This is a genomic window from Klebsiella sp. 4_1_44FAA (assembly GCF_000238715.1).
Taxonomy (GTDB): Bacteria; Pseudomonadota; Gammaproteobacteria; order Enterobacterales; family Enterobacteriaceae; genus Klebsiella; species Klebsiella pneumoniae.
Genome location: NZ_JH414800.1, coordinates 350922 through 463553, shown reverse-complemented (window position 1 = coordinate 463553; position 112632 = coordinate 350922). Strand labels below are relative to the sequence as shown.

Sequence of the window (112632 nt, the reverse complement as noted above, 5' to 3'; positions counted from 1 at the left end):
CGCCAAAGGCGAACAGGCCGAAGCGCAGCATCCACGCCACAATACTGATAAGCATCACGTTCTTAATGCCGTAGCGGCTAAGGAAGAATGGGATGGTCAGGATAAACAGCGTTTCGGAAATCTGCGAAATCGACATCAGCACTGACGCGTGCTCGACGATAAAGCTGCCGGCAAACAGCGGATCTTTATCGAAGCTGTGCAGGAAGGTGTTACCGAACATGTTAGTGATTTGCAGCTCGGCGCCGAGCATCATCGAGAAGATAAAGAAGATAGCCATACGCTTGTTTTTAAACAGCGCAAAAGCGTTCAGGCCGAGCATCTCCGTCCAGCTTTGATTGCGCTGGGCGTTGGCGACCGGAATATGCGGCAGCGTCAGGGTGAACAGAGTCAGCAGGACCGACAGCGTCGCGCCAATGTACAGCTGCATATGGCTCAGTTCAAAGCCGGAGAAGCTCACGCCCCACATGGCGAGGATAAAGCCGATGGTGCCCCAGATACGAATTGGCGGGAAATCGGTGACAATATCCAGCCCCGCCGACTGCAGGCGGTAGTAGGAGATGGTATTGATCAAGCCAAGCGTCGGCATATAGGCCAGCGAGTTAAGCAGGATCACGAGGAACATCTCGCCCGGCGTGGTGACCTGCGCCGCGAGGTACAGCGTTAACGCGCCGACCAGGTGGCAGATGGCGTATACCCATTTGGCGCTGATCCACTTATCGGCGACGATGCCGAGCAGCGTCGGCATCAACACCGCGGCGATACCGAGCGAGCTATACACTGCGCCGATTGCCGCGCCGTCAAACTTCAGCGTGACAAACATGTACGAGCCAAGCGTGGTGAGCCAGCTCCCCCAAAGGCAGAACTGCAGGAACGACAGTATTTTGAGCTGCAGCTTAAGATTCATGTAGTTATCCTCACGAATGTGGGCTTGTTATGTTTTTAAAATAACATTAATCCCGTTATTTTGATGCGATTCTATCATTCACTAGCTTAATGCTTCTGTTAACTGCCGCAGAAAACCGAAAGATATTACAGAGTATGGCGGAGAATAAGCGCGGCCTCAGCGCGGGGCTGAGGCCGGAGTCGGGAGGAGGGCTATTTACGGCGGTAGCTTTTCTGCGCCGTATTAACTTTGTACAGATAACGGCGCGATTCCGCCGACGGATGGCGGGTGGTCAGCGTCTGGTAGACGTCCCCTGGCGCCATGCTGTTGATAATATTGGCCGCCTGCACTTTATCGCTGGAGAAGACCCGCAGTACGCTGCCGGCGCCGCCGTTATAGGCAGTGATCACCGCGTAGCGACGCGAGGTGGGGTTATCGATGCCGGCGAGGTAAACATTGTTCAGCATCGCCAGGTAGGCGGTACCGGTGTCGATGTTATTCGCCGGGTCAAACAGATAGCTGCGGCTTGGCAGGCCGGATTTACCCTGGGAGCGGAAGACGTCTCTGCCGGCGCTGTGCTGGACCACCTGCATCAGCCCCATGGCGTCGGCATGGCTGACCGCATAGGGGTTAAAGGAGGATTCGGTCTGCATAATCGCGAGGATCAGCGACTCATCAACCCCATACTTACGCGAGGCCTGACGCACCATGCCGAGGTATTTATGCGCACGTTTGTCGAGGTGGTTCGGCACCAGGTTAATGGTGATGCTGTAGACCACGCGCAGGCCGTTGTTGCGGCTCTTCAGACGGGTTTGCAGCAGATAGTCGGCAAAGCGCGCGGCGCGCCACTCCCAGCGAATCGACGCCCCGGTGTTATCCACCACCTGGCCATAGAGGAACGGCTCTTTGGAGATCTGGATGTCATCGACATCGGAATAGAGGTCAATGGAGTTGGGGTCATCGCCCATCAACAGGGTTTTGACGATAGCCTGTCGCAGTCGTCCGCGAGGGTCGGTGCCGGCAATGGTCTCGACGGTGATCGTCCCTTCATCGAAGTTGATGTGGCTGCGGGTTTGATACTGGTCGGTGTACTTGACGTAGTCCTTTGGCCCGGCGAGCAGGACTTCGTTGTACCCCCAAATGTTCTCGATGTTGTGGGCGAACTGGCCCATCAAAATATCGAATCCGTTCGTGTCCTTGACCCAGGCCTCGTTGTATTCGGCGCCTTTTTTATTGGAGCTGGAACACGAAACGAGCAACGGCGCAATCAGCGCGAGCGCTAAGTATTTTTTCATCATTCCGGGCGTGCGTGTTGTGTTTGTTTTTTTAAAGGCCGCAGGGCCCTTACTGTTTTTCCGGCGGCGTGTAGCCTTCGATGTGCACGTCTTTCCCTTCAAACAGGAACTGCACCATCTCCTGCTCAAGCAGTTTGCGGTGCTCCGGGTTCATCATGCTGAGCTTTTTCTCGTTGATCAGCATGGTCTGCTTGTGCTGCCACTGCGCCCAGGCTTCTTTGGAGATTTCGTTGTAAATACGCTTTCCGAGCTCGCCCGGATACAGCTGGAAATCCTGGCCGTCCGCTTCACGCTGCAGGAAGGTACAAAAAATGGTTCTGCTCATAATTAATCCTCTTTGATAGCCGAAAAATTTATACCGGCGCTCCGGCTTTTAGCTGTTGCAACAAGCGCTCCACGGGGGCCGCCAGACCGACCGACGGCGGCTGCGCTAAGTTATACCAGAGTGCGTTGCCTTCATCCATGCATGCGCCAGATGAGTGCACTGTAAGCCACATCGGCACAATATCCAGGTGGAAATGGCTGAAAGTGTGGCGAAAAGCGGTTAATTGCGTCAGATTATCGGCCTTAATCTGGCGCTGCGCCAGCCACTCGCGTAGCTCCGCTTCGTCTGCAAACTGCGGAAAACAGAACAACCCGCCCCACAGACCCACCGGCGGACGCTGGGAAAGAAACACCTCGTCGCCGTGCTGCATCAGCAGGAAGTAGCCGGTGCGTTCCGGGAGGGTCTGCTTCGGTTTTTTGCCCGGATATTCCGCCCATGAATGGTTCGCGTAGGCCACGCAGCCATTGCTCAGCGGACACAGCTCGCACTTCGGCTTCGAGCGGGTACAAACCATTGCCCCGAGATCCATCATCGCCTGGTTGAAGCGCTCGACGCCCTCTGCCGGGGTGACCTCTTCGCTGATGTCCCATAGCCGTTTTTCCACCTCTTTTTTCCCCGGCCAGCCGCTGACAGCATAGCAGCGGGCGAGCACGCGCTTCACGTTGCCGTCGAGAATCGGATAATGCTGACCGAGCGAAAGGGATAAAATCGCCCCCGCCGTTGAGCGCCCGACGCCGGGCAGCGCCGCCACTTCGTCAAAGGTCCGGGGGAATTCCCCGCCGTGCAGTGTGGCGACTTGCTGTGCGGCTTTATGTAAGTTGCGCGCCCGCGCGTAGTAGCCCAGACCGGTCCACAGATGCAGCACCTCATCCAGCGGCGCGTTGGCTAAATCAACCACCGTGGGGAAACGCGCCATAAAGCGTTCAAAATAGGGGATTACCGTGGTCACCTGGGTTTGTTGCAACATCACTTCGGAGAGCCATACTTTGTAGGGCGTCTTGGCGATTTGCCAGGGCAGGGTTTTACGCCCGTATTTGTCGTACCAGTCCAGAACCTGGGCTGAAAATTGCGTGGCGAGAAAAGTCAAAGCTACGGCTCCGGGATCGCGATTACAGGGGGGCAGATTGCAGCATAAGGGCGAGTGGCTGTAAACCCTTGCATCCGCCGGGTAACTTTGGATAATGCCCGTTTTCCGAACACATTCACAAGCAGACCAAACTTTTATGAAAAACGACGTCATCTCTCCGGAATTCGATGAAAACGGTCGCCCGCTGCGCCGTATTCGTAGCTTCGTCCGTCGCCAGGGCCGCCTGACGAAAGGGCAGCAGCATGCGCTGGATAACATTTGGCCGGTGATGGGCGTTGAATTCAACGATGCGCCGCTCGATTTCGCCGCCCTGTTTGGCCGTGACGCGCCGGTCACCTTAGAAATTGGCTTCGGGATGGGCGCCTCGCTGGTGGCGATGGCGAAAGCCAAACCGGAACAGAATTTCCTCGGCATTGAAGTACACTCCCCGGGCGTTGGCGCTTGTCTGGCTTCTGCGGAAGAAGAAGGCGTACAAAACCTGCGCGTAATGTGTCACGATGCAGTGGAAGTGCTACATACCATGATCCCGGATAACTCGCTGAATATGGTGCAACTGTTTTTCCCTGATCCGTGGCATAAAGCGCGTCATAATAAACGTCGTATCGTGCAGCCGCCTTTCGCTGAGCTGGTGAAAAGCAAGCTGAAGCTCGGCGGCGTCTTCCATATGGCGACCGACTGGGAAGCTTATGCCGTGCATATGCTGGAAGTCATGTCCTCGCTGGAAGGCTATCGTAACCAGTCGGCAAGCAACGATTACGTACCGCGCCCGGAATCGCGCCCGGTAACCAAATTTGAACAGCGTGGCCATCGTCTCGGCCACGGCGTATGGGACTTAATGTTCGAGAGGGTGAAATAATGGCCAAGAATCGTAGCCGTCGTCTGCGTAAAAAAATGCATATCGATGAGTTTCAGGAGTTAGGCTTCTCCGTCGCCTGGCGTTTCCCGGAAGGGACCAGCGAAGAGCAGATCGACCAGACGGTCAACGATCTGATCGAAGAGGTGATAGAGCCGAACAAGCTGGCCTTCGACGGCAGCGGTTATCTCTCCTGGGAAGGGCTCATCTGCATGCAGGAGATTGGTAAGTGCACTGAAGAGCATCAGGCTATCGTACGCAAATGGCTGGAAGCGCGTAAGTTAGAGGATGTGCGCACCAGCGAACTTTTTGACGTCTGGTGGGACTAAGTTTGACAAGGGTCGGCAATTGCCGGCCCGTTTTGTCTTAAGGGAGTTTTATGATGCGTAAAACGCTGCTGGCGGTGGCGCTCTCCATCACCGCTTTGTCTGCCCATGCGGACTACCAGTGTAGCGTCACGCCGCGTGACGATGTGATCCTCAGCCCGCAGCAGGTGCAGGTGAAAGGGGAAAACGGCGATCTGGTGATAAAGCCGGACGGCAATCTGACCTTTAACGGCAAGGCCTATGCGCTCAGCGCCGCCCAGCGCGAACAGGCGCAGGATTATCAGGCCAGCCTGCGCAGCAGCCTGCCGTGGATTGACGAAGGCGCGCGTTCGCGAGTCGAAAAAAGCCGCAAGGCGCTGGATAAAATCATTACCGAACAGGTTGGCGCCAACAGCAGCATGCACGGTCGCCTGACCAAACTGGACGCGCAGCTGAAAGAACAGATGAACCGCATTATCGAACGTCGCAGCGATGGCCTGACTTTCCACTATAAAGCTATCGACCAGGTACGCGCCGATGGCCAGCAGCTGGTGAATCAGGCGATGGGCGGCATTCTGCAGGACAGCATTAACGAGATGGGGGCGAAAGCGGTGCTCAAAGGCGGCGGTAATCCGCTACAGGGCATTCTCGGCAGCCTCGGCGGCCTGCAAACGGCGATTCAGGAGGAATGGAAAAACCAGGAGGCCGATTTCCAGCAGTTTGGTAAGGACGTCTGCAGCCGGGTGGTATCGCTGGAGGACAGCCGCAAAGCGCTGGTTGGCTCGCTGAAATAATGCCATGGCGGTCCGCTTCCCGGCAGGACCGCCGCTGCGTTTACTCGTTCAGAAACAACTCAAGCAGGGAATTCAGGAACAGCTTACCGTGCTCGGTAATCTGCCAGTTCTGCTCGTCTTCCTGCAGGTAGCCCTGGGCTATCGCCGCGTCCAGCTGCGGGCGGATCGCCGCTTCCTCAAGTCCGGTATAGCGGCTAAATTCAGCGCGCGGCGCGGCCTCCAGCAGGCGAAAACGGTTCATAAAGAACTCAAACGGTTTATCCGCTTCTTCCACATCATGCTGGCGCTCCAGGTAACGGCCTTCCATATACCCGCGCGGGTGGCGTGTTTTGGCGGTCCGCAGAATGCGTCCGTCAGGGAAGGTGATCTTGCCGTGCGCGCCGCAGCCGATGCCGAGGTAGTCGCCAAAGCGCCAGTAGTTGAGATTATGCTGACACTGGAAGCCTGGCTTAGCATAGGCGGACGTCTCGTACTGCTGATAGCCGGCGGCGCTCAGCAGCTGATGCCCCTGCTCGAAAATATCCCATAGCGCGTCGTCATCCGGCAGCACCGGCGGCCGGGAGCCGAACAAGGTGTTCGGCTCAATGGTCAGCTGGTACCACGACAGGTGCGGCGGGTTGAGGGCAATCGCCTGACGCAGATCGTCCAGCGCCTCCTCCAGCGACTGGTCCGGCAGACCGTGCATCAGGTCGAGGTTGAAGCTGCGCAAGCCGAGGCCGCTGGCGAGACGTGCTGCGCGCTTGGCCTCCTCCGGGCCGTGGATCCGCCCCAGGCGCTGCAGCTTCGGTTCGCTAAAGCTTTGTACGCCGATGGAGATGCGGTTCACCCCGGCGCGCTGATAATCAACGAAGCGATCGGCCTCCACGGTACCCGGGTTGGCTTCCATGGTGATTTCCGCCCCGGCGGCCAGCGGCAGGCAGGCGCGGACGCCATCGAGCAGGGTTTGCATGGCCGGGCCGGACAGCAGGCTCGGCGTTCCGCCGCCGATAAAAATAGTGCCTATTTCCCGTCCCTGGGCATATTGCGCATCAGCCTGCAGATCGTTCAGCAGATGCTGGACGTAGTCATCATGCGGCACCTCGCCTTTCAGCGCATGCGAATTAAAATCACAGTACGGGCATTTCTGCACGCACCAGGGAATATGGATATAGAGACTCAGCGGCGGCAAATTAGCCATTACGTAATGCTTCCAGTAACAGTTTCAGCGCCTGCCCGCGATGGGAAATGGCGCTCTTTTCTTCACGGCTCAGTTCGGCCGCGGTTTTCCCTTCTGACGGGACGAAGAAGATCGGGTCGTAACCGAAGCCGCCATGACCGGCGGCTTGTCGGGTGATTACCCCAGGCCAGCTGCCGTGGCACACCAGCGGCGTGGGATCCTCGGCATGGCGCAGATAGACCAGCACGCAGTGGAACTGGGCCTGACGCTGGTCGTCCGGCACGTCCTTTAACGCGTCGAGCAGCTTCTCAAGATTCTGCTGGTCGCTGGCATCGACGCCGGAATAGCGTGCGGAGTAAATACCCGGCGCGCCGCCAAGAGCATCGACGGCCAGACCGGAATCGTCGGCGATGGCCGGCAGGCCGGTGATCTGCGCCGCGTGGCGCGCTTTCAGAATCGCGTTTTCAATGAAGGTCAGGCCGGTCTCTTCCGCAGAGTCCACGCCCAGCTCGGTCTGAGCGACGATATCGAGACCAAAATCTTCCAGCAGCGAGGCCAGTTCGCGCACTTTGCCGGCATTGCCGGTAGCGAGGACGACTTTTTGCATGATGAATCCTGTTTATTCAGTTAGCGCCGCGACCGCAGTCGGGATCTGTTGTGGGGCGATGATTTTAACTTGCTTATGGCGGCCCAGCTCGCCTTTTTCAATCAGTACCTGGCTTTTGGCGACGCGGAACTGTTTGGCGAGAAATTTCACCAGGTGGGCATTGGCCTGGCCATCAACGGGTGGGGCGGTAATGGCGACTTTAAGCTCGTCGCCATGTACGCCCACGATGCTATCGCGGCTGGCCTTAGGCTGAATGTACAGCCTCAGCACCAGCCCGTCAGCGCAGGTTTCAACGGCACTCATAGCGCCATCCACAGCCCCGGCAGCAGTACATTACCGGTGGCCTGCAGCACTTCGGCGATGCCCATATTGATTACGTACAACAGCAATACCAGCACCATCGGCGAGAAATCGATACCGCCCATCGACGGCAGCAGGTTGCGGATAGGGCGCAGCAGCGGGTCCGCCAGCTGCATCAGCACATACTCCACCGGGCTACGGCCCTGACTGACCCAGCTCATGATCGCCATCAACAGCAGTACCCAGAAGATCAACGAGCCGATGGTTTTCAGCAGAATAAGCAGAGCGGAGATCCAGATGATCGGCTGGAAGGTGATCACCATAAACAGCACGATCGCTTTGATGACGCAGAGAATAAATGCCACCAGCAGCGAGGCGCTGTCAATCGGCCCCATTGCCGGGATAATCCGGCGCAGCGGTCCGACAATCGGCTGCGTGGCTTTCACCACAAACTGCGAAAACGGGTTGTAAAAGTCGCAGCGCGCCCACTGCATCCAGACGCGTAACAACACGACCATCGTGTAAAGCTCAATGACCGTTGAAAGCAGGAAAGTCAACGTCTTCATGGCGTTCCTCAGATTCCTTATTATTTGCTGTAGTCGCGCGCACCAAAAATGGCAGTACCGATGCGCACCATCGTGCTTCCCGCCGCGATTGCGGCTTCCATATCGTCCGACATTCCCAGAGACAACGTATCGACCGTGGGGTACCGCGTTTTTAATCGCGCAAATGCTACCGCCATTTGCCGGGCGACGGCAAACTGCCTTACATATTCTGACTCAGGCGCGGGAATGGCCATCAGGCCGCGCAGTTCCAGATGAGGTAACTCAGCGATCTCCGCCGCTAAGCCGTCGAGCGCTTCCAGCGGGATGCCGGATTTGCTCTGCTCATCGCTGATGTTAATTTGAATCAGCACCTTCAGCGGCGGCAAATGCGCCGGGCGTTGCTCGTTCAGGCGGGTGGCGATTTTCAGCCGATCGACGGTGTGGCACCAGTCAAAATGCTCTGCCACCAACCGGCTTTTGTTGGACTGCAGGGGGCCAATAAAGTGCCACTGCAGCCCGCTGACGCCAGCCTGCTGGAAATGGTTAATCTTCTCCACGCCCTCCTGGACGTAGTTTTCACCAAATGCCCGCTGGCCTGCCGCAATGGCTTCTTCGATCGCGCTCGCAGGTTTCGTTTTACTCACTGCAAGCAATGTCACTTCTTCTGGCGCACGCCCGCATCGGGCGGCAGCACCGGAGATTTTGTCCCGGACCTGTGCCAGGTTATGCGCAATATCGTTCATATTCCGAGGATGAGTTATGAAGCTGGAAGAAATCGTAGCCCTTAGTGTAAAGCATAATGTCTCCGATCTACACCTGTGCAATTCCGCCGCACCACGCTGGCGGCGGCAGGGCAGGCTGCAGCCCGCGCCCTTTCCCGCGCCGGATATTGCGAATTTACTCAACGACTGGCTCGATGCCGCACAGTTACTGCACTGGCAGGAACACGGCCAGATTGACTTTGCGCTGACCCTGGCCTGCGGTGCGCGGCTGCGCGCCAGCGCCTTCGCCCATACGCGTGGGATATCGCTGGTGCTGCGCCTCCTTCCTGAACAGTGCCCGCGTCTGGACACGCTCGGCGCCCCGCCTGCGCTGAGCGAACTGCTGGCGGAAGAGAGTGGTTTGCTGTTGGTCACCGGAGCGACGGGCAGCGGCAAGTCGACCACCCTGGCGGCAATGGTGGGGCACCTCAATCAGCATCTTGATGGCCATATTCTGACGCTTGAAGATCCGGTGGAATTTATTCATCACAGCGAGCGTTGTCTGATCCAGCAGCGGGAAGTTGGCCGTCACTGTCCTTCGTTCGCCGCGGCGCTCCGCGTGGCGCTGCGCCAGGATCCGGATGTGATCCTGCTCGGGGAGCTACGCGATAGCGAAACCATTCGCCTGGCGTTAACCGCGGCGGAGACCGGGCACCTGGTAATGGCGACATTACATACCCGCGGCGCGGCGCCGGCGGTGGAGAGATTAATCGATGTCTTTCCGGCGGAGGAGAAAGATCAGGTTCGTAGCCAGCTTGCCGGAAGCCTGTGCGCGGTGCTGGCGCAAAAATTGTTACCTGCACGTCAGGGCGGGAGAGTTGCGCTATACGAGCTTCTGGTCAACACGCCAGCGGTGGCGAATTTGATCCGTGAAGGAAAAGTACATCAATTGCCTGGTGTGATGCAGACCGGGATGCAGGCCGGAATGTTGACCTTTACCCAGAGTTTTCAGCAACGTGTCGCTGCAGGCGCGCTATAAGATGAGAAAGAGATTGATATGACAGGTTAAATGATATGTTAGATGAATGTTTATTTGTTGTTTATTAATATTATTTGGTAATACAAATAACTTTTGATTATAAATTCAAATAACACATTCAGATTAGATATGTCGACAGTGAATACGCATTTCCAGGAAAAAAGTTTGATTATCTTTTGACAGCTTTGAGTCATTCGATTTATGCTGTTTGTGGGAATAGGATGATTCTCATGGAATAGCGTTTCAGTTTGTAAATTACCTTGGTGATTTATAAATTCACGACTGTTTGTATCTTTTTTTATTCATTTAACCACCATGGCGGTGGGTAACAGCTAAGGAGAGTTTTAAGTGATTAATTTAAATGGAAATTCATCATCTTCTCGTCAGGTAACCTTTATTACCCACCCGTCTATTCAAAGCAAAGCCTTTGCCAGCTATCTGAGCGAAACCCTGATGGCACCGGTGGTTTTACAAAATATTAATAAACCGCTGGCGCAGCGTTTGGCAAAAGATTCTGTAATATTATTTGATATTGCAGTGTCAAATAAGAAATTAAACGGGGTGTGGCGGGATATTATTCGCCTGCAGGCAGATAATCCTCGTTTGTTGATTATTAATAGCGCACAAAAGTATGAGCTATACGAAATGGCGCAGTGGCCGGCTTTATATGGCGTGTTCCGTCATGACGATGATGAATCGCGCTTAATTGAGGGCATTAAGGCCGTGCTGAACGGCGAGCAGACGGCTGAATTGAGCGTGATGCACCCGGCGATGTACGCTGCGGACCATGCATCGACTCCAGTAGAGAACTCGCCGCTGACCGAGCGGGAATGCGAGATCCTCAACGAACTGCGCTGCGGCGCGACGAACCTGGATATCGCCCGCGCGCTGTTTATCAGCGAGAACACGGTGCGGACGCACCTGTACAATGTGTTTCGTAAACTGAGCGTGAAAAATCGCACCCAGGCGGTGAGCTGGGCTAACGAACATCTGCGCCACTAAGCGGGTAAACGTGCGCCGTCAGCGGTCCGCCGGCGGCGCAGGAGGGCAGAGTTTAAAAGCTCTGCTCGAAGTAGCTTTCCAGTATGACTACGGCAGAGGCCGAATCGACGCTGCCTTTATTCAGCGCCCGGTAGCCGCCGTGTTCAAACAGGCCCGCGCGGGCCTCAACCGTACTCAGTCGTTCATCGTGGAGAAGGATCGCGACGCCAAAACGGCCATGAATTTTATTGGCGAAATTACGCGCGCGCGCCGTCAGCGGTTGCTCGGTGCCGTCCATATTGAGCGGCAGGCCGACGATTACCGCCTCAGGCTGCCACTCTTTAAGCAGTTTTTCGATGACGTTCCAGTCCGGTTTACCGTCCTGCGCCTTCAGCGCCGGTAATGGTCGTGCGGTCGCGGTGATGCGTTGTCCCACCGCCACGCCGATGCTTTTGGTGCCAAAGTCAAAGCCGAGAAAGGTTCCGCTCATCACGCATGCCCCGCGACGCCTGGCATCGTCACAATGTCGATACCAATCAGTTTAGCCGCCTCGCGCCAGCGATCGGCGATCGGCGTACGGAAAAGAATATTCTGATCCGCCGGGGCGGTGAGCCAGGCATTGTCTAAAATCTCCTGCTCCAGCTGCCCTTTCTCCCACGAAGAGTAGCCCAACGCAACCAGCACGTTGCCCGGCTGCCGATCGGTTCCTAAGGTTTCAAGAACATCCCGCGAGGTGGTAATCACCGTGTTATCCGAGATGCGAATGCTCGAGGAAAAGTCAGAGGGCGGGGTATGCAAAATGAAGCCGCGGTCTTCCGCCAGCGGGCCTCCCAGCATCACCGGTTTATCCAGACGGATCTCTGGATTGCGCGGCTCCGGGACAATTTTGAGCTTCTCAAGGATCCCTTCCACCTGCAGATTTTCCAGCGGCTTATTGATAATAATGCCCATGGCACCCTCGTCGTTGTACTCGCAGATATAGACTACCGAGCGGCGGAAAATGGGGTCCTGAAGCGCGGGCATGGCAATCAGAAAGTGATGCTGTAAATTCATTGTCAGAGGTTCGTTCCTGGTTCAAAAAAGCAACACCCAGTATGCGGGCAAAGTAGAATGGTGTCGATGCACTTTATCTGGCTGGCGCCCGAGTGGCGTCAGGCTGGCAACGTTTCACGAGCGCGGTAATCCGCGCTCGCTGCGCCAAAAGCGGACGTTGGTCCGCCGTCGTGCTTATTTATCGATACGTCTTTCGATAGCGTCCATCAGCATACCGGTGATCGAAATATCCGGGAAGGCGGCTTCGATTTCGCGTACGCAGGTGGGGCTGGTGACGTTAATTTCCGTCAGACGGTCGCCGATGATATCCAGGCCGACGAAGATAAGGCCTTTGGCCTTCAGCGTCGGGCCGACGCGGCGGGCGATTTCCCAGTCGCTTTCGGTCAACGGGCGGGCTTCGCCGCGGCCGCCGGCGGCCAGATTGCCGCGGGTCTCGCCACCCTGCGGAATTCGCGCCAGGCAGTAAGGCACGGGCTCTCCATCCACTACCAACACGCGCTTGTCGCCATCTTTAATGGCCGGCAGATAGTTCTGCGCCATGCAGTAGCGGCTGCCCAGTTCGGTCAGCGTCTCGGCAATCACCCCAAGGTTTGGATCGCCGGCTTTAACACGGAAAATAGAGGCGCCGCCCATGCCGTCGAGCGGTTTCATGATGATATCGCCGTGCTTTTCCCAGAAGGCTTTCAGCTGGGCTTTATTGCGGGTGACCAACGTTTCCGGAGTCAGTTCAGAGAACCAGGCGGTGAACAGCTTCTCGTTACAGTCGCGCAGACTCTGCGGCTTGTTGACGATAAGCGTGCCTTTCTCTTCCGCCCGCTCCAGGATGTAGGTGGCATAAATAAATTCGGTATCAAACGGCGGATCCTTACGCATCAGGATGACGTCAAGGTCCGCCAGCGGCAGATCCTGCTCGCCGGTGAAGTCATACCATTTATCGTAGTTCTGTTCGACGCTCAGCGTGCGCGTCCGGGCGCGGGCTTCGCCGTTGATCAAATAAAGGTCGTTCATCTCCATATAATGGAGTTCATAGCCGCGACGCTGCGCCTCCAGCAACATAGCGAAGCTGGTGTCTTTCTTGATGTTGATGGTTGCGATGGGATCCATCACGATGCCGAGCTTGATCATGGTTCTTCTCCGTTAACGCCTCAACCTAAGTCGCCAAAACGCACCTGTAGGGCGGTGATGGCGGTGAGCGCAGTAGTCTCTGTACGCAGAACGCGCGGTCCCAACAGGATATCAGTAAACTGGTATTGCGCGGTCATCGCTATCTCTTCAGCCGACAGCCCGCCTTCCGGGCCAATCAGCAGACGGACGCGTTCAACCGGCAGCGGCAGCGTGTTAATGCTGGCGCTGGCGCGCGGGTGCAAGTTGAGCTTCAGCCCGCTGTCCTGCTCGGCGCACCACGCCTCCAGCTGCATCGCCGGACGTATTTCCGGTATCACGTTACGACCGCTCTGTTCGCAGGCGGCAATAGCGATTTTCTGCCACTGCTGGATCTTTTTCTGCAAACGTTCGGCATCCAGTTTAACGCCGCAGCGCTCGGAAAACAGTGGCGTTATGAGGCTTACCCCGAGTTCGATCGATTTCTGGATGGTGAATTCCATTTTTTCGCCGCGGGACATCACCTGGCCTAAATGGATATGCAGCGGCGATTCCCGATCGTCTGGTTCGCCACTGAGCACCTCAACCGTAACGTATTTCTTACCGGCCTCGGTGATGACCGCGTCAAACACCTGGTTACTGCCGTCAAAAAGCTGTAGGTGCTGACCGGTGGTCATGCGCAGGACGCGGCCGACGTGGTTGGCCGCGTCATCGCTCAGCGCGAACTGGCTGCCGACAATGAGGCGTTCTGGATGATGGATGCGAGGAATGCGCATGCTTGATATTCCGTTCGTTGCGCAGATGCCAGCTTCCCGCCATCGGGCGGGAAGCACAGGGCTGCAAATTAACAATTGCCGCTAGTGTAGGTTAGCTCTTTTGCGCCTGGCAAGCCTGCTGGACATACGGATTATGGTTGCCCTGCACTTTCGCGATGCGCTCATCACGTTCACATTCCCAGGCGGTGACCGGGTACTGTTTATTCCAGGCGGTAAACAGCTGAGTTTGCTGGCGGGAAAGATTCAGCTGATAGCGGTCGCGCATATAGAAGTAGGTGCGGGCGATGGCGCCGCGAGCGCGGGCAGGGGGCTCGGCAATTTTATCTTTAAAATCGACCTTCATGGTGCACTGGCCGTACTGGCCTTCACCGCCGTTCCACTGGCTGTACATAAAGTTGCCGCGATCGCCATTCACTTCTCCCACCGCCGGCTGCAGGTTGTGCATATCGCTTTCCATCTTGCGGTATTCCGGATCTTTGGCGCAGTTTTTACGTCCACCCTCCTGCCAGCACTGACGCTGATGGCCGAACTGCCATGCCGGCACTACGTGCTCCCATTCAACCCGGCTGGCGCGGTTCTCATTTTTACGCACTTTATAGCCGCAGGATTCCAAATCGATAACGCCTTTTTTCCCCTGCCAGTCGATTTTACAGCCGCAATAAAAATCGCCCGGAACGTCGGCATTCACTTTGACGCCAGCGGCTTTGGCCTGGGAAAAACTATTAATACCAGCGGCCGCAAGCGGACCACTGACTGCCGCGCTCAATACCGCTACGGCTAAAACATGCATACGGGACATCGTTAACTCCGTGTCAAAACGAGCCCGCAACGTAGCGAATGAGGGTGCCGGATGCAATCAGTCAGATCAGAAAGTTTCTAATTAATTCCGATGGTTATTTTTCAGCCACCAGCAGATCGCCGCAGCGAACGCAGCGGTAGGTGGCCTCGCCGCGAACCACCCGGTTATGGCGACGGACGGTGAGCTGGTGCTGCTGACAGCGACAGCGATAGGGGAAGGTGTTCTGGCGGACCGAAGCGAGTTCAAAGCGGTGGGTGCGACGCGCGGGAACGCCAAGGACGCTCTCCATCATCCATTTCCACTCTTTCCCGTGCGGCGCGACGCGGCCGAAATGCTGCCAGACCAGCAGGTGCGCCAGCTCATGCGGCACCACTTCATCGATAAACTCCCGCTGATTTTCCAGCAGCAGCACCGGGTTTAAACGAATTTCGTTTTTCTCCAGCCAGGCGGTGCCGGCGGAAGTACCACGCTGCTGGTAGACCAGCGTCGGTTCCGCATAGCGGCGTTCCAGCTTGCGATTCGCATTGGCGAGATGCTCCCGCAGGCTGCGCATGACGGCCTGCTGAATAGCGATGGGAATACGGGGCGTTTTCATAGCGCCAGAGGATAGTGCGGCGGAGGGGGGAGAGCAAGAGGAAGCTTCCTCCCGGGATGGGAGGAAGCTCAGGAAGGTTAATCGCGGGCACCGATCTCGCGCAGTGGACGACCCTGCATCAGGTTACGTTCAATATGTTCCAGCGAGACGTTTTTGGTTTCCGGGATCAGCCACAGCGTCAGCAGGATAAACAGCACGTTCAGACCGCCGTACACCCAGAAGGTATTGGCGCTGCCCAGCGAGTTGAGCATGGTCAGGAAGGTGGCGCCGACAATCATGTTGGCAATCCAGTTGGTCGCTGTGGAGCAGGTGATACCGAAGTCGCGGCCTTTCAGCGGCTGGATTTCGGAGCACAGTACCCAAATCAGCGGGCCGGCGCTCATGGCGAAACCGACGATGAACATCAGCAGCATCAGGACGGCGATGTACTGGGCGGTAGAGGAGTGAATGCCGATGTGCATCATGGTACCCAGGACGCCCATACCCGCGGCCATCACGATAAAGCCAAGGATCAGCGTCGGTTTACGGCCCCAGCGGTCGACCAGACCGATGGCGATAAAGGTGGCCAGCACGTTAGTCAGACCGACGATCACTGTCCCCCACATTTGCTCAGTGGTGTTGGCATAACCCGCCAGCTCAAAGATCTTCGGCGCGTAGTACATGATGACGTTCATCCCGGTGAACTGTTGCATCACCTGCAGCAGGATGCCGAGGAACACCGCGCGGCGGAAGTTGCTGTTGTCTTTAAACAGCGACCAGCCGGACTGTTTTACCTTCAGGCTTTCACGGATTTCATCGAGCTCGCGTTTCGCTTCGGCGCTGGTATCGCGCAGGCGCAGCAGCACGCGTTCCGCATCGACAAAGCGACGTTTGGCGGCGAACCAGCGCGGGCTGTCCGGCAGGAAGATAACACCGATCAGCAGCAATACCGCCGGAATGATGATAACCCCGAGCATCCAGCGCCATGCGCCGCTGTAGCTGAAAGCGGTGTCAGAGAGATAGGCGCCAAGGATCCCGATGGTGATCATCAGCTGGTACATGGAAATCATACTGCCGCGAATTTTTTCTGGGGCGATTTCCGACAGATACAGCGGAGCCGTATATGAGGCGACGCCCACCGCCAGGCCGAGCAGCACACGGGAAACCAGCAGGATCTCGACGTTTGGCGCGGCGGCAGAGAACAGCGAACCGGCGACGAAGAGGATGGCGCCGATCATCAGGCTCTTTTTCCGGCCCAGTTTGAAAGAGAGCCAGCCGCTGCCGACCGCGCCGACGGCAGCCCCGAACATCATGGAGCTGACCACTCACTCCTGGGTGTGGGCGGAAATCTGGAACTCATTGGCAATAAAGGGTAAGGCACCCGCAATAACACCGATATCAAGGCCGAACAGCAGGCCAGCCAGCGCGGCGAGGAAACAGACGAAGAACGTCATAGTCTTGTTCGAACGCCCTTGTTTTTTGTTGTCAGGCATAACGCCCTCCAGTTGAGTTATTGATTCTGTCGATGGTTAGGGTAGGACACTCGTCGGTAAAAAAACGTGACTATAATCACGGCTGTGTAATCGTTTCCACAAAGGTAAAGAAACGTAATTCATTAAATGCTTTTTAAATCAGCAATATAAACAAGGATAGACGACATTTTGAAAAACGGTAATCAGAGTTGACCGAAACAATATGTAACATTGTGAAAAATGGGTACAGGAGATAGCGTCTTTGGGCAGAAGGTGACAGTCTTTACTATGTAATCGCTTTCATTTTGTGGCGGCCGCGCGTTGAAATGGGGCGCAGAAAGGGGGTGAGGCGTAAATAAAAAGGCCAGCGCGAGGCTGGCCTTGAAGAGAGGAAGCGCGGAGATTATTTCAGACCGGCCGCTTCCCGCAGGAGCGCCGCTTTATCGGTTTTTTCCCATGGGAAATGTTCGCGACCAAAGTGACCGTAGGCTGCGGTTTCTTTGTAGATCGGGTGCAGCAGATCCAGCATCTGAATCAGACCGTATGGACGCAGGTCGAAGAACTCGCGCACCAGCAGGGTCAGCTGTTCAGAAGGCACTTTCTCGGTGCCAAAGGTTTCCACCATGATGGACGTCGGTTCTGCAACGCCGATAGCGTAGGAAACCTGAATTTCGCAACGATCGGCCAGGCCTGCGGCAACGATGTTCTTCGCCACATAGCGCGCCGCGTAGGCTGCGGAACGGTCAACTTTAGACGGATCTTTACCGGAGAACGCGCCGCCGCCGTGGCGAGCCATGCCGCCGTAGGTATCAACGATGATCTTACGACCGGTCAGACCGCAGTCGCCCATCGGGCCGCCAATAACGAAACGGCCGGTCGGGTTGATGAAGAATTTGGTGGACGCGTTGAGCCATTCGGTCGGCAGAATCGGCTTGATGATCTCTTCCATCACTGCTTCCTGCAGGGATTTCTGATCGATATCTTCCGCGTGCTGAGTCGACAGAACGACCGCGTCGATGCCGACGATTTTGCCGTCGTCATACTGGAAGGTCACCTGGCTTTTCGCATCCGGGCGCAGCCACGGCAGGGTGCCGTTTTTACGCACTTCAGCCTGACGCTGCACCAGACGGTGAGCGTAAGTCACCGGCGCCGGCATCAGCACGTCGGTTTCGTTAGTGGCGTAGCCAAACATCAGCCCCTGGTCGCCGGCGCCCTGTTCCAGCGGATCGGCACGGTCAACGCCCTGGTTAATGTCCGGAGACTGTTTGCCAATGGCGCTCAGTACGGCGCACGAGTTGGCGTCAAAGCCCATATCGGAATGCACGTAGCCAATTTCGCGGACGGTGTTGCGGGTGATCTCTTCGATATCAACCCATGCGCTGGTGGTGATTTCGCCGCCTACCAGCACCATGCCGGTTTTGACATAGGTTTCACATGCGACACGCGCTTTCGGATCCTGCTCGAGGATCGCATCCAGCACGGCATCGGAGATTTGGTCAGCAATTTTGTCAGGATGCCCTTCTGATACGGACTCAGACGTAAAAAGGTGTTTTGCCATATTTTATTTCACCTGTGGACGATTCGGATAGCTCATACTGTTGTGTAATGTGGCTTTGGTGGATAATCAGCGCAAAGCCGCGCAGGTAGCGACACGAGCAGTCTGAGTGTTAATCAGTATAGACGGATTAACTTCTGGACGGCCATTTTAGGTCAAATCTTGAGCCCATTTCCAGCCTTTTTTGATGGCGGTCGCATTTATGGGAAAACCCGCCTGGCAAAATTTCCTGACAACCGCGCAAACAGGCACATTTTTATTTTGCTTTTTACCCCGCTTCTCGGTATAAAACGCCGCGCGCGGCTCATTAAAAAAGCGCACGGGGCATGGCCCTGTGGTGCCACTTCCAGCCGGGTTAAGCAGTCTGTATTTACAGAATCTCGCAGCGGCGTAGCGCCTGTTGCCCGGTATGTATAGCTTTGGCTTGTCGCCGACCCTGTCGCAGGGCGGTGTGGAGGTGATACCAGATAATGAACCAATGTTTTTCGTTTGATTCGTCGCGTCGTTCTGTCGCGCGTCAGCACTCCGCAACCTGCATCTCTCTCATGCAAACCAGCCGATGTTCACCCCATCTCGGCGCTTCTCAGGATTCCAGGGCCGGTCGGCCGTCAGAAAACTGAACAAGGGCGCTCTTGCCTGGCAAGAGTTTTCTCGTGGTTTCTCCGGACTGTCATACTCTGTTCGGCTACGTGTTTTACGATGATATGAATAAGAAACCGGTCGCGCAGTCGCAAAACCAGCAGATAGTGCTGGGCTTTAGGACTGTTCATGGGTTGTTATCGCATCTTTGGACTGCGATAGTAGTTAACTGTCTTACACTTATTATTAAAAATTGAGGTTCGCTATGTCTGACGACATGTCTATGGTTTCGCCTTCGTCAGCAGGCGAACACGGTGTACTACGTTCCATGCAGGAGGTAGCGATGAGCTCCCAGGAAGCCAGCAAGATGCTGCGTACTTATAATATTGCCTGGTGGGGCAATAACTATTATGACGTCAACGAACTGGGCCACATCAGCGTTTGCCCGGATCCGGACGTCCCGGAAGCGCGCGTTGACCTCGCGGAATTAGTCAAAGCGCGTGAAGCGCAAGGGCAGCGCTTGCCGGCGCTGTTCTGCTTCCCGCAGATCCTGCAGCACCGCCTGCGCTCGATCAACGCCGCCTTCAAACGCGCGCGTGAATCGTATGGCTATAACGGCGATTACTTCCTCGTCTACCCGATCAAGGTTAACCAGCACCGTCGCGTGATTGAATCGCTGATCCATTCCGGCGAGCCGCTGGGCCTGGAAGCCGGTTCGAAAGCGGAACTGATGGCCGTGCTGGCGCACGCCGGGATGACCCGCAGCGTCATCGTCTGTAATGGTTATAAAGACCGCGAATATATCCGTCTGGCGCTGGTGGGCGAGAAGATGGGCCACAAGGTCTATCTGGTCATTGAGAAGATGTCCGAGATCGCTATCGTACTGGAAGAGGCCGAGCGCCTGAACGTGGTGCCGCGCCTTGGCGTACGTGCGCGTCTGGCCTCGCAGGGCTCCGGTAAATGGCAGTCCTCCGGCGGCGAGAAGTCCAAGTTCGGCCTCGCAGCGACCCAGGTGCTGCAACTGGTCGAAATTCTGCGCGAGGCAGGCCATCTTGAGAGCCTGCAACTGCTGCACTTCCACCTCGGTTCGCAGATGGCTAACATTCGCGATATCGCCACCGGCGTGCGTGAATCGGCGCGTTTCTACGTCGAACTACATAAGCTGGGCGTCAATATTCAGTGCTTCGACGTCGGCGGCGGCCTGGGCGTGGACTATGAAGGCACCCGCTCGCAGTCCGATTGCTCGGTGAACTACGGTCTGAACGAATACGCCAACAATATCATCTGGGCGATCGGCGATGCCTGCGAAGAGAATGGCCTGCCGCACCCGACGGTGATCACCGAGTCCGGCCGCGCGGTGACCGCGCACCATACCGTGCTGGTTTCCAACATCATCGGCGTTGAGCGTAACGAATACACCGAGGCGACCCCGCCGGCGGAAGACGCTGCGCGTCCGCTGCAGAGCATGTGGGAAACCTGGCTGGAGATGCACGAGACCGGCAACCGCCGCTCGCTGCGCGAATGGCTGCACGACAGCCAGATGGACCTGCACGATATCCACATCGGCTACTCCTCAGGCACCTTCAACCTGCAGGAGCGCGCGTGGGCGGAACAGCTGTATCTGAACATGTGCCATGAGGTGCAGAAGCAACTCGATCCGAGCAACCGCGCCCATCGTCCCATCATCGATGAGCTGCAGGAGCGAATGGCGGATAAAATCTACGTCAACTTCTCGTTGTTCCAGTCGATGCCGGATGCCTGGGGGATCGATCAGCTGTTCCCGGTGATGCCGCTGGAAGGGCTGAACAAGTCGCCGGAGCGCCGCGCGGTGCTGCTGGACATCACCTGCGATTCCGATGGCGCCATCGATCACTACGTGGACGGCGACGGGATCGCCACCACCATGCCGATGCCGGAATACGACCCGGAGAACCCGCCGATGCTGGGCTTCTTCATGGTTGGCGCCTATCAGGAGATCCTCGGCAACATGCATAACCTGTTCGGCGATACCGAGGCGGTGGACGTGTTCGTCTTCCCTGACGGCAGCGTTGAGGTTGAGCTGTCCGACGAGGGCGATACCGTGGCGGATATGCTGCAGTATGTGCAGCTGGATCCGAATACGCTGCTGACCCAGTTCCGCGATCAGGTGAAAAATACCGGTCTGGACGACGCGCTGCAGCAGCAGTTCCTCGAGGAGTTCGAGGCGGGACTGTACGGCTATACTTATCTGGAAGACGAGTAGCTGCTGATGCCCGGTGGCGCTGCGCTGACCGGGCCTGCGTATGTCGGCCGGATAAGGCGAAGCCGTCATCCGGCAGCATGCGATACTCACTTGAACCCGTATGCATTACCGGCGATAATTCACGCCAATAAGCGATTTATCTATCAAACCCTTCCTCGTCGGGCCTAACGACGCGGAGGGGTTTTTTTATACTTATTTTTTACGTTCCACGACTGTCAAAAGAGGTCATATCCATGAGCACTTTAGGTCATCAATACGATAACTCCCTGGTATCCAATGCCTTTGGCTTTCTGCGTTTGCCAATGAACTTTATGCCGTATGAAAGCGATGCGGACTGGGTCATCACCGGCGTGCCGTTCGATATGGCGACCTCCGGGCGCGCGGGCGGCCGTCATGGCCCGGCGGCGATCCGTCAGGTTTCCACTAACCTTGCCTGGGAGCACAACCGTTTCCCGTGGAACTTCGATATGCGCGAGCGCCTGAACGTGGTGGACTGTGGGGATCTGGTGTACGCCTTCGGCGACGCGCGCGAAATGAGCGAGAAGCTGCAGGCTCACGCCGAGAAGCTGCTGGCGGCCGGCAAACGTATGCTCTCCTTTGGCGGCGACCACTTCGTCACCCTGCCGCTGCTGCGCGCCCATGCCAAGCACTTTGGTAAAATGGCGCTGGTGCACTTCGATGCTCACACCGATACCTACGCCAACGGCTGCGAGTTCGACCACGGCACCATGTTCTATACCGCGCCGAACGAAGGGCTTATCGATCCGAACCACTCCGTACAGATCGGGATCCGCACCGAGTTCGACAAAGACAATGGCTTTACGGTGCTCGACGCCGGCCAGGTTAACGACCGCAGCGTTGATGACGTGATTGCCCAGGTGAAGCAGATCGTCGGCGACATGCCGGTGTACCTGACCTTTGATATCGACTGTCTGGATCCGGCGTTTGCGCCAGGCACCGGTACCCCGGTTATCGGTGGGCTGACCTCCGACCGCGCGATCAAGCTGGTGCGCGGCCTGAAGGATCTGAACATCGTCGGGATGGACGTGGTGGAAGTCGCCCCGGCCTACGATCAGTCCGAAATTACCGCTCTGGCGGCGGCGACCCTGGCGCTGGAGATGCTGTACATCCAGGCGGCGAAGAAGGGCGAATAAATCTGTTCCCGTCATACTTCAAGTTGCATAGGCGTGGGCAATAAATCGGCCCATCCCTGGGCCTCGTCCTTACGGGGCCAGCGCAAGCGCTGTTCAAAACGACTAGCCGTTTTGTCCTGCAACTTATTTAGGGTATAGACGCGTTTACTGCTGCTGCGCGACGCATACGCAGCAGCAGTGCGCCGCCGGCGCACAGCGTAATCAGCTGCGATGTCACCAGTACGGAAAAACCTGAACTTACCGATCCCACTGATTTCATCACCACTCCCATCAGCAGCGGAATAAACGCCGCGCAGATGTTGCCAATGCCGTTAATGATCCCATAAGCGCTGCCTACCGCTTCGCGCGGGGCGTGATGCTGAACCACCGCAGGGATCGCCGCCCCCTGTAATCCCCAGAACACGTTCGCCGCCAGCATAAACAGCGCCAGCATCGCCGGCTGCTGGCTGAGCATCAGCGCCAGCACAGAACCGGCGGTGAGTAGGCCGCCGATAATAAACAGCAGCGGCGCCTGCTCCGGGCGCATTTTGTCGAGGAGCACGCCGCCAAGAAACTTTGAGCCGAGGCTTAACAGAAAGGGGACAGCCGCCAGCAGGCCGGTAGTCTGTAGCGAGAAGTGGTGCTCGTCGCGCAGCCAGGCGGGCAACCAGGCGCTACTCCCCCACAGATAGCTGAGCGTGGCGATTTCTACCAGCAGGATCCAGCCTAGCAGCGGTGTACGCCAGGCGAGGGCGAAAGTCTGCCTGAAACCCGGCTTCGCGTGCTGTGAGGTTACTTGTGGCGCGGGGAGAAACCGCCAGATTAATCCGCCGCCGAGCAGCAGGTTAAGCAGCGCCAGCGCGTAGAAGGAGCCGATCCAGCCAACGTGCACCATCAGCCAGGTGACCAGCGGGAAGCCTACCGCCAGCCCCAACGATACGCCAAGGGCGGTCAGCGCATTCGGCTTGCCTATTTCATCAGCGGCGAAGTTGTCGTTGATAAAGCGCGTTTTCAGAGAGAACAGCGGCCCCTCCGCCACGCCAAGAACGATGCGCGCGATCAACATTCCCAGCAGTGAGCCGAGTAGCGGGGAAATGGCGCACACCAGCGCCCATATAGCAATGCTGCTTAAGAGTCCCTGACGATAATGCCATCTACTTTCTATAACTGGGGTTAATAATAATGCCGAAAAACCATAACCCAGAAGAAAGCATGTCATTAGCATACCTTGTAACATTCTGTTTTCATTTAACTGAAAACGGGCAGCGAATTCCGGGTTAAGGATCATCACCGAGATATTTACCCGATCGACGTAGGAAATAATTATTAACAAAAGTAATGCTATTACCCCTTGCCATCTTGCCGCCATTCATTGTCTCCACGCTTAATTTAATGATTGCCAGTTATTATTTTTTAACGCCAGAAATAGTTACATGAGTAAAATGGTTCACCTATGAAACTCATTGTTTTTAAATGATTAAATAAATAGCTGTTTCATGGGTGAAACACCATGGTTTCCGCTGTTGCCCATTTTTAATGATCGATTTGAAAAGAAGTCAATAGTCGTATGTGAATTTTAAATCGGCATTTTTATTTATAATGGATCACCGCTTTAAATATCATCATTTCATCTGAATGCAGTTTTTCGTGATCAATTGCACACTTAGCTAATTTAAAAGCCATTCATTAACAAATTCGTCACATTAATGCTTGACGAAACATTCACCGCTTTTATATTGACCGTATTAAATAAGAAACAGAGTTTCATATATGAAACAAAAGCCTGGAGGATTGCGATGAGCTGGATAGGCGTATGTGACGCGGAGCAAGTACAGGAAGATTTCCCATATAGCGGCAATATCGACGGTAAGGAAATCGGTATTTATCTGATTGATGGCGAATATTACGCGCTGGAAGACGTTTGCCCTCATGCCTATGCGCTACTGAGCCAGGGCTTTGTCGAAGATGGCAAGGTGGAATGCCCGCTGCATGAGGCGGTATTCGACGTGAAAACCGGCCAGTGCCTGCATGGCCCCGGCGGCCGCAACCTTAATCGTTACCCGGTGCGGGTATACGACAATCAGATCCAGATTACCTTTATCGAGGAGAACGTGGCATGAGCGAATCCCTGGACTTCAACCCGGCGCTACCGGAAAGCCGCCAGTTTACGCCACCGGCGGAAGGCGGAAACGGCAATATCCACAAGCCTGGCGACTATCACAATCTGATTTGGCAAACCCGCAGCCGGGTGCCGGAAAACTGGGAACTGCAGCTTATCGCCACCCTGGAAACGTTGTTCGAGCAGGGCGCGGAAAATCTCGGTGAACTGGTGAGCGGCCTCAATGGCGTCAGGATGCATGACCAACAGGGCGAACCGTGGAGCGAAAGCAGCTTCCAGGCATTTTTACAGGTTAACGGCTACTGAGGACACAGCGATGACGACAACGGTACAAAACTATCTTGATAAAGGACTGCGCGGCCTGTGGTATCCGGTGCTGGCGAGCTGGGAAGTGCAGTCTGCGCCGGTAGGCATTACCCGTCTCGGCGAGCAGATCGTGGTCTGGCGGAATAAAGATGGCCAGGTGCAGGCCCTGGAAGACCGCTGCCCGCATCGCGGCGCACGCCTGTCAATGGGCTGGAACTTAGGCGATCGTATCGCCTGCTGGTATCACGGCGTGGAAGTCGCCGGCAACGGCGAAGTCAAAGACGTCCCGGCGGTGGATCGCTGCCCGCTGGTCGGCCAGCAGTGCGTGCGCAGCTACAGCGTGCACGAAGCGCACGGGGCAATCTTCCTGTGGTTTGGCGTCACCGCCGATCAGCAGCCTGATGAATTGAGCTTCCCTGAGGAACTAGCCGATAGCGAAAAATACAGTAACTTCCTGTGCACCGCGGCGTGGAAATGCAACTACCAGTACGCGCTGGAAAACGTGATGGACCCGATGCACGGTACCTATCTGCACTCATCATCGCACTCGATGGCAGAAGGCGATCGCAAAGCCGATATGGTCCTGCAGCCGACGAAAACCGGCTTTATCTTCGAGAAAAAAGGGCAGAGCGGCGTTAACTTTGACTGGGTTGAACTGGGCAACAGCGGCGCCTACTGGATGCGTCTGTCTATTCCGTACAAAAAGCGTTTCGGGCCGGGCGGCCACTTCTGGATCGTCGGCATGGTGGTTCCGGAAGATAACGATAACTGTCGCGTCTTCTTCTGGCGCATCCGCGGCGTTCAGGGCTGGCAGCGCGATCTGTGGCGCTTTATGTACCGCAACCGTCTGGAAAAGCTGCACTGGGAAGTACTGGAGCAGGATCGCGTGGTGCTGGAAAGCCTGGCGCCGAACGCCCGCGATCATGAATACCTTTATCAACATGACGTCGGTCTGTCCCGCCTGCGCCGCATGATGCAGAAAGCGGCGAAAGAGCAGTTAGCGCTCCGCGAAGCGCAGCAGGGTGCCGCCTGATGAACGGCCTGCTAAACGGTAAACGTATTGTCGTCACCGGTGCGGCGCGCGGTCTCGGGTACCACTTTGCCGAAGCCTGCGCCGCTCAGGGCGCGACGGTGGTGATGTGCGACATCCTGCAGGGAGAGCTGGCGGAAAGCGCTCATCGCCTGCGGCAGAAGGGCTATCAGGTCGAATCTCACGCCATCGATCTTGCCAGTCAAGCATCGATCGAGCAGGTCTTCAGCGCCATCGGCGCGCAGGGGTCTATCGATGGCTTAGTCAATAACGCAGCGATGGCCACCGGCGTCGGCGGAAAAAATATGATCGATTACGATCCGGATCTGTGGGATCGGGTAATGACGGTCAACGTTAAAGGCACCTGGTTGGTGACCCGCGCGGCGGTACCGCTGCTGCGCGAAGGGGCGGCGATCGTCAACGTCGCTTCGGATACCGCGCTGTGGGGCGCGCCGCGGCTGATGGCCTATGTCGCCAGTAAGGGCGCGGTGATTGCGATGACCCGCTCCATGGCCCGCGAGCTGGGTGAAAAGCGGATCCGTATCAACGCCATCGCGCCGGGACTGACCCGCGTTGAGGCCACGGAATACGTTCCAGCCGAGCGTCATCAGCTGTATGAGAACGGCCGCGCGCTCAGCGGCGCGCAGCAGCCGGAAGATGTCACCGGCAGCGTGGTCTGGCTGCTGAGCGATCTTTCGCGCTTTATCACCGGCCAGCTGATCCCGGTCAACGGCGGTTTTGTCTTTAACTAATAAGTGAGGCGGTATGGCGAACGATCAGGAAGTGAAGTATCTGGTGCCCGGTCTTGAGCGCGGTTTACAACTGCTGCTGGCGTTTGGCGAACAGCATCGCGATCTGACCTTTGCCGAGCTGCATCGGCTGGTGGATATGCCGAAAGCGACCGCCTATCGCGTGGTGCAGACGCTGGAATATATGGGCTTTCTTGAGCGCAACGCCCGCACCAATACCTTTTCGCTGGGCATGAACGTACTGCGTCTGGGCTTTGAATATATCGCCTCACTGGATGTCGCTCAGGTGGGTCAGCCGGTCATCGAGCAACTACGCGATATCAGCCAGTGCAGCAGCCATCTGGCGATCCGCGACGGCCGCGACATCATCTACATCGCCCGCGTCAGCGCCGCCGGTTCGCGTATCAATCAGGTCAGCGTCGGAACGCGGCTACCGGTGCACTGCACCTCGCTTGGCCGCATGCTGCTGACCGATGTTTCCCGCAGCGAGTTTGAACAATTGTTCCCGGATGAACGGCTGCCGGGCAATGCGCCGGGCCAGCTGTACGACCGCGAAGCGCTGTGGCAGATGGTGCAGCAGGATAAAGCCCGCGGCTACGTGATTGGCGAATCGTTCTACCGCCACGGCATCTCATCGATTGTCTATCCGGTCTTTAACCGCAGCGGCCGGGTGGCGGCGGTCGTCAGCATTCTGGTGCCGTCGGACGAGATCCCGCAAAGCGATCGCGAACGGTTGCAGAACGACGTCAGTATGGCGGCGGACAAAATTTCCGGCTTCCTCGGATATTTGTCACAGGCAAGTTAAATCAACAAATTAACAGCAGGCGCTTGATTGCGTCGGGCATGTTTTACGCCCAAATTCGGGCGACTGAACGGTAAAGAGGCGACGAATAATGAGTATTACCGGAATTGAAAAGCTGGAATTTGGCGTAGACGACCTGAACCACAGCGCTAAATTCATGCGCGATTTTGGCCTGACCGGCGACGCCAGCGGCCGCGCGTTTACCACCCTCAGCGGCGCGCGGGTCGAACTTAACCCGACCGATGCCGCCGACCTGCCGCCAGCCTTTGAGGCGGGCAACACTCTGCGTCGCATGACCTGGGGCGTGGCGGATCGGGCGGCGCTGGATGCGCTGCGCCCGAAGCTGGAACGCCAGCCCGCTTTCCGTGAAATCGACGGTGCGCTGGAATGCCGCGATCCCAACGGTATGACGCTGCGGGTGCAGGTTAGCCAGCAAACGGCGGTTGAACTGAACGTTGAACCGATCAACCAGTGGGGCGATGTGCGTCGCATCGACACTCCGAGCCCGGTATACGACCGCGCGCAGCCCATTAACGTCGGCCACGTCGTATTCTTTGTTGAAGAGCTGGCGGCGGTGGAAAGTTTCTATCGCGAAGTGCTGGGCTTTCAGGTGTCAGACCGCTATATCAATCGCGCGGTGTTCCTGCGCTGCGGCGTGCGCGGCGGACACCATAACCTCTTCTTATTGCAGTTGCCCAACCGCAAACGCGGGCTAAACCACGTCGCGTTTACCGTGCGGGATATTCATGAAGTGATCGGCGGCGGCATTGCGATGAACAAAAACGCGTGGAGCACGTTTATCGGCCCCGGCCGCCATCCGGTCTCCTCGGCCTACTTCTGGTATGTCAACAGCCCGACCGGCGGCGCTTTTGAGTACTACACCAACGATGACTATCTGACGGAAAACTGGCAGCCGCGCGAGCTGGAGCATTCACTCGTGTCCTTTACCGAATGGGCGGTGGAAGGCGGTATCGATCACGATACCCGTCGCCAGCAGAAAAAACCGGAGGCGGTATGACGGCGCGGATAGTCATTATCGGCGGCGGCCAGGCTGGCGGCTGGGCGGCGAAAACGCTGCGTGATGAAGGGTTTAGCGGCGAGATTTGCGTGGTTGCCGAAGAGCAATGGGATTTTTACGAGCGCCCGCCGCTGTCGAAAGCGGCATTGCTGGAGGCCGAACCGGCGCTGCCGCGGTTATTCAGCGCCGAGGTGCAGCAGGCACTGGATCTGCGCTGGTACCGCCCGCTGCGCGCGAAATCGATCGACCGGCAAAATAAAACCCTGGCGCTGAGCAACGGCGAAACGCTGGCGTACGACCTACTGCTGATCGCCACCGGCGGCCGCGCGCGGCTGCCGTCCGAGGCCTGGGGGCAGCATCCTCAGGTATATACCCTGCGCCACTGGCAGGACGCGCAGCGTCTGAAGCAGCGGTTGGCATCGGCAACGCGGCTGGCGATCGTCGGCGGCGGCTGGATTGGCCTCGAAATCGCCGCCTCGGCGCGCAAAAGCGGCGTAGCCGTGACCCTTTATGAACAGCAGCCGGCGCTGTGCATGCGCTCGGTCAGTATGGAGGTCTCGCAGGCGCTGGATGAGTTGCATCGCGGGCAGGGCGTTGATATTCGCCGCGGCTGCGGCGCGCTGGAGCTGGAAGATGATAACGGCTTGCCGACGCTGCACTGCGACGGCCAGCGGGAAACCTTCGATGCGGTAGTGGTGGGGATCGGCGTCGATCTGAATCTCGAACTGGCGCGCGATGCCGGGCTCACTGTCGATCGCGGGATTGTCGTTAATGCCCAAGGGCGCAGTAACGATCCGGCGATTTTCGCCGCTGGCGATGTCGCCCAGCACCATCAGTACGGTCTGTGCATTCAGTCGTGGGCCTTTGCGCAAAATCAGGCCATCGCGACAGCGAAAGCGATGCTCGATCCACAGGCCAGCGGCTACGACGAGGCGCCGTGGCTGTGGTCAGATCAATACGATCGCAATATCCAGATCCTCGGGATCCCGCAAGCGGGCAGCCGGACCATTGTGCGTGACGAGCCGCAGGGCGCGATCTACTTCTCCCTGAATGCCGATGGACGCTTAACTCAGCTGGTGGCCTTCAATAATGCACGTATCGTGAAGCTGGCGAAGCGCTGGATGGCGGCGGGAAGGGATCTCTCTAACGTCCCGCTCGCTGACCCGACTTTCTCGCTGATGTCATTGCGATAAGAAACGCGAACCCTTAAGGGGGAGAAATGACCACATTAGAGACCAACGCCGCGCCTGCAGAGGCGAGCGGTGAGGGCGTCCGCACGCCTGAAAAAGCAGTTCGTTGGGCCATTCCGCTGTCGCTGCTGGCCTGCGTGCTGCTGGCTTTTTTCGACAAAATCAGTATCGCCGCGCTGTTTTCCGATAGTCACTTCCAACAGGCGATGGGCATCGATTTCGACACCACCCGGTTGGGCATTCTGATGAGTGCCTTTTTGCTGAGTTACGGCTTCTCGTCAGTGTTATTAAGCGGCCTTGGCGACCGGATTGCGCCGCTGCGTCTGCTGACTGGAATGATGGTGGTGTGGTGCATCCTGATGGTGATCATGGGCTTCACCCACAACTACGCGCTGATGGTGACGCTGCGCATCCTGTTGGGCATTGCTGAAGGGCCGCTGTTTCCGTTGGCGTTCGCCGTGGTGCGCCACACCTTCCCGCAGCGGCTACAGGCCCGCGCCACCATGCTGTGGCTGCTCGGCACGCCGGTTGGCGCGGCGCTGGGTTTCCCGCTGTCAATTTGGCTACTCAATACCTTCGGCTGGCAGAGCACATTTTTCGTGATGGCGATGCTGACGATACCGGTGCTGATTTTTGTACGCATCGGGCTGCGCGGCGTACAACTGGAGGCGAGAGCGAGCAGCGATAAAACCTCGCAGGAAGCGCGCCGCAGCGCGCGTCGCGAGCTCTTTGTGAGTCCGCATTTTTGGATGATCTGCATCTTCAACATCGCCTTTCTCGCCTATCTGTGGGGGATCAACGGCTGGCTGCCGGGCTACCTGATTAAAGGCAAAGGCATTCATCTGGAACACGCCGGCTGGCTGTCGTCGATGCCATTTATCGCCATGTTGCTAGGCGAAATTATCGGCGCCTGGCTGTCCGACCGCGTCGATAGGCGCGCCGCCGCCTGCTTTATTTCCCTGGCAGGCGCGGGTATTGGCCTGGCGGCAGTGATGCATTTCACCACGCCGCTGCCGGTAATCGCGGCGATGAGCTTTAGCACCTTTATGTGGGGCACCGGCGCGCCAAACATTTTCGCGCTGCTGGCTAAAGCGACCCATCCACGGGTCAGCGCCACGGCGGGTGGAATTTTCAACGGGCTGGGAAACTTTGCCGGGGCGCTATCGCCGGCGGTGATGGGCGCGCTTATCGCCTTCACCCATAGCATGGATTCCGGGCTGATTTTTCTGGCGGTGATGGCGGCGGTGGGCTGCGCCCTGTTACTGCCGCTGCTGAGACGCTACTGAGGATAAAACGATGACTGATTCAACCGTAACTGCAAAACAAAGTTTGAAACCTGACCATTTGACGATGGAAGAGTGGGTGGAGTCGCGTATCGCGCGCTTTGAAGGCCGCAAATATGACTGGAATGCGCTGAAATTCCAGGCCGATTTCGACCCGAAATATCGCCGCGCGCAGATGCGTTACATCGGCACCGGCGCCACCGGCGTCGCCAGTGATACCAACACCGTTCCGGCCGAGCACTTCACCTTTTCCACCATGGTGTTGCCGTCCAAATGTGAAGGCCCGCTGCACCTGCATGATGACGTAGAAGAGGTGTTCTTCATGCTCAAAGGGCAGATCACCCTGATGATTCAGGACGGCGACAACTATACCGAAACCGTGCTGCGCGAACGCGATCTGATCTCGGTGCCGCCTGGAATTTACCGCGGTTTGTTTAACCACGGCGAAGAAGAGGCGCTGATGTGCGTGATGCTCGGCACCCATAAGCCGCATATTCCGACCTACCCGGAAGATCATCCGCTGGCAAAAGTAAAACGTAACTAAGGGGCGATGATGACGGGGTTTCGTGAACAAGGAAGCGGTATTCCGCTGACGCTGCTGCACGGCATCAGTTCCGGCGCGGCCTCCTGGCATAAACAGATGGCGCTACCCGGCTACCGCGTGCTGGCCTGGGATATGCCCGGTTATGGCGAAAGCCCGATGCTGGCGGCGGCGCCGGCGAATGCCGGCGATTACGCCGACGCGCTGGCGCGAATGCTGGACCGCGCTGGAGTAGAGCAAACCATACTGGTCGGCCATTCGCTGGGCGCGCTGGTGGCGGCCGCCTTCGCCGCGAAATACCCGCAGAGGGTGCTTTACCTGGTGCTCGCCGACGTCGCGCAGGGCTACGGCCAGGCGGAAGCCGCACAGCGGGAAAAAGTCTGGCAGGGGCGTCAACAGCAGATAGCGCTGGGCGGCGAGGCGATGGCCCAGGGGCGAGCGGCAAAACTGCTGCGCCCTGGCGCGCGCGAAGCCGATGTGGCGACGGTGGCGGCGGGGATGCGCAGGCTACGCCGCGACGGTTATCTCGCCGCGGCCTGGATGCTGGCCCATGACGACATTCACCGTTGGCTCGCCGACTATCGCGGTCGTCTCTCCGTGTGGTGTGGCGAGCAGGATGCCATTACCCAACCGGAGTTAGTGCAGGGAGTGGCGCTGCGTTACGGCGCCCCTTACATCGCCATCCCTCAGGCTGGACATGCCAGCTATCTCGATAACGAAATCTTTTTTAATCAACAGCTTTTACGCATAGGGGAAGAGGTGCGCGATGAATGCACAAATTGAAGGACGCGTCGCGGTAGTCACCGGCGGTTCGTCAGGAATCGGCTTTGAAACGCTGCGCCTGCTGCTGGGCGAAGGGGCGAAAGTCGCCTTTTGCGGCCGCAACCCGGATCGGCTGGCTAGCGCCCATGCGGCGTTGCAAAACGAATATCCAGAAGGTGAGGTGTTCTCCTGGCGCTGTGACGTACTGAACGAAGCGGAAGTTGAGGCGTTCGCCGCCGCGGTCGCCGCGCGTTTCGGCGGCGTCGATATGCTGATTAATAACGCCGGCCAGGGCTATGTCGCCCACTTCGCCGATACGCCACGTGAGGCCTGGCTGCACGAAGCCGAACTGAAACTGTTCGGCGTGATTAACCCGGTAAAGGCCTTTCACTCCCTGCTAGAGGCGTCGGATATCGCCTCGATTACCTGTGTGAACTCGCTGCTGGCGTTACAGCCGGAAGAGCACATGATCGCCACCTCTGCCGCCCGCGCCGCGCTGCTCAATATGACGCTGACTCTGTCGAAAGAGCTGGTGGATAAAGGTATTCGTGTGAATTCCATTCTGCTGGGGATGGTGGAGTCCGGGCAGTGGCAGCGCCGTTTTGAGAGCCGAAGCGATAAGAGCCAGAGTTGGCAGCAGTGGACCGCCGATATCGCCCGTAAGCGGGGGATCCCGATGGCGCGTCTCGGTAAGCCGCAGGAGCCAGCGCAAGCGCTGCTATTCCTCGCTTCGCCGCTGGCCTCCTTTACCACCGGCGCGGCGCTGGACGTTTCCGGCGGTTTCTGTCGCCATCTGTAAGGAAAGATGATGAAAAAGGTCATGTTAATTGGCTATGGCGCGATGGCCCAGGCGGTGATTGAACGCCTGCCGCCGCAGGTGAGGGTGGAGTGGATCGTGGCGCGCGAATCGCATCACGCAGCGATCTGCCTGCAGTTTGGTCAAGCGGTGACGCCGCTTACCGATCCGCTGCAATGCGGTGGGACGCCGGATCTGGTGCTGGAATGCGCCAGTCAGCAGGCGGTCGCGCAATACGGCGAAGCGGTACTGGCGCGCGGCTGGCATCTGGCGGTGATCTCGACCGGTGCGTTGGCGGACAGCGAACTGGAACAGCGTTTACGTCAGGCGGGCGGCAAGTTGACGCTGCTGGCTGGCGCAGTAGCCGGGATTGACGGCCTGGCGGCGGCCAAAGAGGGGGGGCTTGAACGAGTGACCTATCAGTCGCGTAAAAGCCCGGCCAGCTGGCGCGGCAGCTATGCCGAACAGCTTATCGACCTCAGCGCGGTCAATGAAGCGCAAATTTTCTTCGAAGGCAGCGCCCGCGAGGCGGCGCGGCTATTCCCGGCAAATGCCAACGTGGCGGCAACCATCGCGCTGGGCGGTATTGGCCTTGACGCGACCCGAGTACAGCTGATGGTCGATCCGGCGACGCAACGCAACACCCATACGCTACACGCCGAAGGATTGTTCGGCGAGTTTCACCTGGAGCTGAGCGGCCTGCCGCTCGCCAGCAATCCGAAAACATCGACCCTCGCGGCACTGAGCGCGGTACGCGCCTGCCGTGAACTGGCATAACGCAGAGAGGCTGAGATGGACGAATTAGACATTTTTATCGGCGGTCAGTGGCGTCGCGGCGGCGGCAATTTGATGCACAGCCAGTTTCCGGCGGATGGCGCTATTAACGCGGCGCTGCATGCGGCAAGCCTCGATGATTTACAGGAGGCGATCGACTGTGCCGACCGCGCCTGGCGGGAGCCAACGTGGCGGGCGATGCTGCCGCATCAGCGGGCGAAGATCCTGCATAAAGTCGCCGATCTGATTGAAGCACAGCTTGATGAGCTCACCCAAAAGCAGAGCCGCGATAACGGTAAACCGCTGGCGGAAGCGCGAGGGCTGGTGATGAGCGCGGCGGGGACGGCGCGCTATTTTGCCGCCGCCTGCGAGTTACTGGAAGGCGAGCTGCCGACGCCGCGGCAGGCGGATCTATTGACTCTGAGCCGCTATGAGCCGTTGGGCGTGGTGGCGGCGATCACCCCATGGAACTCGCCGATCGCCAGCGAAATGCAGAAGGTGGCCCCGGCGATCGCCGCCGGAAATGCGGTGATCCTCAAACCGGCGGAAGCCACGCCGCTCATGGCGCTGGAGCTGGCGAAGATCTTTGAGCAGGCCGGTTTACCCGCCGGACTGCTGAGCGTGCTGCCGGGTAAAGGATCGATTATCGGCGATGCGCTGGCCCGCCATCCTAAGGTGCGCAAAATTTCCTTTACCGGCGGCACCACCACCGGACGTCACCTGGCGCACGTGGCGGCGGAAAAGCTGATCCCGGCGTCGCTGGAGCTGGGCGGCAAATCACCGACCATCGTGCTGGAAGATGCCGATATCGAACAGGCGGCGCGGGGCATCTGCTACGGCATTTTCAGCTCCGGCGGCCAGGCCTGTATTGCCGGCTCGCGGCTGTTTGTTCATGACAAAGTGTATCCGCAATTAATGGCCCGCCTGCTGGAGTTAACCCAAGGGCTGCGGGTTGGCCATCCGTTCAGCGCTGGCACCCACGTCGGGCCGCTGATCAACGATAAACACCGGCAGAGCGTGCTGGAGTACGTCGAGCTGGCGAAACGCGAAGGCGGCAGCGTGCTATGCGGCGGCGAGATCCCGGCGGATCCGGCGCTGGCGGCAGGCAGCTATTTCCTGCCGACCATCATTGAAGGGCTGAACAATCAGGCCCGCGTTTGCCAGGAAGAGATCTTCGGACCGGTTCTGGTGGCGATGCGTTTTCACGATGAAGCGGCGCTGATCCGCGAGGCCAATGATTCGGTCTTCGGACTGGCGGCGGGGATCTGGACGCGTGATACCGGCCGCGCGCTGCGTCTGAGCGAACAACTGGAAGCCGGTACGGTGTGGATCAACACCTACAAAGTTTTCTCCATTTCGACCCCGTTTGGGGGCTTTAAAGAGAGCGGTCTGGGCCGCGAAAAAGGGATCCAGGGGCTGAAAGCCTGGATGCAACAAAAGAGCATTTATCTGGCGACGGGTAATAGCGTCAACCACTGGTGCGACTGAGAAAGGGTGAGCAATGAGCGAAATGATAACCGTCGGCGATGCCATCGCCAGAACGCTGGAGCAGTATCACGTTGAAGCCATTTATGGCGTCATTTCTATCCATAACCTGCCGATCGCCGATGCCGTCGGCCAGCGGGAAAAAATCCGCTTTGTTCCGGCGCGCGGTGAAGCGGGCTCGGTGACCATGGCTGACGCCCACGGCCGTTTTTCAGGGCTCGGCGTGGCGCTGACCAGTACCGGCGCGGGTGCGGGTAATGCGGTCGGCGCGCTGGTTGAGGCGATGAACGCCGGTACGCCGCTGCTGCACCTGACCGGACAGGTCGAAAAAGCCTGGCTGGACGCCGACACCGGTTTCATTCATGAAACCCGCGATCAGTTGACCTTCCTGAAAGCCAGTTCGAAGCGCGCTTACCGCATTAGCAACGCCAACCAGGCGGTGGCTATCCTGCATAAGGCGATTCAGGAGGCGCAGACGCCGCCGTGCGGCCCGGTCTCGGTGGAGATCCCAATCGACATTCAGAGCGCCAAAATTCCGCTTTCACTGCTGACCGCGCCGCTGAAACGCGCTCCGGCGGTTGAGCCGGAAGCGTCGCTGGTCGATGCGCTGTGGGCGCAGCTTAAGCAGGCGAAGCAGCCGCTGCTGTGGCTTGGCGGCGGCGCGTTAGAGAGCGGCGAGGCGGTGAAGACGCTGGCGGATGCCGGGGTGACGGTGATTTCCAGTACCCACGGCCGCGGCATTCTGGCGGACAGCCATCGCGCCAGCCTGCGCGCGTTTCATACTTCTCCCTCGGTTGAAGCGCTGATTTCACAATGTGATTTCACACTTGTTGCCGGTTCCCGGCTGCGCAGCAACGAAACGCGCTCGTGGACGCTGGAACTGCCCACGCCGCGGGTGCAGATTGATATTGACCCGGCGGCGGCCAGCCGTAACTACTTGATGGACAATACCCTGGTGGTGGATTGCCGGGCGCTATTAGCGGCGCTGGCAGAGCGGGTGCAGGGCCGGATATGGGGCGATGCGCGTTGGGATAGCCAACTTAAAGAGGCGGTAGAGGCGGCGGAGCAGGGGCTGCGCGACCAGTGCGGCGATTACGCTAAATTGAATGACGCGATTGCGCAGGCGCTGCCCGATGACGGCATCCTGGTGCGCGATATTACCGTTTCTGGCAGCCTGTGGGGCAGCCGTCTGTTCCGCGCTCACGGCCCGCTGATGAATATCCATTCTCTGGCCGGCGCCATCGGTATGGGGCTACCGATGGCGGTGGGTACCGCGATTGCCAATCCGCAACGTAAAGTGGTCGGCCTGGTCGGCGACGGCGGCCTGAGCCTCAACCTTGGCGAACTGGCGACACTTGCGCAGGAGAAGGCCAATGTGACGCTGTTGATTATGAATGACGGCGGCTACGGCGTAATGCGCGGTATTCAGGATAAGTATTTTGGCGGCCGCCAGTATTACAACGAGCTGCACACGCCAGACTTTTCCCTGTTGGCGCAGGCGATGGGTCTGCAGGCGTGGAGCGTGGATCGGGCTGAGGATTTCCAGGCGGTGATGACCGAAGCGCTGGCGATGCCGGGGCCATCGGTGGTGGAAGTGAAGATGGGCCAGATTGGCGCGCTGCGCTTTGCCGGCCCGCCGCAGAAGACGCTGTATTAATGATAACCCAGTGACCCCAACCCTCTCCCTTCCGGGGAGAGGGTACCGCACGGCACAGGGGGTTAATCAAGGCGCCGGACGGTTGCTCCTGCGCGCCGGGAGAGGGCCGGCTCACTGGAGAGGGTTCATTATATGGTTAAAACACGTTAAACGGATATTCGACGTAGAACCGCACTTCATTCCCGCTGACGTTATAGTCGCTGGCGTTGCTGGAAACGCGCAGCACCGAATAGCGGAGTCTCAATTTCAAATCTTTCGCCATGCCGTTTTGCACCTGGTACTGCACCTGGTTGAACCATTCGTGTTCTTTACCGTTGCTGGTCTCGGCGGTTTTAATGTTATCCCCGCGAACGTAGGCGGTGGTCCAGCTCAGGCCCGGTACGCCCAGTCCGGCAAAATCCAGGCCATAGGAGGCCTGCCAGGAACGTTCATCCTCGCCGTTAAAATCTGACCAGTAGGAGTTAGCCAGCCAGATGGTGTTGCCGCCATCGCCGACGCCGCCCTGGTTCTGGTAGCCGCCATAATGGTAGCCGGTGCTGCCGCTGCTTTGCTGGTAAGCGACCTTAAAGGTGTGAATATCCCAGATATAGCTGGCGGCAAGGCTCCAGATGCTGTTGCTGCGCCCGGTGCCATTGGCGTCGGCATATTCTTGATTTAAGCGCGAGTTATAGCCGTTGAAGTCAACAATCAGCTGCTGGTCGGCGGCGAACGGCTGCTTGTAGTTCAGGCCGAGATACTGCTTATTCAGCACGTCTTCGACGTGCGAAGCGTAAAGCGCGCCGCTGAGCTGGTCGTTGAATTGATAGCTGGCGCCGCCAAAGGTCAGGCTTTTCAGGCCGCTGTTGTGGCTGTCGTCGCTTTTGCGCTGCTGATCGGTGAGATAACCGGCGTTAATTTCCAGACCGTCGATTTCTCTTGAGGTCAGCATGGTACCGGTATAGCTCTCGTACAGCAGTCGCGAGTCATCGGCGTAGACGATAGGCAGCATCGGGCGCTGGCTACCGTAGCTGAGGACGGTATTCGAGAAGCGCATTTTAGCGGTAGCGCCAAATTTTGCTAAATCGGACTTCGCGCGGCCATCATCATCCTGGGCGAAAAAGTCGATACCGCCCGCGCCGCTGCGGCCGCGGCCGCCGTCGAGGCGCACGGCGTACTGCGCAATGCCGTCAACGCCGAAGCCGACCGGCCCTTGAGTAAAGCCGGACTCGAAGGTCGCGATGATACCCTGACCCCATTCGGCTTTATCCGGCAAACCATCGCGATAATCGCGTTTGATATAAGCGTTACGTAAAAAGAGATCCAGGTGGCTGTCTTCAATAAAGCCCTGACTGGTAGATTGTTGGCTGGCGAAAGCCGGCGCGGCGGCAATAATGCCAAGTGCGATTAATGGTAATTCTTTTTTCACTGAGGGCACTTCTCTGTCTGTCGATATATTCAAGGGAATCACTGCTGACCAGATATTCTCCTGAAATAATGTCGAAAGCAATCATTGTGTGAGCAGTTATTGCAGCCGGAAACAGGTTGTATGGCGCATGAGCCGTGCGCCAGGCAGTAAGGGGTGGACTATTTATTATTCGGGTAAAGACGATTCTGGAAGCCAGATAGTGTGCGGCCTTTTTAATTTACCAAATAATATATTTCTGAATCGCCGGGCATAAAATAATTGGCTGTGATGCGCTGTGATAATAATTAACGGTTTGTGCGCTTAAATTATCAATTAATGCGGCTAAATATTTTTACGGATATATAAAAAAGGGAGGCAATAATGCCTCCCGCTGATGATTATTTAATCCCGTCGGCCTTCATGCGATCGCGAATATGCTGCGCGCGGGCTTCCGATGCCGGGTGATCGTCAAACATAGAGCTCTGACGGCCGGCTTCCAGCTTGGCCAGTTTCTCGAAGCTGGTGGCCAGTCCCGACGGATTGATACCGCGCTTACGCAGCAGGTCGTAAGAGTAGTCATCCGCTTCCGATTCCTGACGCTGGGAGAACTGCGAGTTCACCAGTTTTTCGCCCAGATCGCCCAACTGAGACTGCGACAGGCTACCGACGATACCGCCCGCGGAGGCCGCCGCCGCACGCACGGCGTTGGTACCCAGGGCGACCTGCATGCCTTTCTTCACGTGGCCCAGCGCGACGTGGCCCATTTCGTGGCCGATCACCGCCTCGACTTCATTATCGTTCATCAGATCCATCAGCCCGCTGTAGACGCGGATGCAGCCGTTGGCCATGGCGAAGGCGTTGACATCCTTGGTCTCATAGACCTTGTAGTTCACGGGCTGACCATTGATGTTATCGCCCAGCGCAGCCGCGATTTTGTTCAGCCGCTGGCTGTATTCACTGTTGGCCGGGGCGATTTTCGCTTTGGCGTCCATCTCTTTACAGGCCTGGTCGCTTAAGGTTTTCACCTGCGCGTCGCTGAGAGAGTATGCCTGGAAGGCTTCGGCGCCTGAGCTGAGCAGACCGTTGGAGTCCATGTTCTGACATCCGGTGAGGGTTGCTGCGATCCCAAGAGCAAGTACGGTTGAGCGAATTTTCATTTTTATCTTCCACAATCTTATGGTTGTTTATCCGAAAATACGGCGACGGCAGGGAACCGTATTCTGCGTAAATTATAAAGAGTATCGCAGGATGCGGGCGAGCGGATTCCGGCGTAGCACAACCTGTTCCAGAGATTTCTTAAAGGGCAAAAGGATGCTCCATGTACATGACTTGTCGCTTGGGTTACATTGTTCACACTTTTTTCCGGCGTAGCCCAAAACGCGCTCTCGTCAAGTCGTTAAGGGCATGGCCTTCAACAGTCCGAACTGGAGTCAAAATGTCCTCACGTAAAGAGCTTGCTAACGCTATTCGTGCGCTGAGCATGGACGCTGTACAGAAAGCCAAATCCGGCCACCCGGGGGCCCCGATGGGTATGGCTGACATTGCCGAAGTGCTGTGGCGTGATTTCCTGAACCATAACCCGAACAATCCGGCCTGGGCTGACCGTGACCGTTTTGTGTTGTCAAATGGCCATGGTTCGATGCTGATTTACAGCCTGCTGCACCTCACTGGCTACGATCTGCCGATTGAAGAGCTGAAAAACTTCCGCCAGCTGCACTCCAAAACTCCGGGTCACCCGGAAGTCGGCTACACCGCAGGCGTGGAAACCACCACCGGTCCGCTGGGCCAGGGTATCGCTAACGCGGTCGGGATGGCTATCGCCGAGAAAACCCTGGCGGCGCAGTTCAACCGTCCGGGACACGATATCGTCGACCACTACACCTACGCCTTCATGGGCGACGGCTGTATGATGGAAGGCATTTCTCACGAAGTGTGCTCCCTGGCCGGTACCCTGAAACTGGGTAAACTGGTGGCGTTCTATGATGACAACGGCATCTCCATCGACGGCCACGTTGAAGGCTGGTTCACCGACGATACCGCCAAACGCTTTGAAGCCTACGGCTGGCACGTGGTGCGCGGCGTGGACGGTCACGACGCTGACGCCATCAAACGCGCGGTAGAAGAAGCACGGGCGGTCACCGACAAACCGTCCCTGCTGATGTGCAAAACCATCATCGGTTTCGGTTCGCCGAACAAAGCCGGTACCCACGACTCCCACGGCGCGCCGCTGGGCGACGCCGAAATCGCCCTGACCCGCGAAGCGCTGGGCTGGAAACACGCGCCGTTTGACATCCCGTCTGACATCTATGCCCAGTGGGATGCCAAAGAAGCCGGCCAGGCGAAAGAAGCCGCATGGAACGAGAAGTTTGCGGCTTACGCCAAAGCCTTCCCGCAGGAAGCAGCCGAATTCACCCGCCGTATGAAAGGCGAGATGCCGTCTGACTTCGACGCGAAAGCTAACGAGTTCATCGCGAAGCTGCAGGCCAACCCGGCGAAAATCGCCAGCCGTAAAGCCTCGCAGAACGCCATCGAAGCCTTCGGCCCGCTGCTGCCGGAATTCCTCGGCGGCTCCGCAGATCTCGCGCCGTCCAACCTGACCCTGTGGTCTGGCTCTAAGCCGATCAACGAAGACGCTGCCGGGAACTACATCCACTACGGCGTGCGCGAGTTCGGTATGACCGCTATCGCCAACGGTATCGCGCTGCACGGCGGCTTCCTGCCGTACACCTCCACCTTCCTGATGTTCGTGGAATACGCGCGTAACGCGGTACGTATGGCCGCGCTGATGAAACAGCGTCAGGTGATGGTCTACACCCACGACTCGATCGGTCTGGGCGAAGACGGCCCGACTCACCAGCCGGTAGAGCAGGTGGCTTCCCTGCGCGTGACCCCGAACATGTCCACCTGGCGTCCGTGTGACCAGGTTGAATCCGCGATTGCGTGGAAATATGGCGTGGAGCGTCAGGACGGCCCGACCGCGCTGATCCTCTCCCGTCAGAACCTGGCGCAGCAGGAGCGTACCGCAGAGCAGCTGGCGAACGTGGCCCGCGGCGGTTATGTGCTGAAAGATTGCGCAGGCCAGCCGGAGCTGATCTTCATCGCCACCGGTTCAGAAATGGAGCTGGCGGTTGCCGCATGGGACAAACTGACTGCCGAAGGCGTGAAGGCGCGCGTGGTTTCCATGCCGTCCACCGACGCGTTCGACAAGCAGGATGCGGCTTATCGCGAATCCGTACTGCCGAAAGCCGTGACCGCGCGCGTTGCCGTGGAAGCGGGTATCGCTGACTACTGGTTCAAATACGTTGGCCTGAACGGCGCTATCGTTGGCATGACCACCTTCGGTGAGTCTGCGCCGGCTGAGCAGCTGTTCGAGGAGTTCGGCTTCACCGTTGATAACGTGGTCGCTAAAGCGAAAGCGCTGCTGTAATCGCTGGTACGGTGCGGGCTGATGCCCTCACCCCAACCCTCTCCCACAGGAGAGGGTGCAAACACCAAAAACGGTAACCCCTGGGTTACCGTTTTGCTTTTATCTCGCCACCCGGATTTTTTGTATCTGCTATTCCTGAACCATGTAATACGGTTGTAAATTATTCCAGCAAAAATGTGATGTGAGTCATATAGCTGGTTTATTGCGCTGGACAAACATTCCTTTTATTCCTCATTTCGCTTATTCTAGCTGAAGCGTTTCAGTCGTTTAAATGTTCGACAATTAATCAATCAGTCGCAGTTTGCAGCTGGTAAGGTTCCCCTCAGAGCGTTGCTGGATTACTCTGTCAGCCACCTCATAACAGGGACAGCCTTGCAGGAGATCTATGACCATTCGCATCGCGATTAATGGCTTCGGTCGCATTGGACGCAACGTGGTTCGTGCTCTATATGAATCCGGGCGTCGTGCGGAAATCACCGTGGTGGCAATCAATGAGCTGGCGGATGCCGCGGGCATCGCGCATTTATTGAAATATGACACCAGCCATGGCCGTTTCGCCTGGGATGTCCGTCAGGAGCGCGAGCAGCTGTTTGTTGGCGACGATGCCATCCGTCTGCTGCATGAGCCGACCATTGCGGCGCTGCCCTGGCGCGAACTGGCGGTGGACGTAGTGCTTGACTGTACCGGCGTATACGGGAGCCGTGAACACGGTGAAGCCCATCTTCAGGCGGGGGCGAAAAAAGTGCTCTTTTCTCACCCCGGCGGCAACGACCTCGACGCGACGGTGGTGTACGGCGTAAATCAGGATGAACTTCGCGCCGGGCATCGCATTGTCTCCAACGCCTCCTGCACCACCAACTGCATTATTCCGATCATTAAACTGCTCGATGACGCCTATGGCATTGAGTCCGGCACCGTCACCACCATTCACTCGGCGATGCATGACCAGCAGGTGATTGACGCTTATCATCCGGATCTGCGGCGTACCCGCGCGGCCAGCCAGTCGATCATTCCGGTGGATACCAAACTGGCGGCAGGGATCACCCGTATTTTTCCGCAATTTAACGACCGTTTTGAAGCGATTGCCGTGCGGGTGCCGACGATTAACGTGACGGCAATTGACCTGAGCGTGACGGTGAAAAAACCGGTAAAAGCATGTGAAGTCAACCAGTTGCTGCAAAAAGCAGCACAAGGTGCATTTCATGGTATAGTTGACTATACGGAATTACCGTTGGTCTCGACAGATTTTAACCACGATCCGCACAGCGCCATCGTCGATGGTACGCAAACCCGGGTCAGTGGCGCGCATCTGATCAAAACGCTGGTCTGGTGCGATAACGAATGGGGCTTTGCTAACCGAATGCTCGACACGACGTTAGCGATGGCGGCTATTGGTTTCAGGTTCGACGCGTAAACGTCGACAAAACTTTATGAATCAACGAGAGGATTCACCATGTCTGTAATTAAGATGACCGATCTGGATCTGGCTGGTAAACGCGTTTTTATCCGTGCGGATCTGAACGTACCAGTTAAAGACGGGAAAGTAACCAGCGACGCACGTATCCGTGCATCTCTGCCGACCATTGAACTGGCGCTGAAGCAGGGCGCGAAAGTCATGGTTACTTCTCACCTGGGTCGTCCGACCGAAGGCGAGTACAACGAAGAATTCTCTCTGCTGCCGGTTGTTAATTACCTGAAAGACAAACTGTCCAACCCGGTACGCCTGGTTAAAGACTACCTGGACGGCGTGGAAGTAGCTGCCGGTGAACTGGTAGTGCTGGAAAACGTTCGCTTCAACAAAGGCGAGAAAAAAGACGACGAAGAACTGTCTAAGAAATACGCTGCGCTGTGCGACGTGTTCGTGATGGACGCTTTCGGTACTGCGCACCGCGCGCAGGCTTCCACCCACGGCATCGGCAAATTTGCTGACGTGGCGTGCGCAGGCCCGCTGCTGGCCGCTGAACTGGACGCGCTGGGTAAAGCGCTGAAAGAGCCAGCTCGTCCGATGGTCGCTATCGTTGGTGGTTCTAAAGTGTCCACCAAACTGACCGTTCTGGATTCCCTGTCTAAAATCGCTGACCAGCTGATCGTGGGCGGCGGTATCGCTAACACCTTCGTTGCCGCTCAGGGCCACAACGTCGGTAAATCCCTGTACGAAGCAGATCTGGTTGATGAAGCCAAGCGCCTGCTGGGCACCTGCGATATCCCGGTTCCGACCGACGTTCGCGTAGCGACCGAGTTCTCCGAAACCGCAACGGCAACCCTGAAATCTGTTAACGACATCAAAGATGACGAGCAGATTCTGGACCTTGGCGACGTTTCCGCACAGAAACTGGCTGAAATCCTGAAGAACGCCAAAACCATCCTGTGGAACGGCCCGGTTGGCGTATTCGAATTCCCTAACTTCCGTAAAGGGACTGAAATCGTGGCTAACGCTATCGCGGACAGCGAAGGTTTCTCCATCGCCGGCGGCGGTGACACCCTGGCAGCGATCGACCTGTTCGGCATCGCTGACAAAATTTCCTACATCTCCACTGGCGGCGGCGCATTCCTTGAATTCGTCGAAGGCAAAGTCCTGCCGGCAGTAGCGATGCTCGAAGAGCGCGCTAAGCAGTAATTCAGTTCAGGCGGGGAAACCCGCCTGTTTTTCAGCGCGCTTAAGGGCTCGCGAACCTTCTTCAACGGTCGAAGATACAGATACAGGACTAAGTAACATGTCTAAAATTTTTGATTTCGTAAAACCGGGCGTCATCACTGGCGACGACGTTCAGAAAGTGTTCCAGGTAGCGAAAGAAAACAACTTTGCACTGCCGGCGGTAAACTGCGTAGGTACTGATTCCATCAACGCCGTTCTGGAAGCTGCAGCGAAAGTTCGCTCTCCGGTTATCGTTCAGTTCTCTAACGGCGGCGCAGCGTTCATCGCAGGTAAAGGCGTGAAAACTGACGTTCCTCAGGGTGCTGCTATCCTCGGCGCTATCTCTGGCGCCCACCACGTGCACCAGATGGCTGAACACTACGGCGTGCCGGTTATCCTGCACACTGACCACTGCGCGAAGAAACTGCTGCCGTGGATCGACGGCCTGCTGGACGCCGGTGAAAAACACTTCGCCGCTACTGGCAAACCGCTGTTCTCTTCCCACATGATCGACCTGTCTGAAGAGTCCCTGCACGAAAACATCGAGATCTGCTCTAAGTACCTGGCGCGCATGGCCAAAATGGGCATGACCCTGGAAATCGAACTGGGCTGCACCGGCGGTGAAGAAGACGGCGTGGATAACAGCCACATGGACGCTTCCGCCCTGTACACCCAGCCGGAAGACGTGGATTACGCCTACACCGAGCTGAGCAAAATCAGCCCGCGCTTCACCATCGCCGCTTCCTTCGGTAACGTACACGGCGTGTACAAACCAGGTAACGTAGTTCTGACCCCGACCATCCTGCGCGACTCTCAGGAATATGTTTCCAAGAAACACAACCTGCCGCACAACAGCCTGAACTTCGTGTTCCACGGCGGTTCCGGTTCTTCCGCTCAGGAAATTAAAGACTCCGTCAGCTACGGCGTGGTGAAAATGAACATCGATACCGACACCCAATGGGCAACCTGGGACGGTATCCTGCAGTATTACAAAGCGAACGAAGCTTATTTGCAGGGCCAGCTGGGCAACCCGAAAGGCGAAGATCAGCCGAATAAGAAATACTACGACCCGCGCGTATGGCTGCGTGCTGCCCAGACTTCCATGGTGACTCGTCTGGAGCAGGCATTTAAAGAGCTGAACGCGATCGACGTTCTGTAAGAAAAATCTGTTTCTTACCCGGAAGCCCGCAGCAATGCGGGCTTTTTTATTATCTTAACAACAGGATAGCGCGGCAGAAAACTGTGATCCATTTGGCAAAACGTGCACTTATTGTTTACCCTATAACCTGACTGCCCTGTCGCAGGCTGAGTTATTTACTTCCCCCCAGGGGATTCATAAGGAATGTTAAATGGAAGATTTGAACGTTGTCGATAGCATCAACCACGCCGGGACGTGGCTGGCACGCAACCAGGAGCTGCTGCTGAGCTATGCCGTCAACATCGTCGCGGCTATCGCTATCCTGATCGTCGGGATGATCGTGGCGCGCGTCGTCTCTAATACCGTCAACCGCCTGATGCTGGCGCGTAAAATTGACGCTACCGTGGCCGATTTTCTCTCTGCGCTGGTGCGCTATGCGGTTATCGCTTTTACGCTGATTGCCGCCCTGGGGCGGGTAGGCGTGCAGACCGCCTCGGTGATTGCGGTGCTGGGTGCTGCCGGTTTGGCGGTGGGTTTAGCGCTGCAGGGATCGCTGTCGAACCTTGCCGCAGGCGTACTGCTGGTGATGTTCCGCCCGTTCCGCGCTGGCGAGTATGTCGACCTTGGCGGCGTGGCAGGTACGGTGTTGAACGTGCAGATTTTCTCCACCACCCTGCGTACCGCGGACGGTAAAGTAGTGGTGGTCCCGAACGGGAAAATCATCGCCGGCAATATCATTAACTTCTCCAGGGAGCCTGCGCGTCGCAATGAGTTTATTATCGGCGTCGCTTACGATGCTGATATCGACAAGGTAAAGCAGCTACTGACCTCGATTATCGAATCTGACGATCGAATTCTGCGCGATCGGGAAATGACCGTTCGTCTGAACGAACTCGGCGCCTCGTCGGTGAACTTCGTGGTGCGCGTGTGGAGCAAAAGCAGCGATCTGCAAAACGTCTACTGGGATATCCTCGAGCGTATCAAGCGTGAATTTGACGCCAACGGCATCAGCTTCCCTTACCCGCAGATGGATGTTCATGTGGTGCGCCTGCCGGAAAAAGCAGAGTAAACCGCCTCTCAATAACTTAGGCCGGCCATGCCGGCCTTTTTCAATAGCTCATCATTAGTTGTTCTAATTAATGATTAATTCTTTCAATTTCCGCTAATAATTCATTCGCGCTATAGTCAGCGCCACTCTCGAACTCAGCGGATAAATCCTTATGTTTACTTATTACTTTCAGGGGCTTGCCCTGGGAGCGGCTATGATATTGCCGCTTGGCCCACAAAATGCCTTTGTGATGAATCAGGGGATCCGTCGTCAGTATCATCTGATGATTGCCATGCTATGCGCGGTCAGCGACTTGCTGTTAATCTGCGCTGGCATTTTCGGCGGTAGCGCACTGCTGATGCAATCCCCGTGGCTGCTGGCGCTAGTGACCTGGGGCGGCGTGGCCTTTTTGCTGTGGTATGGCTTCGGCGCATTGAAAACGGCGTTCAGTCAGAGTCTTGAACTCGCCAATGCAGAGGTAATGCAGCAGGGGCGCTGGAAAATCATTATCACCATGCTGGCGGTGACCTGGCTTAACCCGCACGTTTATCTGGACACCTTTGTGGTGTTAGGCAGCCTGGGAGGTCAGCTGGCGGTGGAGCCGAAGCGCTGGTTTGCGCTAGGGACCATTAGCGCCTCTTTCCTGTGGTTCTTTGGCCTGGCGCTGTTAGCCGCCTGGCTGGCGCCGCGACTGCGTACCGCCAGAGCTCAGCGGATCATCAATATTGTGGTCGGCGCCGTCATGTGGTTTATTGCGTTTCAGCTGGCAAGAGAAGGCGTCAGCCATATCCAGGCGTTGCTTAACTAAGCGTTGTCCGATGGACTTTCCTGCTGTACGCGCTAAGCTTGCTGGCATGCGTCCCGTAAGGGCGATTTAAGTAACATGGAGAAACGACAGTGAAGTTAAAAGTCTTAGCCCTGGCGGCAACACTCGGATTGACCACGATGGCGGCACAGGCCAGCGAATTGCCGGATGGCCCGCACATTGTGACTTCAGGCACAGCAAGCGTTGCCGCGGTTCCGGACATCGCCACCCTGGCGATCGAAGTGAACGTGTCGGCAAAAGACGCCGCGTCGGCAAAAAAACAGGCTGACGATCGCGTTGCGCAATATCTCTCTTTCCTCGAAAAGAGCGGTATTGCTAAAAAGGACATCAACTCGGCGAATCTGCGTACCCAGCCTGATTACGACTATCAGAACGGGAAAAGCATTCTGAAAGGCTATCGCGCGGTGCGCACAGTGGAAGTGACCTTGCGCCAGCTGGATAAACTCAACGGTCTGCTGGATGGCGCCCTGAAAGCGGGTCTCAACGAAATTCGCTCCGTCTCGCTGGGCGTTGCGCAACCGGACGCCTACAAAGATAAAGCGCGTAAAGCGGCGATCGACGACGCCGTGCATCAGGCGCAGGAGCTGGCCGCAGGCTTCCACAGCAAGCTGGGTCCGGTGTACAGCGTGCGCTACCATGTCTCCAACTATCAGCCGAGCCCGATGGTTCGCATGATGAAGGCCGCTGACGCTGCGCCGGTTTCTGCCCAGGAAACCTACGAGCAGGCGACTATCCAGTTTGACGACCAGGTCGATGTAGTCTTTGAGCTGCAGCCGGCGCAAGCCGCTGCTCCAGCCACCCCGGCGAAACCGGCGGAAACGCCGAAACCGGCCCAGTAAGCGATAGAAACAAAAAAGCCACTTCAGCGAAGTGGCTTTTTTATGCCCGCAGTTTAATCCTGACGCAGCACCTTGTGTCCGTAGTCAATGAGCGCATCGGTCACCCGGCGCATCATGCGGCTTTCCGGGGCGAAGCGGTGCCAGTAGAGCATGCGGCGCTGGAACAGGCCCGGGGTGAGATCGATAAGTTCGCCGCTGTTGAGCTCTTTTTCGATCTGCAGATGCGGGATCATACAGCAGGTGGTGCCCTGGCGCGCCAGCTGCACGAAAGCTTCCGACGAGTTGACGATGTGGCAGGGGACGCTGCCCGGCGGCAGGTCGAAGTTTTGCTGCAGGAACGCCTGATGCATATCGTCCAGATGGTCGAAGGCGACGACCGGCGCCTTAAGAAGTGCCGAACGCGTCACGCCATTCGGGAAATAGCGTTGCGCAAACTCTTTTGATGCGACAAACAGGTAATCGAGCGCCCCCAGCTGATCCACCAGGCAGCTTGGCAGCGCCTGCGGCTGGATACTCACTGCGCCCACTACTTCGCCACGGCGCAGGCGCTCCTGGGTGCGGGTTTCATCTTCCACCTGCAGGTTGAGACGAATAGGGGAGTCTGACAGAACATTGGCCAGCGCCGGCAGCAGCCAGGTCGCCAGACTGTCGGCGTTCACCGCCAGCGACAGCAGCAACGGCGTAGAGCCGGTTTGTTCATCGCCCAGCCACTCTTCCTCCAGCAGTTCAACCTGGCGCAACAGAGCCAGCAGTTTCTGTCCTTGCTCGGTGGGGCGCGGCGGCACGGTACGCACCAGCAGCGGCTGGCCGAACATATTTTCCAGCTGCTTAATACGCTGTGAGACGGCGGACTGGGTAATACATAGCTTCTGCGCGGCGCGCTCAAATCCTCGTTCCCTAATCACCGCATCCAGCGCTTGTAGTGTCCTGTAGTCCGGTCGTTTCATTATTCTGGCGTGCCCCCATAACTAATCGTTATCTCGCACTATGACATAAATTTTTATTTGATACAGACGAAATTGGTCTGTTCAGTTGTGTGATCTGCATCGCAGGGACATTTCCACTATCGATGTTCTATAATGCGCCACAGGCATTCACATCTCGGACCAGAATTATGACGCAGGATGAACTGAAAAAAGCGGTAGGTTGGGCAGCACTGCAATATGTACAGCCAGGGACTATTGTCGGCGTAGGCACCGGCTCGACGGCGGCCCATTTTATTGACGCGCTGGGCACCATGAAGGGGCAGATCGAAGGGGCGGTTTCCAGCTCCGACGCCTCCACCGAGAAGCTGAAAAGCCTCGGGATCACCGTCTTCGATCTTAACAGCGTCGATCGCCTGGGGATCTATGTTGACGGCGCGGATGAGATCAACGGCCATATGCAGATGATCAAAGGCGGCGGCGCGGCGCTGACCCGTGAAAAGATCATCGCCTCGGTCGCGGATAAATTTATCTGCATCGCCGACGCCTCCAAGCAGGTCGATATTCTGGGCAAGTTCCCGCTGCCGGTGGAAGTCATTCCGATGGCGCGCAGCGCCGTGGCGCGTCAGCTGGTCAAGCTGGGCGGCCGTCCAGAGTACCGTCAGGGCGTGGTGACCGATAACGGCAACGTGATCCTTGACGTGCACGGCCTGGAAATTCTCGATGCGATCGCGCTGGAAAACGCGATCAACGGTATTCCAGGCGTCGTCACCGTGGGGCTGTTCGCCAACCGTGGCGCCGACGTGGCGCTGATTGGCACTGCCGACGGCGTGAAGACCATCGTAAAATAGTCTGTCCGCAGGGAGCCGACCGGCTCCCTCGCAAATATTTTTTCATCAGGTGCAATTTGGTGACTTCTGTCACATTTATGCAACCATTCTGATTTACACGCTACCATTTCTTCTCTTTCTGGTGTTTTGTCCTGCGATTTCCCTCTGGATGACATTTCTTCAGGACGGCGACGCAAACGTTCATATTGCCGCGATAGTTTTTTTTGATATGTTGCTGAGACGAACTTTCGTTCAGCACGACATCAGTTAAGACAAAACAGGACGGGGAAATGGCTAAGGTATCACTGGAAAAAGACAAGATTAAATTTCTGCTGGTTGAAGGTGTGCATCAAAAGGCAATCGATAGCCTTCGCGCAGCGGGTTACACCAACATTGAATTTCATAAAGGCGCGCTGGATTCAGAACAGCTGAAAGCGTCGATCCGTGATGCCCATTTCATCGGCCTGCGTTCCCGTACCCATCTGACTGAAGAGATTTTCGCCGCAGCGGAAAAACTGGTTGCCGTCGGTTGCTTCTGCATCGGGACCAACCAGGTCGATCTGAACGCCGCTGCGAAGCGCGGTATTCCGGTGTTTAACGCGCCGTTCTCTAACACCCGCTCGGTGGCCGAGTTGGTGATCGGCGAACTGCTGCTGATGCTGCGCGGCGTGCCGGAAGCCAACGCCAAAGCGCACCGCGGGGTGTGGAACAAGCAGGCGGTCGGCAGCTTCGAAGCGCGTGGTAAAAAGCTGGGCATCATCGGTTACGGCCACATCGGTACCCAGCTTGGCATTCTGGCGGAATCGCTGGGAATGCACGTCTTCTTCTATGATATTGAAAACAAACTGCCGCTCGGCAACGCCACTCAGGTACAGCATCTCTCCGACCTGCTGAACATGAGCGATGTGGTCAGCCTGCACGTGCCGGAAAACGCCTCTACCAAAAATATGATGGGTGCGGAAGAACTGGCGCTGATGAAGCCGGGCGCGCTGCTGATCAACGCCTCCCGCGGTACCGTGGTGGACATTCCGGCGCTATGCGATGCGCTGGCCAGTAAGCATCTGGCCGGGGCGGCTATCGACGTCTTCCCGACTGAACCTGCGACCAACAGCGACCCCTTCACTTCGCCGCTGTGCGAGTTTGATAACGTGATCCTCACACCGCATATCGGTGGCTCCACTCAGGAAGCGCAGGAGAACATCGGTCTGGAAGTAGCTGGCAAGCTGGCGAAATACTCTGACAACGGGTCAACCCTGTCGGCAGTTAACTTCCCGGAAGTTTCTCTACCGCTGCACGGCGGCCGTCGTCTGCTGCATATCCATGAGAACCGGCCGGGCGTCCTGACCGCAATCAACCAAATCTTCGCCGCGCAGAGCATCAACATTGCCGCCCAGTATCTGCAAACGTCGCCGCAGATGGGCTACGTGGTGATTGATATTGAAGCGGAAGAAGATGTTGCCCAGCAGGCGCTGCAGGCAATGAAAGCGATCCCGGGGACTATCCGCGCCCGTCTGCTGTTCTAATCATTTTTGCCTCTCGGGCAGGTCGCGTACCTGCCCGTTTTTTTGTTAATACTTTCCAGGCTGAATTTCTCGTCCCCGCGTACCTACCAACACCAGGTTTTTCCCGGGGTGATGACCGCCGGCAGCGGGATATCCCACTCTTCGCTCGGCAGGCTATCCACCTGCTGGCAGTCGTGCGCGTAGCCCACCGGCTGCAGGCGATACTGCTGCCAGTTTTGCAGCGTCCGGTCGTAAAAACCGCCGCCCATTCCCAGCCGTTGGCCACTGACATCGAAGGCCACCAGCGGGGTCACCAGCACATCGAGTTCAGCCAGCGGCAGCACATCCCGCACATCGAGCTTCGGTTCGCGGATCTTCAGGCGATTCACGATCAGTTGGCTCTGCGGATGGTAGTGTAAAAACAGCAGATTGCCGGGGCTAAAGGGATGCAGCACCGGGAGATATACCCGCTTGCCGGCGCGCCAGAGCTGGTCGATCAGCGGCTGGGTGTCCAGCTCGCCGTCAAAGGAGAGAAACAGCGCCACGTTGTGAGCGAGAACTATCGGCGGCCAGGCCATCATTCGCTCGGCGGCCTGTTGGGCAAACAGGCGCTGTTGCTCCGGGCTGAGTGCGCGTCGACGATCGCGGATCTGCTGGCGAATATGCTGACGGGAGAGCAGGGTATCGGGCTGTATAGTCATGCAGGTCTCGTTACGAGCTGGCGAAACAATAGGAGCAAGTGTAATACAGGGCGGCTTCAGCCGAAAACACGTATGGGGGATGATGCGAAGTAAAGAAGGGAATCTCCGAGATGCCGCCGCAGGCTGTAACCCTTGAACCCTTGGTTCAAGGTGAATGTGTCGTCACGGTTTTAAGGCTTCTCGGACGAACCGAGCATGCTCACCAACCGTGGAGCGCCACATTCTTGTGGTATGAAATATCGGCTCAGGGGACTGGCCCGCTTGCAAACATCTCAGAGAAATTTTGTTCTTGCGATTACTCTAACACAGTTAACTGCAAAGTGTTATTCAAACTTCGACCCTGGCTTTTCGCTTATGCGACCTTGCTCAAGCAATGCTTGTTCGATGGTCTGCTGAAGCATGCGAATGCGCTGCTCCATGCTGGAAGCGTAGTCGCGGGTCTTCGCTTTTTCCTGAGTCAACTCATAGCTGATGTTCAACGCCGCGATGAAGACCAGCTGCTCAGTATTTGTGACTCTAGTGCGTTCTTTTAAATCTTGCAACCGCTGATTAAGGTCTTCAGCTGCCTGATTCAGGGCATCCCTTTGTTCAGGCGGGCAATTCACTCGCAGTGAACGGCCGAAAATTTGGAGATCTACGGGTTGTGCAGACATGCCACCTTCCTGCTGATTGACTGCGCTGCCTTCACACCCTGGCCCGGGTCTGCGAAGGGGCGACACTATAGCTACCCTGGTGCGAAGATACAAGCCCTATTCTGGTTCACCAGGGTCCAAAGTGGTAGCATACCATGAATATTCCTCCCAACGATGACGAATGCGCATGTCTATACAGAACGAAATGCCTGGTTACAACGATGTAGACCAGTTACTGAACCAACAAGGGGTAGGTCTCACCCCGGCCGAAATGCACGGTTTGATCAGCGGATTGCTGTGCGGCGGCAACACGGACAGCAGCTGGCAGCCGCTGGTGCACGACCTGACCAACGAAGGTCTCGCCTTTGGCCATGAACTGGCTCAGGCGCTGCGTAACATGCATTCCGCCATCAGCGATTCACTGGATGACGACGGTTTCCTCTTTCAACTGTATCTGCCGGAAGGCGATGCGGTGAGCGTCTTTGACCGTGCCGACGCCCTCGCCGGTTGGGTCAACCACTTCCTGCTTGGTCTTGGCGTTAGCCAGCCGAAGCTGGATAAAGTGAAGGATGAAACCGGGGAAGCGATTGACGATCTGCGTAATATTGCCCAGCTGGGCTACGATGAAGACGAAGATCAGGAAGAGCTGGAGATGTCTCTGGAGGAGATTATCGAGTATGTCCGCGTTGCCGCACTGCTGTGCCACGACACCTTTGCCCGTCAGCAGCCAACCGCACCGGAAGTCCGCAAACCGACATTACACTAACTAAAATTCGTTCAGGGGGCGTCATGACTCAGCAGGAATTTCTATCGCGTCGCCAGACGCTGTTGGCGCAGATGCAGCCAGGCAGCGCGGCGCTGATTTTCGCCGCACCGGAAGCGGTGCGCAGTGCAGATTCGGAATATCCCTACCGGCAGAACAGCGATTTCTGGTACTTCACCGGCTTTAACGAACCGGAAGCGCTGCTGGTGTTGATTAAAAGCGATGAAACCCACAACCATAGCGTGCTGTTCAACCGGGTTCGCGATCTGACCGCTGAGATCTGGTTTGGACGCCGTCTGGGCCAGGAGGCCGCGCCGGCGAAGCTTGGCGTCGACCGGGCGCTGGCGTTCAGCGAAATCAACCAGCAGCTGTATCAGCTGCTCAACGGTCTGGACGCGATCTACTTCGCCCAGGGTGAATATGCCTATGCCGATGAGATTGTGTTCAACGCCCTCGAAAAACTGCGCAAAGGCTCGCGCCAGAATCTGCAGGCGCCGAACTCGGTTATCGACTGGCGGCCCATTGTGCATGAGATGCGCCTGTTTAAATCCGCGGAAGAGCTTGCCGTGATGCGCCGCGCCGGGGAGATCACCGCGCTGGCCCATACCCGGGCGATGGAAAAATGCCGCCCTGGCATGTTCGAATATCAGCTGGAAGGTGAAATTCTCCATGAATTCAACCGCCACGGGGCACGTTTCCCCTCCTATAACACCATCGTTGGCGGCGGCGAAAACGGCTGTATTCTGCACTACACCGAAAACGAATCTGAACTGCGCGACGGCGATTTAGTCCTGATTGACGCCGGCTGCGAGTATCGCGGCTATGCCGGGGACATTACCCGCACCTTCCCGGTAAACGGTAAATTTACCCAGCCGCAGCGCGAGATCTACGACATTGTGCTCGAATCGCTGGAGACCGCGCTGAAACTCTATCGGCCGGGCACCTCGATCTGTCAGGTCAACCAGGAAGTGGTGCGCATTATGATTACCGGCCTGGTGCGGCTGGGGATCCTGAAAGGCGAGATTGACGAGCTTATCGCCAACAACGCCCACCGCCCGTACTTTATGCATGGCCTGAGCCACTGGCTGGGTCTGGATGTGCACGATGTCGGTAATTACGACACCGACCGTTCGCGCGTCCTGGAGCCGGGAATGGTGCTGACCGTCGAGCCGGGACTGTATATCGCCACCGATGCCGACGTGCCGGCGCAGTATCGCGGCATCGGCATCCGTATTGAAGATGACATCGTGATTACCGAAGACGGTAACGAAAATCTCACCGCCGGCGTGGTGAAGAAGGCGGATGAGATCGAGGCGCTGATGGCGGCGGCGCGCCAGTCATGAGCGTGCTGATCGTCGGGGGCGGGATGACCGGGGCGACGCTCGCGCTGGCCATCTCCCGTTTGACCGGCGGCGCGCTGCCGGTCCACCTCATTGAAGCGCAGGATCCGCATTCCTCACGCCACCCTGGCTTTGACGACCGGGCGATCGCCCTGGCTGCGGGCACCTGCCAGCAGCTGGCGCGTATCGGTATCTGGCAACGCCTCGCCGAACGCGCGACGCCCATCCAGCGAGTACACGTCAGCGACCGCGGTCATGCCGGGTTTGTGAATCTGGCGGCCGCGGATTATGGCCTGTCGGCGCTGGGCCAGGTGGTTGAACTCCACGATGTCGGCCAGCGGCTGTTTGGTCTGCTGCGCGAGGCGCCAGGCGTCACGCTGCACTGTCCGGCGAAAGTGGAAGCGGTCAGTCGCAGCCAGGAGAGCGTCAGCCTTACGCTTGAGGGCGGCGAAATCATTAACGGTAAGCTGCTGGTGGCGGCGGACGGTTCCCGTTCGGCACTGGGCGCCCGCTGCGGCATCAGCTGGCAGCAGCAGCCGTATGAGCAGATAGCGATCATTGCTAACGTCAGCACCGCGTTGCCCCACGAAGGTCGCGCCTTCGAGCGCTTTACCGAGCATGGCCCGCTGGCGATGCTGCCGATGTCGCAAGGGCGCTGCTCGCTGGTGTGGTGTCATCCGCAGTCGCGCCGCGATGAGGTGCAGAGCTGGTCTGAAGAACGCTTTTGTCAGGAGCTGCAGCAGGCATTCGGCTGGCGGCTGGGGCGTATTACCCACGCCGGGAAGCGCAGCGTTTATCCGCTGGCCCTCACCACCGCCAGCCGCGCGGTGTCGCACCGCCTGGCGCTGGTCGGCAACGCGGCGCAGACGCTGCACCCGATCGCCGGGCAGGGCTTTAATCTCGGCCTGCGCGATGTGATGAGCCTGGCGGAATTACTTGCTGACGCCCATCTCAGCGGCGAAGATGTCGGTCATTATCCACTGCTGTGCCGCTATCAGGCGCGCAGGGCAGGGGATAAAGCCGCCACCATCGGCGTGACCGATGGGCTGGTGCATCTGTTTGCCAACCGTTGGGCGCCGCTGGTGGCGGGGCGCAACGTCGGTCTGATGGCGATGGAATTATTTACCCCGGCGCGCGATGCGCTGGCGCAGCGTACCCTCGGTTGGGTTCCCCGTTAAGGAGTAGAACGTGCAAAGTGTTGATGTTGCCATTGTTGGCGGTGGAATGGTGGGGCTGGCGGTAGCCTGCGGTCTACAGGGTAGCGGCCTGCGCGTCGCAGTGCTGGAGAAAGCAGAGCCGCGACCGCTGGCCGCCGATGCGCCGCCGGCGCTGCGCGTTTCGGCAATTAATGCCGCCAGCGAAAAGCTGCTGACAAAGCTGGACGTCTGGCGCGAGATCGTCGCCCAGCGGGCCAGCTGCTATCACGGTATGGAAGTGTGGGATAAAGACAGCTTTGGCCACATTAGCTTCGATGACCAGAGCATGGGCTTTAGCCACCTTGGCTATATTATCGAAAATGCCGTAGTGCATCATGCATTGTGGCAGAAGGCGCAGCGTTGCGCTGACGTTACCCTGCTGGCTCCGGCGGTACTTCAGCAGGTGGCGTGGGGCGAGAATGAAGCCTTTCTCAGCCTGCAGGACGGCAGCATGCTGACCGCGCGGCTGGTGATCGGCGCCGATGGTGCCAATTCATGGCTGCGCAATAAAGCCGATATTCCGCTGACCTTCTGGGATTACCATCATCATGCGCTGGTGGCGACCATCCGTACCGCTGAGCCGCATCAGGCGGTGGCCCGCCAGGCGTTCCATGGCGACGGGATCCTCGCCTTCCTGCCGCTCAGCGATCCGCACCTGTGCTCGGTCGTCTGGTCGCTATCGCCGGGGGAAGCGCAGCGGATGCAGCAGGCTGATGAAACCATCTTCAACCAGGCGCTGAATATCGCGTTCGATAATCGCCTTGGCCTCTGCCAACTGGCAAGTGAACGTGAAGTTTTCCCGCTGACCGGCCGCTATGCCCGTCAGTTTGCCGCCCACCGGCTGGCGCTGGTCGGCGATGCCGCGCATACCATCCATCCGCTGGCCGGGCAGGGGGTCAACCTCGGTTTTATGGATGCCGCCGAGCTTATTGACGAGCTGAAGCGCCTGCACGCTCAGGGCAAAGATATCGGCCAGCATCTTTATCTGCGCCGCTACGAGCGCAGCCGCAAGCACAGCGCGGCGCTGATGCTGGCGGGCATGCAGGGCTTCCGCGAAATGTTCTCCGGGAGCCATCCGGCGAAGAAATTTCTTCGCGATGTGGGACTCAAACTGGCCGATACGCTGCCGGGCGTGAAACCGCAGCTGATTCGCCAGGCGATGGGCCTCAACGATCTGCCTGCCTGGTTACGTTAACCGCGTCACACTTCTTTCACCCGGCCTGGGCGCCGGGTTTTCCCCCTCATTTGAAATATTCTAATTTCACCTCTTTTTTCGCATTAGATTTATTAATGCGTCCTTTTTTTTGTTAAAGAAATTAGAGTCGTAAAATCGCATAAAACACCATCATTACCTAATTGTCGCGCCGTTAATGTTAATTTTATGTGGCGTAAATCGCTTTTTTCCAGTCAATAACTCTGTAGGCTTTTCGGCGGATTTTAGCCATAAGCTAATGTGATGCCCTGAATGAGCTTATGGTTTAGCGCCGGGTTCGGTGGTAAGTTCAGGCCAAAGAGAACGTTTGCGTCGGCGTCCGTCAGCGATGCCGATGCCGAATTTCGTGGCGCAAAATCGCCGACAATTTCGTGGCTGGTTCCGTTTTATTCGATGAGGAAAAGATGGCTCAACAGACTCCGTTGTATGAACAACACACGCTGTGCGGCGCGCGCATGGTGGATTTCCATGGCTGGATGATGCCGCTGCATTACGGGTCCCAGATTGATGAGCACCATGCGGTGCGCGGCGATGCAGGGATGTTCGATGTGTCGCATATGACCATCGTCGATTTCCACGGCAGCCGGATCCGCGAGTTCTTGCGCTATTTGCTGGCCAACGATGTGGCGAAGCTCACCACCCCGGGCAAAGCGCTCTACACCGGCATGCTGACCGCCTCCGCCGGCGTCATCGACGACCTGATTGTCTATTTCCTTTCTGAAGATTATTTCCGCCTCGTTGTTAACTCCGCCACCCGCGAAAAAGACCTCGCCTGGATCTCCGAACAAGCTGAACCTTACGGCCTTGAAATTACCGTTCGCGACGATCTGTCGCTGATCGCGGTCCAGGGCCCCCAGGCGAAAGCGAAGGCGGCGACGCTGTTTACCGACGCTCAACGTCAGGCCGTGGAAGGCATGAAGCCGTTCTTCGGCGTGCAGGCCGGCGACCTGTTTATCGCCACCACCGGCTATACCGGCGAAGCGGGTTATGAAATTGCGATGCCGAACGAGCAGGCGGCTGATTTCTGGCGCGGTCTGCTGGACGCTGGCGTTAAGCCGTGCGGTCTTGGCGCGCGCGACACCCTGCGCCTGGAGGCTGGGATGAACCTGTACGGCCAGGAGATGGACGAAGGCGTTTCCCCGCTGGCGGCGAACATGGGCTGGACTATCGCCTGGGAGCCCGCCGATCGTAACTTCATCGGCCGCGAAGCGCTGGAGATGCAGCGCGAAAAAGGCACCGAGCAGCTGGTTGGCCTGGTGATGACCGAGAAAGGCGTCCTGCGCGGTGGTCTGCCGGTCCGTTTTACCGATAGCGACGGTAATCAAAAAGAAGGCATTATCACCAGCGGCACCTTCTCGCCGACGCTGGGCTACAGCATCGCGCTGGCTCGCGTGCCGGCCGGGATTGGCGACACCGCGGTGGTGCAAATCCGTAACCGTGAAATGCCGGTAAAAGTGACTAAACCTGGTTTTGTACGCAATGGCAAAGCCATTGTGTGATTTCCCTTTTTTGGAGATGAATTGATGAGCAACGTACCAGCAGAACTGAAATACAGCAAAGAACACGAGTGGCTGCGTAAAGAAGCGGACGGCACCTATACCGTAGGGATCACCGAGCACGCGCAGGAGCTGCTTGGCGATATGGTTTTCGTTGACCTGCCGGAAGTGGGCGCCACCGTTGAAGCGGGCGCCGATTGCGCGGTTGCCGAATCCGTGAAGGCGGCCTCCGATATCTACGCGCCGATTAGCGGTGAAATCGTTGCCGTCAACGAAGAGCTGAACGACTCTCCGGAACTGGTCAACAGCGACCCGTATACCGACGGCTGGATCTTCAAGATCAAAGCCAGCGACGAAGCGCAGGTTGCCGCGCTGCTGGATGCCGCCGCGTATGAAGCTTTACTGGAAGACGAATAAATACGCTTCATCCTTCACGCTGCAGGGGCGTTGGCTTCCTGGCTCCCCCCGGTCACTTACTTTTGTAAGCTCCCGGGGAGTCGCTGTGTCGCCGCCTTCCTGCAACGCGAATGATTTTGCGTATTCTGGCCCGGTAAGCATCAGCGCTTGCCGGGCAAACCAGTCAGACAACCACGATTCACCGCACGTTTCAGGAACCATCGCTCATGACTCAGACTTTAAGTCAGCTTGAAAACCGCGACGCCTTTATTGAACGTCACATTGGCCCGGACGCTCAGCAGCAGCAAGAGATGCTGAAGACCGTCGGCGCGGATTCGCTTAACGCCCTGATCGGCCAGATTGTGCCGCAGGATATCCAGCTGGCGACCCCACCGCAGGTGGGCGACGCGACTACCGAATTCGCCGCGCTGGCGGAGCTGAAGGCGATTGCCAGTCGCAACAAGCGCTTCAAGTCTTACATCGGCATGGGCTATACCGCCGTGCAGCTGCCGCCGGTCATTCAGCGCAACATGCTGGAAAACCCGGGCTGGTATACCGCCTATACCCCTTACCAGCCGGAAGTCTCCCAGGGCCGCCTGGAATCGCTGCTCAACTTCCAGCAGGTCACTCTCGATCTCACCGGGCTGGATATCGCTTCCGCTTCGCTGCTCGATGAAGCGACCGCCGCCGCCGAAGCGATGGCGATGGCCAAACGCGTCAGCAAACTGAAAAACGCCAACCGCTTCTTCGTTGCCGCCGATGTCCATCCGCAAACCCTGGACGTGGTGCGCACCCGTGCGGAAACCTTCGGCTTCGACGTGATCGTCGATGACGCCGACAAAGTGCTCGATCACCAGGATGTCTTCGGTGTGCTGCTGCAGCAGGTGGGCACCACCGGCGAAATCCACGATTACAGCAAACTGATCGCCGAGCTGAAAGCGCGCAAAGTGATAGTCAGCGTCGCCGCCGACTTTATGACGCTGGTGCTGCTGACGGCGCCGGGCAAGCAGGGCGCGGATATCGTCTTCGGCTCCGCCCAACGCTTCGGCGTGCCGATGGGCTACGGCGGCCCGCACGCGGCCTTCTTCGCGGCGAAAGATGAATTCAAACGCTCCATGCCGGGCCGGATTATCGGCGTATCGAAAGATGCGGCGGGGAATACCGCGCTGCGCATGGCGATGCAGACTCGCGAGCAGCACATCCGCCGTGAGAAAGCGAACTCCAACATTTGTACCTCGCAGGTGCTGCTGGCCAACATCGCCAGCCTGTACGCGGTATTCCACGGCCCGGCGGGTCTGAAACGTATCGCTGGTCGCATTCATCGTCTGACCGACATTCTGGCCGACGGCCTGCAGAAGAAAGGGCTGAAGCTGCGCCATGCCCACTACTTCGACACCCTGTGCGTCGAAGTGGCGGATAAAGCCGCGGTGCTGGCGCGTGCCGAAGCCCTGCAGATTAACCTGCGCAGCGATATTCACGGCGCGGTGGGCATTACGCTCGATGAAGCGACCACCCGCGAAGATGTGCTGAACCTGTTCCGCGCTATCGTCGGCGACGATCACGGTCTGGATATCGATACCCTGGATAAAGACGTGGCGCTGGATAGCCGTTCGATCCCGGCGGCGATGCTGCGCGACGATGCGATCCTCACCCATCCGGTGTTTAACCGCTACCATAGCGAAACCGAGATGATGCGCTACATGCACGCCCTGGAGCGTAAAGATCTGGCGCTGAACCAGGCGATGATCCCGCTGGGCTCCTGCACCATGAAACTGAACGCCGCGGCGGAGATGATCCCGATCACCTGGCCGGAATTCGCCGAGCTGCACCCGTTCTGCCCGGTCGAGCAGGCGGAAGGGTATCAGCAGATGATCGCCCAGCTTTCCGACTGGCTGGTGAAACTGACCGGCTATGACGCCGTCTGCATGCAGCCGAACTCCGGCGCGCAGGGTGAATATGCTGGCCTGCTGGCGATTCGCCATTATCACGAGAGCCGCAACGAAGGCCATCGCGATATCTGCCTGATCCCTAGCTCCGCGCACGGCACCAACCCGGCTTCCGCGCAGATGGCGGGTATGCAGGTAGTGGTCGTTGCCTGTGATAAAAACGGCAACATCGATCTCGCCGATCTGCGTGAAAAAGCAGAGCAGGCGGGGGCCAATCTCTCCTGCATCATGGTCACCTATCCGTCGACCCACGGCGTGTATGAAGAGACCATTCGCGAAGTGTGCGAGATCGTGCACCAGTTTGGCGGCCAGGTTTATCTCGACGGCGCCAACATGAACGCCCAGGTCGGGATCACCTCTCCGGGCTTTATCGGCGCCGACGTTTCGCACCTCAACCTGCATAAAACGTTCTGCATTCCGCACGGCGGCGGCGGCCCGGGCATGGGCCCAATCGGCGTGAAAGCGCACCTGGCGCCGTTCGTGCCGGGCCACAGCGTGGTACAGATTGAAGGTATGCTGACCCGCCAGGGCGCGGTTTCCGCCGCGCCGTTCGGCAGCGCGTCCATTTTGCCGATCAGCTGGATGTATATCCGCATGATGGGCGCGGAAGGGCTGAAGCAGGCGAGCCAGAACGCGATCCTTAACGCCAACTACATCGCTACCCGACTGAAAGACGCCTACCCGGTGCTCTACACCGGTCGCGATGGTCGCGTAGCGCACGAATGCATTCTCGATATTCGTCCGCTGAAAGAAGAGACCGGCATTAGCGAGCTGGATATCGCCAAGCGCCTGATCGACTTTGGCTTCCATGCCCCGACCATGTCTTTCCCGGTAGCGGGGACGCTGATGGTTGAGCCGACGGAATCGGAAAGCAAGGTCGAGCTGGACCGCTTTATCGACGCGATGCTGGCGATCCGCGCGGAAATCGACCGCGTCAAAGCCGGCGAATGGCCGTTGGAGGATAACCCTCTGGTGAACGCGCCACACACCCAGGGCGAGCTGGTGGGCGAGTGGAACCATCCGTACAGCCGTGAGCTGGCGGTATTCCCGGCAGGGTTGCACAACAAGTACTGGCCGACGGTGAAACGTCTGGATGATGTCTACGGCGACCGCAACCTGTTCTGCTCCTGCGTGCCGATGAGCGAATACCAGTAAGTTTGCGTTTTAGCTAAACTTTTAAAGGCGCTGCGGCGCCTTTATTTTTTTGGAGGGAAGGTATGGGAATAGCTCTTATTAGCGGCGCGAGCCGCGGCATAGGCCGGGCGACGGCGCTGCTGTTGGCGCAGGAAGGATATACCGTGGCGGTCAATTACCATCACAACATTAACGCCGCCACCGAGGTGGTGAATACCATTGTGGCGTCTGGCGGCAAAGCCACGGCGCTGCGGGCGGACATCAGCGATGAAGCGCAGGTGATGGCGATGTTTGAGGCGATCGACCGCATGGGCGAGCCGCTGACGGCGCTGGTCAACAACGCCGGGATCCTGTTTACCCAGTGTACGGTGGAGAGCCTGAGCGCCGAGCGTATTAACCGCGTGCTGGCCACCAACGTCACCGGTTACTTCCTCTGTTGCCGTGAGGCGGTAAAGCGCATGTCACATCGGCATGGCGGCAAGGGCGGGGCGATAGTTAACGTTTCGTCGGCGGCCTCGCGCCTTGGCGCGCCGGGGGAGTACGTTGACTATGCCGCGTCGAAAGGGGCGGTAGATACCCTGACCACCGGGCTGGCGCTGGAGGTGGCGGCGCAGGGGATCCGGGTCAACGGCGTGCGTCCGGGGCTGATTTATACCGAGATGCACGCCTCCGGCGGTGAGCCGGGACGCGTGGATCGAGTGAAAGGTTCGCTACCGATGCAGCGCGGCGGCCAGCCGGAAGAGGTCGCTCAGGCCATTGCCTGGCTGCTGAGCGACAAAGCGTCGTATGTGACGGGTAGCTTCCTTGAACTGGCGGGCGGGAAATAACCCGTAGATGTCTATTGCCCGGCGGCGCTGCGCTTGCCGGCCCTACGGGGTCAAAGCCGAATGGTAGGCCGGGTGGCGGATACGCCTTACCCGGCATAAAAACCGCTAAAGCCCGACGGTCTACCAGGAGGCCAGCCACAGCCGCAGGCGCATTCCCCAACTGCTGGTCCAGCCGGTGGTAACCGACTTCACCTCGCCTTGAGAAATGACCACCAGCGTTGGCGTTACCTGGATATCCCACTGCCGCGCCAGCTGGCCGCTTGGATCATTCACCGTCGGCAGCGCCAGTTTCTTCCTGGTCAGCCACTTCTCCAGCGCGGCGTTATCGCCGGAACGCAGGGCTACCGTCAGCACATTGCCGCCGTCGGCGGCAAGCGATGCCACCGACGGCGTGGTATAGCGACAGACTCCGCACCAGGTCGCCCAGACGTACAGCAGCAGCGGCTTTTGCTGGCTCATGGCGTTCAGATCCAGCGTCCTGCCGTCGAGTGTCTGCAGCGATGTGGCGCTGACGTTTTGCGGCAGCGCGGGCTGGCGAAAATAATCCACCGCCAGGCTCACCGCCGCGCCAATCAGCAGCCACACCGCCAGCTCGCGCAGCCAGCGCCTGATTTTACTGGCCACGGGCTTTCGCCAGCTGTTCTTTCACCAGCCCCTCCAAGTCTTCAGCAGGGATCGCGCCGGCCACCATCTGATCGCCGATGATCGTTGCCGGGGTGCCCTGAATATTCAGCACCTGCGACAAAATCAGGTTCATCTTCAGCGAATCCATGGTCTTGTCATCGATATTTACGCTATCGGTAGCGGTTTTCTTCTGCGCGGCGGCGATACTGGCGTCATCGTGATAGCCTTTTTTCGCCATCAGCCGCTGATGCAGCGCCCAGAATTTATCGGGCTGCTGACGCCAGGTGGAGAGCGCGATTTTAGCGGCATTCACCGAACTCTGCCCTTTAAACGGCAGCAGCTTAACGATGAGCTGGATGTCCGGATTATCGTGGACGATTTTTTCCAGCAGGGGATCAAACTGTTTGCAGTAAGGGCAGTTGTAATCGGTAAACGAGACGATTGTGAGTTTTGGCTCTTTCGCGCCGGTGCGCGGGCTATTCGGATCGTTAAACAGCAGCTGGGCTAACTGGTCATTACCGTTCGATTGTGGTTCTTCCGCCGGGGCGGCGAAGCTGAAGGCCGATACGCACAGCAGTAATAAGGCGGTGATAGCTCTCATGTTATTTTCCTTTAGCGGCGGACAGGGTGGCGAGAAGGTGTTCGCGGTCTAACAGCGCAGGCAGAATCTGTCCCTGCGGCAATTCCGGTCCGTAAATCTGGTTAAACGGCACCGCGGCGCTGCCGCGTGCGGTTAAAAACTGACTAATGTCAGCGGAGGGGCGGCTCCAGTCGCCGCGTAAGGCGATCACATCTGGCGCTAACAGCGCCTGCTGGACGTCGTCGCGCAGCAGCACGTTGTATTTATTGGCTTTACAGGTCACGCACCAGTCGGCGGTGACATCAATAAATACCCGTTTATGCTCCGCCAGGGCGCTGGCGATAGCCTGCTCGCTGAGCGGCTGCCAGTTAACCCGGTCGCGGCGCGGGCCCTGGCCGTCCTGTTGGGCAACAAAGGCGACGGCGCCCGCCACCACGATGGCCAGGGCGCCCGCGCGCAGCGCCGTCCGCCAGCGGTAGCGCCAGGCGGTGGCCACTAGCAGGGCGATGGCCAGCATCACCAGCAGGGTAAGCACCGGCGTACGGCCGATGTGGATCGTCAGCAGGCTGACCAGCCATAGCGCTGAACCAAGCATCATTAGCCCCAGCACCACCCGCAGATGATTCATCCAGCGGCCCGGGCGTGGCAGTCGTTGCGCCAGACCCGGCCAGGCAACGATCAGCAGCCACGGCAGGCTCATGCCGATCCCCATGGCGAAGAAAATGCCCCACAGCAGCGGCAGGGGCGCCACCAGCGCCACCGACACGGCGGTGCCGAGGAACGGCGCGGTGCAGGGCGTCGCCAGCAGGGTGGCGAAGGCGCCCTGCCAGAAATGGCCCATTAAGCCGTTGCCGCCGCGGGTGGCGAGGAAGGTGCTGGCGCTGGAGGATAGGCGGATTTCGAACAGCCCCAATAAACTGGCGCTGAACAGCACCATCACCAGCGCCATCGCGCCGATAAACCACGGGTTCTGGAACTGGATGCCCCAGCCGAGCGCCTGATTCCCCAGGCGTAGCGCGGTCATCATCAGCGCCAGCGCCAGGAACGAGACGACGATCCCAAATACCGAGGCGAGGAACTGCCGCCGCACCGCGCCGCGTTCGCGACCTTCGGTTTGCACCAGCGAGCCGAGCTTCATCGCCAGCACCGGCAGCACGCAGGGCATGACGTTGAGAATTAGCCCGCCGGCCAGCGCCATCAGCAGCACCCAGCCTAACGCCAGCCCCGGCGCGGCGCTGCCGGCGGCGACGGCGACTTGGCTTTCCTGCGCCTGACCGCTATCGGCCAGCACCAGCGACAAGGTTTTACCGCGCAGATCCGGCGCCGCTTCGCCCCAGCTATCGGTGACCGGTACGGTGGCGGTCAGCGTATCGCTGCGGGTGGTAAAGCTCGGCTTGCCGAAATCGACATCCTCCATGCTGTCGATAAACAGCGCTGGCTGCTGCCAGCCGGCATCGCGGCGGGCGGTCACCGTCAGTTTGCCGCTGACGTAGCTGGCGGTCAGCTGCGAAGTCAGGCCATCGCGCAGCGGCAGTGTGCCCATCGCGCGGGTAAAATCATAATTAAATCGCTCCCCCGCCGGAGTCGTCATATCCAGCGAAAAGGGGTAGTCAGTGAGAATGCAGACATTGCTGCAGGTAGAGAGCGTCAGGACGCCGCTAAGCGTCGGCGGTATCTTCCCGCGCAGCGTCATCGGGAAGCTGACGTCGCCGTGATAGCCCTGAGTGGAAATGCCCGCGACGTCGAAGCGCTGCGGCGTCGGCCAGCGCCAGTTCACCTCCAGCGGCGTGTGCCAGGCGATAGCCGGCGCGATGCCGCCTTCCCCTGGCGAGCGCCAGTAGGTTTTCCAGCCCTTTTCCAGCGCTACGTCTAAAAGCAGGCGAGTGTCGCCATTGCTCTCGGTTTGCGCCCGCAGGCGCACGCTGGCGTGTTGATTGTCGGCGGCGCGCAGCCAGCCGCTGTCGGCGGCCTGGCTGACGGGCAGCCATAGCCAAAGCAGGCAGACCAGTAGTCGCCTGAATACCATATACATAAGTTTGCTCCGTAAGTGATGAATTAACCTGAACTGTCAGGAGAATCAATCACTCACGGAAGACGCATAATCGCAGATGCACCCGCAATCGGGGTGAGGAGATAACGCGGGGAGGCCACTGGCGTTCGATACGCGGCGGGATCGCCGCCAGCACCGCCAGCAGCAGGGTGATAGCCAACAGCGCCCCTTCAAACAGCATCGGCGGAACGGCCATCAGCGACTTGGCGCTGAGCTCGCACGGCGTGACCGGCGCCTCGGCCTGATCCTGGTTTTGCTGTAGCGACGGGCTGTCGGCGGTGAGGTTCATGACCAGCGCGTGCATCCCGGCCATCCGTTGAGCGGTGCAGGTTAGCACCACCAGACAGGCCAGGAGGACAAAAAGAATGGCTTTGCGTTGTCGCTTAATCATGATTGCCTCAAATATTCACGAGGCTTATCTTAACGGGCGAACGGGTTTTGGCAATGGTAAAGCTGTAAAGAAGTGTCTGGCGGATAAGCAATTAGCCCTCCCCCGGCCGGGAGAGGGCGGTTAGTTACAGGTTCTCACCGTTGCTGGCGATGACCTCTTTGTACCAGTTAAAGCTCTTCTTGCGCGAGCGGGACATGTCGCCGGTGCCATCGTCGTGTTTGTTGACGTAGATGAAGCCGTAGCGTTTGCTGTACTGCCCGGTGGTGAAGGAGACGCAGTCGATGCAGCCCCATGGGGTATAGCCCAGCAGATCGACGCCGTCATAAGTGACCGCTTTGATCATCTCTTCGATGTGGGCGCGCAGGTAGTCGATGCGGTAGTCATCGTTGATGCTGCCGTCGGCTTCTACTTTGTCGTAGGCGCCAAAGCCGTTTTCCACGATAAACAGCGGCTTCTGATAACGCTCATACAGTTCACACAGAGAATAGCGCAGGCCGACCGGGTCAATCTGCCAGCCCCAGTCGGAGGCTTTGACGTGCGGGTTCGGCACGCTGCCTTCGAAACCGGAAATGGCATCGCCGGTGCCGCCCTCGGCTTTCACCGCGTTGGTCATGTAGTAGCTGAAGCCGAGATAGGCGCAGGTACCTTCGCGCAGGATCTGCGCGTCGCCGTCTTCCATCCTGATGTTGAAGCCGCGGCGTTCCCATTCATTCAACACATAGCTCGGGTAGTAACCACGCAGCTGGACGTCGGTAAAGACGTAGCGCTCGCGCATCGACTCCTGGGCGAACATGACATCTTCCGGTTTGCAGGAGTAAGGGTAGAGGGCGACCATCGCCAGCATGCAGCCGACCTGCATGTCCGGGTTGATGCGCCGCGCCGCTTTCACCGCCAGCGCGCTGGCCACGAACTGGTGGTGCAGCACCTGGTACATGGTCTCTTCCGGATTGTCATGCTCGGTATAGACCACCCCGGAGCAGCAGTAGCCGAACAGCGGCGCGCGCCAGTTGCGCTGGTTGTTGATCTCGTTAAAGGTCATCCAGTATTTCACTTTGTGCTTATAGCGCTCGAAGACCACTTCGGCAAAGCGCACAAAGAAATCGACCACTTTGCGGTTGGTCCAGCCGCCATACTGCTGCACCAGGTGCAGGGGCATCTCGAAGTGGGAGAGGGTGATCACCGGCTCGATGTTGTATTTCAGCAGCTCGTCGAACATGTCGTCGTAGAACTTCAGTCCCTCTTCATTCGGCTGGGTTTCGTCACCCTGCGGGAAGATGCGGGTCCAGGCGATAGAGGTGCGGAAGCATTTGAAGCCCATCTCGGCGAACAGTTTGATGTCTTCTTTGTAGCGACCGTAGAAGTCGACGGCTTCGTGGTTCGGGTAGTATTTTCCCGCTTCGACCTGGTGAGTGATTTCGCGCGGCACGCCGTGCGCCCCGCCGGTCAACACATCGCAGATGCTGGGGCCTTTGCCGCCCTGATCCCAGCCGCCTTCAACCTGATGCGCGGCGACCGCGCCACCCCATAAAAAATCTTTCGGAAGGGTTAATTTTTTCATCCTGGCTAATCTCTCTAATAACTATTGTTCTCGAGTCTAGCAAAGTGAAAGTCAATGTCACGATATAACAAATTCCGCCAAAGGTAATATGTTACATCAAAAAAACAGGCTGTTATTTTTAGCTGATTTTGCGCGCTAATTTACGTCCGAGGGATTCGAGAATATAGATCACTGGAATTTGCGTTGTAATATCGTAGACGCCGCCAATGCGCGTCTGCGGCACGTGCCAGGAGAGATTGAAATCAGCCAGTTTGGCCAGCCGCGAATGCTCATGGCTGGTAATCGACATCACCTTGCAATGATGTAGGCTGAACTGGCTGGCAAAGCGCAGGATCTCTTCCGTCTCGCCAGAGACGGAAAGCACGATCGCCAGCGCGTTGCGGGCCATATCGTTGGTTACCGGAAAATAGGGGTCGTCAATATGGTTGCTGAATTTACCGACGTTGGAGAAGAAGCGTGCGCCATATTTCGCCAGCGCGCCGGAGGTGCCGGCGCCGACAAAAATAATACGTTCGGAGGCGAGAATAATATCGACGGCCTGCTCGAGTAATTCATCGAACTCGTCATTATTGACGCTTTTAAAAAAGCTCATTATTTCGCTGGCGCCGATATTTGCCTGTTGAGGCTCATTCTGCTCGAGATATAATTTAAAGCGCACGCGAAATTCAGAGTAGCCCTCGCACTGCAGTTTGCGGCAGAAGCGTAACACGGTGGTCGTGGAGACCCCGGCGGCCTCGGCCAGTTCGCGGATGGTCATGTACATCACTTTGTCACGATTTTTAATGACGTAGTGGTAGACCATCATCTCAAGATTATTGAGACTGGCGACAGCGGCGTGGGAGAACATACTCACAGGGCGAACTCACAATTCATAATGACCAGGACGGAATTATATCATGCAGGCCAATGACATTACCTTTTTTCAGCGTTTTCAGGACGACATCCTCGCCGGGCGCAAAACCATCACCATTCGCGATGCAGCGGAGTCGCACTTTAAGCCCGGCGATGTGCTGCGCGTTGGGCGCTATGAAGATGACGGCTATTTTTGCACCATCGCCGTGACCGCGACCTCGACGGTGACGCTCGATACGCTGACCGAACAGCATGCGCAACAGGAGAATATGACTCTCGGGCAGCTGCGGCAGGTCATCAGCGACATCTATCCTGGCGAGAGCCAGTTTTATGTCATTGAATTCAAAACGCTTTAAGATAATCAGGAACAGCTGTGAGTTGAAATAAAAATATAACTTTATGATTTTAAAGTATTTACAAATATACATCGTTTTATTTTAGCTAACAGGTGTTCACTGGAATCATTCTCAGTTACCCTAAGTGGGCAATGAAAGCGTTCTTGTTTTCACGGAGTCCAGTATGGTTCGCAAACCATTAATCACTCAGGGATATTCTCTGGCAGAGGAAGTTGCCAACAGCATCAGCCACGGGATCGGGCTGGTGTTCGGTATCGTCGGCCTTGTGTTGCTGCTGGTGCAGGCGGCGGATACAAACGCCAGCGCGACGGCGATCGCCAGCTACAGCCTGTACGGCGGCAGCATGATTATGCTGTTCCTCGCTTCCACGCTCTATCACGCGATCCCGCATCAGCGGGCGAAACAGTGGCTGAAGAAATTCGACCACTGCGCCATCTATTTGCTGATTGCCGGGACCTACACGCCGTTTTTGCTGGTGGGGTTGAATTCACCGCTGGCGAAGGGGCTGATGATCGTCATCTGGAGCCTGGCGCTGCTGGGGATCCTGTTTAAGCTGACCATCGCGCACCGCTTTAAAATTTTGTCGCTGGTGACCTATCTGACCATGGGCTGGCTGTCGCTTATCGTGGTCTATCAGCTGGCAGTGAAGCTGGCGGTGGGCGGGGTAACGCTGCTGGCGGTTGGCGGGGTGGTGTACTCGCTGGGGGTCATCTTCTACGTCTGCAAACGTATTCCTTATAACCACGCTATCTGGCACGGCTTCGTGCTCGGCGGCAGCGTGTGTCACTTCCTGGCGATTTATCTTTACATCGGCCAGTCCTGATAAACATCCCACGGTGGCGCTGCGCTTACCGTGGCTACAATACTCTACGGCCTGGAAATTCCACGGTGGCGCTACGCTTACCGTGGCTACGATATTCTGCGGCCGGGTAGCCCGGCTAAGGCGCAAGCGCCGCAAGCCGGGAACTTTTCCTTAATTTTCTTCCAGCGAATACGGCAATGGTTTGATGCTCAGGCTGCCGGCATCGTCGCGTACACGGAACACGCTGTCCGGTTCCATGTCGTTATTCATCACTACCTGGACCATCAGGCTTCCGTCATCCAGCTGTACGGCTGCCAGCACCGTACCGGTGCGGCGCCAGTTGTCGCCCATCTTCAGCTCCAGGTCTTCCCCGGCTCCCGGCACCCGGCTGGCGGTCCCTGACAGCGTCCACAGCGCGCGCTTATTGGCGCCGCGGAATTTCGCCCTCGCGACCATTTCCTGGCCGGTGTAGCAGCCTTTTTTGAAGCTGATGCCGCCCAGCGCCTGCAGGTTGGTGGCCTGCGGAATGAACTGCCCGCTGTTAGCGCTGTCGATAACCGGCAGGCCGGCTTCAATATTCAGCGCCAGCCACTGTTGGCTGTTGTTAAACTGCGCTTCGCCGCGCAACGCGTCGGTGACGCGGTTGGCGGTGTCGACATCGGTCACCAGCAGGAAGCGCTCGCCCGGGTGTTCAAACCACAGCAGGCTGGTGGCGCCTTCGCTGACCACCTGGGTGGCAGCGTCGGGCAAGGCGGCGAACAGCGGCGCCAGCGCGGCGCGCGCCTGGAAGCCGGCTACTCCCAGCAGAACCAGATCGTCGTTGGCGGCAATGGTGACTTTGGAGAAGACGGCATATTTTTTCAGCTCGGTCAGCTGCGCGTCGCGCAGGCTGCGGCGCTCAATCCACGCGAAGCCGCCCTCGCGACGGAATACGCGCAGGTTGCTCCACATCTTGCCTTTGGCATCACAGTGGGCGGCAAGCAGATGCTGGGCATCGGTGAGATGACTCACATCGGCGGTAATCTGCCCCTGCAGATATTTTTCGCTGTCCGGCCCGCTAATTGTCGCCAGCGCCCAGTCATCCAGGGTCATCAGCGTTAACGGCAGACGAGCGGAAGAGGAAGGCTGACGCGGAGGAAAAGGTGTAAAAGCCATAGTCATATCCTGAATCGCTTAACGCAGTGTGTGTGACCAATGGTAAAAGAGCTATAGTGCATTGCAAGTGCTTTCAACAGGCCATTTGTGCGCTGGCGTGAGACAGCCGCCTGACGCAGGGAATCAATAAACCCATCATTATTTTAAGGTTTTTATGGAAGGATGCTCGCATTCAGCGATATTCCTGTAAAGTTACGGCAGAAAACGGGTTAAACTAACCTATATTTTGCTGCTGGAAGGTCAACATGGACATTAACAATAAAGCACGTATCCACTGGGCATGCCGCCGCGGGATGCGCGAACTCGACATCTCCATCATGCCGTTCTTTGAGTATGAGTACGATACCCTCAGCGACGCTGACAAACAGCTGTTCATTCGCCTGCTGGAAAATGACGATCCGGATCTGTTCAACTGGCTGATGAACCACGGCAAACCGGCCGATGCGGAGCTGCAGCGGATGGTAACCTTAATTCAGACACGGAATCGGGAACGTGGTCCTGTGGCAATCTGATCTCCGTATCTCCTGGCGCGCGCAGTGGTTTTCCCTGCTGCTTCACGGCGTGGTGGCGGCCCTGGTGCTGTTGGTTCCCTGGCCGCTGAGCTATACCCCGATCTGGCTGCTGCTGCTGTCGCTGGTGGTCTTCGACTGCGTGCGCAGCCAGCGGCGGATCCATGCCCGTCGCGGGGAGATAAAACTGCTCACCGATTCCCGTCTTCGCTGGCAAAACGCCGAATGGGAAATCCTCGGGACGCCGTGGGTTATCAATAGCGGTATGCTGCTGCGTTTGCGCCATGTCGATACCCGGCGCGGACAGCATCTTTGGCTGGCGGCGGACAGCATGGACGCCGGAGAGTGGCGCGATCTGCGCCGGCTGGTGCTGCAAAAACCGGCGCAGGAGTAAGCCGCGTCAGGAAAAGTGTTCGGCCATTTCGCCGAGGATCTGCTCGCACCAGCTCTGGATGCGCTCGTCGCTCAGGTCGTACTGGTTGGTTTCATCCAGCGCCAGGCCAACGAACAGTTGGCCATCGGCGATCACCGGTTTCGGGCTGGTGAACTCATAGCCTTCGGTTGGCCAGTAGCCGACAAACTTCACGCCCTTGGTCGCCAGCTTGTCATGCAGCATGCCGAGCGCGTCAAGGAACCATTCGCCGTAGCCCAGCTGATCGCCCATGCCGTACAGCGCGACGATCTTTCCCTCGAGGTTCAGGGTGTCCAGCTGATCCCAGACCGCTTCCCAGTCTTCCTGAATTTCGCCGAAATCCCAGGTCGGGATGCCAAGGATCAGTACGTCGTACTGGCTCATCAGCGCGGGGGAGTCATCTTTCAGATTGTGCAGCGTCACCAGTTCGGGGCCGATGATATCGCGGATTTTCTCCGCGGCCATTTCGGTGTAGCAGGTACTGGAGCCGTAAAACAGACCTATATTCATCGCGTAAACATCTCGATTCTTGCCGTGAATGGCGGGCAGTGTACCAGAAAGGCGTCCTCTTAAGGCATAATGAGAGCGTTTAACGAACAAAGAGGCCGATGTGAAACAGGATCTGGCACTAATCGAACAGTTTCTCGATGCCCTTTGGCTGGAGCGCAACCTGGCGGAGAATACGCTCAGCGCCTACCGTCGCGATTTGACGATGTTAGTTGAGTGGTTGCACCATCGCGGCCTGTCGCTGGCAAGCGTTGGCAGCGACGATCTGCAGGCGCTGCTGGCTGAGCGGCAGTCCGGCGGCTACAAAGCCACCAGCACCGCGCGCCTGCTGAGCGCCGTGCGCCGTTTTTTCCAGCATCTGTACCGGGAAAAAATTCGCCCGGACGATCCCAGCGCGCTGCTGGCCTCGCCGAAGCTACCGCAGCGGCTGCCAAAAGATCTCAGTGAGGCGCAGGTTGAGCGCCTGCTGCAGGCGCCGCTGGTGGAGCAGCCGCTGGAATTGCGCGATAAAGCGATGCTGGAGGTGCTGTATGCCACCGGCCTGCGCGTCTCGGAGCTGGTGGGGCTGACGATGAGCGACATCAGCCTGCGGCAGGGCGTGCTGCGGGTGGTGGGAAAAGGCAACAAAGAGCGGCTGGTGCCGCTGGGGGAAGAGGCGGTACTGTGGGTGGAAAATTACCTCGAGTATGGTCGCCCCTGGCTGCTGAACGGCGTGGCGTCGGATGTCTTATTTCCCAGCCAGCGCGCCCAGCAGATGACGCGCCAGACCTTCTGGCATCGGATTAAACACTATGCCGTACTGGCGGGGATCGACAGCGAAAAGCTTTCCCCGCACGTGTTACGCCATGCGTTCGCCACGCATTTGCTCAATCATGGCGCCGATCTGCGCGTGGTGCAGATGCTGTTAGGACACAGCGATCTCTCCACCACGCAGATATACACCCACGTGGCGACCGAGCGTCTGCGACAACTTCATCAACAGCACCACCCGCGGGCGTGAGTGCTGAACAAAAGGACTGAGTATGAAAAAAGGTTTATTGATGTTCACCCTGCTGGCGGCCTCCCTTTCAGGAGCGGCGCACGCCGATAGCGCGGCAATTAAACAGTCGCTGGCGAAGCTGGGTGTGCAGAGCACCGATATTCAACCATCGCCGGTTTCCGGGATGAGCACGGTGCTGACCGACAGCGGCGTGCTGTACGTGACCGACGACGGCAAACATATCATCCAGGGGCCGATGTACGACGTGAGCGGCGCGCAGCCGGTCAACGTCACCAACCAGCTGCTGCTGGGTAAGCTGAACGCGCTGAGCAATGAGATGATTGTCTACAAAGCGCCGAAGGAGCAGCACGTCATCACCGTCTTCACCGATATTACCTGCGGCTACTGTCATAAACTGCACGAGCAGATGAGCGACTACAACGCGCTGGGGATCACCGTGCGCTATCTGGCTTTCCCGCGACAGGGTCTGCAAAGCCAGGCGGAGCAGGACATGAAGGCCATCTGGTGCGCGAAAGATCGCAACAAAGCGCTGGATGACGCCATGAATGGTAAAGGCGTGCAGCCGGCGAGCTGCAACGTAGATATCGCCAAACATTACACCCTCGGCGTGCAGATGGGCGTCAACGGCACCCCGGCGATGGTCCTCAGTAACGGCATGGTGCTGCCGGGCTATCAGGGGCCGAAAGAGCTGAAGGCGTTCCTCGATGAGCACAAAAAACAGACAAGCGGTAACTGATTCGCGTGAAACAACAGATACAACTACGCCGCCGCGAGGCGGTTGACGGCGTCGAACTCCCCGCCGACCTGCCGCCGCTGCTGCAGCGGCTATATGCCAGCCGCGGGGTGCGCAGCGCGCAGGAGCTGGAGCGCAGCGTCAAAGGCATGCTCCCCTGGACGCAGCTCACCGGCGTTGAAAAAGCGGTCGAGATGCTGCATGACGCGTTCCAGAAAGGGTTGCACATCGTGGTGGTCGGTGATTTTGACGCCGACGGCGCCACCAGCACCGCGCTCAGCGTGTTGGCCCTGCGCGCGCTGGGTTACGGCAACGTCTCCTATCTGGTGCCGAACCGCTTTGAAGACGGCTACGGTTTAAGCCCGGAAGTGGTCGATCAGGCCCATGCTCGCGGCGCGCAGATGATCATGACCGTCGACAACGGGATCTCGTCCCATGCCGGCGTCGATCATGCCCATGCGCTGGGGATCCCGGTGCTGGTGACCGATCACCATCTGCCGGGCGAGACGCTGCCGGCGGCGGAAGCTATCGTTAATCCCAACCTGCGCGATTGCGACTTCCCGTCAAAATCACTGGCCGGGGTGGGGGTGGCGTTTTATCTGATGCTGGCGCTGCGCACTTTTCTGCGCGATAAAGGCTGGTTCGACGCTCGCGGCATCCCCGCGCCGAACCTTGCCGAGCTGCTGGATCTGGTGGCGCTTGGCACCGTCGCGGACGTCGTGCCGCTGGATGCTAACAACCGTATCCTCACCTGGCAGGGGTTAAGCCGCATTCGCGCCGGCAAATGTCGGCCCGGTATTAAGGCGCTGCTGGAAATTGCCAACCGCGATCCGCAAAAGCTGGCGGCCAGCGACCTCGGTTTCGCCCTCGGGCCGCGCCTGAACGCGGCGGGACGGCTGGACGACATGTCGGTCGGCGTCGCGCTGCTGCTGTGCGACAACATCGGCGAAGCGCGGGTGCTGGCCAACGAGCTCGATGCGCTTAATCAGACGCGCAAAGAGATTGAGCAGGGGATGCAGGCGGAAGCGCTAACGCTCTGTCAGCAGCTGGAGCGCAGCGCCGATACCCTGCCCGGCGGGCTGGCGATGTACCATCCGCAATGGCATCAAGGGGTAGTCGGCATTCTCGCCTCGCGGATTAAGGAGCGCTTCCATCGCCCGGTTATCGCTTTTGCGCCTACCGGCGACGGCACGCTGAAAGGCTCCGGCCGTTCCATTCAGGGGTTGCATATGCGCGATGCGCTGGAGCGCCTTGATACGCTTTATCCCGGGCTAATCCTGAAGTTCGGCGGCCACGCGATGGCGGCGGGCTTATCGCTGGAGGAGGCGCGTTTTGAAGAGTTTCAACAGCGCTTCGGCGAGCTGGTGACCGAATGGCTGGATCCTGCGCTGTTGCAGGGCGAGGTGGTTTCCGATGGCCCGCTGGCGGCGGCGGAGATGAGCATGGAAGTGGCGCAGATGCTGCGCGACGCCGGGCCGTGGGGGCAGATGTTCCCGGAACCGCTATTTGACGGTCGTTTTCGCCTGCTGCAGCAGCGGCTGGTGGGCGAGCGTCACCTGAAGGTGATGGTCGAACCGGTTGACGGCGGGCCGCTGCTGGACGGTATCGCCTTCAACGTTGATACTTCCATCTGGCCGGATAACGGCGTGCGTGAAGTCCAGTTAGCCTACAAGCTCGACATCAACGAGTTCCGCGGCAACCGTAGCCTGCAGCTGATCATCGATCACCTCTGGCCAAATTGACAACAGTGTAGGAATAAGGGCGCGAATCCGGTAGAATTCCGCTCTTATCACCGCATTTTGACAAATCCATTAAAAGAAACCGACCATGTTTGAAATAAATCCGGTAAAAAACCGCATTCAGGACCTCACGGAGCGCTCCGACGTTCTTAGGGGGTATCTTTGACTACGATGCCAAGAAAGAGCGTCTCGAAGAAGTAAACGCCGAGCTGGAACAGCCGGACGTGTGGAACGAACCCGAACGCGCCCAGGCGCTGGGTAAAGAGCGTTCTTCCCTGGAAGCCATCGTAGATACCCTGGATCAGATGTCCCAGGGGCTGGAAGACGTTGCCGGCCTGCTGGATCTGGCCGTGGAAGCGGACGACGAAGAGACCTTTAACGAAGCCGTCGCCGAGCTGGATACCCTGGAAGAGAAGCTGGCGCAGCTTGAGTTCCGCCGCATGTTCTCCGGCGAATACGACAGCGCCGATTGCTACCTTGACATTCAGGCCGGTTCCGGCGGCACCGAAGCCCAGGACTGGGCCAGCATGCTGATGCGCATGTACCTGCGCTGGGCGGAAGCGCGCGGCTTTAAGACCGAAATCATCGAAGAATCCGAAGGTGAAGTCGCGGGGATTAAATCCGTGACCATTAAGATCATTGGCGATTACGCCTACGGCTGGCTGCGTACGGAAACCGGCGTTCATCGTCTGGTGCGTAAGAGCCCGTTCGATTCCGGCGGCCGCCGTCATACCTCCTTCAGCTCCGCGTTCGTTTACCCGGAAGTGGAAGACGATATCGATATCGAAATTAACCCGGCCGACCTGCGCATTGACGTATACCGCGCCTCCGGCGCCGGTGGTCAGCACGTTAACCGTACGGAATCCGCGGTGCGTATTACCCATATCCCGACCGGATTGGTGACGCAGTGCCAGAACGACCGTTCGCAGCACAAGAACAAAGACCAGGCCATGAAGCAGATGAAAGCAAAGCTTTATGAACTGGAGATGCAGAAGAAAAATGCCGAGAAGCAGGCGATGGAAGACAACAAGTCCGATATCGGCTGGGGCAGCCAGATCCGCTCTTACGTGCTGGATGACTCGCGTATTAAAGATCTGCGTACCGGGGTGGAAACCCGCAACACTCAGGCGGTGCTCGACGGCAGCCTGGACCAATTTATCGAAGCAAGTTTGAAAGCAGGGTTATGAGGAACCAACATGTCTGAACAACAAGCACAGGGCGCTGACGCGGCAATTGACCTTAATAATGAACTGAAAACCCGTCGCGAGAAGCTGGCTGCGCTGCGTGAGCAGGGCGTCGCTTTCCCGAACGATTTCCGTCGTGACCATACCTCTGACCAACTGCACGCTGACTTCGATGGCAAAGAAAACGAAGAGCTGGAAGCGCTGAACGTTGAAGTGGCCGTTGCTGGCCGCATGATGACCCGTCGTATCATGGGTAAAGCGTCCTTCGTGACCCTGCAGGACGTAGGCGGCCGCATCCAGCTATACGTGGCGCGTGATGACCTGGCGGAAGGCGTTTATAACGACCAGTTCAAAAAGTGGGACCTCGGCGACATCATCGCCGCCCGCGGTAAGTTGTTCAAGACCAAAACCGGTGAGCTCTCTATCCACTGCACCGAGCTGCGTCTGTTGACTAAAGCTCTGCGCCCGCTGCCGGACAAATTCCACGGCCTGCAGGATCAGGAAGCGCGTTACCGCCAGCGTTACCTTGACCTGATCTCCAACGATGAATCTCGTAAGACCTTCAAAGTGCGTTCGCAGATCCTGGCAGGCATCCGTCAGTTCATGGTTGGCCGCGGCTTTATGGAAGTAGAAACCCCGATGATGCAGGTGATCCCGGGCGGCGCTTCCGCGCGTCCGTTCATCACCCATCATAACGCGCTGGATCTGGACATGTACCTGCGTATCGCGCCGGAACTGTACCTCAAGCGTCTGGTGGTTGGCGGCTTCGAACGCGTCTTCGAGATCAACCGTAACTTCCGTAACGAAGGGATCTCCGTTCGTCATAACCCAGAGTTCACCATGATGGAACTCTACATGGCTTATGCGGATTATAAAGATCTGATCGAGCTGACCGAATCTCTGTTCCGCACCCTGGCGCAGGACATCCTCGGCAATACCGAAGTGCCTTACGGCGACCAGGTGTTCGACTTCGGCAAGCCGTTTGAAAAACTGACCATGCGCGAAGCGATCAAGAAATACCGTCCGGAAACCGAGATGGCGGATCTGGATAACTTTGATTCCGCGAAAGCGATCGCTGAATCTATCGGCATCAAAGTGGAGAAGAGCTGGGGTCTGGGCCGTATCGTGACCGAGATCTTCGAAGAAGTGGCGGAAGCGCACCTGATCCAGCCGACCTTCATCACCGAATACCCGGCGGAAGTTTCTCCGCTGGCGCGCCGTAACGACGTCAACCCGGAAATCACAGACCGCTTTGAATTCTTCATTGGCGGCCGTGAGATCGGTAACGGCTTTAGCGAGCTGAACGACGCCGAAGACCAGGCGCAGCGCTTCCAGGATCAGGTTGATGCGAAAGCCGCAGGCGACGACGAAGCAATGTTCTATGACGAAGACTATGTCACCGCGCTGGAACACGGCCTGCCGCCGACCGCTGGTCTGGGTATCGGTATCGACCGTATGGTCATGCTGTTCACCAACAGCCACACCATCCGCGACGTTATTCTGTTCCCGGCGATGCGTCCGCAGAAATAATCGCCCTTCGCGAAGAGCAAAAAACCCGGCTTGCCGGGTTTTTTTATGTCTGATGTGAGGTCCTAAGGTTGGCGTAGCCTGGCTCAGCGCAGCGCAAGCCGGGGATCCCGGATGGCGGCGTAAACGCCTTATCCGGGCTACGCAATGGCGCAGAACCGTAGGCCTGTGCAAGCGTAGCGCCGCCAGGCATTAATGACAGGCACAGGGCTGCGCCTGGCCTGGAGAATAGTCAGCTTACCCGCGCAGACGCGCAACAAAGTCGGTCAGCGCCTGGCGGGCGTCCCGATTTTCCGCTTCCAGCACCATCCACGGGCTGAACGCCCACGGCGTGGCGGCCAGCGCGCTTAACATGGTTGCCAGGTCAACCCACTGATAGTCCATGACTTCATCGTCGTTAGGCTGCACTTCGCTTACCACGCGCGCGGCATATACCGGGCACACTTCGTTCTCAACGATACCGTTTGGGGCGACCGCCCGGTAGCGGAAGGCCGGGTGAACCGGCGCGATATCAGAGATCTCCACACCGAGTTCGAAGCGACAGCGGCGCGTGACGGCCTGCTCGAAGGTCTCGCCCTGCTGGGGGTGTCCGCAGACCGAGTTGGTCCATACCCCGGGCCAGGCTTTTTTGCCCAACGAACGGCGAGTGACCAGTAACTGACCCTGCTGGTTAAACAGCCAGCAGGAAAACGCGAGATGTAAAGGGGTATCAAACGTATGGGCGGCATACTTCTCCAGCATACCGGCAGGCTGATCCTGCTCATCCAGCAAAATGACGTGTTCCCCGGCCATGACGACTCCTGAAAATAAAAAATGACCCGGCACAAACCCGCCGGGTCATGTACTCAGGCCACTAGGGTAGCCCATAAATGGGAGAAAGGCATTACCAAAACAAGCCCTGGAGGCAGCTCTGTGAACGGCAACGCGCAATAGTGAGGAGAGGCCGCCGCGCCGCGTGGCGCAAATATGAATTTCTGCCTGCCGCAGACCGCGCGCTAGGGACGGGGGATAATGGTTTCGCCATCAGGGATGACGCCCTGCGCCGCGGACTGGTATGATATTCGCCCTGATTGCGAGGTAAGTGGTTGTGTTAAGTGCAGGATGCCTGATGATGAAACGCTTTTATATGACACTGATGCTGGCGGCAAGCCTGGTGCTGGCCGGCTGCTCCAGCACCTCCGATTCCGGTGGCACCTACACCGTTAAACGCGGCGATACCCTGTACGGCATCTCCCGCACCACCGGCACCAGCGTTCGCGATCTGGCCCGCCTGAATAACATCTCCCCGCCTTACACCATTGAGGTGGGGCAGAAGCTGAAGCTTAACGGCAGCAGTTCAACGAAGACAACGAAGAAAAAATCTTCCTCTACGCGCACCGCGGCGGTCACGCCTTCGTCCGCGGTACCTCAGTCCTCCTGGCCGCCGGTGGGACAGCGCTGCTGGCGCTGGCCGACCAGCGGCAAAGTGGTCCTGCCTTATTCCACCGCCGATGGCGGCAATAAAGGCATTGATATCGCCGGAACCCGCGGCCAGCCGGTGTATGCCGCCGGGGCGGGCAAGGTGGTCTACGTCGGCAATCAGCTGCGCGGCTATGGCAACCTGATCATGATTAAGCACAGCGAGGATTACATCACCGCCTATGCCCACAACGATAAGCTAATGGTGAATAATGGCCAGAGCGTGAAGGCCGGCCAGCAAATTGCCACCATGGGCAGTACGGATGCCGACTCAGTGCGGCTGCATTTCCAGATCCGCTACCGGGCGACAGCCATCGATCCGCTGCGTTACCTGCCGCCGCAGGGAAGTAAACCTAAGTGCTAAAAGGTTATTTTATCGCCAGTCAGCATCCGGCAGGCTTGTCACAGGGTGCGTAAGGGCTATAATGCTTCTCGCACCTCTTCGCGGGCGTAGTTCAATGGTAGAACGAGAGCTTCCCAAGCTCTATACGAGGGTTCGATTCCCTTCGCCCGCTCCAAATTCAAGTCTCCTGAAGTCTACCAAACTCAATTTTCCCTTAATAAATCAGCGGTTATAGCATTCTGTTAGTCTATTGAACTCCGACGGAGGACTCCACTTTGGTTGCGGGATCGGCGTTTTGCGCTGCTGGCGCTGGAGTCGTAGCGTTTAGTGATATTTTCGCGCTTATCCTGTTTCCGCAGGATGAGTGATTTTACGCAACCGGCTCGCGCTGACGACGACCGATACCGCAGAGGCCGCGGCGGCGCTCCACAGCGCAACATGAATTGACCTTTCATCTGCTGCCAGCAGAACGGCTACGGCGGCGGCTCCCAGGCACTGCCCGAAAGTGCGCATAATGGATAAAACACCGGACGCATAACTCGCGTGCTCACGAATAACGTTTGAGAGCATTTCCCGGTTATTGGGACTCTGAAAGCAGCCAAACCCTATTCCGCATACCAGACTTCGCAGGCAGATATCCCACATTGAAGGGCTGGCGGGTAACGTCGCCAGCAGGATCAAACCGACGACAAATATCACCAGCCCCAGGGTGGATATCGCCGGGGCTGATATCGTGTCCGCCCAACGGCCTGCATGCGGCGCAATCAGCACGATCCCTAATGGCCACGGCGTAAACAGCAGGGCAGACACTACCGGACTGTAGCCGTATTCGCTCTGAAACAGGAAGGGTAGCGCAATAAAGGTGATCCCCTGGCTGACGAAAGCAACCATCGACGTGAAGGCCGCGAGGGTAAAACGTTCATTTTTAAACATGCTCGGCGGCAGTAAGGGAGAACCCGTGCGGCGGATTTGCCAGATAAAAGCCATGCCGCTCAGCGCAGCGAGAGCCATCCAGCAAAGGCTGCCGAATTGAGAAGTAGCGTTCTGTAGGCTGTTCGCCGCCATGATCGTCGAACCCAACAGCAGCGCCGACAATATGGCGCCCACGGTGTCGAAGGGCGCCTGCATACGGATCGCATCCCGCGGCAGCGCTCTGACCGCCAGCAGTAAGGCGAGGGTGCCGGGAAGAACGTTTATCGCAAACAGCCATTGCCAGCTAAGGGTGTGAAGGATCGTACCGGCCAATACCGGGCCGATAGCGGAGCTCGAGGCAATGAGCAGGGCATGGAACCCCAGAATGCGGCCAAGTAAGCGTCCGGGAAATACGGACCTGAGTATTGCGGGGGCAATACTCAGCGTCGCCGCGCCGCCGATCCCCTGAAGCACGCGCATACCGATAAGCACTTCGGGCTTATTCGCCAGCGCACAACCCAGTGATGTCAGGGTAAAGGTCGTCAGGCCCGCCAGAAATACGGGGCGATAACCCAGACGGGCCGCAAGCGCCGCGAATATCGCCAGCGTCATCGCAGCCGCCAGCAGATACCCGTTGGCGAACCAGACGGCAATACTGGCAGGTACCTGCATCTCCTGAGCCATGGAGGGCAGGGCAATGTTGATCATGGTGCCATCAAACACGCCCATTAAGGTGGTGGTCATTATTGCGGCCATCACCCGTGCGCGCGCCGGGCCAGGCAGTCCTTCGTCGCCGGGTTGACTGGAAAAGAGCGTCATCATTTGTCCTCTGAGAAGAGTGTATGGATGACAAAACTATAAAGATGGCTTTTACCAGGCGGAAGGCGCACTATTTTCACTTTATTGTTGCGTCAAACGCCTTATCTTAATGTGCTGGGAGGAAGGGTAATGTCTGATCCCGATTTTAATTTGCTGGTAGCTCTCGACGTATTGCTGAGTGAAGCGAGTGTCGCAGGTGCGGCTCGTCGTCTGAACCTCAGCACTTCGGCCATGAGCCGGACATTAAGCAGGTTACGCGATGTCACAGGAGACCCGATCCTGGTACGCGCCGGGCGTAACATGGTACTGACCCCGTGGGCCGAAGCGACCCGGGATCGCGCCAGGCGTGCAGTGCACGATGCCAGGGCGGTATTACAGCCCTCAACTGAAACGTTCAGCGCGCAAAATCTGGCGCGTCTTTTTACCATCAGGGCAAACGATGGTTTTGTGGTGGCGTTTGGGCCTGCGCTTATAGCAGCGGTTGCCGACGCCGCGCCGGACGTCTGTATACGCTTCGCGCCTAAGCCGGAAAAAACGTCGCGCTATCTTCGGGAAGGGCTGGTTGATCTGGAGATTGGCGTTCAGAGTAATATGGGGCCAGAAATACGGCTGCAACGACTGTTTGAGGATCGGTTTGTTGGCGTCGTCCGTAAAGGGCACCCGCTGGCTAAGCAGGCTGAAATATGCGTGGGTGATTATGTCGCCTGGGGCCATGTGGTAGCGTCACCCGAGGGCGCGTTGCACGGATCCGTTGACGATGCGCTGGCCGAACTGGGGACAAAACGTAAAATTGCGAGCGTCGTACCGGGATTTCCGACAGCACTTTCCGTGGCGCTGGAATCGGATCTTATCGCCATGATACCCGCACTCTATTTACTCAATCAGCAGGTAACGGACCAGGTACACCTTTTCGAGCTGCCGTTCAAAAGCCGTCGTATTACGGTATCGCAGATGTGGCACCCAAGAATGGAACGCGACCCCGGTCACCGCTGGCTGAGAGAGCAAATTCTTGCGATATGCGGTGTGGCCCGGTCAGCCATGACTAAGGAGCCTGTATAGCGATTGCTATAACATCAATTTATATTAAATGTATAATTCAATTCATTGATATTTAATATAAAATACATCAATCGAAGTAGCGGTGTAGTAGCTAAATTGAGATGTCCATCTCTGGACCAAATAGACATGTCCGCGCTACCGTCTCGCCACAGCGATCGCTGCTTTCAAAGGATGAGACTCATGACGGCATACGGAACGGCAATTTTCTCAATGAGCGATGTGAACAGACTCACGATCGAAGTCTCCATACTTCGATAGACCGTTTATGTTCTTTCCGCGAGACCTAATCGAAAGCCCTCGTGGTACCTTTAAATTAACAATTAACGATAAATAAAGGACAGCTTCCCTGTCCTTTATTCTTTTTTATTCAGCTTTGCTCTCGCGCGCTCGCAATACCTCACCGACCACCGGGGCGGCGGTAAACGCATTTGGCCATCCCGCGTAGAACGCCGCCTGGGCGACCACTTCTCCGGCCTCTTCAGCCGAAAGCCCATTATCCATAGCTCTGTTTAGGTGGTAGCCAATCTGCGCGCTCTGTCCGGCGGCGATTAACGCGCTGACCGTCACCAGACTTCTGTCGCGGGGCGTAAGCGCGGGCCGTTGCCAGAGGTCGAGAAACAGCGGGTCGGCGGTAAATTTAACCAGGCCAGGCGAAATGGGGCCGACATTTTTTTCCACGGTGTCTGCACGCTGTTTCTCTACCTGTTCATTGAGTGGCAGCAGCGTTGGCGAGGCGGCGGGCAGGGCCTCTGCCGTCACGCCCCTGGCTTCAAAGATGGTTTTAGCGACGCTGACGGCTGACATCGCATTGGGCCAGCCAGCGTAGAAGGCGAGGTGAGTAATGATCTCTGACACTTCCGCTGGCGTCACGCCGCTATCGAGCGCAACGGCAATATAGTGCTTCAGCTCGCCTGGCTGGTTGCGGGCAATCAGCATCGCTACGGTCACGATGCTACGGTCGCGGGCGGACAGGGCGTCACGTTGCCAGAGGTCGTTGCTGATGGCCTCGCGGCCGAAGCGCGCCAGCGCCGGGGAGACCGCTTGAATATCAGCGTCAGCAAGGGTGGAAGGGGTAATTTTCATCATAGCTTCATCTCTTTGTTCGTTGGCATAGGCAAAATCAGACAGCACAAGCGACAAGGCTGCCGCGGCAATCACGTTTTTCATATTTGCTCCTTTCCCGATCAGCAGGGCGGAGCGTTACCGCGTCCAGACCTGCTTAACGTCCTTCGTTTGCGGCGTGTTTTGCGCCATGATCCCCGTCAGAACGTGCGGCTGGTAGGTTTCTTCAAGAAACTGGATTTCCTCCGGGCTCAGGTGAAGATTGACTGCGTTTACCGCGCCATCGACGTGATCTTTTTTTGTGGCCCCTACGACAGGCGACGTCACTTTTGTCAGCAGCCAGGCCAGCGAAATTTCGGTCATGGAGACCTGATGCCGTTCGGCAAGTTCGGCGACGCGGGCAATAATGATCCGGTCCTGTTCTGCCGTGCCGTCGTATTTGCCCCGGGCATAATCATCTTCCACCGCTCGCCGCGTGTGGCCTTCTAAGCGGGAGAGACGGCCGCTGGCCAGCGCGCTATAGGGAGTCATGGCGATACCCTCTTCCGCGCACAGCCCGAACAGCTCTCGTTCATCTTCACGCATAATCAGGTTGTAGTGGCTCTGCACAGAAACAAAGGATGTCAGCCCTTCGCGTTCGGCAAGGGCGTTCACCTTCGCCAACTGCCAGGCATAGCAATTGGAAATGCCAATCGCGCGCACCTTGCCGGCGGTCACTGCGGTGTGCAGCGCCTCCAGCACGTCGATAACCGGGGTGTTGTAATCCCAGATGTGGTAGATGTAGAGGTCGATGTAGTCCATCCCGAGGTTTCGCAGACTCTGGTCAAGCGAGCGGGCTATCGCCTGTTTTCCGCTGATCCCCTCGGCAATCTGCGCGGCGGTTCGTGGCAGAAACTTGGTGGCCAGCACCACCTCCTCGCGTTTTGCCATCTCCCGCAGCGCCCGGCCAACGTACCGTTCGCTGGAGCCGTTCTGATAGGCGATGGCGGTATCGTAAAAATTGATGCCCTGTTCCAGAGCGTGGCGGATGATGTCCCGGCTGGCTGTTTCGTCCAGCGTCCAGCGATGCTGACCCGTTGACGGATCGCCAAACCCCATACATCCCATGCAGATACGGGAGACCAGTAAGTCACTCTTCCCGAGCCGGGTATACTGCATCGTTATTTTCTCCCTTTGGGTTATTCCACCAGAGTATTAAGCCGCGCGATCAGTCTGGCCGCGTGTTCCCGGGCAAGCGTTTTTTGCTGAGCGATTTTGTCGGCATCCCGGTCGGCGTAGCTAATACTGCAGGTATAAACCGGCGCCAGCAGCTCAAGATTGCACAGCCTGGCCGTGGTCTCGAAGGGAAGGAGATACTCCTCAATGGCATGGCCAAAGAAACCGTCAGCGGTATAGAGCGCCTGTGGCGCTCCCGTGGTGAAGGAGAGGATCAGCTTTTTACCACCCAGTTTCGCCGTTGAGCCATGGGCGAAGCCGTGGACAAATACCTCGTCCAGCCACTGTTTCATTAACCCGGGCAGCCCATACCAGCTAAAGGGAAACTGCCAGACAATCACATCCGCCTGCAGCAGGCTTTCCTGCTCAGCGGCGATGTTGAATTTGCCGTCCGGATAGAGCCAGTCCAGACGACGGATTTCCGCATCAGGCAGGGCGGTCGCCAGCTCATCGAGGATGGTGGCGTTGGCGATGGAATGGTTAAGATCCGGATGCCCGGAAACGACAAGAATATGAGCCATTCCCAACGTTACTCCTGATGTTTAAATTCAGCAGAGAAGAGATTTTCCCAGCTAATAAACGAGCCGAGTGGAATACACTCGAAGGTTAATAGACCCGCTTTTGCCAGCGGAAATTCGGCCATGACATTATTCGCCTCTTCCACGGTGTCGCACTCGAGGAAAATAGCGACGCCGGGTCGATCCTGACGGAAATAGATGTCGCGAATAAAGCCTGACTTGTACAGTCCCCAGGCGTGCAGGGCTTCTGCGGTAAGGTGCGGCGCATAGTGTTCCAGCGTCGCGCCGGGGGCAGGGATATCCAGACATAAAATTCGCATAGTTGTCTCCGGAAAGTCGTTATCAGCGGGAAGAGACAAAAGTATACGAGCCGCAGGGGGGGAAGATTAGGCGGTCATTGACTTAAGAATATTTAGCCTGTACTTAATAATCAGGCGAGGGTGTCTTAAGGAGATGCTATGAATAACGCGCTTTATAATCAGATACGCATCTTTCAGAGCATTGCGCGCGAGGGCAATATCTCGGCCGCCGCGCGCAAGCTCGAAATCACGCCGCCGTCGGTCAGCAATGCGCTCAGGCTGCTGGAGGAGCATATTGGCCACCCCCTTTTTGTGCGCACTACCCGGCGTATCGAGCTGACGGAAACCGGGCAACAGCTGCTGGAGCAGACCGCCGCGGCGGTGGAGACACTGGAAAAGTCGCTGGAAATCATCCGCGACCAGAATCAGGAGCCCTCCGGGGCAGTGAGAATAACCCTCTCGCGCTTTGCCTACCTGCTTATTCTCAAACCGGCGATGGCGGCATTTTGTCAGCAATATCCGGGGATCCAGCTGGAAATATCGGTCTATGACGGTACCGTCAATATTATTGAAGAACGTTTCGACCTTGGGATCCGCTTTGGCGATATTCTCGAAGGCGGCGTGGTCGCCCGCCCGTTAATGAAGCCGTTTCGTGAAGGGCTATACGCCTCCTCTGCCTATCTTGCCGAATATGGCGTGCCCGCGATGCCTGCCGATCTCCATCATCACCGGCTGATTGGCTATCGCTTTATTACCAACAACCGCATCCTGCCGCTGATCCTCAATGACCACGGCGAGCAGCTCACCGTCGAGATGCCCGGACAGTTAATCAGCAATGATATTGACGTCATGGCCGACGGTATTCGCCACGGACTGGGGATTGGCCGTTTATTTGAACCAATCCTGCAATTACAGCCCGATCGTGAGCAGTTTATTCCCGTGATGGAGGACTACTGGAAAACCTATCCGCCGGTTTATCTCTATTACCCAAAAAACGCAGGCAGAACGAAAAGGGTGAAAGCCCTGATTGATTTCCTGATAATGCATGCCGCGGAATAAAGGCTATTTTGCGTGCGAAATATCTGAAGGCATAGATCCTGTCTTTCCCTCAGCCTTAACCCTATACTCCTTGCGGATAAAGCGGTTTTTATCGCGATGATTTTTGCCGCTCAACGGCTTAACCCATCACCAACGTCATAGGCTGGGAATATCAATAAGGGAGAGGTATCAATGGGCAGACGCTTCATAGTCTGTATATTCGCGCTGGTGGCGTTTTCGGCCAGTGCTGCGCATGGTGTTCACGGTGGCCATAACGGGCAGTCGGTGAGCGCTGGCGCCGACGGCGGCAACGGTTCGAACGGCGGCGATATCGATAATTCCTCGGGTCGGGCAGGGTGCCCTGGCGGCACCGATCCCGATAAGCACGGTCATTTTTATCTCCCTGGCACCAGCGAACCCTGCAATCCTGGGCCCCAGGATGCAGAGAAAGTCGGGTCTTCCCGCTAGCGTTCAGCTCAGATCGTGCAGCGCTTTGTCCAGCGGCGGGGAAAGCTGAATATCCTGAAACGCAACCGCCAGTCCGCCACGCTCCGGTGAGCAGCACATGACGCCCGCTTTCACCGGGCCTGGCGGAAAGTAGCCGAGCCGCAGCAGCGGCCAGTGCTCGCCGTCGGTTGAATACTGCAGCCTTAACGCGTCGCCCTTGCGGGTCAGCCGCAGCCAGAAGGTGCGCGGGTCGCCGGGGAAAAGCCCGGTGGCCCAGTCGGAGTGGGTTAGCGTCAGTACGCTGCCGATGGCCGGGGCATCGTCATTGAATTCAATTCCCGCCTTCAGCCAGGTCTGCTCGTCGGCCATCATCATCAGCCCGGCCTGGTCGTAAAGCGTGGTGAAATCCGCACAGATTTTTGCCTGCAGGGTAAAATCGCCCGCCACTTCTGCGGCATAGAGATGGCCAGAGAAGCGCTCGAAGCCATACCAGGTATGGCGCCAGAAGTCGGTATGCTTATTAGTGACCACCGTCAGGCCGTCGGCATCGCGGCGCCACTCGGCAGGTTCATTGATCCAGTGAAAGTACGGCTGCATTTTTCCTCCGGGATATGCTTTCAGACAGGGTTATAACAGCGACTGCAGCGCGGGTGACGCCATGCTGGCCTCAAAGGGAATAATCTCTGTACGGGCGAGACCCAGCTGCTGGAAGGGATCCTGGCTCAGACGCGCTTGCAGAGTTTCCCGGCTATCGCATTTTGCCAGAATGACGCCGCCGGTGCGGGGAATACGGCGGCCGGAGGCGAGAAAGAGGCCGTCGGCATAGCCTTTTTTGAGCCATTCGATGTGGGCGGGGATCGCACGGTCAACCTCTTCGAGCGGTTTTATATACGTTAAAACAACCACATAAATCGTACTCATCCTGAAAGCCCTGGCAATCCAATGGGATCTCCAGCCTGACATATTTCGATGATGGATAAAAGAAAACGCGGCATTTTTCCGTGCTATTTAGCAGGGATGGCGGGGCGCAACATCCCGGATGCTCATCGCAGACGTGAATTAATATATATGTTTTTTCGCATGTATATTGATCTTTCTTTGTGGCCCCGTATGCTGTCCGTCACGCTTGAGGAGAAATCATGTCTTTATTGCCCCTGCAACTGTTCAAAAACCTCGCCGATGAAACTCGGCTGGGGATCGTATTGCTGCTCAAGGCGCGTGGAGAGCTGTGCGTGTGCGATCTCTGTACGGCGCTCGCCCAGTCCCAGCCCAAGATCTCCCGCCATCTGGCGATGCTCCGTGAGAGCGGATTGCTGCTGGATCGTAAACAGGGTAAGTGGGTCCATTACCGCCTCTCTCCGCAGATGCCGGCCTGGGCGGCGCAGGTGATTGAGCAGGCCTGGCTCAGTCAGCAGGAGGATGTGCGGCTGATGATCAGCAGACTGGCTGGCGGGGCGGGTTGCCGGTAAAAAATTTATCTTAACATATATGATTTTTCGAATGTGATTGGCGGAGGAACGATGTTGCTGGCAGGTACGATTTTTATCCTGACCCTGGTGCTGGTGATCTGGCAGCCGCGGGGGTTAGGGATCGGCTGGAGCGCGGCATTTGGCGCGGCGCTGGCGCTGGCCACCGGTGGCGTACAGGTAGCCGATATCCCGGTGGTATGGCATATCGTCTGGAATGCGACCGCCACCTTTATCGCCGTTATCATTATCAGCCTGCTGCTTGATGAGTCTGGCTTTTTCGAATGGGCCGCGCTGCACGTTTCCCGCTGGGGAAGAGGCCGGGGTCGTCTGCTGTTTACCTGGATTATCCTGCTCGGCGCGGCTGTGGCGGCGCTGTTTGCCAACGATGGGGCGGCGCTGATCCTCACGCCAATCGTGATTGCCATGCTGCGAGCGCTGGGGTTCAGCAAGGGAACGATGCTGGCCTTTGTCATGGCCGCCGGATTTATTGCCGATACCGCCAGCCTGCCGCTGGTGGTGTCGAATCTGGTGAATATCGTTTCGGCAGATTTCTTTGCCATCGGCTTCAGGGAGTACGCTTCGGTGATGGTGCCGGTCGATCTCGCGGCGATCCTCACCACCCTGGCGATGCTGCACCTGTTCTTTCGCAAGGATATCCCGCCGGCCTGGGATATGGCGTTACTGAAAGCGCCGGCCACGGCAATAAAAGATCCAGCGACGTTCCGCACCGGCTGGGGCGTGCTGCTGCTGTTGCTGGCTGGCTTTTTCATCCTTGAACCGCTGGGGATCCCGGTCAGCGCCATCGCGGCGCTCGGTGCCGGGATCCTGTTTGCTGTCGCGAAGCACGGGCGGGTAATTAACACCGGTAAGGTGCTGCGCGGCGCCCCGTGGCAGATAGTGATCTTCTCGCTGGGAATGTATCTGGTGGTGTATGGTCTGCGAAACGCCGGGTTAACGGACTATCTGACCACGGTGCTGAACATGCTGGCGGAGCGCGGCCTCTGGGCCGCGACGCTGGGCACTGGTGTTCTGTCGGCCTTCCTCTCTTCGATTATGAATAATATGCCCAGCGTACTGGTCGGCGCCCTGTCGATTGATGGCAGCGCGGCAACAGGGACGATCAAAGAGGCCATGATTTATGCCAACGTCATCGGCTGCGATCTGGGGCCCAAGATCACGCCAATTGGTAGCCTGGCCACGCTGCTGTGGCTGCATGTGTTGGCGCAGAAGCACATCACCATCGGTTGGGGGTATTATTTCCGCTGCGGCATCACCATGACCCTGCCGGTGCTGCTTGTGACGCTGGCCGCGCTGGCGCTGCGTCTCTCCTTCAACCAGCCATGAGAACGTACTATGAGCATCACCATTTACCATAACCCTGACTGCGGCACCTCGCGTAATACGCTGGCGCTGATCCGTAACAGCGGCGCCGAGCCCACCATTATCTATTATCTGGAGACGCCGCCGTCGGGTGATGAGCTGCGCCAGCTGCTCGCCGCGATGAGGATCCCGGTGCGCGCGCTGCTGCGGAAAAACGTCGAACCCTACGACGCGCTGGGCCTGGCGGAAGACCGGTTTACTGACGACCAGATAATCGACTTTATGCTTCAGCATCCGATCCTGATTAACCGTCCGATCGTAACGACGCCGCAGGGCACCCGACTCTGCCGCCCGTCAGAGGTGGTGCTGGAGATCCTGACGGCGCCGCAACAAGGCGCATTCGTGAAGGAGGACGGTGAGCCAGTCATTGATGCCGCAGGGCAGCGTGTGAAATAGCGCGCAGAATGGCGCCGGCTGTAGCAGCCGGCATGCCGTGTTAATCCTGCTGTATGGTAGGCTCTCCAGGTATGTAGCGCCTGGATTGCTGACAATATTCTCGCTTAGCGCTATTTCTCCACTATCCAGTCTGTTTCCCTTACTTTTCCTGCCGTTATACACCGCCTCTGCGCCGGTGGTTTATGTCTCTCGATAAATTATTAACTGTTTGTTTTTAATGGGTAAAATTTCGTTTTGTGCGTAATGATATAAAGTCAACGTCGTTTGCATTATTGCGAACATTAAATCTGTAAAACTAGATGTTTGTCGACTTTTCATCTAAAAAGGGAAGGTAAGGGGCTGGACAAAACCATTGCGTGGTTATCAAATGGTTAAAAATGCTCGTGTTTGATGTTAATACAAACAAATTATAAATCGTCAGCCTGCTTTATACGGTTAACTTGCGCTGCGGCGCACCTTACCTGGAGAATTTATGCATTCCTCTGTTAATAAAAACGAAAGCCGTACCTTTTTCGGCCATCCTTATCCGCTGGGCTCCCTGTTCTTCACTGAAATGTGGGAGCGCTTCTCGTTTTACGGCATCCGTCCTTTACTGATCCTGTTTATGGCGGCGACAGTGTACGACGGCGGCATGGGCCTGGCGCGAGAGAACGCCTCGGCGATCGTTGGGATTTTTGCCGGCAGTATGTATCTGGCCGCGCTGCCGGGCGGCTGGCTGGCGGATAACTGGCTTGGCCAACAACGCGCCGTCTGGTACGGCTCTATCCTGATCGCCCTGGGGCACCTGTCGATCGCTCTGTCAGCATGGCTGGGCAACGATCTGTTCTTTATCGGTCTGATGTTTATCGTCCTGGGTTCCGGGTTGTTTAAAACCTGTATCTCGGTGATGGTCGGCACCCTGTATAAAAAGGGCGACGCGCGCCGCGACGGTGGTTTTTCGCTGTTCTATATGGGGATCAACATCGGCTCGTTTATCGCGCCATTGATCTCTGGCTGGCTTATCAAATCGCATGGCTGGCACTGGGGCTTCGGCATCGGGGGGATCGGGATGCTGGTGGCGCTGATCATTTTCCGTGTCTTTGCCGTACCGTCGATGAAGCGCTATGACGCGGAGGTTGGCCTCGATTCCACCTGGAACAGCCCGGTGGCGAAAAAGAATGGCGTTGGAGCGTGGCTGCTGGCGCTGGCTCTGGGAGTGGCGGTGCTGGTCACGCTTATCAGCCTGGGCACGATCGTGATTAACCCGGTGGCGGTGGCCAGCGTGCTGGTCTATGTAATTGCCGCCTCCGTGGCGCTCTATTTCATCTGGCTGTTCGTCTTCGCCGGACTCAACCGTAAAGAGCGGGCGCGCCTGCTGGTATGCTTTATTTTGCTGGTCTCGGCGGCCTTTTTCTGGTCCGCGTTTGAACAGAAACCGACCTCCTTCAACCTGTTTGCTAACGACTACACCAACCGGATGATCGGCGATTTTGAGATCCCCGCGGTCTGGTTCCAGTCGATTAACGCCTTGTTTATCATTCTCCTCGCGCCGGTATTCAGCTGGGCGTGGCCTGCGCTGGCGCGTAAAAACGTTCGTCCGGGCAGTATGACCAAATTCGTGATTGGCATCCTGTGCGCAGCGGCGGGCTTTGGCCTGATGATGCTGGCGGCGCAGAACGTTCTGAGCAACGGCGGGGCCGGTGTGTCGCCGCTGTGGCTGGTGGGCAGCATCCTGATGCTGACGCTCGGTGAACTGTGCCTCAGCCCGATTGGGCTGGCGACCATGACTCTGCTGGCGCCGGAGAGAATGCGCGGCCAGATGATGGGGCTGTGGTTCTGCGCCAGCGCGCTGGGTAACCTGGCGGCGGGCCTGATCGGCGGTCATGTGAAGGCCGATCAACTGTCGCTGCTGCCGGACCTCTTCGCCCGCTGCTCCATCGCATTGCTGATCTGCGCCGCCGTGCTGGCCGTGCTGATTGTCCCGGTCCGCCGGATGCTGGAGAACAGCCGGTCCAGCGCCGCGCAAAAATCCCTCAGCAACGCCTGACGCGATCCTCAGGCCGGCCCTACGGGGCCGGCTTGTTTTTGTCCAATCCCCGCCCCAGCAGAACAAAATCCCCTTTTCACAATGCGCGATGTCCCATAACGTGAGCGTGTTCTTTGAAATCACGTCGCTTTCCGGTCCATAGTGTAGTCAGGTTTACTATGTGGTTAATATAAGGACACACCTATGCCAGCAGTCATTGATAAAGCATTGGATTTCATCGGTGGTATGAATACGTCTGAGCCAGTACCACAGTCTATGGATGAAAGTACCGCGAAGGGAATTCTCAAATATTTAAAAGAACTGGGCGTACCAGTCACCCCGGCCGACGTCGCTGCGCGCGGCCAACAGCAGGGCTGGAGCGCTGGGTTTACCGACAAAGTGGCGGAGTGGGCTGAACGGGTCGCCGCCGGCGAACGGCTGGTGATTAAGCATCCGGAATTCTTTTCCACCTATATGCGGGAAGAGCTGCGCGCCCTGGTGTAATCGCCGCGCATCTACCCCGCCCCTTCAGCTTAATGCCTTCCCCTATTGGGAAGGCATTCTTGTTACTGCCCTCGATAGCCGCCGCCCAGGGCTTTGATCAGGGTAATGTCGGTGCTTAGCCGCTGGGTCTCAATGTCCAGCAGCAACAGCTGCTGGGCGAGGACCGCCCGGCGGGCTTCTTCGGCGGCGTAGCGGCTGAGGAGGCCGCGCTGATAATGAGCGCGAGCGCTATCGGTGGTGGTCTGCGCCGCGGTGACTTTTAGCTGCTGCAGCGCGCGCTGCTGATTCAGGTCGTTAAGCTGGCTGGAGCTGATAGCGACATCGCGAACCGCATCCAGCACCGCCTGGTTGTACTGTTTGATCAGGATGTTGCTGGCGGTGCGTACCGACTGCAGATTAGCGTTCAGACGACCGCCGTCGAAGATCGGCAGATACAGCCCGGGCAGCAGGTTGATCTGCTGGAAAGAGGACTTAAACAGATCCCCGACGCTCAGAGCGTTATAGCCCCAGAACGCTTTGATATCAAAATGGGGATAGAAGGCCGCTTTCGCCGCATCGACCTGGCTCAGGGAGGCGGTGACGTAGCCGCGCAGCGCCTGCAGGTCCGGACGGCGGGCCAGCAGCTCGAAAGAGAGCGACGGCGGCAGCGTCTCCTGGAGCGCCGGCAGCGCCACCGGATGGATGGCCGGCATGCTCTGCGCATCGGCGCCGATCAGCGCCCGCAGGGTTTCACGATACTGGGTCAGCATCCCCTCGGCGCTAATGATCTGCTGGCGAGCGGCGAGCTGTTCGGCCTGGGCGTTGGCCACATCCACACTGTCTTCCAGGCCGCGCCGGGTCCGGTGCTCGTGGGCTTCCACCGAGAATCGGGCAATGCCCTCCAGCTCCTGCAGCAGCGCGATTTTCTGGAACGTCGCCTGCATGGCGAAATAGAGCTGCGCCACGCTGCTGGCGATGTCGAGCTCAATGCCGGCGGTCTCCGCCAGCCGGGCGTTTTTCTCGCCAATAGCGGCGGCGACCCGTGCGCGATCGGCCCCCCAGAGATCGATATTCAGCTGCGCCCCGACGCCAACGGTATTCAGCGTATACCAGGGGCCGTTTTTATCCACCGGCAGGGAGTATGAGTAGGGCCAGCTAAAGGATTTGTCGGTGATCCGCAGGCGGTTTTGCGCCGCGACGGCGGTGGCCTGCAGGCCCATCGCCGACCGGGCGAGTTCCACCGTGGACTGCGACTGGGAGATGCGCAGCCGGGCGGCCTGCATGGTCGGCGAGTTCTGCAGCGCCCGGTTGATCAGCATATTGAGCTGAGGATCATCATAGGCCTCCCACCAGCGGGCGGCCGGCCAGTCGCTGTTCGCCAGGTGGATCACCTGCGCCAGCTGGGCCTGCTGCGGATTGACGATGGCGACCTGGGCAGGCTCATCCTGGATCAGCGCGCAGCCGCTGAGCAGCGTCAGCGTCAGGGTAAAAAGAGTGCCGCGCAGGCGCGCGGAGAAAGGAAGGATCATCATGACGTTTTAGCCTGTTGCTCAGTCGCTATCGGTGTCGGCCCCCAGTCGGGCAGGGCGGTCAGCGCGGCGGCCAGCGCCGGGCCAAAGGGGTTAGTCAGTTCGGCGGTCAGCTGTTCGCCAGGCGCCGTCGCCTCCTGTTCGATACGTTCAGCGTAGCGCCGCAGCTGTTCGGCGCAGCGGGCCAGGGTCGGGTCTCCCGGCGCGGCGTTGAGTCGGTAGCCTTCGCTGAGGCGGGCGATCTCCTCGGCCTGGGCGAGGGTGGCGCGCATCGGCCAGTCTTTCGCCTGGGGCCAGGGGTGAGCATACGTGCCCAGCGGTTCGGCGCGAACCCGGTGGATCAGCGCTTCGCTGTCGGTGAAGGCGACAAGCAGGGGAGCCAGCGGAACCGCCTCCTTCGGGGCGGCGAGGCAGTCCGCCAGCCGGCGATAGAGTGCCGCAAGGCGGGTTTTCAGCTGCGGCGCTTCGCTGTCCGGCCAGAGATACAAATGAACAATGGAGGAGACCAGCACCCCGAGCAGGATGCCCAGCACCCGATCCCGGAGCTCGGTGAGGTTCGTCAGCGGAGCAAACCAGCTGAGAAAGGCCAGCGCAAAGGTGAAACCAATCTGGATCCCGGCGTAGGCGATACGCTCCGAGCCGGCGGCAATCCACGCCGCCAGCGCCAGCACCGGCAGGGACATCGCCAGCAGGCCCGTCAGCGAATCGGTCCAGGGCTGGACAAAGACGATTAACAGCAGCGCCAGCAGGGAGGCGAGCAGCGCCCCGCCGATGCGCAGCCATGTCTTTTGCATCGTGGCGCCCAGCCCGGGCTGGGCGACGATCACGCAGCTCAGCATAATGGTATGTAGACCCTGCCAGTCGGCAGCGGTATAGAAGACATAGCAGATTAGGGTCGCCAGCAGGGTCTTGAGCGCAAAATGGAGATATGCCGGGTTGCGCCAGGCGTCCGGCGCCAGCAGGGGCGCCTTCTCCACCTCACCCTGCGGCAGGGCAACCGGCTCACCCTGCGCCAGCCGCTGCAGAGTGGTAGCCATCTCCTGCAGAACAGCGCGATTGACGCCGCGACCGCTGAGCGTCAGGGGAGGAATAGCGCCGTCAAACGGCCCCTCGCTAAGGGCGTTCTTCAGCTGAAGTACCGCCTGCGACAGCTGCTGGCGATCGTCACTATCCGCCTCGTCTGCTTGCAGCAGGGCCGCCAGCTGGTAGCAGCGCAAAGTGGCGGCCAGCCGCGAGCGCCAGGCCTGGGGATCGGCGGCGATCTCCGGTGTCGCCCGGCTGGCCTGGGCGAATAGCGACTGCAGCTGATTGAACTGCGCGGCGGTCTCGCCGAAGGTCGGTGGCGCTTCAGCGTCCGGGGCCGCCAGCCGCCGGGCGACCTCGTGCAGCATCCCGGCCAGACGCGCCTTAAACTGGTTACCGGGAAAGGCCTGCTGAAAGCAGGCGTTGACCAGCAGGGTGACGAGGATCGCGGTGTTAATCGCCACCCACAGCCAAAGCAGCAGCCGCACCAGGATCTCGCTCTGGCTGGTCATCGACGGGAAGGTCTGAGCGTAAATCACCGCCAGCGCCACCACGAAAAAGGCCAGTCCCAGCTTGCCCAGCACCCGCATCAGATAGAGGGCGCAGAAAAAGAGCGCCACGGAGGCTGCCAGGCGGATCAGCGGGTAGTCATAGGTCCACTTGATGATCAGCAGCACGCCGCCGAGCGCCACGGTGACGGTGACAAAAAAGACCACGCTGACCAGCTTAATCATCAACACGTTAGGCTGGCTGACGTAGAACACGACGATCAGCGCAACGGCCAGGAAAGGGATCTGCAGGGTCATAAACAGGGTGATGAGCACCGCGCAGCTTAGCGTCAGGCGCAGCGTGTAGCTGGCGCGTCCCGGCGCGTCGCGCAGTTCCTGGCGTAAAAAATGGGCGAGAGGAAACATAGCGTCGCCCGGCTACGGCTGCAGCACGGCGCTGGCCGAGGCGCCCATGCGGAACAGTTCCGGGTCGGGATCGCTGACGGCGATTTTCACCGGGAAGCGCTGCGAGACGTGGACCCAGTTAATGCTTTTCTGGATCAGCGGCAGCCCTTCGATGACGCTCCCACCTTCGGGCAGGACCCCGGAGCCGACCGAATCCACCACCCCGTTAAAGGTCCGGTTGTGGTTGGTCATCACGGTGATCCGCGCCGCCACGCCGGGGCGCACGTTGTTCAGGTCGGTTTCGCGGAAGTTCGCGATCACATACCAGCGGTCGTCATCCAGCAGGGTGAAGACCGGCTTCAGCGCCGAGGCGTACTGGCCGACGGTGGTTTTCAGCGCCACCACCACGCCGTTGAACGGCGCGCGCACTTCGGTAAATTCCAGATGCAGTTCAGCGAGGGCGATTTGCGCCAGGACCCCGGCGCGTTGCGCCACCATGGCATCCACGCCGGTCACGGCCGCCGAGGCCTGTTTGGCCTGCAGCAGCGTGGCCTCCAGCTCCGCCCGCGCCGCTTTCTCAGCGGTGCGCGCCTGATCGAGATCTTCCTGGGAAGCGAACCCCTGCGGCACCAGCGGCTCAAGGCGGATACGCGTGGAGGTGGTCTGCTTAACCAGCGCTCTGGCGCGCTCGACGGCGGCCGCCACCGACTGGGCGTTATACTCCTGCGCTTTGATGGTGCGCTGGGTCAGCATGATCTGCGCGTCGAGGGTCGTCAGCCGGGCCTTCGCGTCATCGAGCATTGCCTGATAGGGGCGGGGGTCGATGCGGAACAACAGATCGCCTTTTTTCACCCGCTGGTTATCGCGAATGGGCATCTCCACGATGCGTCCGCTGACCTCGGGCACTACATCGATGGTATCGGCATAGACATAGGCGTCATTGGTCTCCGGCGAGGTTTGCAACTGCCAGATAACGAGGATCAGCGCCAGGATGGCGGCAAGGACCAGCGCCAGCAGAGGCCACTTTTTGCGTAACAGGGAAGTGCGGGAAGTTGTCATAAGCGATCAGTGAACAAAAAACAGAAACCACAGCAACGTGGCGAACAGGAACATCAGCGCGACGTAGCTGAAGACCAGGGGAGAAAAGCGCGGCTGCCTGCCTTTACGGGTAATCAGGATATGGCAGGGGATCAGTAAAAACGCACCGCCCAGTAAGCAGAAAAACCAGCCGGGAAAAGCAGCGCCCAATACCGGGATCTCTGGCGAAAGTGAGCAGCCGGAAAGCGGCAAGACGAGCAGTAACCGCGCCGGGCGGGCGATGGTGGCAATATGATTCAATGGAACATCCCTGAGTGATCATACCAGTGTGTCATGAGTGTAATCGCCTCGTTGCGGGAATGAAAGTCAACCGATCGTTGACTGCGGGATCCTTGCGCGATGGGAGAGCATGATGTGAGGCGTCAATTCCCGCGCTTGCGCATAGTCAGCCGCCACGGCGAGGGCTATGCTTAGCCTGAAAGATAAAAACGACCGAGGCAATGTCATGGATAAGGAATTACTGGAAGCCGGCTACCGGGCCTACACCGGGGAGAAAATCGACGTCTACTTTAATACGGCGATCTGTCAGCATTCCGGGAACTGCGTGCGCGGCAGCGCGAAGCTCTTCAACCTGAAGCGTAAGCCGTGGATTATCCCGGATGAAGTGGATGTCGCGACGGTGGTAAACGTGATTGATACCTGCCCGAGCGGCGCTCTGCAATATCGTCATAAATAAGCGAGGAGAAGATGGAAATACTGGAAGGGCATAACAAATTTTATGTTAACGACGCGCAGGGAAACCAGGTGGCGGAGATTGTTTTTGTTCCCACCGGCGAACACCTCAGCATTATCGAACATACCGATGTTGATCCCAGCCTGAAAGGCCAGGGCGTGGGGAAACAGCTGGTGGCGAAGGTAGTGGAAAAAATGCGCCAGGAGCAACGGAAGATTATCCCTCTCTGCCCGTTTGCCAAACATGAATTCGATAACACCCGCGAATACGACGATATTCGCGCATGACGTACCGGCACCGGTGCTAACCGGTGCGCTTTTCTCGCACCCTCAACGTTTCGCCGGATCGCGCTGGTGGGAAAAGCGGCGGATCAGATCCGGGAGATGTTCGCGCCGCATCGGTGGTGAAAACAGATAGCCCTGGAAGCGATCAATCCCCAGCGATTTTAACTGCGTAAATTTCGCCAGTGAATCCACACCTTCCGCCACACAGCGGCTGCCGCTCAACTGGCAGTAGTAGGCCAGGCTTTTTATTAGCGCAAGCGCCTTTGGATCGTGCTGGGCGTCATTGACGATGCTCATATCCAGTTTATACGCATTGAAGTGCAGTCGACGCGCCGGAAAGATAACGCTCCCCTGAGAAAAGCAGTCGTCCAGCATCACGCGCACGCCAGCACGTTGCAGCTGCGCCACGTGGGCGGCGGAGCGGCTCTGATGGCGAAAATCGATAGTTTCAGCATATTCCAGCACCAGCCTTGCCACGCCCTCTGGCTGCCGAAGCTGCTGGCGAGCGGCTTCCACCATCCGCAGCAGGCTGTCACTGTCGGCGAGTGAGGAGGGTATGTTGACCGAAAAATAGAAGGTGCCTGGATACTCATTAATATTCTGCACGGCCTCCTGCAGAACAAAGGCCGTAAGCAGCAGCCAGGTGTAGTCGGCGCGGAAGTGCGGCAGAAAGGTCTGGGGGTGAAGTACCTGGCCGCGGTGGCGCCAGCGGATCAGGATCTCCACCCCCTGTAGCTGTGAGCGACTATCGACGATAGGTTGAAAAACCGGGAAGACCTGGCGATCGTGAATCGCTTGTACCCATTCCTGTTCAAACGCCGTCAGTGCGTTTGCGGGTGAGCGCGGCAGCAGCGTGCGCGGAAAGCGGGGGGCCAGATGCGGATGACATTCCACCAGCTTTTTCACCCCAGCCAGCCGTTGGGTGTAGAGCGTTTTCTGGCTCAATCCGAGACGTTGGGCCTGCTCGCCTATCGTCTGCCCTTGCAGCAGGGCGAGGATCACCTTGAGCTCGGCGTGGGTCAACCCGACGACCCGTTTTCCGTGGATCAGGGCGGCTTCGCTGGCAAGCCGCTCAAGCCGCGGCGCATTCTCCAGCCGATGGGCCAGCTCCGCGCAGGACAGATCGGCGGGGGCAGTATGGACGTTGCGCAGACGATCCGGATGACTCACCTGATAGAGCAGCGTTTGCCACAGCCAGATGGCCGGGCTGCGGCTCAGAATCAACATCGGTAACGGCGGCAAGGCCTCGTCGAGTAGCCTTGCCGCCTGGCGCAGCGTGGTGAGCATCCACAGGGGATCGTCAGGGAGATACACCACGATCCGCTTCACGGCGGCCAGCTCGCGCAGGGACACGCCCTCGACCGGCAGCTCAACGGGCCGCTTCGCGGCGTTCAGCATCAGCTGGCTCAACCCGCGGGCGGCCAGCGAGCAGGGCGAGAGGATATAATCGGTCATCATTGATAGACAAAGGTGATGCCGATGATCGACTGCACGTTGCCGGCGGTAACCTGGCCTGTGGTCCGGGCATAGGTGGCCGTCAGGCCGAGGTTGACCGGCGAGGTGCCGACGGTGCCCAGCGAGACCGTGCTGTTCGCCGGGACGGCGCTGCCGTTGCGCGTCAGCTGAACGCCTATCCCCTGCGCCGGCGAGGCGGAGGCGGTATTGGTGAAGATCGCGTTGGCGCTGTCCGCGGTGGTGCCGGAGAGGTAATACCCCAGCTGCTGGCTTTGCGCGCAGTGGACGGTGAGCGGCACGGCCATCGATCCCGGGTAGTCGGGGAGGGTGACGGTGACATCGCGGGCGGAGACGTCGCAGCCGCCGGTGGGGACCACCACGTCGTTGTTGGCGTAAATGTTCCAGATGAACTGGAAGGAGTCGCTATTGTAGTTGTTGGTCTGATGCAGGATCAGCACCGCGATTAACGATCCTGCGGTGATGGCCACTCCACCGGCAGTGCTCACCGGCGTCAGATACAGGACGGCCGGCCAGGGTTTATCGGTCCGTGAATCATAAATCACCCGCGCGGTTTCCGTGGTGGTCGGGAACGGGTAAGAGGTGCCGTTATATTTCACGGTGCCTGAAAAACTCGACAGCACACCGCCATAGGCGGATCCGCGCTGCAGGGTCACGTAGTCGGTGATCGTTTCCGGATAGTCGTTATGGCAAAAAATCTGCGTGGAGAGGTCGACCACCAGGTTTTGCCCGACGTTCACCGCCGGGGTCAGGTTAACGTAGACGTTGGCTGACCCGCCGCCGATGGGAATCGTCGCCCCGGTGGCCGTTTTGCAGGCAAAGGACCAGGCGTTCATCGACCAGCCCAGCAGCAGCAGGGTGGTGAACAGGGGGATTATTTTTTTCATCATGATGCTCTCCTGGCTCAGGCGTAGGTATAGGTGACGTTAATCACCGCCTGAATGGTGCCTTGCGTGGCGCCGCCGTTGACGGACAGCGCCCTGACCTGCAGCGGGAAGCGAGCGGACTGGCTGGCCTCATCCACCTGTACCGACTGGCTGCTGCCATTGTTCAGCGTGGTGCCGTCCTCGTTCTGCAGTTCGAGCTGAATATTGCCCGCCGTTCCCTGGTTTTTGTAATAGCCGGTGCTGTCCGCCGTTCCGCTGAAGGTGGCTTTCACCCGTGAAGTACCCACGGGGCAGTTGCTCAGATCCAGCGCCACGCTGTGCCAGGCCGATGCCGAGCCCGCACCGATCAGGCTAAAGGTATAGAGATCGCCCAGCTCGACGGTGGCATTGACGGTGGAAACCGTGCAGGGTCTGGCCACCACCTTGCCGTTGACGGTGAGAGTGACGTCGGCCGCCCGCAGGGAAGCGCTCGCGGTTAACAGGCCGGCCAGCAGCCAGCCCACATGAGTCCATTTCATTTCAGCCTCCGCTTACTGAAATTCCAGGGTGAATGTCGCTGTCGCATTGACATGCCCGGCGGTGACGGGCACCTGAGTGGCCATCAGCCGGGCGTAAAAGTTGAGAATATTGGTCTGGCCCGGGGTCAGCGTGGTCCAGGTCATGGTGGATGACGGCGCATTGACCGGCAGCCGGGACTGCTGCTGATCGAGAATTTCCACCCCCATTCCTGCCGCCGCCGAGGCCCCGGCATCGAGTTTTAACAGGCTGGTGTTGATGCTGTCCGCCACGCCGGTGAAACCGACCTTCACCGCGGTGACGGAAGTGCCGCAGGGCGACAGCACGATGCGGAACGGCACCGGCGGCGTCGTCGCCCCAACGGCATAAAACTGCTTCGCGGCGTTATCCTGTAAATCGACAGTAAAATCCTTCGATTCGCCGGCTACCGCGCAGGCGTTATCGCGGACATAGCCGCTGATGGTGATCGTGCTATCGGCGGCAAGCGCAGCCGGTGCGCCCAGGGTGAACAGGGTGCCCAGCAGATACTGCAGTGTTCTCATCATGATCTCCTTAGCGGCACGCGACCGAAAGCTGACTGAGCGCCTGCTGCTGGCTCTCCGGCGGCAGACGGTAATCGGCCACGCACTGAGCGTCCGGGCCATCGCCCCATTTCACCCGCACTTTGCCCGCCAGCGGCATCCCGCTCAGGTAGACCTGGCCGTTGTCCGCGACGATGCTGCCGCTCTGGTTGCTGTCGCCGGTGGCGAGGGCGCCAAACGGCACCGGTTTGCCGCGATGGGTCAGCGTCATCAGGATCTTCATCCCCACCTGGGCGTTAAAGTTGGCGCGGACAATCGCCCCATGGGTGGGCACCACGCTGACCACCGCATCGTCAAGGTCGACATTGTCCGCCAGGGTGTTGGTATCCAGCGCGATCCGGTTTTCACGATACTCAGTGGCATAAGGCAGGACGGCATACCCGCGCCAGTCGGTGCGTACCCCGGTCTGGTTTTCCACTTTCACGCCGCCGGCGCCGGGGGCTTTCACCAGCACCACGGTATCGTTTAACGGTTGGCTAAGGGTGATGCCGTTGGCGTGCGCCAGCACGCCGCCGCTGACCCCGTAATAGAGCTGTTTAAAGCCATCGCTGCGGCTGTAGCCGACGTTGGCGTTGCCGTAGCCGCCGCGGTAGTTGAGGGCGGTGTAGCCTGTGCTCCCGTTGTCGCCGTTGCCGCCGCCGGCATAGCCGGTCTGCACGCTATAGCTGAGGTTGTTGTCTTCCAGCAGGGTGCCGTACAGGCCTGCCAGATTGGTCATGCGGCCATTGAGATCGTGCGACAGGCTGTAGCTGGCGCTGGCGTGCCGCCAGACCGAGCGGCTGTCGGAACGCAGCCAGTGGCTGAAGGGGATATTGATATTGATCGCCAGCATTTGATCGCGCCCCTGCTGCCAGGCGTTTTTTGTCAGGCTGTAGCTTAGCGACCAGTTGATATCGTCCACGGCGGCGTTGAGGCCGGCCTGCAGCTGCTCATCGGCATCGTCGGTGCCCCAGTAAGTCTGGTGGCTACCGCTGAGATAGAGGGTGGCGGTGCGCCCCAACTGCTGAGTCACGCTCAGCTGCACCTTGCCGCGCTTGCTGTAAGCCAGATTGTAGTAGTCGGTAAATTTCGGTTTTACCTGGATAACGCCGTCCTGGGTTTCCACACTGTAGCCGCTCATCCGGCGGTAAGTGGTATCGGCAAAGTTATAATAGCCGCGGGTAGAGTAGCGGTAGCCCACCAGCTGCAGGTTGGTGCCGGTCTCATCCAGGGATTTGTTATAGAGAAAACGCACCGACTGCCCCTGATGTTCGCTGTCGTCAGCCAGGGTGGCGTTGGCCTGAGTGATATCCAGCGACAGGGCGCCGAAATAGCCCATGTTTTTCCCCACCCCAAGGTTAAAGGCGCGATAGCGGTCTGCCAGCTGGGTGCCGCCGTAGAGCGTCCAGCCTGCCGGCAGGCCATGCATGGCCGTGCCCTGGAAAAAATCGGGCGTTTCCTGCTGACTGTTGCCGCTGCGGTACTCCCCGGCGGTGAGGGCGAAGCGGGTATGGCCTTCACGCTGGAGAACCGGCACCGTTGACCAGGGCACGCTGAAGACCTGGCGGGAGCCATCCGCTTCTTTGATCGTGACCTGCAGATCGCCGCCATTGCCCGCGGCGTAGAGATCGTCGATGGTAAATGGTCCCGGCGGCACTGTGCTCTGATAGATTTCGTAGCCGTTTTGCCTGATTGACACCTGCGCCGTGCCGCGGGCGATCCCGTGGATCACCGGCGCAAAGCCTTTCTGGCTGTCCGGTAGCATATTGTCGTCGGAGGCCAGCTGGGCGCCGCGGAAGTTGATCCCGTCGAATACATCGCCGTTGGTGTAGCTGTCCCCTAGGGTGAGTCGCGAACGCAGAGGTGTGATGTCCCGCTCAAGCCAGCTGTTAACGTGCTGCCAGCGATTCTCGTTGGATGAGGTGCTACCGCCGCTGCTGTAGCTCCAGGTGCTGTTATCGCGCAGACGCCAGGCGCCAATGTTCAGGCCGCTCTGTAGATTCAGATAGGCGTAACGGCTGCTGCCACCTGTGGTGTTATGGGCGTTATTGCCCGTGAAGTTATAGTTAATCAGCCCGGCGGTGATACCGTTATCCCACAGCTCCGGCGGAATATAGCCGCGCGCATGGTTACCCATAAATGCCTGGGGGACGGTGAGGTACAGGCGTTGCTGTCCGACGTCGAAGCGCGTGGTAGCTTCGCTGATAAGCGTGGTCAGCGGCACGCAGGCCGTGCTGTCCAGCGTCGCCATGCCTGGCACCCGACCGGTATCCACACCCATGCTCGCCAGCTGGCCGCGCGTCAGGCAGGGTGACAGACCGTGACCTTGGGCATCGGCCTGGAAGGTGACGTCCCGGGTGGTCATAAAACCATTGTTGAGATAAATATCGACGCGATAGGTGCCTGGCGGAACCTCCTGGCCTTTTTCAAATCCCGACAGGTCAGCCACCGCCGCCGGATCGTCAGCTAAAAAGCGGGGGTTAAAATAGAGGTCCGCCCGCGCGGCAAACGGCTGTGAGCAGAGCCACAGCGCCAGCGCCGGAGATACCAGGCGCCGGGCAGTTCGGCAACCTAAATGATCCAGTCCATATTTCCGATGTGACATTATCCCTCCGGTCCGACGTTGCCCGGCTGTCATTGCTTCTGGTCATGCGCAGCGTGTCCCGCGCGGCGGGGCGCTTCTGGGTTAGCGCAGCACGCCATTCATTTTCGGCGTCAGCGCGCCGTAATCATTAATCGTGCGATAGGTGATGGTGTTCCCGGCATCCGCGGGTAGCTTGACGCTGGTTTTGCCCATCGGCGGTACGAGGGCGTTCTCCAGAATGCGTGTCCCGGCGTTCAGTTCGGTCACCGTCAGGTAATAGGGGGTGGGGTTCGTCAGCGTCAGCGACGATCCGCTACGGCTAAAGGTCAGCTTTTCCGCCGCTTGATCCGGAGGCAGGGCCAGTTTTCCCGGACGGTAGTAGAGCTTGATGCGGCTGATAATCGCCAGCTGCAGGGTATTGTCGCTGAGCTTTGATTTATCCATCGAAGGGATCGCCTTCACGTTCATCCAGAACAGACTTTCCCGATCCTGCGGCAGCTGGTTATTGGTGGCGTCGATAATGCGCAGGGTGTTCTCTTTTTTACCCTGCATGGCAAACAGCGGAGGAGTGATGACAAACCGGCCGTCTCGCTGACCATCGGCATTTTCCACCCATGACTGAATAAGCCAGGTACTGTTGTCATCATTATTGGTCACCGCGAGCTGGACCTGCTTCTGTCCCGCCGGGTAGATAACCCGGGTCGCGCCAAGCGCAACGCCCGCCTGCGCGCTGGCGCTAAAGATACTGGCGGCGAAAAGCACACATCCTGCCAGTAAGCCATGCGCCATCGTTGCCGTTTTTCTCACATTATCTCCTTGTCTGCTCACCGTGTTGTCCTGTTTGTCTGCGGATTAATTACTGATAGGTCAATGAGAACCAGGCCTGGGCATTGGCTGCACCGCCGGTGACCTGGCGTCCGGTCGCCCGATATTTGGCGACGAAATTTAGCGTCGTCGGTCCGCGGTAGAGTGATATCCAGCGATCCGCTGGACGATTGAGCGGGAGCTGCTGGCCCTGGCTGTCGAATAGCGCAATACCGATCCCACTGGCGATCCCCGGACCTTCACCCACCGACAGCACGTCGGGTTTTTTTCCATCAGCCACGCCGTGAAAGGTCACACCCACATGCTGGCTGACCGCCGTACTGCAATCCTGTAAATGAATCGCGAAAGGGATTGGGTTGCTGTCTTCGCCGACAGCATGAAATCGATTACTGCTGATCTGCCCCAGATTGACCGTCATCTGCCGATCGCCGGCTTCGACGCGGCAGGAGCTCGCCATTATCAGGCCCTGAAAACGCATGCTGCCCCCCGGCAGCGTGACGTTCCAATGATTACCGGCCAGCGCCAGCGGAGGCAGTAGCAGCAGCAGACCAGATTTCATTCCCTGCATCGTTTCACTCCGGTTGAAAATAGAGAGCGGGCCCTCCTGGCCCGAATAGCTTCCCTGCCTGACTCGGGTCTTACTCGTACTGCACTTTGAACGTGGCATCCGCGTTCGCTATACCAGCCGTCGCTGCGCCGGTCGCGTAGTAACGTGCCTGGAACGGGATGATGTTGGGGCCGTCATTCAGCGTGGTCGCAGCACTGAAGGTGGCGCCGTCCAGTGCCAGTGGCGTACCGGTATTGTCGAGGATCTGCACGCCGACGTTGGTTGCGCTGCCGGCGGCAGAGTTTTGCAGGGCCAGAACGGTGGTATTGCTGCTGTCGATGGCCGTACCGGCGAAGGCGACGGACGCTTTGGTGGCTACCGTAGTGTCGCAATCATCCAGCTGGATGTTGAAACCGACGGCCGAACTGGTGCTCCCCGCCGTGGCCAGTTTCGCGGAACGCACCTGGCCTAACTGAACGGTTTGATCGATAGAGCCGGCATCCACCGCACAGGCCGCATTAACGACTTCTCCTTTAAAATGCACGGTCCCGCCGTTGACCGTGGTGGTATCGGCCAGAGCTGCCGTGGAGCTCAGTGACAGGGCTGACACAACAATCATTGCCAGTGTTTTGATTTTCATACTGTTTTCCTTTGAACGATGTCGAAATAACGAACCGGATTGGCAGCCGTTGTGCCTTCCAGGCATTTCAGATTTCAGCCGAGTGGTCCGGCTGCCGGCTCTGCACAGTTTTCGCCCAACCGATGAGACAATTGGGGCCATTTTGACTCGTTGGGATAAATGATCTGTATTTTGTGTCAACCTGGTATTCTGTGGTTTTAAATTCTGCTAAATTTGGTTTTTATGGTAATATAATCTGGTGTGGTGGGAGGGGGTGCGAAAGGAATAGCGATGGCGTTGGCGACGGATCGCCGGTGCAGCAGAGATATGGTTAGAGAAAATTGAGTAATTGCAGGTTTAAAAATAGATAATAATCAATGAGATATGATTTTTTTTGCGGAAATATGGCGCAGTGAGTTGCAAAATATGTCAAAACATTTTTATGATATAAACAGTTTGGCCCCAATTGACCTGTTCGTTATTTTTTAATTCTTTAAAATCAATCTGTTATTTCATTTTTCGTCTTCTGGTCTTTTTCCTCTAAAAGATTATTTCTTTCCCAGATGCCAGCGAAACGTGCCGCATTACTGGCGGTGTAACGTACTGTGTGACGAATATTGCGATGTCCTAGATAATCCTGTATCAAACGCGTATCTGTCCCTCTTTCCGCCAGTTCATAGCCGCAGGCGTGACGCAGCATATGGGGGTGAGTGTGCGTGACGGTACCCGCATTTTCCCCGGCGGAGCGAATAATACGATACGCCTGCTGGCGGGAGAGCGCGGTGCCGCGGCGGGAGATAAACAGTGCGTCCGTTTTGTCCGCCGCTTTCCAGCCGGCACGGACCAGGCTCCAGCGCTCAATCGCCTCGCGCTCATCAAAACGCAGTGGATGAATCGTCGAAAAACCATTCTTTAATCGCCGCACATTAACCCGCCCTTCATGGAGATCCAGATCGTGATAATGCAGATCCAGCAGTTCGCTAATGCGCATGCCATGGCGAAAGGCCAGCAGAATGAGGCAGTAGTCCCGTTCGCCGGTAGGGCCCTGACGAGCAGCCTGCATCATGGCCTGAACTTCTTTGGCGGTTAGAAAACGACGTCGGTTCACAATAGTTGCTCCTGAAAATAGGTATGAATGACCGTCACAGCGAAACCATACGCCATGACGAGAAAGGTTCTGTAATGCTAAAACGGTACAGGGTGAAGATGATTAATCACGAATTGATAACATATTACATTGCCAGACACTAAAAATATCGTCGGGTGATAATTCTTAATTTTAAAGATTTTAATCATCGGCTCAATAGTATCTGCGCGGGTTGCCGCCAGGTATATAAAATGAAAGGATATTTTTCATTACCAGCCGCTATTAAAAACACAGCCGCGGTAATTTTTTCCCACCAATAAATACCCAGCCTTATTCCTGAGTAAACGCAGGGTTATATTAACTCTCAGTCATAAGGATTAAATAAGAACTTGTGGGAACAGTAATCCTAATTAATGCAGGGTTAATAATCATGAATATTTTAATTTGTCGACCGATCGCGATACAACGCCATCCATGGCGTCAAGGCTATTGGATCAGCGACGATCGCTGTTTGTCACGGGGATTGTCCCAGATGCCATAGAAGCGTCCCGCATTGCTGGCGGTATACCAGACGGTGTGGCGGATATTGCGATGCCCGAGATAATCCTGAATCAAGCGGGTATCGATCCCCATATTCGCCAACGCAAAGCCACAGGAGTGCCGCAGCATGTGCGGGTGGATCTCCAGTGGCAGCCCCGCCAGTCCCCCTGAGGACGCGATAATCTGATAAAACTGTTGGCGGGAAAGGGGATTACCTTTGCGGGAGAGAAATAGCCATTCGCTGGCGGCCTGCGGCCAGCTGCTGCGAATGGCCAGCCAGCGCTTTAGGGCGTAGATCTCTTTATCCAGCAACGGGTGGGTAGTCGAAAACCCTTTTTTAAGCCGATGGATGTAAACACATCGGGCAGCAAGGTCGATATCCGATATTCGTAGACGACAGATCTCGCTGGCGCGCAGACCATGGATGAAGCACAGTAACGTCAGGCAATAATTACGTGCAGCATAAGGACCGGTATCGGCCGCTTTAAGTAAAGACTCAATTTCATTCTGAGTCAGGAAGTTCCTTTTTTTTATGTCGGCGTTATTCGTCATGGTTTTCCCTTTTATTGCAGGCATATTTTTGGTTTTCCGAGCCTGCGTCAGGTCATTGTTAAATTTGACTGCCTTTTTATTTTGAAACAGCGTGGTGATAACGTTTTAATTTGCTACGAGTGCGAGCGGTATCATGGGCTAGCTCCATTGCTAACGATAAGAGGCCGCGATCTGAAGGGTAAAGAAAGGGTGAGCTGGCTGAACTGATGAATCTTTCCTGGGGGTTTCCACGTCCTGTACATCCCTGATCCTCTTGATGATACCCGCATGATGATGAAGGCTTGGGCTTCCGGCCACGGCAAGGCGGCTATCAATGCCGTCATGATTGATTGCCTGTTTACTGGGCAATGTCACCCCAGTAAACCAGCCTCCCTCGCCGACAACCTTCGGGAATGGCATGAGAAATTTCTCAGACAAAATACAACCTTAAGTCGTCTGGATAGCATTCACTGCAAAACTACAACAGTGATTAAACCATACTGCAAAAAGCCTGGTGATAATAGCATTGTCTGTAATAGAGCACATTACGCCGTATTTCAACGGGTAAGCTTAATCTGGTACATGCGGTTGAATGAGATGAAAACTCGTCACGGTCAACGTATACAGGAAGATATCAATGGGAGGTATAGAGGACAGGTAAGTATTGCGACACGGTCTGGCGGCGGGTTGGAATGCTCGCTTCGGCGCGGGAAGGACTCACATCCAGGATACGCCGAAGCCTGCCGGTTCACCACTTTTCGTCACGTGCCTCCTGGCGCTTGTCGCTGCGCCAGGTGGCCTGTACGGAAAGCGATGGCAGCAGTAACCAGGTAAGTAAGCCTCTTTTCATGGGAGTGATCCTGCTGAAGAGTACAATAAATAGCAGTTAAAGAATATTCTTGCCGGAAGCGCAGCATAATAACTGACAAAAAATGCTCGCCAAGAAATAACTTATTTATTTTTATCTGTGATTTTTTGAGTAATTATTCCTGTTAAAAGGTATTGGTAACCAATAACGCATAAAAAGATATAGCTGTGGTATGCTCAAGATATTGAGGCATTCTGCGCTAATACGGTGTCGGGAAGATAGCGATCGGTAGATAATGCGGAGCCTGGTGACTACGAACAATCCCGTGAACAGCTTCGACAAATTCCTCACCCTTCAGCGCTGCCGCCTTCGCTCGCCTGTCGTAAAGTTGCTGTCAGGCGGTTTACGTTTACTACAATGGTATAACGATGACGACTCCGATTGCGCTCCGCGACTGGCGCCTGCTGGCGGCCGGGTGCGGCGGCCTTCTACTGCTGGCCGCCGCTATCACCTTGCGCAGCCACTGGGGTGACTTTCTCCAGTGGTGTCTCGCCACCCAAATTACCCTGCATCGCTATCTGGTGATGTACCTTCTGTTGCTGAATAACCATCAGTACAGCGGCGGTATCTGGCTGCTGGTGGGGGCCTTTCTCTATGGCGTGCTGCACGCCGTCGGACCGGGACACGGTAAATTTATCGTGACGACCTACCTGAGCACCAATCAGGAGAGCCTGACGGCGGCGCGGGTGGTGCCCTTTCTCGGCAGCCTGTTGCAGGGCGTCACTGCGATACTCTTCGTCTTTATTCTTGCGGTGGGGCTGAATCTGGCCGCCAGCGATCTTAGCGCCAGCCGCTGGTACGTCGAGAAGATCAGCGCCCTGACCATCGGCGTCTTTGGGGCTTATGTTATCTTTCGCGCTCTGCAAAGCCTGTGGCCGACAAAACAGGTGATTCGCCGTCTGACGCCAGCGCATCAGCATGACGCCTCGTGCGGCTGCGGCCATCACGGCGTGGGGCAGGATCTGCAGGGCGCTGACTGGAAGACGCGCCTTGGCGTGGTGCTGGCTATCGGCGTTCGGCCCTGTAGCGGGGCGATCATGATTTTATTATTCGCCAATGCGTTGGGGATTGTTAGCTGGGGCATCGCCGCGGTGATGAGCATGGCGCTGGGCACCGCGCTCTCGATCCTCGGTCTGTCGCTACTGGTTCACTATGCGCGCCATCGGACGGTCAAACGATTGGCCACGAATCACCGCCCGCGGCCCTGGCTGGTTCCGCTGATGAAGATCCTCGGCGGTCTGGCGCTGATCCTCTTTGCCGTGGGATTGTTTTTCAGCGTGGTGCCGATCAGCGCCAACGGCGACTTTATCGCCGCAGGCTGTTAGCCCGTTTCCAGCAGTCGCATCAACACCCGCAGCGCCTGATCCAACTGCTGGCGTTCACCGTCACTGAGTCCTGCCAGCAGTTGCCGTTCGTTGTCGACGTGGGTTTCCACTGCGGCATCGATCCGTTCGCGTCCGGCGGAAGTCAGGGCGACCAGCATACTGCGGGCATCCTCCGGATTGGGCAGGCGGGTAATAAACCCGCGTTTCTCCAGCGCCTTCAGACGATGGGTCATGGTGCCGGAGGTAATCATCAGCGTGGAGAAGAGCTGGGTGGGCGAAAGTACGAAAGGCGCCCCGGCGCGCCGCAGCGTCGCCAGCATGTCAAACTCCCAGCGCACCAGATCGTGGCGCGTAAAGGCCACTTCCACCTGCGGCTCCAGCAGCATAGCGCATCGTTTCAGGCGACCTATCGGCCCCATGGGGCTGCAGTCGAGGTCTGGCCGCTCCCGCTGCCACTGGGCGAGGATGCGATCCACGGCGTCGATCGGCGGTGATTTGTCCATTAGTGCTCACTTGTCTTGATACCAAGATACTTGGCGGTACATACTTCACTCACTAATTTACCTTGAAGTGAAGATAAAATCATGGCTTTTCTCTCACGTAATCTGATTCTCGACCTGCTGCTCACCGCGCTGGCGCCCGCTATCTGGGGGACGACCTACATTGTCACCTCCCAGTTTCTGCCCCCTGACCGCCCATTTATTGCTGCGCTGCTGAGGGTGCTGCCGGCAGGTATCGCCCTGCTGATCTGGAGCCGTCGTTTTCCGCAACGCGGCGAATGGGCAAAGCTGATCGTTACCGGCATCTTAAATATCGGCGCGTTTCAGGCGCTGTTGTTTATCGCCGCCTATCGCTTACCCGGCGGGCTGGCGGCGGTGATCGGCGCGATCCAGCCGCTGCTGGTGATGCTCCTCGCCTGGTGTGTCGACCGGCAGCGCTCGCCCTGGCTGGCGGTGTTCTCCGCCATCGCCGGCATACTCGGTATGGCCATGCTGCTGCTGTCGCCGCACACCGTCCTCGACCCG

Annotated in this window: 115 protein-coding genes, 1 tRNA gene, 1 other RNA gene and 1 pseudogene (2 of these 118 running past the window's edge); 62 read left to right on the top strand and 56 right to left on the bottom strand. The window is 57.9% G+C overall.

The window, feature by feature from the left end:
• The 4 genes from HMPREF1024_RS13165 to mutY form a co-directional block, all read right to left on the bottom strand.
• Positions 1-904, bottom strand: the 5' portion of a protein-coding gene (locus HMPREF1024_RS13165; RefSeq protein ID WP_004144787.1) for a nucleoside permease. The gene continues 350 nt to the left of window position 1, outside the view; only the first 904 of its 1254 coding nucleotides appear in the window; its start codon is at positions 902-904; the stop codon falls past the left edge of the window.
• Positions 905-1095: 191 nt separating this feature from the next.
• Positions 1096-2178: a membrane-bound lytic murein transglycosylase MltC gene (gene mltC, locus HMPREF1024_RS13170; protein WP_002916629.1), complete on the bottom strand. Its 1083-nt coding sequence runs from the start codon at positions 2176-2178 to the stop codon at positions 1096-1098.
• 49 nt (positions 2179-2227) lie between these two features.
• A complete protein-coding gene (locus HMPREF1024_RS13175) occupies positions 2228-2503 on the bottom strand; it encodes an oxidative damage protection protein (protein WP_004105744.1) in 276 nt (91 codons plus the stop codon).
• 28 nt (positions 2504-2531) lie between these two features.
• Complete coding sequence (gene mutY, locus HMPREF1024_RS13180; RefSeq protein WP_002916628.1) at positions 2532-3590, bottom strand: A/G-specific adenine glycosylase; 1059 nt, start codon at positions 3588-3590, stop codon at positions 2532-2534.
• 136 nt (positions 3591-3726) lie between these two features.
• On the opposite strand from mutY, the gene trmB reads away from it, so the two are divergent.
• From trmB to HMPREF1024_RS13195, 3 genes are read left to right on the top strand one after another with little or no spacing between them, the layout of a single operon-like run.
• The gene (gene trmB, locus HMPREF1024_RS13185; RefSeq protein ID WP_002916627.1) at positions 3727-4446 is read left to right on the top strand and encodes a tRNA (guanosine(46)-N7)-methyltransferase TrmB; all 720 of its coding nucleotides are present in this window, start codon (positions 3727-3729) and stop codon (positions 4444-4446) included.
• Entirely contained in the window at positions 4446-4772 is a 327-nt protein-coding gene (locus tag HMPREF1024_RS13190; RefSeq protein ID WP_002916620.1) for a YggL family protein, read from the top strand. Before trmB ends, HMPREF1024_RS13190 begins: the two co-directional genes overlap by 1 nt.
• A gap of 50 nt (positions 4773-4822) precedes the next feature.
• Complete coding sequence (locus HMPREF1024_RS13195) at positions 4823-5542, top strand: DUF2884 domain-containing protein (protein WP_019704316.1); 720 nt, start codon at positions 4823-4825, stop codon at positions 5540-5542.
• A gap of 40 nt (positions 5543-5582) precedes the next feature.
• On the opposite strand, the gene hemW is transcribed toward HMPREF1024_RS13195, so the two are convergent.
• From hemW to HMPREF1024_RS13220, 5 genes are read right to left on the bottom strand one after another with little or no spacing between them, the layout of a single operon-like run.
• Positions 5583-6719: a radical SAM family heme chaperone HemW gene (gene hemW, locus HMPREF1024_RS13200; RefSeq protein WP_002916617.1), complete on the bottom strand. Its 1137-nt coding sequence runs from the start codon at positions 6717-6719 to the stop codon at positions 5583-5585.
• Positions 6712-7305 (bottom strand): XTP/dITP diphosphatase, encoded by a 594-nt coding sequence (locus HMPREF1024_RS13205; RefSeq protein WP_002916615.1) that lies wholly within the window; start codon positions 7303-7305, stop codon positions 6712-6714. The genes hemW and HMPREF1024_RS13205 overlap by 8 nt, the downstream gene beginning before the upstream one ends.
• Before the next feature lie 12 nt (positions 7306-7317).
• Positions 7318-7608, bottom strand: coding sequence for a DUF167 family protein YggU (gene yggU, locus HMPREF1024_RS13210; protein WP_002916614.1), 291 nt, complete (start codon positions 7606-7608; stop codon positions 7318-7320).
• Positions 7605-8171 (bottom strand): YggT family protein, encoded by a 567-nt coding sequence (locus HMPREF1024_RS13215; RefSeq protein ID WP_002916613.1) that lies wholly within the window; start codon positions 8169-8171, stop codon positions 7605-7607. The genes yggU and HMPREF1024_RS13215 overlap by 4 nt, the downstream gene beginning before the upstream one ends.
• A gap of 20 nt (positions 8172-8191) precedes the next feature.
• Entirely contained in the window at positions 8192-8893 is a 702-nt protein-coding gene (locus HMPREF1024_RS13220) for a YggS family pyridoxal phosphate-dependent enzyme (RefSeq protein ID WP_004144780.1), read from the bottom strand.
• A 16-nt stretch (positions 8894-8909) separates the two neighbouring features.
• On the opposite strand from HMPREF1024_RS13220, the gene HMPREF1024_RS13225 reads away from it, so the two are divergent.
• Entirely contained in the window at positions 8910-9890 is a 981-nt protein-coding gene (locus tag HMPREF1024_RS13225) for a type IV pilus twitching motility protein PilT (RefSeq protein ID WP_004900568.1), read from the top strand.
• A 348-nt stretch (positions 9891-10238) separates the two neighbouring features.
• A complete protein-coding gene (locus tag HMPREF1024_RS13230) occupies positions 10239-10892 on the top strand; it encodes a LuxR C-terminal-related transcriptional regulator (RefSeq protein ID WP_009308631.1) in 654 nt (217 codons plus the stop codon).
• A gap of 52 nt (positions 10893-10944) precedes the next feature.
• Here the strand turns inward: HMPREF1024_RS13230 and ruvX are convergent, their stop codons facing one another.
• The 8 genes and pseudogenes from ruvX to metK form a co-directional block, all read right to left on the bottom strand.
• Entirely contained in the window at positions 10945-11361 is a 417-nt protein-coding gene (ruvX, locus tag HMPREF1024_RS13235; RefSeq protein ID WP_002916605.1) for a Holliday junction resolvase RuvX, read from the bottom strand.
• Positions 11361-11924 carry a YqgE/AlgH family protein gene (locus tag HMPREF1024_RS13240; protein WP_002916603.1) on the bottom strand — a complete coding sequence of 188 codons (564 nt, stop codon included), beginning with the start codon at positions 11922-11924 and terminating at the stop codon, positions 11361-11363. The genes ruvX and HMPREF1024_RS13240 overlap by 1 nt, the downstream gene beginning before the upstream one ends.
• Positions 11925-12098: 174 nt before the next feature.
• Positions 12099-13049 carry a glutathione synthase gene (gene gshB, locus HMPREF1024_RS13245; RefSeq protein WP_002916600.1) on the bottom strand — a complete coding sequence of 317 codons (951 nt, stop codon included), beginning with the start codon at positions 13047-13049 and terminating at the stop codon, positions 12099-12101.
• Between the two features lie 20 nt (positions 13050-13069).
• Positions 13070-13801, bottom strand: coding sequence for a 16S rRNA (uracil(1498)-N(3))-methyltransferase (gene rsmE, locus HMPREF1024_RS13250; RefSeq protein ID WP_009308630.1), 732 nt, complete (start codon positions 13799-13801; stop codon positions 13070-13072).
• A gap of 91 nt (positions 13802-13892) precedes the next feature.
• On the bottom strand, positions 13893-14600 hold the full coding sequence (endA, locus tag HMPREF1024_RS13255; RefSeq protein ID WP_002916589.1) for a deoxyribonuclease I: 708 nt from the start codon (positions 14598-14600) through the stop codon (positions 13893-13895).
• A 94-nt stretch (positions 14601-14694) separates the two neighbouring features.
• Entirely contained in the window at positions 14695-15195 is a 501-nt protein-coding gene (locus HMPREF1024_RS13260) for a SprT family zinc-dependent metalloprotease (protein ID WP_002916588.1), read from the bottom strand.
• A gap of 77 nt (positions 15196-15272) precedes the next feature.
• A pseudogene (locus HMPREF1024_RS13265) lies at positions 15273-16667 on the bottom strand (sugar porter family MFS transporter).
• Between the two features lie 382 nt (positions 16668-17049).
• On the bottom strand, positions 17050-18204 hold the full coding sequence (metK, locus tag HMPREF1024_RS13270; RefSeq protein ID WP_004149807.1) for a methionine adenosyltransferase: 1155 nt from the start codon (positions 18202-18204) through the stop codon (positions 17050-17052).
• A 701-nt stretch (positions 18205-18905) separates the two neighbouring features.
• On the opposite strand from metK, the gene yqgB reads away from it, so the two are divergent.
• From yqgB to speB, 3 genes are all read left to right on the top strand, one after another.
• The gene (yqgB, locus tag HMPREF1024_RS30645; protein ID WP_002916578.1) at positions 18906-19037 is read left to right on the top strand and encodes an acid stress response protein YqgB; all 132 of its coding nucleotides are present in this window, start codon (positions 18906-18908) and stop codon (positions 19035-19037) included.
• Positions 19038-19045: 8 nt separating this feature from the next.
• Positions 19046-21022 (top strand): biosynthetic arginine decarboxylase, encoded by a 1977-nt coding sequence (gene speA, locus HMPREF1024_RS13275; protein WP_004149805.1) that lies wholly within the window; start codon positions 19046-19048, stop codon positions 21020-21022.
• Positions 21023-21255: 233 nt separating this feature from the next.
• Entirely contained in the window at positions 21256-22176 is a 921-nt protein-coding gene (gene speB / locus HMPREF1024_RS13280) for an agmatinase (protein WP_002916572.1), read from the top strand.
• Positions 22177-22303: 127 nt separating this feature from the next.
• Here speB and HMPREF1024_RS13285 read toward each other — a convergent pair whose 3' ends face one another.
• Positions 22304-23524 carry an MFS transporter gene (locus HMPREF1024_RS13285; RefSeq protein WP_009308627.1) on the bottom strand — a complete coding sequence of 407 codons (1221 nt, stop codon included), beginning with the start codon at positions 23522-23524 and terminating at the stop codon, positions 22304-22306.
• A 427-nt stretch (positions 23525-23951) separates the two neighbouring features.
• Between HMPREF1024_RS13285 and HMPREF1024_RS13290 the strand changes: the two genes are divergently transcribed.
• The 14 genes from HMPREF1024_RS13290 (at position 23952) to HMPREF1024_RS13355 (ending at position 36667) form a co-directional block, all read left to right on the top strand.
• Positions 23952-24275 (top strand): non-heme iron oxygenase ferredoxin subunit, encoded by a 324-nt coding sequence (locus tag HMPREF1024_RS13290; RefSeq protein ID WP_004151769.1) that lies wholly within the window; start codon positions 23952-23954, stop codon positions 24273-24275.
• Positions 24272-24580 (top strand): recombinase-like helix-turn-helix domain-containing protein, encoded by a 309-nt coding sequence (locus HMPREF1024_RS13295; protein WP_009308626.1) that lies wholly within the window; start codon positions 24272-24274, stop codon positions 24578-24580. The genes HMPREF1024_RS13290 and HMPREF1024_RS13295 overlap by 4 nt, the downstream gene beginning before the upstream one ends.
• A 10-nt stretch (positions 24581-24590) precedes the next feature.
• On the top strand, positions 24591-25613 hold the full coding sequence (locus HMPREF1024_RS13300) for an aromatic ring-hydroxylating dioxygenase subunit alpha (protein WP_004151770.1): 1023 nt from the start codon (positions 24591-24593) through the stop codon (positions 25611-25613).
• Positions 25613-26362, top strand: a complete 750-nt coding sequence (locus HMPREF1024_RS13305) for an SDR family oxidoreductase (protein ID WP_004174430.1) — start codon at positions 25613-25615, stop codon at positions 26360-26362. Before HMPREF1024_RS13300 ends, HMPREF1024_RS13305 begins: the two co-directional genes overlap by 1 nt.
• A 13-nt stretch (positions 26363-26375) precedes the next feature.
• The gene (locus HMPREF1024_RS13310) at positions 26376-27164 is read left to right on the top strand and encodes an IclR family transcriptional regulator (protein WP_009308625.1); all 789 of its coding nucleotides are present in this window, start codon (positions 26376-26378) and stop codon (positions 27162-27164) included.
• Positions 27165-27252: 88 nt separating this feature from the next.
• Complete coding sequence (locus HMPREF1024_RS13315; protein WP_009308624.1) at positions 27253-28179, top strand: VOC family protein; 927 nt, start codon at positions 27253-27255, stop codon at positions 28177-28179.
• The gene (locus HMPREF1024_RS13320) at positions 28176-29372 is read left to right on the top strand and encodes an NAD(P)/FAD-dependent oxidoreductase (protein WP_004174432.1); all 1197 of its coding nucleotides are present in this window, start codon (positions 28176-28178) and stop codon (positions 29370-29372) included. The genes HMPREF1024_RS13315 and HMPREF1024_RS13320 overlap by 4 nt, the downstream gene beginning before the upstream one ends.
• A gap of 26 nt (positions 29373-29398) precedes the next feature.
• Positions 29399-30655 carry an MFS transporter gene (locus HMPREF1024_RS13325; protein ID WP_004144758.1) on the top strand — a complete coding sequence of 419 codons (1257 nt, stop codon included), beginning with the start codon at positions 29399-29401 and terminating at the stop codon, positions 30653-30655.
• Positions 30656-30665: 10 nt separating this feature from the next.
• Entirely contained in the window at positions 30666-31196 is a 531-nt protein-coding gene (locus HMPREF1024_RS13330) for a cupin domain-containing protein (protein WP_004152888.1), read from the top strand.
• Between the two features lie 9 nt (positions 31197-31205).
• Entirely contained in the window at positions 31206-31976 is a 771-nt protein-coding gene (locus tag HMPREF1024_RS13335) for an alpha/beta fold hydrolase (RefSeq protein WP_004174434.1), read from the top strand.
• A complete protein-coding gene (locus HMPREF1024_RS13340; RefSeq protein ID WP_009308623.1) occupies positions 31960-32754 on the top strand; it encodes an SDR family oxidoreductase in 795 nt (264 codons plus the stop codon). Before HMPREF1024_RS13335 ends, HMPREF1024_RS13340 begins: the two co-directional genes overlap by 17 nt.
• Positions 32755-32763: 9 nt before the next feature.
• A complete protein-coding gene (locus tag HMPREF1024_RS13345; protein ID WP_004211378.1) occupies positions 32764-33528 on the top strand; it encodes an aspartate dehydrogenase in 765 nt (254 codons plus the stop codon).
• Positions 33529-33543: 15 nt separating this feature from the next.
• Entirely contained in the window at positions 33544-35013 is a 1470-nt protein-coding gene (locus HMPREF1024_RS13350; protein WP_004151779.1) for an aldehyde dehydrogenase, read from the top strand.
• A gap of 13 nt (positions 35014-35026) precedes the next feature.
• On the top strand, positions 35027-36667 hold the full coding sequence (locus tag HMPREF1024_RS13355; RefSeq protein WP_009308622.1) for a thiamine pyrophosphate-binding protein: 1641 nt from the start codon (positions 35027-35029) through the stop codon (positions 36665-36667).
• Positions 36668-36803: 136 nt separating this feature from the next.
• On the opposite strand, the gene HMPREF1024_RS13360 is transcribed toward HMPREF1024_RS13355, so the two are convergent.
• Together HMPREF1024_RS13360 and HMPREF1024_RS13365 are read right to left on the bottom strand one after the other, a co-directional pair.
• Positions 36804-38072, bottom strand: a complete 1269-nt coding sequence (locus HMPREF1024_RS13360) for an OprD family outer membrane porin (protein ID WP_004144752.1) — start codon at positions 38070-38072, stop codon at positions 36804-36806.
• Between the two features lie 377 nt (positions 38073-38449).
• Positions 38450-39208 carry a M48 family metallopeptidase gene (locus HMPREF1024_RS13365; protein ID WP_004151780.1) on the bottom strand — a complete coding sequence of 253 codons (759 nt, stop codon included), beginning with the start codon at positions 39206-39208 and terminating at the stop codon, positions 38450-38452.
• A gap of 278 nt (positions 39209-39486) precedes the next feature.
• Here HMPREF1024_RS13365 and tkt point away from each other — a divergent pair, with 278 nt between their 5' ends.
• The 7 genes from tkt (at position 39487) to HMPREF1024_RS13400 (ending at position 47964) form a co-directional block, all read left to right on the top strand.
• Positions 39487-41478 (top strand): transketolase, encoded by a 1992-nt coding sequence (gene tkt, locus HMPREF1024_RS13370; protein WP_009308621.1) that lies wholly within the window; start codon positions 39487-39489, stop codon positions 41476-41478.
• 385 nt (positions 41479-41863) lie between these two features.
• Positions 41864-42892 (top strand): erythrose-4-phosphate dehydrogenase, encoded by a 1029-nt coding sequence (epd, locus tag HMPREF1024_RS13375; RefSeq protein WP_002916512.1) that lies wholly within the window; start codon positions 41864-41866, stop codon positions 42890-42892.
• Between the two features lie 39 nt (positions 42893-42931).
• A complete protein-coding gene (gene pgk / locus HMPREF1024_RS13380) occupies positions 42932-44095 on the top strand; it encodes a phosphoglycerate kinase (RefSeq protein WP_002916508.1) in 1164 nt (387 codons plus the stop codon).
• 97 nt (positions 44096-44192) lie between these two features.
• Positions 44193-45272 (top strand): class II fructose-bisphosphate aldolase, encoded by a 1080-nt coding sequence (fbaA, locus tag HMPREF1024_RS13385; protein ID WP_004144748.1) that lies wholly within the window; start codon positions 44193-44195, stop codon positions 45270-45272.
• 190 nt (positions 45273-45462) lie between these two features.
• Entirely contained in the window at positions 45463-46320 is an 858-nt protein-coding gene (locus HMPREF1024_RS13390) for a small-conductance mechanosensitive channel MscS (RefSeq protein ID WP_002916504.1), read from the top strand.
• A gap of 151 nt (positions 46321-46471) precedes the next feature.
• A complete protein-coding gene (gene argO, locus HMPREF1024_RS13395) occupies positions 46472-47107 on the top strand; it encodes an arginine exporter ArgO (protein WP_009308620.1) in 636 nt (211 codons plus the stop codon).
• Between the two features lie 89 nt (positions 47108-47196).
• A complete protein-coding gene (locus HMPREF1024_RS13400; protein WP_002916499.1) occupies positions 47197-47964 on the top strand; it encodes an oxidative stress defense protein in 768 nt (255 codons plus the stop codon).
• Positions 47965-48017: 53 nt separating this feature from the next.
• On the opposite strand, the gene argP is transcribed toward HMPREF1024_RS13400, so the two are convergent.
• Positions 48018-48911, bottom strand: a complete 894-nt coding sequence (gene argP, locus HMPREF1024_RS13405) for a DNA-binding transcriptional regulator ArgP (protein WP_002916497.1) — start codon at positions 48909-48911, stop codon at positions 48018-48020.
• Positions 48912-49078: 167 nt separating this feature from the next.
• Here argP and rpiA point away from each other — a divergent pair, with 167 nt between their 5' ends.
• Together rpiA and serA are read left to right on the top strand one after the other, a co-directional pair.
• Positions 49079-49738: a ribose-5-phosphate isomerase RpiA gene (gene rpiA / locus HMPREF1024_RS13410; RefSeq protein ID WP_002916495.1), complete on the top strand. Its 660-nt coding sequence runs from the start codon at positions 49079-49081 to the stop codon at positions 49736-49738.
• A gap of 269 nt (positions 49739-50007) precedes the next feature.
• A complete protein-coding gene (serA, locus tag HMPREF1024_RS13415; protein WP_002916493.1) occupies positions 50008-51240 on the top strand; it encodes a phosphoglycerate dehydrogenase in 1233 nt (410 codons plus the stop codon).
• 83 nt (positions 51241-51323) lie between these two features.
• On the opposite strand, the gene HMPREF1024_RS13420 is transcribed toward serA, so the two are convergent.
• The 3 genes from HMPREF1024_RS13420 to zapA form a co-directional block, all read right to left on the bottom strand.
• Positions 51324-51920 (bottom strand): 5-formyltetrahydrofolate cyclo-ligase, encoded by a 597-nt coding sequence (locus HMPREF1024_RS13420; RefSeq protein ID WP_004144746.1) that lies wholly within the window; start codon positions 51918-51920, stop codon positions 51324-51326.
• A 98-nt stretch (positions 51921-52018) separates the two neighbouring features.
• Positions 52019-52202: non-coding RNA, 6S RNA (gene ssrS / locus HMPREF1024_RS28800), on the bottom strand.
• 41 nt (positions 52203-52243) lie between these two features.
• Positions 52244-52573, bottom strand: a complete 330-nt coding sequence (gene zapA / locus HMPREF1024_RS13425; RefSeq protein ID WP_002916488.1) for a cell division protein ZapA — start codon at positions 52571-52573, stop codon at positions 52244-52246.
• A gap of 166 nt (positions 52574-52739) precedes the next feature.
• Here zapA and HMPREF1024_RS13430 point away from each other — a divergent pair, with 166 nt between their 5' ends.
• From HMPREF1024_RS13430 to HMPREF1024_RS13465, 8 genes are all read left to right on the top strand, one after another.
• Complete coding sequence (locus tag HMPREF1024_RS13430) at positions 52740-53318, top strand: YecA family protein (RefSeq protein ID WP_002916486.1); 579 nt, start codon at positions 52740-52742, stop codon at positions 53316-53318.
• Between the two features lie 23 nt (positions 53319-53341).
• Positions 53342-54658 carry a Xaa-Pro aminopeptidase gene (pepP, locus tag HMPREF1024_RS13435; protein WP_002916483.1) on the top strand — a complete coding sequence of 439 codons (1317 nt, stop codon included), beginning with the start codon at positions 53342-53344 and terminating at the stop codon, positions 54656-54658.
• Positions 54655-55833: a 2-octaprenyl-6-methoxyphenyl hydroxylase gene (gene ubiH / locus HMPREF1024_RS13440; protein WP_004185594.1), complete on the top strand. Its 1179-nt coding sequence runs from the start codon at positions 54655-54657 to the stop codon at positions 55831-55833. Before pepP ends, ubiH begins: the two co-directional genes overlap by 4 nt.
• A 10-nt stretch (positions 55834-55843) precedes the next feature.
• Positions 55844-57046 carry an FAD-dependent 2-octaprenylphenol hydroxylase gene (ubiI, locus tag HMPREF1024_RS13445; RefSeq protein ID WP_009308619.1) on the top strand — a complete coding sequence of 401 codons (1203 nt, stop codon included), beginning with the start codon at positions 55844-55846 and terminating at the stop codon, positions 57044-57046.
• Between the two features lie 422 nt (positions 57047-57468).
• On the top strand, positions 57469-58563 hold the full coding sequence (gene gcvT / locus HMPREF1024_RS13450; protein WP_002916480.1) for a glycine cleavage system aminomethyltransferase GcvT: 1095 nt from the start codon (positions 57469-57471) through the stop codon (positions 58561-58563).
• A gap of 24 nt (positions 58564-58587) precedes the next feature.
• On the top strand, positions 58588-58977 hold the full coding sequence (gene gcvH, locus HMPREF1024_RS13455; protein ID WP_002916479.1) for a glycine cleavage system protein GcvH: 390 nt from the start codon (positions 58588-58590) through the stop codon (positions 58975-58977).
• 206 nt (positions 58978-59183) lie between these two features.
• A complete protein-coding gene (gcvP, locus tag HMPREF1024_RS13460; protein WP_004185590.1) occupies positions 59184-62057 on the top strand; it encodes an aminomethyl-transferring glycine dehydrogenase in 2874 nt (957 codons plus the stop codon).
• Between the two features lie 62 nt (positions 62058-62119).
• Complete coding sequence (locus HMPREF1024_RS13465) at positions 62120-62863, top strand: SDR family oxidoreductase (RefSeq protein WP_004174442.1); 744 nt, start codon at positions 62120-62122, stop codon at positions 62861-62863.
• Positions 62864-62983: 120 nt separating this feature from the next.
• Here HMPREF1024_RS13465 and HMPREF1024_RS13470 read toward each other — a convergent pair whose 3' ends face one another.
• From HMPREF1024_RS13470 to HMPREF1024_RS13495, 6 genes are all read right to left on the bottom strand, one after another.
• The gene (locus HMPREF1024_RS13470) at positions 62984-63487 is read right to left on the bottom strand and encodes a protein disulfide oxidoreductase (protein WP_009308618.1); all 504 of its coding nucleotides are present in this window, start codon (positions 63485-63487) and stop codon (positions 62984-62986) included.
• Positions 63477-64088 carry a DsbA family protein gene (locus tag HMPREF1024_RS13475; RefSeq protein WP_009308617.1) on the bottom strand — a complete coding sequence of 204 codons (612 nt, stop codon included), beginning with the start codon at positions 64086-64088 and terminating at the stop codon, positions 63477-63479. Before HMPREF1024_RS13475 ends, HMPREF1024_RS13470 begins: the two co-directional genes overlap by 11 nt.
• Before the next feature lies 1 nt (position 64089).
• Entirely contained in the window at positions 64090-66099 is a 2010-nt protein-coding gene (locus tag HMPREF1024_RS13480) for a protein-disulfide reductase DsbD (protein WP_009308616.1), read from the bottom strand.
• A 49-nt stretch (positions 66100-66148) separates the two neighbouring features.
• Complete coding sequence (locus HMPREF1024_RS13485; protein WP_004185561.1) at positions 66149-66508, bottom strand: hypothetical protein; 360 nt, start codon at positions 66506-66508, stop codon at positions 66149-66151.
• Between the two features lie 124 nt (positions 66509-66632).
• Entirely contained in the window at positions 66633-68066 is a 1434-nt protein-coding gene (gene bglA, locus HMPREF1024_RS13490; protein WP_002916322.1) for a 6-phospho-beta-glucosidase BglA, read from the bottom strand.
• 118 nt (positions 68067-68184) lie between these two features.
• Positions 68185-68913, bottom strand: a complete 729-nt coding sequence (locus HMPREF1024_RS13495) for a MurR/RpiR family transcriptional regulator (protein ID WP_002916321.1) — start codon at positions 68911-68913, stop codon at positions 68185-68187.
• Between the two features lie 49 nt (positions 68914-68962).
• On the opposite strand from HMPREF1024_RS13495, the gene yqfB reads away from it, so the two are divergent.
• Together yqfB and HMPREF1024_RS13505 are read left to right on the top strand one after the other, a co-directional pair.
• Positions 68963-69274 (top strand): N(4)-acetylcytidine aminohydrolase, encoded by a 312-nt coding sequence (gene yqfB / locus HMPREF1024_RS13500; RefSeq protein WP_004144734.1) that lies wholly within the window; start codon positions 68963-68965, stop codon positions 69272-69274.
• 163 nt (positions 69275-69437) lie between these two features.
• Positions 69438-70097 (top strand): hemolysin III family protein, encoded by a 660-nt coding sequence (locus tag HMPREF1024_RS13505; protein ID WP_002916317.1) that lies wholly within the window; start codon positions 69438-69440, stop codon positions 70095-70097.
• 150 nt (positions 70098-70247) lie between these two features.
• On the opposite strand, the gene ygfZ is transcribed toward HMPREF1024_RS13505, so the two are convergent.
• The gene (ygfZ, locus tag HMPREF1024_RS13510) at positions 70248-71231 is read right to left on the bottom strand and encodes a tRNA-modifying protein YgfZ (protein WP_009308615.1); all 984 of its coding nucleotides are present in this window, start codon (positions 71229-71231) and stop codon (positions 70248-70250) included.
• Between the two features lie 245 nt (positions 71232-71476).
• Between ygfZ and sdhE the strand changes: the two genes are divergently transcribed.
• Both sdhE and HMPREF1024_RS13520 read left to right on the top strand, forming a co-directional pair.
• Positions 71477-71743 carry an FAD assembly factor SdhE gene (gene sdhE / locus HMPREF1024_RS13515; RefSeq protein ID WP_002916312.1) on the top strand — a complete coding sequence of 89 codons (267 nt, stop codon included), beginning with the start codon at positions 71477-71479 and terminating at the stop codon, positions 71741-71743.
• Positions 71724-72134, top strand: a complete 411-nt coding sequence (locus HMPREF1024_RS13520) for a protein YgfX (protein ID WP_002916310.1) — start codon at positions 71724-71726, stop codon at positions 72132-72134. Before sdhE ends, HMPREF1024_RS13520 begins: the two co-directional genes overlap by 20 nt.
• 6 nt (positions 72135-72140) lie before the next feature.
• Here HMPREF1024_RS13520 and fldB read toward each other — a convergent pair whose 3' ends face one another.
• On the bottom strand, positions 72141-72662 hold the full coding sequence (gene fldB / locus HMPREF1024_RS13525) for a flavodoxin FldB (RefSeq protein ID WP_004144730.1): 522 nt from the start codon (positions 72660-72662) through the stop codon (positions 72141-72143).
• Between the two features lie 100 nt (positions 72663-72762).
• Here fldB and xerD point away from each other — a divergent pair, with 100 nt between their 5' ends.
• From xerD to lysS, 5 genes are all read left to right on the top strand, one after another.
• The gene (gene xerD, locus HMPREF1024_RS13530) at positions 72763-73659 is read left to right on the top strand and encodes a site-specific tyrosine recombinase XerD (RefSeq protein ID WP_004144729.1); all 897 of its coding nucleotides are present in this window, start codon (positions 72763-72765) and stop codon (positions 73657-73659) included.
• Positions 73660-73681: 22 nt separating this feature from the next.
• Entirely contained in the window at positions 73682-74395 is a 714-nt protein-coding gene (gene dsbC, locus HMPREF1024_RS13535) for a bifunctional protein-disulfide isomerase/oxidoreductase DsbC (RefSeq protein ID WP_004185548.1), read from the top strand.
• A 5-nt stretch (positions 74396-74400) separates the two neighbouring features.
• Positions 74401-76134, top strand: coding sequence for a single-stranded-DNA-specific exonuclease RecJ (gene recJ / locus HMPREF1024_RS13540; protein ID WP_004149758.1), 1734 nt, complete (start codon positions 74401-74403; stop codon positions 76132-76134).
• Between the two features lie 85 nt (positions 76135-76219).
• Positions 76220-77318 (top strand): peptide chain release factor 2 gene (gene prfB, locus HMPREF1024_RS13545; RefSeq protein ID WP_095858446.1). Its coding sequence is split into 2 segments (ribosomal slippage): positions 76220-76294 and positions 76296-77318, totalling 1098 coding nucleotides; the frame shifts between segments, so codons are not numbered across the junction.
• Positions 77319-77327: 9 nt separating this feature from the next.
• Positions 77328-78845 (top strand): lysine--tRNA ligase, encoded by a 1518-nt coding sequence (gene lysS / locus HMPREF1024_RS13550; RefSeq protein ID WP_002916299.1) that lies wholly within the window; start codon positions 77328-77330, stop codon positions 78843-78845.
• A gap of 234 nt (positions 78846-79079) precedes the next feature.
• Here the strand turns inward: lysS and idi are convergent, their stop codons facing one another.
• Positions 79080-79634 (bottom strand): isopentenyl-diphosphate Delta-isomerase, encoded by a 555-nt coding sequence (gene idi, locus HMPREF1024_RS13555; RefSeq protein WP_002916298.1) that lies wholly within the window; start codon positions 79632-79634, stop codon positions 79080-79082.
• A gap of 316 nt (positions 79635-79950) precedes the next feature.
• Between idi and actS the strand changes: the two genes are divergently transcribed.
• Both actS and HMPREF1024_RS13565 read left to right on the top strand, forming a co-directional pair.
• On the top strand, positions 79951-80664 hold the full coding sequence (gene actS, locus HMPREF1024_RS13560; protein WP_004157874.1) for an amidase activator ActS: 714 nt from the start codon (positions 79951-79953) through the stop codon (positions 80662-80664).
• A gap of 80 nt (positions 80665-80744) precedes the next feature.
• Positions 80745-80818 (top strand) — tRNA-Gly (locus tag HMPREF1024_RS13565).
• A gap of 167 nt (positions 80819-80985) precedes the next feature.
• On the opposite strand, the gene HMPREF1024_RS13570 is transcribed toward HMPREF1024_RS13565, so the two are convergent.
• Positions 80986-82374 (bottom strand): MFS transporter, encoded by a 1389-nt coding sequence (locus HMPREF1024_RS13570; RefSeq protein ID WP_009308614.1) that lies wholly within the window; start codon positions 82372-82374, stop codon positions 80986-80988.
• Positions 82375-82503: 129 nt separating this feature from the next.
• Here HMPREF1024_RS13570 and HMPREF1024_RS13575 point away from each other — a divergent pair, with 129 nt between their 5' ends.
• On the top strand, positions 82504-83433 hold the full coding sequence (locus tag HMPREF1024_RS13575; RefSeq protein ID WP_009308613.1) for a LysR family transcriptional regulator: 930 nt from the start codon (positions 82504-82506) through the stop codon (positions 83431-83433).
• Between the two features lie 363 nt (positions 83434-83796).
• On the opposite strand, the gene HMPREF1024_RS13580 is transcribed toward HMPREF1024_RS13575, so the two are convergent.
• Genes HMPREF1024_RS13580 through HMPREF1024_RS13595 form a run of 4 tightly spaced genes read right to left on the bottom strand, consistent with a single transcriptional unit; the run spans position 83797 to position 86548 of the window.
• A complete protein-coding gene (locus HMPREF1024_RS13580; protein WP_009308612.1) occupies positions 83797-84600 on the bottom strand; it encodes a carboxymuconolactone decarboxylase family protein in 804 nt (267 codons plus the stop codon).
• A gap of 33 nt (positions 84601-84633) precedes the next feature.
• Positions 84634-85653: an aldo/keto reductase gene (locus tag HMPREF1024_RS13585; RefSeq protein WP_009308611.1), complete on the bottom strand. Its 1020-nt coding sequence runs from the start codon at positions 85651-85653 to the stop codon at positions 84634-84636.
• A gap of 20 nt (positions 85654-85673) precedes the next feature.
• Positions 85674-86231: an NAD(P)H-dependent oxidoreductase gene (locus HMPREF1024_RS13590; RefSeq protein ID WP_009308610.1), complete on the bottom strand. Its 558-nt coding sequence runs from the start codon at positions 86229-86231 to the stop codon at positions 85674-85676.
• Positions 86232-86239: 8 nt separating this feature from the next.
• Positions 86240-86548 (bottom strand): superoxide dismutase, encoded by a 309-nt coding sequence (locus HMPREF1024_RS13595; RefSeq protein WP_004151785.1) that lies wholly within the window; start codon positions 86546-86548, stop codon positions 86240-86242.
• A gap of 138 nt (positions 86549-86686) precedes the next feature.
• On the opposite strand from HMPREF1024_RS13595, the gene HMPREF1024_RS13600 reads away from it, so the two are divergent.
• Both HMPREF1024_RS13600 and HMPREF1024_RS32080 read left to right on the top strand, forming a co-directional pair.
• The gene (locus HMPREF1024_RS13600) at positions 86687-87586 is read left to right on the top strand and encodes a LysR family transcriptional regulator (RefSeq protein WP_004174493.1); all 900 of its coding nucleotides are present in this window, start codon (positions 86687-86689) and stop codon (positions 87584-87586) included.
• Between the two features lie 171 nt (positions 87587-87757).
• A complete protein-coding gene (locus tag HMPREF1024_RS32080) occupies positions 87758-88033 on the top strand; it encodes a hypothetical protein (RefSeq protein WP_004174494.1) in 276 nt (91 codons plus the stop codon).
• A 3-nt stretch (positions 88034-88036) separates the two neighbouring features.
• Here HMPREF1024_RS32080 and HMPREF1024_RS13605 read toward each other — a convergent pair whose 3' ends face one another.
• The gene (locus HMPREF1024_RS13605; RefSeq protein ID WP_009308609.1) at positions 88037-88609 is read right to left on the bottom strand and encodes a DUF1349 domain-containing protein; all 573 of its coding nucleotides are present in this window, start codon (positions 88607-88609) and stop codon (positions 88037-88039) included.
• A 30-nt stretch (positions 88610-88639) separates the two neighbouring features.
• The gene (locus HMPREF1024_RS13610; RefSeq protein WP_002916282.1) at positions 88640-88933 is read right to left on the bottom strand and encodes a YciI family protein; all 294 of its coding nucleotides are present in this window, start codon (positions 88931-88933) and stop codon (positions 88640-88642) included.
• 218 nt (positions 88934-89151) lie between these two features.
• Between HMPREF1024_RS13610 and HMPREF1024_RS13615 the strand changes: the two genes are divergently transcribed.
• The 5 genes from HMPREF1024_RS13615 (at position 89152) to HMPREF1024_RS13635 (ending at position 93766) form a co-directional block, all read left to right on the top strand.
• Entirely contained in the window at positions 89152-89481 is a 330-nt protein-coding gene (locus tag HMPREF1024_RS13615) for a metalloregulator ArsR/SmtB family transcription factor (protein WP_009308608.1), read from the top strand.
• Positions 89482-89532: 51 nt separating this feature from the next.
• Positions 89533-90825, top strand: a complete 1293-nt coding sequence (locus HMPREF1024_RS13620; RefSeq protein WP_009308607.1) for an arsenic transporter — start codon at positions 89533-89535, stop codon at positions 90823-90825.
• A gap of 9 nt (positions 90826-90834) precedes the next feature.
• Positions 90835-91257 (top strand): glutaredoxin-dependent arsenate reductase, encoded by a 423-nt coding sequence (gene arsC, locus HMPREF1024_RS13625; RefSeq protein WP_009308606.1) that lies wholly within the window; start codon positions 90835-90837, stop codon positions 91255-91257.
• A gap of 472 nt (positions 91258-91729) precedes the next feature.
• A complete protein-coding gene (locus tag HMPREF1024_RS13630) occupies positions 91730-93283 on the top strand; it encodes a peptide MFS transporter (RefSeq protein ID WP_002916277.1) in 1554 nt (517 codons plus the stop codon).
• A gap of 183 nt (positions 93284-93466) precedes the next feature.
• Positions 93467-93766 (top strand): DUF1889 family protein, encoded by a 300-nt coding sequence (locus tag HMPREF1024_RS13635; protein WP_009308605.1) that lies wholly within the window; start codon positions 93467-93469, stop codon positions 93764-93766.
• 62 nt (positions 93767-93828) lie between these two features.
• Here the strand turns inward: HMPREF1024_RS13635 and HMPREF1024_RS13640 are convergent, their stop codons facing one another.
• From HMPREF1024_RS13640 to HMPREF1024_RS13655, 4 genes are read right to left on the bottom strand one after another with little or no spacing between them, the layout of a single operon-like run.
• Positions 93829-95277, bottom strand: coding sequence for an MdtP family multidrug efflux transporter outer membrane subunit (locus tag HMPREF1024_RS13640; protein ID WP_009308604.1), 1449 nt, complete (start codon positions 95275-95277; stop codon positions 93829-93831).
• Complete coding sequence (mdtO, locus tag HMPREF1024_RS13645; protein ID WP_009308603.1) at positions 95274-97211, bottom strand: multidrug efflux transporter permease subunit MdtO; 1938 nt, start codon at positions 97209-97211, stop codon at positions 95274-95276. Before mdtO ends, HMPREF1024_RS13640 begins: the two co-directional genes overlap by 4 nt.
• Before the next feature lie 12 nt (positions 97212-97223).
• Positions 97224-98249: a multidrug transporter subunit MdtN gene (mdtN, locus tag HMPREF1024_RS13650; RefSeq protein WP_004174502.1), complete on the bottom strand. Its 1026-nt coding sequence runs from the start codon at positions 98247-98249 to the stop codon at positions 97224-97226.
• 6 nt (positions 98250-98255) lie between these two features.
• Positions 98256-98528: a YtcA family lipoprotein gene (locus HMPREF1024_RS13655; RefSeq protein WP_009308602.1), complete on the bottom strand. Its 273-nt coding sequence runs from the start codon at positions 98526-98528 to the stop codon at positions 98256-98258.
• Positions 98529-98733: 205 nt separating this feature from the next.
• Here HMPREF1024_RS13655 and yjdI point away from each other — a divergent pair, with 205 nt between their 5' ends.
• Complete coding sequence (yjdI, locus tag HMPREF1024_RS13660) at positions 98734-98964, top strand: 4Fe-4S mono-cluster protein YjdI (RefSeq protein WP_002916202.1); 231 nt, start codon at positions 98734-98736, stop codon at positions 98962-98964.
• A gap of 11 nt (positions 98965-98975) precedes the next feature.
• Positions 98976-99248, top strand: coding sequence for a GNAT family N-acetyltransferase (locus HMPREF1024_RS13665; protein ID WP_002916201.1), 273 nt, complete (start codon positions 98976-98978; stop codon positions 99246-99248).
• A gap of 42 nt (positions 99249-99290) precedes the next feature.
• On the opposite strand, the gene HMPREF1024_RS13670 is transcribed toward HMPREF1024_RS13665, so the two are convergent.
• The 11 genes from HMPREF1024_RS13670 to HMPREF1024_RS31550 form a co-directional block, all read right to left on the bottom strand.
• On the bottom strand, positions 99291-100703 hold the full coding sequence (locus tag HMPREF1024_RS13670) for an EAL domain-containing protein (protein ID WP_009308601.1): 1413 nt from the start codon (positions 100701-100703) through the stop codon (positions 99291-99293).
• Complete coding sequence (locus HMPREF1024_RS13675) at positions 100700-101605, bottom strand: fimbrial protein (RefSeq protein WP_004151788.1); 906 nt, start codon at positions 101603-101605, stop codon at positions 100700-100702. The genes HMPREF1024_RS13670 and HMPREF1024_RS13675 overlap by 4 nt, the downstream gene beginning before the upstream one ends.
• A gap of 17 nt (positions 101606-101622) precedes the next feature.
• A complete protein-coding gene (locus tag HMPREF1024_RS13680; protein WP_004229447.1) occupies positions 101623-102108 on the bottom strand; it encodes a fimbrial protein in 486 nt (161 codons plus the stop codon).
• 27 nt (positions 102109-102135) lie between these two features.
• Positions 102136-102663: a fimbrial protein gene (locus HMPREF1024_RS13685; RefSeq protein WP_009308600.1), complete on the bottom strand. Its 528-nt coding sequence runs from the start codon at positions 102661-102663 to the stop codon at positions 102136-102138.
• Between the two features lie 10 nt (positions 102664-102673).
• Positions 102674-105286 (bottom strand): fimbrial biogenesis usher protein, encoded by a 2613-nt coding sequence (locus HMPREF1024_RS13690; RefSeq protein WP_009308599.1) that lies wholly within the window; start codon positions 105284-105286, stop codon positions 102674-102676.
• 81 nt (positions 105287-105367) lie between these two features.
• Positions 105368-106093 carry a fimbria/pilus periplasmic chaperone gene (locus HMPREF1024_RS13695; protein ID WP_002916192.1) on the bottom strand — a complete coding sequence of 242 codons (726 nt, stop codon included), beginning with the start codon at positions 106091-106093 and terminating at the stop codon, positions 105368-105370.
• Positions 106094-106121: 28 nt separating this feature from the next.
• Complete coding sequence (locus HMPREF1024_RS13700; protein WP_009308598.1) at positions 106122-106658, bottom strand: fimbrial protein; 537 nt, start codon at positions 106656-106658, stop codon at positions 106122-106124.
• Between the two features lie 70 nt (positions 106659-106728).
• Positions 106729-107277, bottom strand: a complete 549-nt coding sequence (gene fimA / locus HMPREF1024_RS13705; RefSeq protein WP_002916190.1) for a type 1 fimbrial major subunit FimA — start codon at positions 107275-107277, stop codon at positions 106729-106731.
• A gap of 478 nt (positions 107278-107755) precedes the next feature.
• Positions 107756-108364 carry a type 1 fimbria switch DNA invertase FimE gene (gene fimE, locus HMPREF1024_RS13710; RefSeq protein ID WP_002916189.1) on the bottom strand — a complete coding sequence of 203 codons (609 nt, stop codon included), beginning with the start codon at positions 108362-108364 and terminating at the stop codon, positions 107756-107758.
• A gap of 465 nt (positions 108365-108829) precedes the next feature.
• Positions 108830-109435 (bottom strand): type 1 fimbria switch DNA invertase FimB, encoded by a 606-nt coding sequence (fimB, locus tag HMPREF1024_RS13715; protein WP_004151951.1) that lies wholly within the window; start codon positions 109433-109435, stop codon positions 108830-108832.
• 150 nt (positions 109436-109585) lie between these two features.
• Complete coding sequence (locus HMPREF1024_RS31550; RefSeq protein ID WP_002916186.1) at positions 109586-109834, bottom strand: hypothetical protein; 249 nt, start codon at positions 109832-109834, stop codon at positions 109586-109588.
• Positions 109835-110650: 816 nt separating this feature from the next.
• On the opposite strand from HMPREF1024_RS31550, the gene HMPREF1024_RS13720 reads away from it, so the two are divergent.
• Positions 110651-111607 (top strand): nickel/cobalt transporter, encoded by a 957-nt coding sequence (locus HMPREF1024_RS13720; protein ID WP_009308596.1) that lies wholly within the window; start codon positions 110651-110653, stop codon positions 111605-111607.
• Here HMPREF1024_RS13720 and HMPREF1024_RS13725 read toward each other — a convergent pair.
• Positions 111604-112110 (bottom strand): MarR family winged helix-turn-helix transcriptional regulator, encoded by a 507-nt coding sequence (locus HMPREF1024_RS13725; RefSeq protein WP_002916184.1) that lies wholly within the window; start codon positions 112108-112110, stop codon positions 111604-111606. The genes HMPREF1024_RS13720 and HMPREF1024_RS13725 overlap by 4 nt on opposite strands.
• A gap of 81 nt (positions 112111-112191) precedes the next feature.
• Here HMPREF1024_RS13725 and HMPREF1024_RS13730 point away from each other — a divergent pair, with 81 nt between their 5' ends.
• Positions 112192-112632, top strand: the beginning of a protein-coding gene (locus HMPREF1024_RS13730) for an EamA family transporter (RefSeq protein WP_004900391.1). Its footprint extends 456 nt past the window's final position; 441 of the gene's 897 nt are visible here — the first part of the coding sequence; its start codon is at positions 112192-112194; its stop codon lies beyond the right edge, outside the window.

Coding starts and splice junctions, on each gene's coding strand:
- dsbC (WP_004185548.1), top strand. CDS start 73,682: ATGAAAAAAGGTTTATTGATGTTCACCCTGCTGGCGGCCTCCCTTTCA.
- sdhE (WP_002916312.1), top strand. CDS start 71,477: ATGGACATTAACAATAAAGCACGTATCCACTGGGCATGCCGCCGCGGG.
- gcvH (WP_002916479.1), top strand. CDS start 58,588: ATGAGCAACGTACCAGCAGAACTGAAATACAGCAAAGAACACGAGTGG.
- HMPREF1024_RS13600 (WP_004174493.1), top strand. CDS start 86,687: ATGAATAACGCGCTTTATAATCAGATACGCATCTTTCAGAGCATTGCG.
- HMPREF1024_RS13595 (WP_004151785.1), bottom strand. CDS start 86,548: ATGCGAATTTTATGTCTGGATATCCCTGCCCCCGGCGCGACGCTGGAA.
- yggU (WP_002916614.1), bottom strand. CDS start 7,608: ATGAGTGCCGTTGAAACCTGCGCTGACGGGCTGGTGCTGAGGCTGTAC.
- mdtO (WP_009308603.1), bottom strand. CDS start 97,211: ATGTTTCCTCTCGCCCATTTTTTACGCCAGGAACTGCGCGACGCGCCG.
- HMPREF1024_RS13215 (WP_002916613.1), bottom strand. CDS start 8,171: ATGAAGACGTTGACTTTCCTGCTTTCAACGGTCATTGAGCTTTACACG.
- yjdI (WP_002916202.1), top strand. CDS start 98,734: ATGGATAAGGAATTACTGGAAGCCGGCTACCGGGCCTACACCGGGGAG.
- HMPREF1024_RS13205 (WP_002916615.1), bottom strand. CDS start 7,305: ATGCAAAAAGTCGTCCTCGCTACCGGCAATGCCGGCAAAGTGCGCGAA.
- bglA (WP_002916322.1), bottom strand. CDS start 68,066: ATGAAAAAATTAACCCTTCCGAAAGATTTTTTATGGGGTGGCGCGGTC.
- HMPREF1024_RS13485 (WP_004185561.1), bottom strand. CDS start 66,508: ATGATTAAGCGACAACGCAAAGCCATTCTTTTTGTCCTCCTGGCCTGT.
- HMPREF1024_RS13690 (WP_009308599.1), bottom strand. CDS start 105,286: ATGTCACATCGGAAATATGGACTGGATCATTTAGGTTGCCGAACTGCC.
- serA (WP_002916493.1), top strand. CDS start 50,008: ATGGCTAAGGTATCACTGGAAAAAGACAAGATTAAATTTCTGCTGGTT.
- HMPREF1024_RS13350 (WP_004151779.1), top strand. CDS start 33,544: ATGGACGAATTAGACATTTTTATCGGCGGTCAGTGGCGTCGCGGCGGC.
- mltC (WP_002916629.1), bottom strand. CDS start 2,178: ATGAAAAAATACTTAGCGCTCGCGCTGATTGCGCCGTTGCTCGTTTCG.
- HMPREF1024_RS13480 (WP_009308616.1), bottom strand. CDS start 66,099: ATGTATATGGTATTCAGGCGACTACTGGTCTGCCTGCTTTGGCTATGG.
- rpiA (WP_002916495.1), top strand. CDS start 49,079: ATGACGCAGGATGAACTGAAAAAAGCGGTAGGTTGGGCAGCACTGCAA.
- ygfZ (WP_009308615.1), bottom strand. CDS start 71,231: ATGGCTTTTACACCTTTTCCTCCGCGTCAGCCTTCCTCTTCCGCTCGT.
- HMPREF1024_RS13335 (WP_004174434.1), top strand. CDS start 31,206: ATGACGGGGTTTCGTGAACAAGGAAGCGGTATTCCGCTGACGCTGCTG.
- HMPREF1024_RS13605 (WP_009308609.1), bottom strand. CDS start 88,609: ATGCAGCCGTACTTTCACTGGATCAATGAACCTGCCGAGTGGCGCCGC.
- HMPREF1024_RS13260 (WP_002916588.1), bottom strand. CDS start 15,195: ATGAAAACGCCCCGTATTCCCATCGCTATTCAGCAGGCCGTCATGCGC.
- HMPREF1024_RS13615 (WP_009308608.1), top strand. CDS start 89,152: ATGTCTTTATTGCCCCTGCAACTGTTCAAAAACCTCGCCGATGAAACT.
- gshB (WP_002916600.1), bottom strand. CDS start 13,049: ATGATCAAGCTCGGCATCGTGATGGATCCCATCGCAACCATCAACATC.
- tkt (WP_009308621.1), top strand. CDS start 39,487: ATGTCCTCACGTAAAGAGCTTGCTAACGCTATTCGTGCGCTGAGCATG.
- HMPREF1024_RS13195 (WP_019704316.1), top strand. CDS start 4,823: ATGATGCGTAAAACGCTGCTGGCGGTGGCGCTCTCCATCACCGCTTTG.
- HMPREF1024_RS13285 (WP_009308627.1), bottom strand. CDS start 23,524: ATGGCGGCAAGATGGCAAGGGGTAATAGCATTACTTTTGTTAATAATT.
- HMPREF1024_RS13630 (WP_002916277.1), top strand. CDS start 91,730: ATGCATTCCTCTGTTAATAAAAACGAAAGCCGTACCTTTTTCGGCCAT.
- HMPREF1024_RS13310 (WP_009308625.1), top strand. CDS start 26,376: ATGGCGAACGATCAGGAAGTGAAGTATCTGGTGCCCGGTCTTGAGCGC.
- idi (WP_002916298.1), bottom strand. CDS start 79,634: ATGGCCGGGGAACACGTCATTTTGCTGGATGAGCAGGATCAGCCTGCC.
- HMPREF1024_RS13635 (WP_009308605.1), top strand. CDS start 93,467: ATGCCAGCAGTCATTGATAAAGCATTGGATTTCATCGGTGGTATGAAT.
- HMPREF1024_RS13610 (WP_002916282.1), bottom strand. CDS start 88,933: ATGAGTACGATTTATGTGGTTGTTTTAACGTATATAAAACCGCTCGAA.
- speA (WP_004149805.1), top strand. CDS start 19,046: ATGTCTGACGACATGTCTATGGTTTCGCCTTCGTCAGCAGGCGAACAC.
- HMPREF1024_RS13240 (WP_002916603.1), bottom strand. CDS start 11,924: ATGAATTTACAGCATCACTTTCTGATTGCCATGCCCGCGCTTCAGGAC.
- HMPREF1024_RS13420 (WP_004144746.1), bottom strand. CDS start 51,920: ATGACTATACAGCCCGATACCCTGCTCTCCCGTCAGCATATTCGCCAG.
- HMPREF1024_RS13175 (WP_004105744.1), bottom strand. CDS start 2,503: ATGAGCAGAACCATTTTTTGTACCTTCCTGCAGCGTGAAGCGGACGGC.
- trmB (WP_002916627.1), top strand. CDS start 3,727: ATGAAAAACGACGTCATCTCTCCGGAATTCGATGAAAACGGTCGCCCG.
- HMPREF1024_RS13325 (WP_004144758.1), top strand. CDS start 29,399: ATGACCACATTAGAGACCAACGCCGCGCCTGCAGAGGCGAGCGGTGAG.
- HMPREF1024_RS13345 (WP_004211378.1), top strand. CDS start 32,764: ATGAAAAAGGTCATGTTAATTGGCTATGGCGCGATGGCCCAGGCGGTG.
- HMPREF1024_RS13355 (WP_009308622.1), top strand. CDS start 35,027: ATGAGCGAAATGATAACCGTCGGCGATGCCATCGCCAGAACGCTGGAG.
- epd (WP_002916512.1), top strand. CDS start 41,864: ATGACCATTCGCATCGCGATTAATGGCTTCGGTCGCATTGGACGCAAC.
- HMPREF1024_RS13225 (WP_004900568.1), top strand. CDS start 8,910: ATGAAGCTGGAAGAAATCGTAGCCCTTAGTGTAAAGCATAATGTCTCC.
- ubiH (WP_004185594.1), top strand. CDS start 54,655: ATGAGCGTGCTGATCGTCGGGGGCGGGATGACCGGGGCGACGCTCGCG.
- fldB (WP_004144730.1), bottom strand. CDS start 72,662: ATGAATATAGGTCTGTTTTACGGCTCCAGTACCTGCTACACCGAAATG.
- gcvP (WP_004185590.1), top strand. CDS start 59,184: ATGACTCAGACTTTAAGTCAGCTTGAAAACCGCGACGCCTTTATTGAA.
- HMPREF1024_RS13495 (WP_002916321.1), bottom strand. CDS start 68,913: ATGTTCTCCCACGCCGCTGTCGCCAGTCTCAATAATCTTGAGATGATG.
- gcvT (WP_002916480.1), top strand. CDS start 57,469: ATGGCTCAACAGACTCCGTTGTATGAACAACACACGCTGTGCGGCGCG.
- argO (WP_009308620.1), top strand. CDS start 46,472: ATGTTTACTTATTACTTTCAGGGGCTTGCCCTGGGAGCGGCTATGATA.
- rsmE (WP_009308630.1), bottom strand. CDS start 13,801: ATGCGCATTCCTCGCATCCATCATCCAGAACGCCTCATTGTCGGCAGC.
- endA (WP_002916589.1), bottom strand. CDS start 14,600: ATGTCCCGTATGCATGTTTTAGCCGTAGCGGTATTGAGCGCGGCAGTC.
- mdtN (WP_004174502.1), bottom strand. CDS start 98,249: ATGACAACTTCCCGCACTTCCCTGTTACGCAAAAAGTGGCCTCTGCTG.
- fimA (WP_002916190.1), bottom strand. CDS start 107,277: ATGAAAATCAAAACACTGGCAATGATTGTTGTGTCAGCCCTGTCACTG.
- speB (WP_002916572.1), top strand. CDS start 21,256: ATGAGCACTTTAGGTCATCAATACGATAACTCCCTGGTATCCAATGCC.
- zapA (WP_002916488.1), bottom strand. CDS start 52,573: ATGTCTGCACAACCCGTAGATCTCCAAATTTTCGGCCGTTCACTGCGA.
- HMPREF1024_RS32080 (WP_004174494.1), top strand. CDS start 87,758: ATGGGCAGACGCTTCATAGTCTGTATATTCGCGCTGGTGGCGTTTTCG.
- HMPREF1024_RS13570 (WP_009308614.1), bottom strand. CDS start 82,374: ATGACGCTCTTTTCCAGTCAACCCGGCGACGAAGGACTGCCTGGCCCG.
- HMPREF1024_RS13585 (WP_009308611.1), bottom strand. CDS start 85,653: ATGCAGTATACCCGGCTCGGGAAGAGTGACTTACTGGTCTCCCGTATC.
- HMPREF1024_RS13320 (WP_004174432.1), top strand. CDS start 28,176: ATGACGGCGCGGATAGTCATTATCGGCGGCGGCCAGGCTGGCGGCTGG.
- HMPREF1024_RS13340 (WP_009308623.1), top strand. CDS start 31,960: ATGAATGCACAAATTGAAGGACGCGTCGCGGTAGTCACCGGCGGTTCG.
- yqgB (WP_002916578.1), top strand. CDS start 18,906: ATGAATAAGAAACCGGTCGCGCAGTCGCAAAACCAGCAGATAGTGCTG.
- HMPREF1024_RS31550 (WP_002916186.1), bottom strand. CDS start 109,834: ATGCCATTCCCGAAGGTTGTCGGCGAGGGAGGCTGGTTTACTGGGGTG.
- HMPREF1024_RS13725 (WP_002916184.1), bottom strand. CDS start 112,110: ATGGACAAATCACCGCCGATCGACGCCGTGGATCGCATCCTCGCCCAG.
- HMPREF1024_RS13305 (WP_004174430.1), top strand. CDS start 25,613: ATGAACGGCCTGCTAAACGGTAAACGTATTGTCGTCACCGGTGCGGCG.
- HMPREF1024_RS13675 (WP_004151788.1), bottom strand. CDS start 101,605: ATGAAAAAAATAATCCCCCTGTTCACCACCCTGCTGCTGCTGGGCTGG.
- HMPREF1024_RS13475 (WP_009308617.1), bottom strand. CDS start 64,088: ATGAGAGCTATCACCGCCTTATTACTGCTGTGCGTATCGGCCTTCAGC.
- fbaA (WP_004144748.1), top strand. CDS start 44,193: ATGTCTAAAATTTTTGATTTCGTAAAACCGGGCGTCATCACTGGCGAC.
- actS (WP_004157874.1), top strand. CDS start 79,951: ATGATGAAACGCTTTTATATGACACTGATGCTGGCGGCAAGCCTGGTG.
- HMPREF1024_RS13685 (WP_009308600.1), bottom strand. CDS start 102,663: ATGAGAACACTGCAGTATCTGCTGGGCACCCTGTTCACCCTGGGCGCA.
- ruvX (WP_002916605.1), bottom strand. CDS start 11,361: ATGAGCGGAACCTTTCTCGGCTTTGACTTTGGCACCAAAAGCATCGGC.
- argP (WP_002916497.1), bottom strand. CDS start 48,911: ATGAAACGACCGGACTACAGGACACTACAAGCGCTGGATGCGGTGATT.
- HMPREF1024_RS13365 (WP_004151780.1), bottom strand. CDS start 39,208: ATGAAAATTCGCTCAACCGTACTTGCTCTTGGGATCGCAGCAACCCTC.
- HMPREF1024_RS13575 (WP_009308613.1), top strand. CDS start 82,504: ATGTCTGATCCCGATTTTAATTTGCTGGTAGCTCTCGACGTATTGCTG.
- HMPREF1024_RS13720 (WP_009308596.1), top strand. CDS start 110,651: ATGACGACTCCGATTGCGCTCCGCGACTGGCGCCTGCTGGCGGCCGGG.
- HMPREF1024_RS13665 (WP_002916201.1), top strand. CDS start 98,976: ATGGAAATACTGGAAGGGCATAACAAATTTTATGTTAACGACGCGCAG.
- HMPREF1024_RS13700 (WP_009308598.1), bottom strand. CDS start 106,658: ATGCAGGGAATGAAATCTGGTCTGCTGCTGCTACTGCCTCCGCTGGCG.
- HMPREF1024_RS13220 (WP_004144780.1), bottom strand. CDS start 8,893: ATGAACGATATTGCGCATAACCTGGCACAGGTCCGGGACAAAATCTCC.
- HMPREF1024_RS13290 (WP_004151769.1), top strand. CDS start 23,952: ATGAGCTGGATAGGCGTATGTGACGCGGAGCAAGTACAGGAAGATTTC.
- HMPREF1024_RS13295 (WP_009308626.1), top strand. CDS start 24,272: ATGAGCGAATCCCTGGACTTCAACCCGGCGCTACCGGAAAGCCGCCAG.
- HMPREF1024_RS13390 (WP_002916504.1), top strand. CDS start 45,463: ATGGAAGATTTGAACGTTGTCGATAGCATCAACCACGCCGGGACGTGG.
- HMPREF1024_RS13190 (WP_002916620.1), top strand. CDS start 4,446: ATGGCCAAGAATCGTAGCCGTCGTCTGCGTAAAAAAATGCATATCGAT.
- HMPREF1024_RS13580 (WP_009308612.1), bottom strand. CDS start 84,600: ATGAAAAACGTGATTGCCGCGGCAGCCTTGTCGCTTGTGCTGTCTGAT.
- lysS (WP_002916299.1), top strand. CDS start 77,328: ATGTCTGAACAACAAGCACAGGGCGCTGACGCGGCAATTGACCTTAAT.
- arsC (WP_009308606.1), top strand. CDS start 90,835: ATGAGCATCACCATTTACCATAACCCTGACTGCGGCACCTCGCGTAAT.
- HMPREF1024_RS13590 (WP_009308610.1), bottom strand. CDS start 86,231: ATGGCTCATATTCTTGTCGTTTCCGGGCATCCGGATCTTAACCATTCC.
- HMPREF1024_RS13620 (WP_009308607.1), top strand. CDS start 89,533: ATGTTGCTGGCAGGTACGATTTTTATCCTGACCCTGGTGCTGGTGATC.
- pepP (WP_002916483.1), top strand. CDS start 53,342: ATGACTCAGCAGGAATTTCTATCGCGTCGCCAGACGCTGTTGGCGCAG.
- HMPREF1024_RS13330 (WP_004152888.1), top strand. CDS start 30,666: ATGACTGATTCAACCGTAACTGCAAAACAAAGTTTGAAACCTGACCAT.
- HMPREF1024_RS13505 (WP_002916317.1), top strand. CDS start 69,438: ATGGTTCGCAAACCATTAATCACTCAGGGATATTCTCTGGCAGAGGAA.
- HMPREF1024_RS13430 (WP_002916486.1), top strand. CDS start 52,740: ATGTCTATACAGAACGAAATGCCTGGTTACAACGATGTAGACCAGTTA.
- fimB (WP_004151951.1), bottom strand. CDS start 109,435: ATGACGAATAACGCCGACATAAAAAAAAGGAACTTCCTGACTCAGAAT.
- pgk (WP_002916508.1), top strand. CDS start 42,932: ATGTCTGTAATTAAGATGACCGATCTGGATCTGGCTGGTAAACGCGTT.
- HMPREF1024_RS13465 (WP_004174442.1), top strand. CDS start 62,120: ATGGGAATAGCTCTTATTAGCGGCGCGAGCCGCGGCATAGGCCGGGCG.
- HMPREF1024_RS13315 (WP_009308624.1), top strand. CDS start 27,253: ATGAGTATTACCGGAATTGAAAAGCTGGAATTTGGCGTAGACGACCTG.
- metK (WP_004149807.1), bottom strand. CDS start 18,204: ATGGCAAAACACCTTTTTACGTCTGAGTCCGTATCAGAAGGGCATCCT.
- HMPREF1024_RS13670 (WP_009308601.1), bottom strand. CDS start 100,703: ATGATGACCGATTATATCCTCTCGCCCTGCTCGCTGGCCGCCCGCGGG.
- HMPREF1024_RS13300 (WP_004151770.1), top strand. CDS start 24,591: ATGACGACAACGGTACAAAACTATCTTGATAAAGGACTGCGCGGCCTG.
- HMPREF1024_RS13640 (WP_009308604.1), bottom strand. CDS start 95,277: ATGATGATCCTTCCTTTCTCCGCGCGCCTGCGCGGCACTCTTTTTACC.
- hemW (WP_002916617.1), bottom strand. CDS start 6,719: ATGGCTAATTTGCCGCCGCTGAGTCTCTATATCCATATTCCCTGGTGC.
- yqfB (WP_004144734.1), top strand. CDS start 68,963: ATGCAGGCCAATGACATTACCTTTTTTCAGCGTTTTCAGGACGACATC.